86 protein-coding genes and 2 pseudogenes are annotated in these 85,812 nt (G+C 69.9%); 44 read left to right on the top strand and 44 right to left on the bottom strand.

Annotated features, from left to right (window positions below; translation table 11 throughout):
• The coding region (istA, locus tag Q0C41_RS01085) for an IS21 family transposase (RefSeq protein ID WP_291980586.1) at nt 1-1,265 on the top strand (1,265 nt) is incomplete at its 5' end.
• Nucleotides 1,262-2,023, top strand: coding sequence for an IS21-like element helper ATPase IstB (gene istB, locus Q0C41_RS01080; RefSeq protein ID WP_291980585.1), 762 nt, complete (start codon nt 1,262-1,264; stop codon nt 2,021-2,023). The genes istA and istB, both read left to right, overlap by 4 nt.
• Nucleotides 2,024-2,354: 331 nt before the next feature.
• Here istB and Q0C41_RS31295 read toward each other — a convergent pair.
• A pseudogene (locus tag Q0C41_RS31295) lies at nt 2,355-2,507 on the bottom strand (helix-turn-helix domain-containing protein); the annotation flags it as partial.
• On the opposite strand from Q0C41_RS31295, the pseudogene Q0C41_RS31290 reads away from it, so the two are divergent.
• Nucleotides 2,506-3,436: pseudogene (locus tag Q0C41_RS31290) on the top strand (NAD(P)/FAD-dependent oxidoreductase). The pseudogenes Q0C41_RS31295 and Q0C41_RS31290 sit on opposite strands and share 2 nt — an antisense overlap.
• A 372-nt stretch (nt 3,437-3,808) precedes the next feature.
• Here the strand turns inward: Q0C41_RS31290 and Q0C41_RS01065 are convergent.
• Complete coding sequence (locus tag Q0C41_RS01065) at nt 3,809-4,657, bottom strand: AraC family transcriptional regulator (protein WP_291980582.1); 849 nt, start codon at nt 4,655-4,657, stop codon at nt 3,809-3,811.
• 141 nt (nt 4,658-4,798) lie between these two features.
• On the opposite strand from Q0C41_RS01065, the gene Q0C41_RS01060 reads away from it, so the two are divergent.
• The 4 genes from Q0C41_RS01060 to Q0C41_RS01045 all read left to right on the top strand — a co-directional run bounded on the left by Q0C41_RS01060 (nt 4,799) and on the right by Q0C41_RS01045 (nt 7,550).
• Nucleotides 4,799-5,254, top strand: a complete 456-nt coding sequence (locus Q0C41_RS01060; RefSeq protein WP_291980581.1) for a FixH family protein — start codon at nt 4,799-4,801, stop codon at nt 5,252-5,254.
• A gap of 14 nt (nt 5,255-5,268) precedes the next feature.
• Nucleotides 5,269-6,522, top strand: a complete 1,254-nt coding sequence (locus tag Q0C41_RS01055; protein ID WP_291980580.1) for a cytochrome c peroxidase — start codon at nt 5,269-5,271, stop codon at nt 6,520-6,522.
• A 362-nt stretch (nt 6,523-6,884) separates the two neighbouring features.
• A complete protein-coding gene (locus tag Q0C41_RS01050; protein ID WP_291980579.1) occupies nt 6,885-7,316 on the top strand; it encodes a hypothetical protein in 432 nt (143 codons plus the stop codon).
• Between the two features lie 18 nt (nt 7,317-7,334).
• On the top strand, nt 7,335-7,550 hold the full coding sequence (locus Q0C41_RS01045) for a hypothetical protein (protein WP_291980578.1): 216 nt from the start codon (nt 7,335-7,337) through the stop codon (nt 7,548-7,550).
• Nucleotides 7,551-7,558: 8 nt separating this feature from the next.
• Here Q0C41_RS01045 and Q0C41_RS01040 read toward each other — a convergent pair whose 3' ends face one another.
• The 3 genes from Q0C41_RS01040 to Q0C41_RS01030 all read right to left on the bottom strand — a co-directional run bounded on the left by Q0C41_RS01040 (nt 7,559) and on the right by Q0C41_RS01030 (nt 11,322).
• Nucleotides 7,559-8,488, bottom strand: a complete 930-nt coding sequence (locus Q0C41_RS01040; RefSeq protein ID WP_367079072.1) for a DUF808 domain-containing protein — start codon at nt 8,486-8,488, stop codon at nt 7,559-7,561.
• A gap of 124 nt (nt 8,489-8,612) precedes the next feature.
• Nucleotides 8,613-10,415, bottom strand: coding sequence for an arylsulfatase (locus Q0C41_RS01035; protein ID WP_291980576.1), 1,803 nt, complete (start codon nt 10,413-10,415; stop codon nt 8,613-8,615).
• Nucleotides 10,416-10,497: 82 nt separating this feature from the next.
• Entirely contained in the window at nt 10,498-11,322 is an 825-nt protein-coding gene (locus tag Q0C41_RS01030; RefSeq protein WP_291980575.1) for a phytanoyl-CoA dioxygenase family protein, read from the bottom strand.
• A 38-nt stretch (nt 11,323-11,360) separates the two neighbouring features.
• Here Q0C41_RS01030 and Q0C41_RS01025 point away from each other — a divergent pair, with 38 nt between their 5' ends.
• Complete coding sequence (locus Q0C41_RS01025; RefSeq protein WP_291980589.1) at nt 11,361-11,606, top strand: nucleotidyltransferase family protein; 246 nt, start codon at nt 11,361-11,363, stop codon at nt 11,604-11,606.
• An 11-nt stretch (nt 11,607-11,617) separates the two neighbouring features.
• On the opposite strand, the gene Q0C41_RS01020 is transcribed toward Q0C41_RS01025, so the two are convergent.
• Complete coding sequence (locus tag Q0C41_RS01020; RefSeq protein ID WP_291980574.1) at nt 11,618-12,394, bottom strand: dienelactone hydrolase family protein; 777 nt, start codon at nt 12,392-12,394, stop codon at nt 11,618-11,620.
• Nucleotides 12,395-12,761: 367 nt separating this feature from the next.
• On the opposite strand from Q0C41_RS01020, the gene Q0C41_RS01015 reads away from it, so the two are divergent.
• On the top strand, nt 12,762-14,024 hold the full coding sequence (locus Q0C41_RS01015; RefSeq protein ID WP_291980573.1) for an MFS transporter: 1,263 nt from the start codon (nt 12,762-12,764) through the stop codon (nt 14,022-14,024).
• A gap of 134 nt (nt 14,025-14,158) precedes the next feature.
• Here the strand turns inward: Q0C41_RS01015 and Q0C41_RS01010 are convergent, their stop codons facing one another.
• Entirely contained in the window at nt 14,159-14,281 is a 123-nt protein-coding gene (locus Q0C41_RS01010; protein ID WP_291980572.1) for a hypothetical protein, read from the bottom strand.
• 16 nt (nt 14,282-14,297) lie between these two features.
• Between Q0C41_RS01010 and Q0C41_RS01005 the strand changes: the two genes are divergently transcribed.
• Nucleotides 14,298-14,708, top strand: coding sequence for a hypothetical protein (locus tag Q0C41_RS01005; protein WP_291980571.1), 411 nt, complete (start codon nt 14,298-14,300; stop codon nt 14,706-14,708).
• A 45-nt stretch (nt 14,709-14,753) separates the two neighbouring features.
• On the opposite strand, the gene Q0C41_RS01000 is transcribed toward Q0C41_RS01005, so the two are convergent.
• Entirely contained in the window at nt 14,754-15,344 is a 591-nt protein-coding gene (locus tag Q0C41_RS01000) for a TetR/AcrR family transcriptional regulator (RefSeq protein WP_291980569.1), read from the bottom strand.
• 140 nt (nt 15,345-15,484) lie between these two features.
• On the opposite strand from Q0C41_RS01000, the gene Q0C41_RS00995 reads away from it, so the two are divergent.
• Genes Q0C41_RS00995 through Q0C41_RS00980 form a run of 4 tightly spaced genes read left to right on the top strand, consistent with a single transcriptional unit; the run spans nt 15,485 to nt 18,301 of the window.
• The gene (locus Q0C41_RS00995; protein WP_291980568.1) at nt 15,485-15,919 is read left to right on the top strand and encodes a DUF2147 domain-containing protein; all 435 of its coding nucleotides are present in this window, start codon (nt 15,485-15,487) and stop codon (nt 15,917-15,919) included.
• Nucleotides 15,916-16,761, top strand: a complete 846-nt coding sequence (locus tag Q0C41_RS00990; protein WP_291980567.1) for an SDR family NAD(P)-dependent oxidoreductase — start codon at nt 15,916-15,918, stop codon at nt 16,759-16,761. Before Q0C41_RS00995 ends, Q0C41_RS00990 begins: the two co-directional genes overlap by 4 nt.
• Nucleotides 16,761-17,396 (top strand): SDR family oxidoreductase, encoded by a 636-nt coding sequence (locus Q0C41_RS00985; RefSeq protein WP_291980588.1) that lies wholly within the window; start codon nt 16,761-16,763, stop codon nt 17,394-17,396. Before Q0C41_RS00990 ends, Q0C41_RS00985 begins: the two co-directional genes overlap by 1 nt.
• Nucleotides 17,393-18,301 carry an SDR family NAD(P)-dependent oxidoreductase gene (locus Q0C41_RS00980; RefSeq protein WP_291980566.1) on the top strand — a complete coding sequence of 303 codons (909 nt, stop codon included), beginning with the start codon at nt 17,393-17,395 and terminating at the stop codon, nt 18,299-18,301. Before Q0C41_RS00985 ends, Q0C41_RS00980 begins: the two co-directional genes overlap by 4 nt.
• A 230-nt stretch (nt 18,302-18,531) precedes the next feature.
• Here Q0C41_RS00980 and Q0C41_RS00975 read toward each other — a convergent pair whose 3' ends face one another.
• On the bottom strand, nt 18,532-18,699 hold the full coding sequence (locus Q0C41_RS00975) for a hypothetical protein (RefSeq protein WP_291980565.1): 168 nt from the start codon (nt 18,697-18,699) through the stop codon (nt 18,532-18,534).
• 111 nt (nt 18,700-18,810) lie between these two features.
• On the opposite strand from Q0C41_RS00975, the gene Q0C41_RS00970 reads away from it, so the two are divergent.
• Together Q0C41_RS00970 and Q0C41_RS00965 are read left to right on the top strand one after the other, a co-directional pair.
• Nucleotides 18,811-19,779, top strand: coding sequence for a hypothetical protein (locus Q0C41_RS00970; protein WP_291980564.1), 969 nt, complete (start codon nt 18,811-18,813; stop codon nt 19,777-19,779).
• Nucleotides 19,780-19,791: 12 nt separating this feature from the next.
• On the top strand, nt 19,792-21,153 hold the full coding sequence (locus tag Q0C41_RS00965; RefSeq protein WP_291980563.1) for a hypothetical protein: 1,362 nt from the start codon (nt 19,792-19,794) through the stop codon (nt 21,151-21,153).
• A gap of 29 nt (nt 21,154-21,182) precedes the next feature.
• Here the strand turns inward: Q0C41_RS00965 and Q0C41_RS00960 are convergent, their stop codons facing one another.
• From Q0C41_RS00960 to Q0C41_RS00950, 3 genes are read right to left on the bottom strand one after another with little or no spacing between them, the layout of a single operon-like run.
• Entirely contained in the window at nt 21,183-21,605 is a 423-nt protein-coding gene (locus Q0C41_RS00960; protein ID WP_291980562.1) for a TA system VapC family ribonuclease toxin, read from the bottom strand.
• Complete coding sequence (locus tag Q0C41_RS00955; protein ID WP_291980561.1) at nt 21,602-21,832, bottom strand: hypothetical protein; 231 nt, start codon at nt 21,830-21,832, stop codon at nt 21,602-21,604. Before Q0C41_RS00955 ends, Q0C41_RS00960 begins: the two co-directional genes overlap by 4 nt.
• 31 nt (nt 21,833-21,863) lie before the next feature.
• Nucleotides 21,864-22,601 (bottom strand): YqgE/AlgH family protein, encoded by a 738-nt coding sequence (locus Q0C41_RS00950; protein WP_291980560.1) that lies wholly within the window; start codon nt 22,599-22,601, stop codon nt 21,864-21,866.
• A gap of 130 nt (nt 22,602-22,731) precedes the next feature.
• On the opposite strand from Q0C41_RS00950, the gene Q0C41_RS00945 reads away from it, so the two are divergent.
• A complete protein-coding gene (locus Q0C41_RS00945) occupies nt 22,732-23,820 on the top strand; it encodes a calcium/sodium antiporter (RefSeq protein ID WP_291980559.1) in 1,089 nt (362 codons plus the stop codon).
• On the opposite strand, the gene Q0C41_RS00940 is transcribed toward Q0C41_RS00945, so the two are convergent.
• The 5 genes from Q0C41_RS00940 to Q0C41_RS00920 are packed head-to-tail and all read right to left on the bottom strand — an operon-like array spanning nt 23,771 to nt 26,443.
• Nucleotides 23,771-24,751, bottom strand: coding sequence for an alpha/beta hydrolase (locus Q0C41_RS00940; protein WP_291980558.1), 981 nt, complete (start codon nt 24,749-24,751; stop codon nt 23,771-23,773). The genes Q0C41_RS00945 and Q0C41_RS00940 overlap by 50 nt on opposite strands.
• A gap of 58 nt (nt 24,752-24,809) precedes the next feature.
• Entirely contained in the window at nt 24,810-24,974 is a 165-nt protein-coding gene (locus Q0C41_RS00935) for a hypothetical protein (RefSeq protein ID WP_291980557.1), read from the bottom strand.
• A gap of 7 nt (nt 24,975-24,981) precedes the next feature.
• On the bottom strand, nt 24,982-25,785 hold the full coding sequence (locus Q0C41_RS00930; RefSeq protein ID WP_291980556.1) for an SDR family oxidoreductase: 804 nt from the start codon (nt 25,783-25,785) through the stop codon (nt 24,982-24,984).
• 21 nt (nt 25,786-25,806) lie between these two features.
• Nucleotides 25,807-25,992, bottom strand: a complete 186-nt coding sequence (locus tag Q0C41_RS00925) for a hypothetical protein (RefSeq protein ID WP_291980555.1) — start codon at nt 25,990-25,992, stop codon at nt 25,807-25,809.
• A 22-nt stretch (nt 25,993-26,014) separates the two neighbouring features.
• Complete coding sequence (locus tag Q0C41_RS00920) at nt 26,015-26,443, bottom strand: secondary thiamine-phosphate synthase enzyme YjbQ (protein WP_367079069.1); 429 nt, start codon at nt 26,441-26,443, stop codon at nt 26,015-26,017.
• A gap of 71 nt (nt 26,444-26,514) precedes the next feature.
• Here Q0C41_RS00920 and Q0C41_RS00915 point away from each other — a divergent pair, with 71 nt between their 5' ends.
• The 3 genes from Q0C41_RS00915 to Q0C41_RS00905 are packed head-to-tail and all read left to right on the top strand — an operon-like array spanning nt 26,515 to nt 27,557.
• Nucleotides 26,515-27,003 carry a hypothetical protein gene (locus tag Q0C41_RS00915; protein WP_291980553.1) on the top strand — a complete coding sequence of 163 codons (489 nt, stop codon included), beginning with the start codon at nt 26,515-26,517 and terminating at the stop codon, nt 27,001-27,003.
• Nucleotides 27,000-27,371: a hypothetical protein gene (locus Q0C41_RS00910; protein WP_291980552.1), complete on the top strand. Its 372-nt coding sequence runs from the start codon at nt 27,000-27,002 to the stop codon at nt 27,369-27,371. Before Q0C41_RS00915 ends, Q0C41_RS00910 begins: the two co-directional genes overlap by 4 nt.
• Before the next feature lie 39 nt (nt 27,372-27,410).
• The gene (locus Q0C41_RS00905; RefSeq protein WP_291980551.1) at nt 27,411-27,557 is read left to right on the top strand and encodes a hypothetical protein; all 147 of its coding nucleotides are present in this window, start codon (nt 27,411-27,413) and stop codon (nt 27,555-27,557) included.
• Here Q0C41_RS00905 and Q0C41_RS00900 read toward each other — a convergent pair.
• Both Q0C41_RS00900 and Q0C41_RS00895 read right to left on the bottom strand, forming a co-directional pair.
• Nucleotides 27,545-29,077 carry a DUF2235 domain-containing protein gene (locus Q0C41_RS00900; RefSeq protein WP_291980550.1) on the bottom strand — a complete coding sequence of 511 codons (1,533 nt, stop codon included), beginning with the start codon at nt 29,075-29,077 and terminating at the stop codon, nt 27,545-27,547. The two genes, Q0C41_RS00905 and Q0C41_RS00900, sit on opposite strands and share 13 nt — an antisense overlap.
• A 68-nt stretch (nt 29,078-29,145) precedes the next feature.
• The gene (locus tag Q0C41_RS00895) at nt 29,146-29,427 is read right to left on the bottom strand and encodes a hypothetical protein (RefSeq protein WP_291980549.1); all 282 of its coding nucleotides are present in this window, start codon (nt 29,425-29,427) and stop codon (nt 29,146-29,148) included.
• Nucleotides 29,428-29,587: 160 nt separating this feature from the next.
• Here Q0C41_RS00895 and Q0C41_RS00890 point away from each other — a divergent pair, with 160 nt between their 5' ends.
• Complete coding sequence (locus tag Q0C41_RS00890) at nt 29,588-29,941, top strand: SRPBCC domain-containing protein (protein ID WP_291980548.1); 354 nt, start codon at nt 29,588-29,590, stop codon at nt 29,939-29,941.
• 26 nt (nt 29,942-29,967) lie between these two features.
• Here the strand turns inward: Q0C41_RS00890 and Q0C41_RS00885 are convergent, their stop codons facing one another.
• On the bottom strand, nt 29,968-30,456 hold the full coding sequence (locus tag Q0C41_RS00885) for a hypothetical protein (RefSeq protein ID WP_291980547.1): 489 nt from the start codon (nt 30,454-30,456) through the stop codon (nt 29,968-29,970).
• A 91-nt stretch (nt 30,457-30,547) separates the two neighbouring features.
• Here Q0C41_RS00885 and Q0C41_RS00880 point away from each other — a divergent pair, with 91 nt between their 5' ends.
• Nucleotides 30,548-30,943: a hypothetical protein gene (locus Q0C41_RS00880; protein ID WP_291980546.1), complete on the top strand. Its 396-nt coding sequence runs from the start codon at nt 30,548-30,550 to the stop codon at nt 30,941-30,943.
• A gap of 56 nt (nt 30,944-30,999) precedes the next feature.
• Here Q0C41_RS00880 and Q0C41_RS00875 read toward each other — a convergent pair whose 3' ends face one another.
• From Q0C41_RS00875 to Q0C41_RS00855, 5 genes are read right to left on the bottom strand one after another with little or no spacing between them, the layout of a single operon-like run.
• Nucleotides 31,000-31,809, bottom strand: coding sequence for an ABC transporter permease (locus tag Q0C41_RS00875; protein WP_291980545.1), 810 nt, complete (start codon nt 31,807-31,809; stop codon nt 31,000-31,002).
• Nucleotides 31,810-33,942 carry an ATP-binding cassette domain-containing protein gene (locus tag Q0C41_RS00870; protein WP_291980544.1) on the bottom strand — a complete coding sequence of 711 codons (2,133 nt, stop codon included), beginning with the start codon at nt 33,940-33,942 and terminating at the stop codon, nt 31,810-31,812.
• Between the two features lie 16 nt (nt 33,943-33,958).
• The gene (locus Q0C41_RS00865) at nt 33,959-34,624 is read right to left on the bottom strand and encodes an ABC-2 transporter permease (protein ID WP_291980543.1); all 666 of its coding nucleotides are present in this window, start codon (nt 34,622-34,624) and stop codon (nt 33,959-33,961) included.
• Complete coding sequence (locus Q0C41_RS00860; RefSeq protein ID WP_291980542.1) at nt 34,621-35,517, bottom strand: ABC transporter ATP-binding protein; 897 nt, start codon at nt 35,515-35,517, stop codon at nt 34,621-34,623. Before Q0C41_RS00860 ends, Q0C41_RS00865 begins: the two co-directional genes overlap by 4 nt.
• A complete protein-coding gene (locus tag Q0C41_RS00855; RefSeq protein WP_291980541.1) occupies nt 35,514-35,909 on the bottom strand; it encodes a GntR family transcriptional regulator in 396 nt (131 codons plus the stop codon). Before Q0C41_RS00855 ends, Q0C41_RS00860 begins: the two co-directional genes overlap by 4 nt.
• 113 nt (nt 35,910-36,022) lie before the next feature.
• Here Q0C41_RS00855 and Q0C41_RS00850 point away from each other — a divergent pair, with 113 nt between their 5' ends.
• Nucleotides 36,023-36,508 (top strand): DinB family protein, encoded by a 486-nt coding sequence (locus Q0C41_RS00850; RefSeq protein WP_291980540.1) that lies wholly within the window; start codon nt 36,023-36,025, stop codon nt 36,506-36,508.
• Nucleotides 36,509-36,518: 10 nt separating this feature from the next.
• Here Q0C41_RS00850 and Q0C41_RS00845 read toward each other — a convergent pair whose 3' ends face one another.
• Nucleotides 36,519-38,768, bottom strand: coding sequence for a transferrin receptor-like dimerization domain-containing protein (locus Q0C41_RS00845; RefSeq protein ID WP_291980539.1), 2,250 nt, complete (start codon nt 38,766-38,768; stop codon nt 36,519-36,521).
• 34 nt (nt 38,769-38,802) lie between these two features.
• Between Q0C41_RS00845 and Q0C41_RS00840 the strand changes: the two genes are divergently transcribed.
• Nucleotides 38,803-41,493, top strand: a complete 2,691-nt coding sequence (locus tag Q0C41_RS00840; protein ID WP_291980538.1) for a DUF6797 domain-containing protein — start codon at nt 38,803-38,805, stop codon at nt 41,491-41,493.
• Here Q0C41_RS00840 and Q0C41_RS00835 read toward each other — a convergent pair.
• The 4 genes from Q0C41_RS00835 to Q0C41_RS00820 form a co-directional block, all read right to left on the bottom strand.
• Nucleotides 41,490-42,488, bottom strand: coding sequence for a serine hydrolase (locus Q0C41_RS00835; RefSeq protein WP_291980537.1), 999 nt, complete (start codon nt 42,486-42,488; stop codon nt 41,490-41,492). The two genes, Q0C41_RS00840 and Q0C41_RS00835, sit on opposite strands and share 4 nt — an antisense overlap.
• 89 nt (nt 42,489-42,577) lie before the next feature.
• Nucleotides 42,578-43,246, bottom strand: a complete 669-nt coding sequence (locus Q0C41_RS00830; protein WP_367079071.1) for an ABC transporter ATP-binding protein — start codon at nt 43,244-43,246, stop codon at nt 42,578-42,580.
• Nucleotides 43,247-43,351: 105 nt separating this feature from the next.
• A complete protein-coding gene (locus Q0C41_RS00825; RefSeq protein ID WP_291980535.1) occupies nt 43,352-46,051 on the bottom strand; it encodes an ABC transporter permease in 2,700 nt (899 codons plus the stop codon).
• On the bottom strand, nt 46,044-46,376 hold the full coding sequence (locus Q0C41_RS00820) for a PadR family transcriptional regulator (protein ID WP_291980534.1): 333 nt from the start codon (nt 46,374-46,376) through the stop codon (nt 46,044-46,046). Before Q0C41_RS00820 ends, Q0C41_RS00825 begins: the two co-directional genes overlap by 8 nt.
• A gap of 196 nt (nt 46,377-46,572) precedes the next feature.
• Between Q0C41_RS00820 and Q0C41_RS00815 the strand changes: the two genes are divergently transcribed.
• Nucleotides 46,573-48,432: an ATP-binding protein gene (locus tag Q0C41_RS00815; protein WP_291980533.1), complete on the top strand. Its 1,860-nt coding sequence runs from the start codon at nt 46,573-46,575 to the stop codon at nt 48,430-48,432.
• Here the strand turns inward: Q0C41_RS00815 and Q0C41_RS00810 are convergent.
• Nucleotides 48,404-49,039 carry a PEP-CTERM sorting domain-containing protein gene (locus tag Q0C41_RS00810; protein WP_291980532.1) on the bottom strand — a complete coding sequence of 212 codons (636 nt, stop codon included), beginning with the start codon at nt 49,037-49,039 and terminating at the stop codon, nt 48,404-48,406. The two genes, Q0C41_RS00815 and Q0C41_RS00810, sit on opposite strands and share 29 nt — an antisense overlap.
• Before the next feature lie 125 nt (nt 49,040-49,164).
• Here Q0C41_RS00810 and Q0C41_RS00805 point away from each other — a divergent pair, with 125 nt between their 5' ends.
• Entirely contained in the window at nt 49,165-49,863 is a 699-nt protein-coding gene (locus Q0C41_RS00805; RefSeq protein ID WP_291980531.1) for a VOC family protein, read from the top strand.
• A gap of 120 nt (nt 49,864-49,983) precedes the next feature.
• Nucleotides 49,984-50,376: a cupin domain-containing protein gene (locus Q0C41_RS00800; RefSeq protein ID WP_291980530.1), complete on the top strand. Its 393-nt coding sequence runs from the start codon at nt 49,984-49,986 to the stop codon at nt 50,374-50,376.
• Nucleotides 50,377-50,432: 56 nt separating this feature from the next.
• Here Q0C41_RS00800 and Q0C41_RS00795 read toward each other — a convergent pair whose 3' ends face one another.
• Entirely contained in the window at nt 50,433-51,164 is a 732-nt protein-coding gene (locus Q0C41_RS00795) for an NAD(P)H-binding protein (RefSeq protein WP_291980529.1), read from the bottom strand.
• A 114-nt stretch (nt 51,165-51,278) separates the two neighbouring features.
• Between Q0C41_RS00795 and Q0C41_RS00790 the strand changes: the two genes are divergently transcribed.
• Entirely contained in the window at nt 51,279-52,133 is an 855-nt protein-coding gene (locus Q0C41_RS00790) for an ion transporter (RefSeq protein WP_291980528.1), read from the top strand.
• Between the two features lie 404 nt (nt 52,134-52,537).
• On the opposite strand, the gene Q0C41_RS00785 is transcribed toward Q0C41_RS00790, so the two are convergent.
• Nucleotides 52,538-53,101 (bottom strand): CIA30 family protein, encoded by a 564-nt coding sequence (locus Q0C41_RS00785; RefSeq protein WP_291980587.1) that lies wholly within the window; start codon nt 53,099-53,101, stop codon nt 52,538-52,540.
• Between the two features lie 46 nt (nt 53,102-53,147).
• Here Q0C41_RS00785 and Q0C41_RS00780 point away from each other — a divergent pair, with 46 nt between their 5' ends.
• A complete protein-coding gene (locus Q0C41_RS00780; protein WP_291980527.1) occupies nt 53,148-53,600 on the top strand; it encodes a DUF4174 domain-containing protein in 453 nt (150 codons plus the stop codon).
• A 47-nt stretch (nt 53,601-53,647) separates the two neighbouring features.
• Here Q0C41_RS00780 and Q0C41_RS00775 read toward each other — a convergent pair whose 3' ends face one another.
• The gene (locus Q0C41_RS00775) at nt 53,648-56,146 is read right to left on the bottom strand and encodes an esterase-like activity of phytase family protein (RefSeq protein WP_291980526.1); all 2,499 of its coding nucleotides are present in this window, start codon (nt 56,144-56,146) and stop codon (nt 53,648-53,650) included.
• A 248-nt stretch (nt 56,147-56,394) separates the two neighbouring features.
• Between Q0C41_RS00775 and Q0C41_RS00770 the strand changes: the two genes are divergently transcribed.
• The 3 genes from Q0C41_RS00770 (at nt 56,395) to Q0C41_RS00760 (ending at nt 59,019) form a co-directional block, all read left to right on the top strand.
• Entirely contained in the window at nt 56,395-56,769 is a 375-nt protein-coding gene (locus tag Q0C41_RS00770; RefSeq protein WP_291980525.1) for a hypothetical protein, read from the top strand.
• Nucleotides 56,770-56,866: 97 nt separating this feature from the next.
• Nucleotides 56,867-57,925, top strand: a complete 1,059-nt coding sequence (locus Q0C41_RS00765; RefSeq protein ID WP_291980524.1) for a TIM barrel protein — start codon at nt 56,867-56,869, stop codon at nt 57,923-57,925.
• A 47-nt stretch (nt 57,926-57,972) separates the two neighbouring features.
• Entirely contained in the window at nt 57,973-59,019 is a 1,047-nt protein-coding gene (locus Q0C41_RS00760; protein WP_291980523.1) for an LLM class flavin-dependent oxidoreductase, read from the top strand.
• A gap of 9 nt (nt 59,020-59,028) precedes the next feature.
• Here Q0C41_RS00760 and Q0C41_RS00755 read toward each other — a convergent pair whose 3' ends face one another.
• A complete protein-coding gene (locus Q0C41_RS00755) occupies nt 59,029-59,391 on the bottom strand; it encodes a hypothetical protein (protein WP_291980522.1) in 363 nt (120 codons plus the stop codon).
• A gap of 122 nt (nt 59,392-59,513) precedes the next feature.
• Here Q0C41_RS00755 and Q0C41_RS00750 point away from each other — a divergent pair, with 122 nt between their 5' ends.
• Nucleotides 59,514-60,020 carry a DUF3592 domain-containing protein gene (locus tag Q0C41_RS00750; RefSeq protein WP_291980521.1) on the top strand — a complete coding sequence of 169 codons (507 nt, stop codon included), beginning with the start codon at nt 59,514-59,516 and terminating at the stop codon, nt 60,018-60,020.
• Nucleotides 60,021-60,041: 21 nt separating this feature from the next.
• Here Q0C41_RS00750 and Q0C41_RS00745 read toward each other — a convergent pair whose 3' ends face one another.
• Both Q0C41_RS00745 and Q0C41_RS00740 read right to left on the bottom strand, forming a co-directional pair.
• Nucleotides 60,042-61,310: a polysaccharide pyruvyl transferase family protein gene (locus tag Q0C41_RS00745; RefSeq protein WP_291980520.1), complete on the bottom strand. Its 1,269-nt coding sequence runs from the start codon at nt 61,308-61,310 to the stop codon at nt 60,042-60,044.
• Between the two features lie 14 nt (nt 61,311-61,324).
• Nucleotides 61,325-62,224 (bottom strand): LysR family transcriptional regulator, encoded by a 900-nt coding sequence (locus Q0C41_RS00740; RefSeq protein WP_291980519.1) that lies wholly within the window; start codon nt 62,222-62,224, stop codon nt 61,325-61,327.
• A gap of 147 nt (nt 62,225-62,371) precedes the next feature.
• Between Q0C41_RS00740 and Q0C41_RS00735 the strand changes: the two genes are divergently transcribed.
• The 4 genes from Q0C41_RS00735 (at nt 62,372) to Q0C41_RS00720 (ending at nt 67,399) form a co-directional block, all read left to right on the top strand.
• On the top strand, nt 62,372-62,614 hold the full coding sequence (locus Q0C41_RS00735; protein ID WP_291980518.1) for a hypothetical protein: 243 nt from the start codon (nt 62,372-62,374) through the stop codon (nt 62,612-62,614).
• Complete coding sequence (locus tag Q0C41_RS00730; RefSeq protein WP_291980517.1) at nt 62,604-65,288, top strand: cation-translocating P-type ATPase; 2,685 nt, start codon at nt 62,604-62,606, stop codon at nt 65,286-65,288. Before Q0C41_RS00735 ends, Q0C41_RS00730 begins: the two co-directional genes overlap by 11 nt.
• 7 nt (nt 65,289-65,295) lie before the next feature.
• The gene (locus Q0C41_RS00725; protein WP_291980516.1) at nt 65,296-66,177 is read left to right on the top strand and encodes a universal stress protein; all 882 of its coding nucleotides are present in this window, start codon (nt 65,296-65,298) and stop codon (nt 66,175-66,177) included.
• 124 nt (nt 66,178-66,301) lie between these two features.
• Entirely contained in the window at nt 66,302-67,399 is a 1,098-nt protein-coding gene (locus tag Q0C41_RS00720) for a diguanylate cyclase (RefSeq protein WP_291980515.1), read from the top strand.
• An 18-nt stretch (nt 67,400-67,417) separates the two neighbouring features.
• Here Q0C41_RS00720 and Q0C41_RS00715 read toward each other — a convergent pair whose 3' ends face one another.
• Both Q0C41_RS00715 and Q0C41_RS00710 read right to left on the bottom strand, forming a co-directional pair.
• Nucleotides 67,418-68,380 carry a glycosyltransferase gene (locus tag Q0C41_RS00715; RefSeq protein WP_291980514.1) on the bottom strand — a complete coding sequence of 321 codons (963 nt, stop codon included), beginning with the start codon at nt 68,378-68,380 and terminating at the stop codon, nt 67,418-67,420.
• A gap of 16 nt (nt 68,381-68,396) precedes the next feature.
• Nucleotides 68,397-69,923, bottom strand: a complete 1,527-nt coding sequence (locus tag Q0C41_RS00710) for an NAD(P)/FAD-dependent oxidoreductase (RefSeq protein WP_291980513.1) — start codon at nt 69,921-69,923, stop codon at nt 68,397-68,399.
• 79 nt (nt 69,924-70,002) lie between these two features.
• Here Q0C41_RS00710 and Q0C41_RS00705 point away from each other — a divergent pair, with 79 nt between their 5' ends.
• Both Q0C41_RS00705 and Q0C41_RS00700 read left to right on the top strand, forming a co-directional pair.
• Nucleotides 70,003-71,595, top strand: coding sequence for a glycosyltransferase family 39 protein (locus tag Q0C41_RS00705; protein ID WP_291980512.1), 1,593 nt, complete (start codon nt 70,003-70,005; stop codon nt 71,593-71,595).
• Nucleotides 71,592-72,689: a glycosyltransferase family 4 protein gene (locus Q0C41_RS00700; RefSeq protein WP_291980511.1), complete on the top strand. Its 1,098-nt coding sequence runs from the start codon at nt 71,592-71,594 to the stop codon at nt 72,687-72,689. The genes Q0C41_RS00705 and Q0C41_RS00700 overlap by 4 nt, the downstream gene beginning before the upstream one ends.
• Here the strand turns inward: Q0C41_RS00700 and Q0C41_RS00695 are convergent.
• Nucleotides 72,668-74,869: a glycosyltransferase gene (locus Q0C41_RS00695; RefSeq protein ID WP_291980510.1), complete on the bottom strand. Its 2,202-nt coding sequence runs from the start codon at nt 74,867-74,869 to the stop codon at nt 72,668-72,670. The genes Q0C41_RS00700 and Q0C41_RS00695 overlap by 22 nt on opposite strands.
• A gap of 66 nt (nt 74,870-74,935) precedes the next feature.
• Here Q0C41_RS00695 and Q0C41_RS00690 point away from each other — a divergent pair, with 66 nt between their 5' ends.
• Genes Q0C41_RS00690 through Q0C41_RS00675 form a run of 4 tightly spaced genes read left to right on the top strand, consistent with a single transcriptional unit; the run spans nt 74,936 to nt 80,421 of the window.
• Nucleotides 74,936-76,222 carry a glycosyltransferase gene (locus tag Q0C41_RS00690; protein WP_291980509.1) on the top strand — a complete coding sequence of 429 codons (1,287 nt, stop codon included), beginning with the start codon at nt 74,936-74,938 and terminating at the stop codon, nt 76,220-76,222.
• Nucleotides 76,215-77,516 carry a glycosyltransferase gene (locus Q0C41_RS00685; RefSeq protein WP_291980508.1) on the top strand — a complete coding sequence of 434 codons (1,302 nt, stop codon included), beginning with the start codon at nt 76,215-76,217 and terminating at the stop codon, nt 77,514-77,516. Before Q0C41_RS00690 ends, Q0C41_RS00685 begins: the two co-directional genes overlap by 8 nt.
• A complete protein-coding gene (locus Q0C41_RS00680; RefSeq protein WP_291980507.1) occupies nt 77,513-79,396 on the top strand; it encodes a glycosyltransferase in 1,884 nt (627 codons plus the stop codon). The genes Q0C41_RS00685 and Q0C41_RS00680 overlap by 4 nt, the downstream gene beginning before the upstream one ends.
• Nucleotides 79,393-80,421 carry a glycosyltransferase family 2 protein gene (locus Q0C41_RS00675; protein ID WP_291980506.1) on the top strand — a complete coding sequence of 343 codons (1,029 nt, stop codon included), beginning with the start codon at nt 79,393-79,395 and terminating at the stop codon, nt 80,419-80,421. Before Q0C41_RS00680 ends, Q0C41_RS00675 begins: the two co-directional genes overlap by 4 nt.
• A gap of 12 nt (nt 80,422-80,433) precedes the next feature.
• On the opposite strand, the gene Q0C41_RS00670 is transcribed toward Q0C41_RS00675, so the two are convergent.
• From Q0C41_RS00670 to Q0C41_RS00660, 3 genes are read right to left on the bottom strand one after another with little or no spacing between them, the layout of a single operon-like run.
• Nucleotides 80,434-81,231, bottom strand: coding sequence for a glycosyltransferase family A protein (locus Q0C41_RS00670; RefSeq protein WP_291980505.1), 798 nt, complete (start codon nt 81,229-81,231; stop codon nt 80,434-80,436).
• Nucleotides 81,228-82,502 carry an ABC transporter ATP-binding protein gene (locus tag Q0C41_RS00665; protein ID WP_291980504.1) on the bottom strand — a complete coding sequence of 425 codons (1,275 nt, stop codon included), beginning with the start codon at nt 82,500-82,502 and terminating at the stop codon, nt 81,228-81,230. Before Q0C41_RS00665 ends, Q0C41_RS00670 begins: the two co-directional genes overlap by 4 nt.
• Nucleotides 82,503-82,509: 7 nt before the next feature.
• The gene (locus Q0C41_RS00660) at nt 82,510-83,349 is read right to left on the bottom strand and encodes an ABC transporter permease (RefSeq protein ID WP_291980503.1); all 840 of its coding nucleotides are present in this window, start codon (nt 83,347-83,349) and stop codon (nt 82,510-82,512) included.
• Between the two features lie 206 nt (nt 83,350-83,555).
• Between Q0C41_RS00660 and Q0C41_RS00655 the strand changes: the two genes are divergently transcribed.
• Complete coding sequence (locus Q0C41_RS00655; RefSeq protein WP_291980502.1) at nt 83,556-85,100, top strand: peptidoglycan DD-metalloendopeptidase family protein; 1,545 nt, start codon at nt 83,556-83,558, stop codon at nt 85,098-85,100.
• Nucleotides 85,101-85,154: 54 nt separating this feature from the next.
• On the opposite strand, the gene Q0C41_RS00650 is transcribed toward Q0C41_RS00655, so the two are convergent.
• Nucleotides 85,155-85,631: a VOC family protein gene (locus Q0C41_RS00650; protein ID WP_291980501.1), complete on the bottom strand. Its 477-nt coding sequence runs from the start codon at nt 85,629-85,631 to the stop codon at nt 85,155-85,157.
• Nucleotides 85,632-85,812: the final 181 nt, after the last annotated feature.

Genomic DNA, 85,812 nt, shown 5'->3' with positions numbered 1-85,812 from the left:
TGATCACGGAGGCGACCGGCCGCGGGCGTAACGCCCGCGCGATCTGGCAAGACCTGGTCGACGACCACGGCTTCACGGCCGGGTACGCCAGCGTGCGGCGCTTCGTCCGGCAGGTGCGCGGGGCGTCGACGCCCGCGGCGCGCGTGGTGATCGTCACGTCGCCGGGCGAGGAAGCCCAGGTCGACTACGGCGAGGGCCCGATGGTGCGCCCAGCAGCCGGCGGGACGTACCGGCGCACACGGCTGTTTGTGCTGACACTCGGGTACTCGCGCAAGGCGGTGTACCTGCTCACGGGGCAGTCCAGTGCGCAGATCTGGGCCTCGCTGCATGAGCAGGCGTTTCGTCGCCTCGGCGGGGCGCCGCGCGTGCTGGTGCTCGACAACCTGCGCGAAGGCGTCCTCACGCCGGACGTCTACGACCCGACGATCAATCCGCTGTATCGCGACGTCCTGGCGCACTACGGGATCACCGCGCTGCCGTGTCGCGTGCGCGATCCGGATCGCAAGGGCAAGGTCGAACGCAGTGTCGGGCATGCTAAGCAGACGCCACTCAAAGGGCAGCGCTTCGAGTCGCTCGATGCGGCCCAGGCGTATCTCGATCGGTGGACGGCGCACTGGGCCGACACGCGCATCCACGGCACGACGAAGCGGCAGGTCGCCGCGATGTTTGCCGAGGAACAGCCCGTGCTGCAGGTGCTGCCCGTCACGCCCTTTCGCTATTACCGGTACGGCACACGCACCGTCAACCTCGATGGCTGCGTCGAGGTCGAGGGCGCCTACTACTCGGCCCCACCCGGCTGGCTCGGCCACCGCGTCCAGGTGCAGTGGACCGACGGCATCATCCGCGTGCTGACCCGCGACGGGCACCTGCTGCTGCGCGAGCACGTGCGGGGCCCACGCGGGCATCACCGGATCGCCGACGCCGATCGGCCGGCGAAAACGCCGGCCTCGACGCTGGCGCTCCTGGCGCGCGCCCGACACGTCGGCGTCGCGCTGCACACGATCTGCACGCACATCCACACACACGAGGGCGCGGCGGGCACCCGGCGCATCCTCGGCGCGCTCGCCCTCGCGAAGCGCTACGGGCCGGTCGCCCTCGAAGACGCCGCCAAGGCGGCGCTCGAGCTGCGCGTGCTGACCTACCGCTTTCTCCGCCGCTATCTCGAACGCCGGCCGCCGCTGACGCTTCGACAGGTCGACCCACTCATCCGCCAACTCACCGTGTACCGCGATCTGATCGATCGCACGACAGGAGATCCGACATGACCCTGCCCGAACTCGATGCCGCCCTGCGCAAGCTCCGTCTCTCCGGCATGGCCGACGTCCTCGAGGCGCGGCTGCGACAGGCGCAGCAGGAACGTCAGGCGCCCATCGAGATCCTCTCGGCGCTCGTCGGCGACGAACTGATCCGCCGCGAGGATCGCTTGCTCGCGCGCCGGCTCCAGCAGGCGCGCTTTCGCGACGCCGATCGGACGCTCGACACCTTTGACTTTGCTTTCAACCGCAAGATGCCGCAGGCGCTGATCCACGAGCTGGCCACCGCACGCTTCGTCGCCCAGCGCGAGGACGCGCTCCTGCTCGGCCCGCCCGGCACCGGCAAGAGCCACCTGGCGCAGGCGCTCGGGCGTGCCGCGATCCTGCAGGGCTACCGCGTCATCTATCGGGAAGCGCACATCCTGCTCGAGGAGGTCACCGAGGCCACCGTCGAGGGGACGCGCAAGGCGCTGATGCTGGAGCTGACGACGGTGCCACTGCTGATCATCGACGACCTCGGCATGCGCAAGCTGCCGCACACCGCCGCTGAGGACCTCCTGGAGGTGATCATGCGGCGCTACGAACGGGCCTCGACGCTGCTGACGTCGAACCGGCCTGTCGACGACTGGGGCAAGCTGCTCGGCGACACCGCGGCGGTCACGGCCCTGCTCGATCGGCTGCTGCACCACGCCCACGTGCTCAAGTGCGGGCCGCGCAGCTGGCGGACCAAGGTGCACACCGACTTGCGTCCAGACCCGCTGCCGCAGTAGAACTCAGGCCGTCTCGACGCCCGCCAGAAATGGCCGGTTTTGACTGTCGACGAAATGGCCGGTTTTGACCCGTCCACCGAGGTTGTAGAACTCGCGAGGTCTCGCGGCGTATGGCTGCAACGTGCGCCACCCCATCAAGTTAGGCCGCTCCACAGCCGTCGCAGGCCACGCAAAGCGCTTCATGACCGCACTCGGGGCCCTGAGCGTCAGGGCCGATGGTCAGGGCTCTGTGAGCAGAACCGCCCGCGTCTGCATCGATCGGCAATGCCTATCGTCATCCTGCCGCGCGACGGGACGGGGGGCGTCGGCCCCGCTCGGGCAGCCGGCGACGCAGGAGCAGCTCGGGGCCGGACGTTCGCTGTCCCGACTCGAGGCGGGACAGCGTGCTCTTCGAGATACCGGTCGCGGCGGCGGGCTCGAACAGCAACAACAGTTGTCAGGCGCGGCCTCGGCGTGCACAGTGCTCTCCGAGGTGCTGAACCATGAAGACACCCTCGTATGACGTCGTAGTCGTCGGTGGCGGAGCCGCCGGTCTGTCCGCCGCACTCGTGCTCGGACGTGCCCGCCGCCGGGTCGCGGTGATCGATGCCGGGAAGCCCCGGAATGCCCCGGCGGCCCACATGCAGGGCTACCTGTCCCGGGACGGGATGGCACCCGCGGAACTCCTGGCGGTCGGTCGCGCCGAGATCGCCGAGTACGGCGTCGAGGTCATCGACGCGTCGGTCGCCGACGTGGCGGCGACCGGCGGGCCCGGCTTCACCGTCCGCCTCGACGACGGTGTGGCCCTGGTGGCTCGTCGCCTGCTCGTCGCCACCGGCGTCCGGGACCGAATCCCCGACCTGCCGGGCGTGCACGAACGATGGGGTCGGGACCTCCTGCACTGCCCCTACTGCCACGGCTGGGAGGTCCGGGACCAACCACTCGGTGTCCTCGGCTCCAACCCGGGGTCCGTGCTCCACGCGCAGCTGGTCCGCCAGTGGTCCGACGACGTCATCTACTTCGCCCACACCCAGGAGCCCTCAGCCGAGGAGGCGGCCGAGCTCGAAGCGCGCGGCATCGGGGTGGTGCACGGTGAGGTCGCCCGGCTCGTGGTCGAGGACGACCGCCTCACCGGGCTCGAGCTCGTCGACGGGAGGGTCGTCCACCGAGCCGCCGTCTTCGTCCGTCCGACCAACGTCCCGCACCCCGACGACCTCCTCCGGAGCCTCGGCTGCGCTCTCGACGACGCCGGCTTCGCCATCGTCGACCGCACAGGGCGGACGAGCGTCGATGGGCTGTGGGGGTGCGGGCAACGTCGTCGACCCCCGCGCCCAGGTCATCACGTCCGCAGGGGCCGGCTCGGCCGCCGCGATCGCCATCAACGCCGATCTCGTTCAGGAAGACATCGCCCTGGCCGTCTCGGTCGGCGACTGAACATGACCGTGCCGGCCCGCCTCGCAGACACCGCAACCGCCACCGACAGCACGAGTCCGATCGGGAATGCGGGGTGCGTGACCGGCTCTCAGCCCGTCAGGACTGGTCGCTCTTGCAGGCAGGGCACGTGCACGTCTCCCCGCAGGTGCAGTCCGCGCCGCACTGGCACGATGCCAGCGGCCGGGCCGGGGCGGTCTGACAGCCGCACCGGCATTCGGACTCGTTGCAGACCGCACACGCACAGACGTTCGATTGAGTAGCCATGAGACGCTCCGTTTCCGTGTCGACGACATGTCAACAACGACACGGAGTCTCACATGCCGGTCGGCGCGCAGGATTGGATGGAGCGGCTGTCGTCGTTGAACGAATCGGCTATTCGGCCGGCCGGCGCTCTCCCGGGGTGCCGGCGAGCGAGTTGAACGGCGACGGCATCTCGATGAACTCGCCGCGCATCAACGCCGAGGGCGCCATGCCCACCATCTGGTAGAACGTCCGCGTCAGGTGGGCCGCGTCGGCGAAATCGGCCGCGTGGGCCGCCGCCGCGATCGTCCGCTCGGAGGCGATGGCCACCATCGCGCGCGTCAGCTTGCGCCACAACATGTAGCGGCTGAACGGCAGGCCGACCTGCTCCTTGAACAGGTGGGCAAAGCGGGTGGGCGAGAGGAACGCCATCTCGGCGGCCGTGTCGAGCGATATCCGCAGATCGTCCGAGCGTCGAATCGCCTCGAGCACAGTGGTCACCCGCGTATCGACCCGGCGTGCCGGCGCCAGGCCTGGCCTCAGACCGTGCACGCAGCTGCGAATGAGCGCCGGCACGTCCTCGGTCTCGTCCGGTTGGTCGGCGAACGTGCGCAACGCGGGCACGAGCGCGTCCAGTCGGCTCTCCGGCACGGTCGTGATGTCCTGGCGAAGGGATGTGGACAGCCAGCCGCCTTCGCTCGACTCGGGATCGACGAACAGCATCACTCCGAGCGCGCCGTTGCAGTCGAACGAGTGCTCGGCATCCGGCCGCACGACCACGCCGCGACTCTCGCGCCAGTCGTCGTTCTGGCCGCAGATGGCCACACACCCGTCGAGCGCGATCACGATCTGGATCGCATGGTGGGTGTGCGCGGGCACGACGCCTTGCGCTCTGGCGGTGAGGAGGAAGCCGCCGTCCCACAAGTACCAGCGCGGCACACTCAACCAGCAGTAGGGCTCTGCGTTCGGCGTGTACGGCAAGGCGCCATTGTAGCCGTGGACGGCCACTTCAGCCGCTGCGTTCAAGAACTCCGGCCTCTCCGTTCAATCCCGGGTCGTGGTGGGTCGCTAGGCTTCAGGTCACACCGCGGCACTGCCGCCGCCGTGAGACCGGAGATGTCGATGAAGACCCTTCACACCCTGATGATTCTGGCGGTCCTGACCGCAGCCTCGACCCTGACCGCGTGCAGCCACGCCATGATGATGATTCACGGCACCGGCGCCCGGCGCCCGGCCGCCAGCGAGTTCACGCTGGGGCCACGCGCGTCGGTCGAAGGCCGATACGTGGCCACGCTGGAGCCGTCGCAGCCGCTGCGCCCCCGGCAGATGCAGACGGTCCGCGTCATCGTCCGCGACATCGAAGGGCGGGGGATCGACGATGCCCAGATCGTGGTCGACGGCGGCATGCCGCAGCACGGCCACGGCCTGCCGACGCGGCCGCGCGTGACGCGGAGCCTTGGCGACGGCATCTACGAGATCGAGGGCGTGCGCTTCAACATGGGCGGGTGGTGGGAGTTCAGGCTCGCGATCACCGGCTCGCGTGGCGTCGACACGGTCACCTTCAACCTCGCGGTCTGAGTTGACACCCGGCCATGACGAACCGTACCCGTACAGCGACCGCACTCGTCGTCCTGATCCTCTGGGCCACGCTCGCGAGCACCGCGGCGTCGACCCGTACCAGGTGGACCACCGCGCAGCTCGAGGAACTGCGTTCGATGTCCATCACGGAGCTGCCGCCACTGCCTCCCGACCCCACCAACCGCGTCGCCGACGATCCGCGAGCCGCAGACCTCGGACGGCGCCTGTTCTTCGACACGCGACTCAGCTCGAATGGACGCGTCGCGTGCAGTACCTGTCACCAGCCTGAGCGTGGCTTCCAGGACGGGATCGCGCTCGCTGTCGGCGTCGGCACCACGGCGAGGCGTACCATGCCGATTGCCGGCATGGCGCGGTCGCCATTCCTCTTCTGGGACGGACGCAAGGACAGCCTGTGGGCGCAGGCGCTCGGCCCCCTCGAAAGCCCGGTGGAGCACGGCGGCACGCGCGCGCAATACGCGCACCTCATCGCGGCCCACTATCGCCGCGACTACGAAGCGGTGTTCGGACCGCTGCCGGATCTCTCCGCCGTTCCCGGGTCCGCCGGCCCGGCGGGCGACGCGACGGCCATGACGGCCTGGTCCACGCTGAACGAGACGCTGCGGGACCTGGTGACCAGCGTCTTCGTGAACATCGGCAAAGCCATTGCCGCCTACGAGCGCCACATCGTGTTCGGGGCCTCGCGCTTCGACAGGTACGTCGCGGCGGTGACCGCGGGACATCCAGGCGACGACGTGTTGACCGAGGACGAGATCGCCGGGCTGCGGCTGTTCATTGGCCGGGCGAACTGCTCGCAGTGCCATAACGGCCCTCTGCTCACCAACAACGAATTCCACAATACCGGCGTGCCGTCCCGGCCGGAACTGCCGCTCGATCGTGGCCGCCTGACTGGCGCCACGACGGTGGTGGGTGAGGAGTTCAACTGCAGGAGCCGGTGGAGCGACGCCCGCCAGCGCTGTGCTGAGCTCGACTTCATCGTGACCGGCGCGCACACACTGGACCGCGCCTACAAGGTGCCGTCACTGCGAAACGTGGCCGAACGCGCCCCGTACATGGACGGCGGACAGTTGGCCACCCTTGCCGACGTGCTCGACCACTACAACCGGGCGCCGGCCGCTGTGACCGGTCACAGCGAGCTGCGGGCCCTGCGCCTGAAGCCGATCGAACTGCGTCAACTCGAGGCGTTCCTGCGGACGTTGAGTGGGCCGGTGCTGGTCGATGGACGGGCTGCGGCAGGGGCGACGCCGTGATCCGAACCGTCGATCTCGTGATCGCAGGGGGCGGCCACCGCGCATTCGCCGCGGCTGCCGCGGCTCTGCAGGACAGTCGGCGCATTCTCGTTCTGCTGCGTGCCAGCGACCCACGGGTGGGACAACGCTTTCGCCGACGCCTTCACAACGCTGTGCGCGTCAGCCGCGGTAAGGTGACGGTGGCGACGAGCGCCGAAGCCGTCTGCGTGGACGGTGTCACTGGCGTCGAGGTCGTCGTCATCCGCCACGTGCGGACGGGACACCTGAGCGCCGTGAACGCGTCCGCATTCCTGGCATGCGATGGCTCGACCACGCCGGGTCGTGGCGACGGACATTCGTAGGCGCCAGCCTGAGGAGGAAAGATGGGATACATCGTTGGCAGCGTGCTCGGCCTCGTCACGTGCGCGTTCGCGCGAGCGGTCGGATTCGACCGCGACCGTGCCTTCTACCCCACGGTGCTCATCGTCGTGGCGTCGTACTACGTGCTGTTCGCGGTGATGGGCGGTTCCACGCGGGCGCTCGTGATCGAGTTGGCGATCATGGGCGCGTTCCTGGCGATGGCCGTCGCTGGCTTCAAAGGGACCCTGTGGCTCGTGGTGGCCGGCATCGCCGCGCATGGCGTCATGGACTTCTTCTTTCACGGACGGATCGTCGAGAATGCCGGGATGCCGGCGTGGTGGCCCGCTTTCTGCGGGTCCTTCGATATCGCGATGCCCGCGGGTCTCGTCTGGCTGGCGTCAACGGGCCGGTGGCTGGCGAACAGGCCCACGGTGCCTGGTCGCACCGTCGGGTAACGGTAGCCGGAGGACGCCATGAGGCCACTCCCGTCTTCCCGCATCCTCGCCGGCGCCACGCCGGCGGTGGCGCGCCCCGACACGATGCAGGCGATCAGCCAGCACGGGTACGGCAGCTGGATTCAACCGTTGGTGTTCCGAGCCGACGGGTATCCGCCGAGGCATATGGCCAGTGGGGCCTGTGGCACGGGGCACAGGCGCGAGGCACGCGCCCGACTATGCCTGCTCCGGTGAGTTCCTGCTCACCGCGCGGGTGCCACCAACGCCACCACGCGCGCCACCACCCAGCCGATCGCGAGGCCCAGCACACCGGCAGCTGTCGCATCGATCAGCCAGGTGACGACTCCCGCGGCGGCCCCGAGTGGGGCGCCGGCTGCCGACGCGAACGCGTGGATCGCGTGCGGGACCGCGCCGAGTCCGTACTCCTCCAGCCCGTGCAGGAAGATGCCTCCGCCGACCCAGAGCATCGCCAGCATCCCGACGAAGCCCAACGCCTTCAACAGGACCGGCATCGCCCGCACGATCCCCACGCCGAGCGAGCGCACCACGGCGTGCCGGCCTGCCTGTGCCAGATGGATCCCGGCGTCGTCTGCCTTGACGATGAGCGCCACCACGCCGTACACCGCCACGGTGACGAGCACGCCCACGACGCCCAGCACCAGGGCCTTGCTGAGGAGCGTCGGGGTGGTGACCGCCGCCAGGGTGAGCGCCATGATCTCGGCCGACAGGATGAAGTCGGTGCGGATGGCGCTGGCCACCTTGGCTGCCTCGTCGACGTGTGCAATCGCCATGGCCCCCGAGGCCGCGGCGGGTGCCGGGTGCAGCATCCCGTGCACCTTTTCGTAGCCCTCGAAGCACAGGAACGCGCCGCCCGCCATCAGTAGCGGCGTGATGGCCCAGGGCGCCAGCGCGCTGAGCGCCAGCGCGCCGGGCAACAGATACAGCGTCTTGTTCTTGAGTGAGCCCCACGCGATCTTCGCGATGATCGGCAGCTCACGCTCAGCGGCGAAGCCGACCACATACCGGGGTGTCACCGCGGCGTCGTCGATGACGATACCGGCGGTCTTCTTGCCGGCCTTCAGTGCCTGCGCCGCGACGTCGTCGAGCGAGCCGGCGGCCACTTTCGTGATAGTGGCGATGTCGTCGAGCAGGGCAAGGAAGCCGGAGGCCATGGAACTCCCGATGAGCGTGACGTGATGCGGCGACGCCCCGGGAGCGTCGCCGCGAGACCTCGTCATGATAAGCGGCATGCGGCCGCCGTGCCCGCTCGCCTGGCCCTCTCGACGGCGACGGACCTCACCGCCTGACGATCGTCAGCCCTGCAAGCTCCCACGCCTGGCGAGCGGGGATGGCGGTGGCGTCCACACGCAAGGTCGCGCGCCCGGCGGGCACGGCGAGCGTGCCGAGCGACATCGAGGCAAAGGCCTTCGTCGGCGACTCGGTGCGTGGCACGCGGTCGTCGGGCGGCCCGACGAGGGGCGGGTCGTGCGCGGTCCTGACTCGTGCAGAGGCCGATGCGTCGCCGAGCGTGACCCGCACGGAGGCGCCGACGTCGGCGGCCGGCACGGCGTACCACGCCTGCACGTCGTAGGCGCCCGCCTGCAGCACGTCCACGTCCCAGGTGACGGCGTACGACGTCGACGACCACTCGAGGAAGTACGAGTCGTTGGGATGCACGCTGCTGCGCCGCAACCCGCCCTGCGGGACGCCGTCGCGGGCCGGTAACGACGTCACGGCCGCACCACCCACCGTGAACGGGCGCCGCGGGCGCACCCGGCCGAAGCCGACCTCGTCGGACACGCGCCGGCGAGTGGCGGTCAACTGCTGCACCACCGCGGGATGGCTCGCCGAGATGTCCTGGCGCTGGCCGGGGTCGGCGACCATGTCGTACAGCGCCCCGGCGGCGTCGAGTCGGTACTGCTGCGTCCGCACACTCGCGTCGCGCCCGTTGGTACTGAACGCCAGCAGCGCGCGGTCGGGCCACCGGCGCGCGTCGGCGCCTGCCGACGTGTCGCCGCGCAGCAGCGGCACCAGGCTGCGGCCATCGAGCGGGCGGTCGTCAGGCAGCGGCACGTCGACCAGGTCAGCCAGGGTCGGCAACAGGTCGATGGCGCCCGCGATCGGCGCGACGCGTCCGCCAGCCGGCACCCTGGTCGGCCAGCGGACAAACAGCGGCGACCGCACGCCGCCCTCGTCCAGCGTGCCCTTGCGTCCCTTCATGTCGCCATTCCATCGCCATCCGTTCGGGCCGTTGTCGGTCAGATACACCACCACCGTGTCATCGAGCTGCTGGCGGGCGGCCAGTCCGTCGAGCAGCCGACCGACGTTCCAATCGAGGTTCTCGACCATGGCCAGTGCGGCACGGGTCTGCGGCACGTCCTCGTCGGCGCTGTAGCGGTGGGCGGGCAACTGGCGCTGTCTGGCCGCATCCCACCAGCGGTCTGGCACCTGCATCGGCGAGTGTGGCGTGTTGTAGGCCAGCCACACGAAGGCCGGGCCCTGCCGGCGGTCGGTCAGGAAGGCGAGCGCGCGGTCGGTGAGATCGTCGGGCATGTAGCCGCGTCCGGTCACCGGCCGGCCGTCGTGGTCCATCGCCGCATCGATGTACTGGGCCCAATGTCCCGACGTGAATCCGTAGAACTCGTCGAACCCCCGGCTGTTCGGGTGGTACGGCGGCTGGGTGCCGTTGTGCCACTTGCCGAAGGCCGCGGTGGCATAGCCAGCAGCCCGGAAGACGTCCGCGATGGTGCGCTCGCCGAGGTCGAGCCGCTCGTCGCCGGTGCTGACGCCGGTGACGCCGCCGCGCGGATGATAGCGACCCGTCAGCAGTTCTGCACGCGTCGGCGCGCACAGCGGTTGCACGAAGAAGTGCGCGAACTGGACACCCTCGCGCGCCAGGCGGTCGAGGCGCGGCGTGGCCACCGCCGGGTTCCCGTGCACGCTCAGGTCGCCCCACCCCTGGTCGTCGGCGACGATGACCAGGACGTTCGGCCGCGACGGCGCCTGGGCGCTCGCCACGGTCGGCGGCCCCGCAGTGAAGAAGGCGGCGACCATCGCGGCCATGGCGCCGGCGACGCACCCGCGCAGGTCGATACGCATCGGAAGGCTGCGGATCCTAGCACGCCCGCCTCGACGTGCGCACACCACGCTTCTGGCTCAGCGGCGGCCGGCGGCCGCGCATCTATCCGATTCGGTTGTCGGGGCCACCCTGCCCGCCTGCGAGCGCGCGTGCCACCGCCTCCTCCATGGGAGAGCGGACTCCGCTCGGTCGGTTGTCCGGATCCACGGGCAACAGCGGGGGCTGGGCCAGGAATCGCGGACGCTCCCCCTGGTGCGACTGTGCGGCATGCACGAGGAACGGATGACACAGGTAGACCGTGCCTGCGTCGCCCGTCGCCGACACCACGGCGCGATGCGCGCTCGCCGCGAAGCCGTCGGCGGCCAGCTCACCCAGCGTCAACCCCGGCTCGCCCGCGGGCGCAAGCTGCCTCGCGATGTCGACATGCGATCCGACGCGAATCAGCGTCGGTGCATCCCGCTCGCCCACGTCGGAGAACAGGAACAGCATCAGGAGCGAGCGCCCCTTCGAGTGGATGTTGGCGCGCCACGACATGAAGTCCGGCGCCTCCGTGCCGAAGCTCACATCGATGTGCCACCCGGTGTCGCCGGCGTCGACGGCAGAGGGAAAACGGATCGGGAAGGTGCCCATCGCGGCCAGGCGTCGCCACCGCCGGGGCCCGACCAGATCGTCGAACGCGGCATGCAGTCGTGCCGTGTTGGCCGCCTCGACGAACGGCGACTCCGTGAACATCCCCAGGCGAATGACTGGCTGCGTCCACGTGGCGCGATCGTCCGGGCTGCAGCCCGTCGCCCGCCACAGGATGGCGCGGGCCTCATCCGCCAACGTGCGAGGAAACGCCTCGTCGATGCGGACGAACCCATCGCTGATGAACTGCTCGATCTGTGCGGGCGTCAGCCCGCCGGGAGCTGGGGTAGTCTCGTCCATCTGTGAACCATGACACGCATGACTGACGACATCCGGCGCTGGCGTCCACGGAGGACGGCATCCGTCGCTTTCTCGTCCGTGAGACGTGCGTTGGCGTTCGTCCTCAGGAGTGCTTCAGCCCCAACGGGTTGTCTGGTCTCTACGCGGGCACGCTCACGCCCAATCCGGCGACGCCCTATCCGCACCTGTTCGACACCACGGTCGCGAGTGACAGGGCCCGCTGGGACTGGCTGAGAATTCGAACCGGCTATCAGCAGACCCACGTCGGTGTCGAACCGCTGTAGGCCGACCGCCGTTACCCGCCGCAATGCTCGGACAGGAACCGGAAGACATCGTCCGCCCAGAGCGCGCTCCCTCTCCACGCGAAGCTATGGCCCTCCGCCCGCGACTGACCGAACCTCGGGTAGATCTTCACCGCTGCCGTCTTGCCCGCCTCTCGCATCGCTCCCGAAAGCGCGTAGCTCGGCGACACGTCGTAGTCGTTCTCGGCTTGAATGAACAGGATCGGGACGCGGGCGCGACGCACCGCGCCGTCCATCAGGCGACGCAGGCCCGGTGCGGCCGCCCAACTCTCCGCGCCGCCTGCCGCGTCCACCGCCGCACAGTAGTCCGCCCGTTCGGCCGCGAGGACGGCCATGATCCCGCCGAAGGAGTTGCCGGCGGTGGCAATGCGACCAGCCTGCGCGAACGGCTGGCGCCACAGCCAGTCGAACGCCACGCGCTGATCAACGAACTGCTCGGTGTAGAGCAGGCGCACCATGGTCGCCGCGCCCGCGCGTTGCGCCCACACATGGGTCGCGAATCCTCCGCACAGCGTGAGCGCGACAACCGCAGCCAGGCGCGTGGCACGTCGCTGCCGCCGCAACACGCCGAACCACACGAGCGCCAGCAGTGGCACCACCACCGCGCAGCCCTGCCAGAGTCCCCGCCGACGCGCGTCAGCGATGTCGTCGCCGATGTAACGGCCAGCCTGGGCGCTGAGACCCTGCCCGCGGCGATACGGCGCGAAGAAGACCCAACCCCGGCTGGCAAACACTGGCCCCAGCACCTCGAAGGCCTGCTGGTTGAGCATGCCGGGGGCGCTGCCGTGGTTGTAGAGGACGGCCGGAAAGGGTCCCGGTCCGACGGGCCGATAGAGCACGCCGTGCAGGGTGCGGTCGCCCGCATCGATGGTGACCACCTCAGGGGCGGCGGGTGGCGGCTCTGGTCGCGGCTCGGACTGCAGAGGCCGAGGCAGAGCCAGAACAGCCAGGCCGAGAAGCAGGGGACCTACGTGCGTTCGCATCATCTCCGCCGCGTGCGGGGGCAGTGTACCGAAGTCCGTTGCGGACAGGCGCGGCTCGGGGGATGCAGAATGACGGCATGCGTCCCCAACGCCACTCCTGGGCCTCCTGGCCGAGATGACGGGCGTCACGCTGCCAGCGGCCTGACTCACGACGATGCCTGCCCCCACACACGCGCGGTACAAGGTCGTGGCGCTCGCCACGTGCCTGGCGGTGATCACGCACCTCGATCGCGCGTGCATCGCCACCCTGGCGCCCGGCATCATGCGCGACCTGGGCCTGACCACCGTGCAGATGGGCTACGTCTTCACGTCGTTCCAACTGGCGTACGCCCTGTTCGAGATTCCCACCGCACGCTGGGCCGACCGCAAGGGCACCCGCCTCGTGCTGGCGCGCATCGTCGTGTGGTGGTCGCTGCTCACGGCGGCCACCGGCGCCGCCACCAGCTACGCGGGCCTGCTGGCCACGCGGTTCTTCTTCGGTGTCGGGGAGGCCGGCGCGTGGGGCTGCGTCGCTCGCACCTTCTCGCGATGGATCCCCCGTCGCGAGCGCGGCACCGTGCAGGGCATCTTCTTCGCGGGCGCGCACCTGGTCGGCGGCCTGACCCCGGCGCTGGTGCTGTGGCTGCTGCAGTACCTGTCGTGGCGACAGATCTTCGTCGCCTTCGGCGCGCTGGGCTTCGTGTGGACGGCGGTCTGGCTGGCCTGGTTCCGCAACGACCCCTCGGAGCACTCCAGCGTCAACCCGGCGGAACTCCAGGTGATCGTCGCCGACCGTGCGCCGGAGGCGGACCACCCCTCGGGACTCGGCTACTGGCGCGCGCTCGCGGGCAGCCGGAACATGATCGCGCTCAGCCTCATGTACATCCCGAACTGCATGATCTTCTACTTCTGCATCACCTGGCTGCCGACGTACCTGCGGCAACGCCACGGGTTCGAGGCCGCGAGTCTCGGCCTGTTCGCGGGGCTCCCCCTCATCGTCAGCATGCCCGGCGACTTGCTGGGCGGCGTGGTGACCGACCGCCTGGCGTCGCGCTACGGCCTGCGCATCGGACGGTGCGGCCTCGGTGCGGCGTCGTATCTGATCGCGGGCGTGGCGTTGCTGTTGGCCGCCCGCTCGTCGTCGCCGATCACCGCGGCCGTGCTGATCGCGGCGGCGACCGGCATGACCATGTTCACGCTGGGTGCCGCCTGGGCGACCGTCATCGAAGTCGGCCGCAATCAGGTGGGCGTCGTCGGGGCCACGATGAACTCGGTCGGCAACCTCGCCGCGATGCTGAACCCGCTGATCGTGGCGTACTCCGTGCAGTGGTTCGGCAACTGGAACGTGCCCCTGTACGTGATGGGGGTGTTGTTCGTCATCGGTGCCGTCTGCTGGGTGGTGGTCGATCCCGAGCGGCCCGTGTTCGCCAACGCCTGACCCTCACTCCCACGGCGAAGCGGCGCAGACGCTCAGCGCTGGCAGGTGGGGCAGTAGAACGTCGACTTCGCGCGGCGCTCGACGTCGAGCACCGTGGCGCCGGTATGTCTGGCGGTGAAGGCGGGTGGAAACGCCTACCGCAGATTCGCCCGACGCAGCAGCACGTGCTCGAATCGCGCGTCCTTCATGGTCGGCATCAGCAGCCGACGCGCCGCCTCGACTTCCGGCAACTCCGGCACGAACTCCGATGCGACCACACCGTACAGTAGGGGTATGGTGACGAGGCGCCCGTGGCAGGCGCGGTTGTTGTGGGTCGACTGCACCGCCGGCGCACTCGTCGGCGTGTTCCTGCTGCTGCTCAGCCCGTGGCTTGCCCCCCTGTACGGGCTGCCGCAGGGCCTGATCCTCTTCAACGCCGCCGCCAACCTGCTCTACGGGGCCTACTCCTTCTCGCTGGCGCGACGAGCCATACGGCCGATGCGCCTGCTCGTCCTGCTCGTCTGCGCGAACGCAGCATGGAGCGTCGTGTGCCTGGGGCTGGTCGTCCGGTACTGGCACGACGCCAGCGTTCTCGGCATGGCGACCCTCGTCGGCGAGTCGCTGTTCGTCGGCGGCCTGGCCGCGCTCGAGTGGCGGCATCGGGAGTCGCTCGCCCTTGCGCCGAGCGGCACTCGAGCGCAGTGACGTGAACGGCCTACGGCCGGCGGGGCAACTCCCTCGATGAGCCTGTCACCGCCCGACGGTGGAGCGTGCCGCTCCTGAGCCTCCAATCCGCTCCACGTAGCCGACACAGAGCTCCGTCAGGTGCGTCCGGAGCAGGGCGACCATCGGCGCTGGGGCGCCGGCTTCGAGCAGGGCCTGTACCGGCCCGGTGGTCGCCGTCGACAACATCAGCGCCGTTACCGCCGGATCCTCGAACGTCGCGTCGGGCGCAGTGGCCAACATCGCCGCAATCGCCTGCTGCGCTCTCAGGCTGGCGGCGCGGACGAGCACATCGCCGTCCACCTCGGCACCGGCCGAGTACAGCGCGCGCGATTCGTCCACCCGTCGGATCTTCGCGTCGATGAACGCGTGGCACAGCGACGTCACCATGACCCGCAATGGCGCGCCGCGGTTCATCGCGCACGCCTGCTCCACGACGCCGACGATCTCGCCGAGATGGCGCTGCTTGACCGCGGCCACGAGCGAACGCTTGTCGGCGAAGTACTGGTAGAGCGTTCCCACCGAGACGCCCGCGCGGGTGGCCACCCTGGTGGTGGTCAGGCGCGTCAGGCCATCCCGGATCAGAACCTGAATGGTGGCATCGAGGATCGCGGTCACGGTGACGCCGGATCGCGCTTGCGACGGCATTTTCCGGGGCTGAAGTCGAGGGGTGAGCTCCGTCGGCATATGCGAATTCCCAACTGAAGGATCCGTCACATATTATCCGAAGCATGCTTCATGTTCATCTGATTGCCTCGATGATTTTCGCCGTAGCCCTCGCATCGCCGGCGCTCGCCGAGACGGCGCGACAGGGGGCGCCCACGCCCGTCGGCCTCTGGCGCACGTACGGCGACGATGGGCGGACGGCCCGAGGTCTGGTGCGCATCACCGAGCAGGATGGCGAGCTCGGCGGAACGCTGGTGGGCAGCCTCGCGCCCGGCGAGGATCCGGGCAAGGTCTGCCGCCGCTGTCCGGGGAATCGCAAGGACCAGCCCCTGAAGGGCCTCGTCTTCATGACCGGACTTCGCTGGCAAGGCTCGGCATACGGTGGCGGCGAGATCCTCGATCCCGACAGCGGTGCCCTCTACAAGGTCACGATCCGCCTCGAGCCCGGCGGACGGCGGCTCGTCGTGCGCGCCTACCGTGGAATCTCCCTGCTCGGTCGGTCGCAGACCTGGGAGCGCGTCGAATGAGTGGCATGGACGGGTTGCACTGCGTGGTCACCGGGGCGAGCGGTGGTATCGGCGCCGCCATCGCCGAGACGCTTCTCCGCGACGGCGCCGCGGTCACGTTGGTGGCTCGCGAGAGCACACGCCTCGACTCGACCACGGCGCGGCTGCAGGAACTGGGCGGGGCGACGCGTGTGCGCGCGATTGGCGCGGACCTGTCGGTGCAGGCGGACGTGCGACGGGCATTCGCGTCGCTCGTCGAGCGACCCGTCGACGTGCTCGTGCTGAACGCGGCCTTCGTGCCCGAGGCCCGCCGCCTGACCATCGACGGCATCGAAGAGACCCTCGCCGTCAATCACCTCGCTCCCTTTCTGCTGGTGCAGTTGGCGCGACCCCACCTCAAGCCGGGTTCCCGCATCGTCGTGGTCGGCGCAGACCCGACCATCCTGGCGGCCCAACCGGTGCAGATCGACGACCTGCAGATGCAGCGCAACTTCTCCCCGACCAGGGCCTACATGCGCACCAAGAACATGAGCGCCATGTTCACGTATGCGCTGGCACGGCGACTCGAGGGCACGGGCGTCACCGCCAACGCCGCGCATCCCGGGATCATCCGTACGCAGCTGGCGCGTCGTGCGACCGGGCTGATCAAGCTCGCACTGTCGCTCGTGGGGCCCGTGTTGCCAGGGCCCGAGCGCGGGGCCGATACGCCGGCCTGGCTCGCAAGGGCGCCCGAGGTCTCGGGCGTGAACGGACGGTTCTTCGTCAAGCGGCGCGCGGTGACCACCGCCGCGCACACGCGGGACGTCTGGCGGCAGGAGCAGCTCTGGCGCGCGAGCGCCGCGCTGGTCGGAGTCGACGCGTGATGGCCGCACACAGCAAGTCCGTGCTCATCACGGGCGTGTCGTCAGGCATCGGACTCGGCGCCGCGCGCATGTTCACGAGAGCGGGCTATCGCGTCTTCGGTACCGTTCGCTCGGATCGGGACGCACACAGCGTCAGGGCAGCGTGCGGTGGTCTGGCGACCCCTGTGGTGCTCGACGTGCGCGACCTGGACCGCGTGGCCCGATTGCCGCAGGTGCTGGGGGAGCTGGGACTGCACGAACTCGACGGGCTCATCTGCAATGCCGGCGTGATTCGTACGGGCCCCGTCCTGACGCAGCCACTTGCCGACATCGAGGTGCAGATCGCGGTCATCGTGGCGCCTGGCGCCGTGCAGAGCCGCATCTGGCAGAAGGCGTCGGCATCGGCACAGTGCGCGAACATCGGATCGGTGTACCGCCAGCCCTACCGGCGGTTCGAGGAGCTCTCACGCGCAATCGAGGCAGGCGGATACACCGCCGACGAGGCGGGCAGGTTTCTCGTCAGGGTCTTCGAAGCGCGCTCGCCCCGGACGCGGTACGCCGCCGTCCGCGGCCGGCTGGTCAACTGGACGATCCCATCATTGCTGCCCGACCGCTGGCTCGACATGGTGATGCGTCGAACCCTCGCCCTCTCATGACCACGTTCATCGTCACCGGCGCCACTCAGGGCCTTGGACTCGCGACGGCTCGCGCGCTGGCCGCCGACTCGCGCCGACGGGTGGTGTTGGCGGTGCGCGACCTCGACCGTGGGCGCGCCGCCGCCGCCGCCATCGGATCCAACGTCACCGCATTGCCGCTCGACCTGGCGTCGCTCGGTGACATCGAGCGGTTCATCGCCGACTGGCAGGGCGACCTCGCCGGGCTGGTCAACAACGCCGGGGTCCAGATCACCGATGACACCCGCCTGACCTGTGATGGCTACGAGGAGACGTGCGCCGTGAACCATCTGGGCGCCGTGGCCTTGACGCTGGGCCTGTTGCCGCGGCTGGTCGGTGGGCGGGTGCTGTTCATCGGGAGTGGCACACACCACCCGGGCAACAGGATGGCCTCGCTGTTCGGGTTCCGCGGCGCACGTCTGACCTCGGTTCGCGCGGCGGCCCGGGGCGACCACGACGACGCGGCGTCGATCCGACAACGCGGTCTCGACCGCTACGCGACGTCGAAGTTCTTCAACATGGTGACGGCCGTGGAGTTGGCCCGACGCCATCCGGCCGAGGTCACGTCGTTCTTCGCGTTCGACCCGGGGCTGATGCCGGGCACGGGCCTCGCGCGCACTGCCCCCCTCGCCGCACGCCTGGCGTGGTCATCGGTGCTCCGCTGGGTGGCGCCCCTCCTTCCCGACACGAGTACGCCGACGCGCTCGGGCGCCACGGCCGCGTGGATCATGACCGCCGATGCTGCCGAGGCGAGCAGCGGCGCGGTGTTCGCCCACGACGGAGCACACGCGCGAAGGGTCTGGGACCGCGTCTTCGATCCGGCCACGGGACGTCTGGTCGTCGACGAAAGCGTCGCGCTCGTGCAGCAGCGCCGAGGCGCGCGCTGAGCCGAGCCCAAGGGGCAGACGACCTGCAACCGAGTGTCCACCGCCGGCGCTGCTAGAATCTCGGCCTGCCCTCCACGCCGAACGAGGAGCCGTATCGCTGGGTGAGTCACCCGCGCTGGTACCTGGGGGTCTGCCTCGGTACTCCGTGCACCTGCAGTTGCCAGAGTCGCGCGGCCCAGCCGATCGCGTCGTGCCAGTGACCGTGAGGACTGCCGCTGCCAGGACTGCCACTACAGCCAGCGTGTGTCGGTCACGTCGAGGCGAGAGCGGACCATGGCCGACGTCGGACGGTGCTGATCGTGGTCGCAGTCGTACGGCGTGCTGTTCGCCGCCATGGGCGACTCCACACACGGCAGCTGGAACGTGCCCCTGTACGTGATGGGGGTGTTGTTCGTCATCGGTACCGCCTGCTGGGTGATCGTCGACCCGGAACGCCCGGTGTTCGACGAGGGCCTGGCACCCGGCGCGAGCGCACCGCCGTTGTACACTCCGCCGCGGAGACACCGGCGATGACGCGAGCATTCATGTTCCTGGCGCTGGCACTGCCGACGCTGTCCGGGGCTGCCGTCGTGCCGGAAGGCGTCGTCCCCGGGCACGCCTTCGACCGTTACACGATCACCACGCCAGGGCAGCCGACAGCCGTCACGTTCTATCTGTCCACGGGCGCCGACCCCGCCAGACCGCGTCCTCTCGTGGTGTGGGTGCAGGGAACGGGGTGTGAGTCCCACTTCTCCGGCGGACAGGGCGGCGTGCCCACCGGCGGACTCCTGACGCTCGTGCGTACGGCTGCAGGCCAGGACGTCATCGCGATGGGCGTGGAGAAGCCCGGCGTTCCCTATCTGCATGCGGAGCCGCGGCGGCTCCAGGACTGCCCGGCGGACTTCCTCCGCGACTTCACCCTCGACCACTGGGCGGCAACGATCGCGGCCGCCATCGCGGCGGCTCGAGCCCTGCCCGGGATCGACCCGACACGCGTCCTGGTGATGGGACACTCGGAAGGGGGGATCGTCGCCATGCGCGTCTCCAACGTTGCCCCAGGCGTGACGCACGCGGCGTCGCTCGCGGGCGGCGGCCTGGTCTATCTGTTCCACATCGCGGAGTACGTGCGCGGCACTGGTGGCAACCCCGACGAGGATGTGTACCGTTGCTGGGCGCAGGTACGTGCCGCGCCGACCGCCATCGACAGGTTCTGTTGGGGCGGCACGTATCGGCAGTGGGCGTCGTTCATGGCCACATCCATCCTGCGGGAGGCCCTCGCATCACGGGCTCGCTTGTACTTCGTGCACGGCTCTGCCGACAGCCAGAACACCATCACCGGCTTCGATGCCCTTCGAGCAGAGCTCTCGGCCGCAGGGCGTGAGGCGGTCTTCGAGCGCCTCGAAGGCGCCGACCACGCCCTCGACCTGCCCGGACGCACACCGCCGGAGGGCCTCCAGGCGACGTTCGGCCGAGTCGTCAGGTGGTTCGCCGCCAGGTGATGGAGGTCGTCCATGTCCACTCCAGAACCCCCGTCAGACCCGTTCGACCGCAAGCCGCAGCACACGCACGCCGGGGACCCCCAGGTGGAGGCCCGGGACGTTTCCGCTTTCCGAGATGCCGTCCGCGCGGCCGATGTCGGTCGCGCACGGGACCTCCTGGCCGCTCCACACGTCCGCGCCATCGTGAACGAGCCGCTGTTCGACTTCGGCCAGCGCGCGGCCCATGTCGCCGCCGGCCACGAGCCGATGCTCGCGGTGCTGATCGAGGCTGGCGCCGACCTCAACCTGAAGAGCATCTGGGAGAACGGGCCGTACACGGTGCTCGACAACGCCACCGAGGCGACCGTCCCGTTCCTGCTCGCACACGGGGCGACACTGACCCCTCACGTCGCCGCACGACTCGGCTGGCTCGATCGTCTCCAGGCTCTGCTCGACGAAGACGCGACGCTCGTGCACGCACGCGGCGGCGACGGGCAGCAGCCACTGCACCTGGCACGCACGAGTGCCGTCGCCGATCTGCTGCTTGCGCGCGGCGCGGACATCGACGCGCGCTGCATCGACCACAGGTCCACACCCGCGCAGTACGCCCTCGGCGATCGGCCCGACGTCTGTCGCCACCTGCTCGCACGCGGAGCGACGCCCGACATCTTCATGGCCGCGCGGCTCGGAGACGCCGACCTGGCGACGCGCCTGATCGCTGCCGACCCCTCGTGCCTCGGCGCACGCGTCAACGAGCCGGGCTACGCGCTGGTGCCGCCCTTCAGCATCTACTGCTGGTCGCTCGGGTTCGGGCTGTCGCCGCACGACGTGGTGCGCAAGTACGGCCAGCACGCCGTCGCTGCCGTACTCGACGCGGCGAGTCCCCGCCGCGTGCGGCTGCTCAGCGCCCTGCTGGCGGTCGACGAGACCGCTGTCGCCGCCATCCTGGCCGACGACCCCGCACTCGTGTCCGGGTTGTCGCGGGACGACCACGGCCGCCTCGCCCAGGCCATCTTCCACGGACACGTCGCGGCGGCGTCGCTGATGCTGCGTGTCGGGTTGGATCCGGCGGCGCCCGGCATCGATGGCGGCACGGCGCTCCACGCGGCCTGCTGGGTGGGCCACGTCGCGATGGTCGAACAGGTGCTGGCCCGCGGTGGCGTCCCGATCGACCTCCGCGATCCCGTGCACCAGAGCCCGCCGCTCGGCTGGGCCGCGTTCGGGTCGGTGCACCGGCGCGCATCTGGGGCCGACTACCCGGCCGTGATCGACCGTCTCGTGGCTGCAGGCGCCGACGTGCATGCCGTCGGGAACGGGGAGGGTCGGTCGCTGCTCGACATGGCCGCTGGCAATCCGGCGGTCCAGGAATCACTACGCCGCCACGGCGCGCGTTGAGAGCGCGGCCATCGTCCTGGGGACGGCGCTCATGCTCTGATCGTGGTCACCTCGTGATCACCGGTGGCATGGGCGGCCAGGCGCGCATCGAAGGTCACCACGCGTCCGCGGCTGTGCCGTGCCAACTGCACGAGGTAGGCATCCATGACCTGCTGATGCCCTTGCGCGTGCTGCAGGGTGCTGGCGTCGAGACCCGGCAGGTCGTTCCAGAAGCGGTGCCGCGCGTGTGCGGTCAGTCGAACGAGCAGGGTTGCGGCCTCCTGCGGCGTCACGAAATCGGGTGAATAGGACGGATTGGCCGAGAGGCGCACGAAGGCAAGCTGCGTGAGCGCGCAGGTCGCCCAGCCATGGCGCGACTCCCTGCGGAACCACTGGTGCGCTGCCTGATGATGCTGGTGCGACGGCCACGTCAGCGCCAGCAGCACGTTCACGTCGAGCAGGGATGGCGTCACGGCCGTTCGTCGGCCAGCAGATCCGAGGCACGCCCGGATGGAATCACCGGCGCGTTGGCACTGACCCTGAAGACCGGCAACCCGTTGCGGGTCGCGTGCTCGTTCCCGGCGCGCAGCCCTCGCCGCGCCAGTTGCGAGAGCACCTGCCCGAGTGTCTTTCCGGAGCCGCTGGCCAGGGCCCGGGCCGCCTCCGCGACATCATCGTCGAGCGTGATGGTGGTCCGCATGCTGATACTGTGATGCGCTGATGTCGTGATGTCAATCGCCGCACGCCATCCCGCGACCCTGCGGCGACCGACGCCGGCGGTGCAGCCGGCGCGACGGCGCCACGGTGCCAGGCAGGCCCACCGGCGCGCTCGAGGCGAGCACCGACTCCGCGCGCGCGAGCATCCGGCGCCACAACGTCGAGGGATCGACGTCGAACACGATCGACGCATCGCCGTCGATGACGCGCCAGGCCTGCTGGCGCACCTCGCGCTCCAGTTGCTCCGCACTCCATCCGGCGTACCCGGCGTACACGCGCAGACGGCGGTCGTCGGCGCCCGCGGCGATGCGCTCGCGCAGCACCGCGCCGTCGCTCACGAGGGACACGCCGCGGGTCACCTCGCGGCAGCCGTCGCAGGCTCCGCGCGACAGCGCGATCACGGTGTCCGGCGACACCGGCCCGCCGACGAACACCCGTGCGCCGACGCTCGTCACCGGGGCGAGGTCAGGGAGCACGCGCGCCAGCGGCACCTCGGACGGGCGCGTGAGGACGAGGCCCGCCGCACCGCCGGGACCGTACTCGATGAGCAGCACCACCGTATCGCTGAAGTTCGGGTCGGGCAGGTTGCGAGCGGAGACCAGCATCGTGCCTGCCGCCAGCTGACGGACGATGACCTCGCGACCGGGCTGCGGCTCGGCTGGTCCGGCGGCGCTCAGCAGGCACGCGCAGGCGAGCGCGCCGCGCGACCCCGGCCCCGCCACGACCCGCCAGACACGCCACCTGTGGTGCATCCGGCTGCGGATCCCTCCTCCATCTTGTGGCCTGGCACGCTCCATGCTTTCAACCTCCGCAGCGAATGCCGGTCGTCGAGCCGCCCTCACGGGGCCGCGAGGACGGCCGGAAACGGCGATACTGCGCGGGATGACCACGTTGCTCGTTCTCCTCGCCGGCCTGGCCGGTCTCGTGGCTGGGGCGGAGCTGCTGGTCCGCGGCGCCTCGAAACTGGCGCTCTCGTTCGGCCTCTCGCCCCTGGTGGTCGGCCTCACGGTCGTCGCCTTCGGCACCAGCGCGCCCGAGGTCGCGGTGTCGGTGGGCGCGGTGCTGGAGGGCCAGACCAACATCGCCATCGGCAACGTGGTCGGCAGCAACGTCCTCAACGTGTTGCTCATCCTCGGGGTCTCGGCACTGATCACGCCGCTGGTCGTCCACCTGCAGATCATTCGCCAGGAGGTGCCCATCATGATCGGCGCCTCCGTGCTGCTGCTGCTGTTCGCGCTCGACGGCAGGCTCGCCCTGCACGAGAGCGCGCTGCTGGCGGTCGGCGTGGTCGCCTACACCGTGTTCCTGGTCGTGCAGTCGCGCCGTGCCAGCGGCGAGGGGACCGCAGACTACGACGCGGAGGTCCGGCCCGCCACCTCCGGCGCCCTCGACGCCTCGCTGCCGGTGCAACTGCTGCTCGTCGTCGTCGGGCTGGCGCTGCTGGTGCTCGGCGCACGCGGGCTGGTGCACGCGGCGATCACCGTCGCGCAGCAACTGGGCCTGTCGGATGTGGTGATCGGCCTGACCGTGGTGGCTCTCGGCACCTCCCTGCCCGAAATCGCCACCTCGATCATGGCCGCGGTCAAGGGCGAGCGCGACATCGCGGTCGGCAACGTGGTCGGCAGCAACACCTTCAACATCCTGGGCTGCCTGGGCCTGTCTGGCCTGGTGGCGGGCACCCAGGGCCTGCAGGTGCCCACCGCGATGCTCAACTTCGACCTCTGGGTGATGCTCGCCGTCGCGCTGGCGTGCTTGCCCGTGTTCATGACCGGGCGCCAGATCGCACGCTGGGAGGGCGCGGTATTCGTCGCGTACTACCTCGCCTACACCGCCTACCTGGTGCTGGCCGCGCAGCAGCACGCGGCCGCGCTGAGCGCCTTCTCGACGGTGATGCTCAGCTTCGTCGTGCCGCTCACGGTCATCACGCTGGTGGTGATGCTGGTGCGGCGCCCGAACCCGTCGTCGGCTTGAGAAAGCCGTTCACGTCCAGCCAGTGCGTGAACGCCTCGAACCAGCGATTGCTGGTGCGGTTCGGGTTGCCGAGACCGAAGCCGTGGCCGCCGTTCTGATACAGGTGGAATTCGACCGGCCTGCCCGCGTCGAACCAGGACTTGACGACGCCGAACTGGCCCCGGAAGAGGAAGTCGTCGGTGGCAATGGCGGTGAACATCGGAGGTGCATCCTTGGGCACCTCCACCGGGCCCATGCCGCCATAGATCGGACCGATGAAGGCCAGCTTCATGGTCTTCGAGTTGAGCGTGCTGTGCATCGTCAGGCCGGCGCCGGCGGAGAAGCCGATCATGCCGAGGCGCGTGGTGTCGACGCCCCATTCCCTCGCCCGCTTGACGATCAGCGCATACGCCGCTTCGGCATCCTGGAGTTGATTGGACAGGTCCCATCGAGGCGGTGCTGGCGGCGGCGCTGCCCCAGCCGCACCGGACGGTGGAGTGGCCGCGGCAAAGGTGCGCTCCATCGACTGCTTGAGCCCTTCGAGGGAGTCCGGCGTCGGCTGCAGGCGGTACTTGAGCACGAACGCGGCGATACCTTTCGCATTCAGCGCCTGCGCCACCTCCCAACCCTCGTTACCCATCGACAGCCAGCGAAACCCGCCGCCGGGCGCCACGATGACAGCAGCGCCGTTCGCCGTCCCCGGTTTCGGCAGGAACGGCGTCAGCGTCGCCGTGGACACGTTGCGCGCCATCGGGTCGCCCCACTGGCGGAACCAGCTTTCCTTCGCGGTCTGTCCCTCGACCCCACCGGTGCCGAGCGGAATGGCGTTGGGCTCGGCGGGGGCGTCGAGTGGATAGATCGTGCCGTCCTGCGCGTAGGCAGACGAGCCGAGCGCGAGCAGACCGGCGAGCACCGCCGTGCGGGTCAGGGACGGGAGCAAGGGCACAAGCATGTTGTCCTCCGAGGTGTGCGTGCAGTGTACCGAAGTCCCGCACCTGCACCCGGTGGGCCTACTTCGCCGGTGGCCCCAGGATGAAAGTGACGCGCAGGTTGACGCCGCCGGTCGGGTTGAACCCGAGGAAGGTCTGCCGCTGCTCGCCGGTCCATCCCGCGAAGTTGCCCGCCCCGCCGGTGACGATGCTCTGACGCGTCGGCTGCTCGCAGAGGACCGGCATCGCGCCCTCACACACGGGGCGGCACCGCCGTGCCGGCCAGCAGTCCGCCGTCGACGGTGAACTCCGCGCCGGTGGTGTAGGCCGACTCGTCTGCGGCCAAATGCACCGCCACGGCCGCGACCTCGTCCGGCGTGCCGAAGCGTCGCAACGGCGTGTCCCTGGTGAAGTCGGCCATTCGCGCCTCCCGCTGCGGCCCGTCGCCGAGCAGCGGCTCCCACATCGGCGTGAGGATGGCCGCCGGCTGGATGACGTTGCAACGGATGCGCAGGCCCTGCTCGGCACAGTAGAGTGCGACGGTCCTCGTGTGGTTGCGGACCGCTCCCTTGCTGGAGGCGTACGCGGCGGCACCGGGGATGCCGACGACACCGGAGCGCGATCCGATGTTGATGATCGAGCCCGTCCCGCCCGCCTGGCGCATCACCCGGATTGCGTGCTTGCAGCCGAGGAAGACGCCGTCGAGATTGGTGGCGTGCACGGCGCGCCACTGGTCGAGCGTGACGTGTTCCGGGTCGTGCGCCGCCCCGAACTCGTCGAACCCGGTGATGCCGGCGTTGTTGACGACGACGTCGAGGCGACCGGCGAGTTCAAGACACCGGTCGAGTACCCGCTGCCACTCCGTCTCGTCGCGGACGTCGAGCCGCTCGTAGCGGGCAGGAGCGCCGAGCGCGGACGCCGCTGCCAGACCGACATCGTCGAGGATATCGGTGAGCACGACGCGGGCTCCCTCGATCGCCAACGCCCGCGCGATGGCTTCGCCGATGCCGCGCGCCGCCCCCGTGACCAGTGCCACCTTGCCCGCGAGCCGTGCCATGCCGCCTCCTGTCCCGGCACCTTACACCGCCGGGAACGTCAGGCCGAAGCGTTCACAGAGCGCCTGCACGCTGTCGACCGGCATGTCGAGGGCGTACTTCTGCTTGATCGCCGGTGCCCGGGTCTCGTCCTGGTGCACCGGGTCGACACCGAGCGCGCGTTCGGCTTCAAGGAGTTCGACCTGGTCCAGCTCATTCGCCGCGTGCATCAACCCGGCGGCCTGGTCGTCCCTAGCCGTCGTCGCCGATGACGTGCACGACGACCGACCGGGTGTGCGGGGCGCGACGATGCTCCCAGACGTAGATGCCCTGCCAGGTGCCGAGGCAGAGGCGCCCTTCGGCCACCGGCACGCTCAGGTTCACCGTCGTGAGTGCCGTCCGCACATGCGCCGGCATGTCGTCCTCGCCCTCCGCGGTGTGGATGAACAGCGGATCGCCGTCGGGCACCAGCCGTGCGAAGAACCGCTCGAAGTCACGACGGACGTCGGGGTCGGCGTTCTCCTGGATCAGCAGCGAGGCCGAGGTGTGCTGCAGGTGGAGCGTGCAGAGGCCCGTCTGCACCGCGGCCTCAGCGACACATCGCTGGACGTCCCGCGTGATCTCCTGGAACCCGCGCCCTCTCGTCGAAATCCTCAGCGTGGACAGTGCCTGGCGCATCATCTGCCGTCGAATGGTACGCGGGAACTCGAGAGACGACGAAGCGAACGCGGCGTTGACACTACACTCAATCCATGAACATCTCCGAGCTGTTCACGAGCGTGCAGATGCTGATGCGTGAGCTCACGTTCGGCGCCGCACCCACCGGCGCCTTCGTGCTCAATCCCGGCGACGCCGGGCTGCTCGCGTCGCTCGACCGCCTGTCTGCCGACGAGGCGTCCATGTCGTCGCATGGTGGGGCGTCGATCGCCGCCCATGTCGCCCACGTGTCGTACGGGCTGTCGTTGATGAACCGCTGGGCTGCCGGCGAGCAGCCGTTCGACTCCGCCGACTGGAACGCCGCCTGGCAGATGCGCGACGTGTCGGAGGACGAGTGGCATCGGCTGCGTGCGGAACTGCGTACGCACATCGAGCACTGGCTCGCGACCGTCGTCGTACCCCGCGCACTGACACCGGTCGAGTTGAACGGCGTCGTCGGCAGCGTCGTACATCTTGCCTATCACGTGGGCGCCATCCGGCAGATTCATGCCGGCGCGCGCGGCCCGAAGGATGGTCAGCGTTGAAGCACCTGCTCTGGGTGGACTGCACGGCCGGCGCGGTCGCCGGCGTGCTCATGCTGTCGCTCAGCGGCTGGCTCACGCGCCTGTACGCGCTTCCGCTGCGCCTGCTCCTGCTGATCGGCGCGGCCAACCTGCTGTACGGGGCCTGTTCGTTCATGCTGGCGCGGCGTGCGCACCGGCCCATGTCGCTCGTCGTGCTGCTGGTCGGCGCCAACGCGGCGTGGAGTCTCGTGTGTCTCGCTCTGGCGGCGCGGTACTGGACCCAGGCGAGTGCGTTCGGCCTCGCTCAGTTGGTCGGCGAGGCGGTGCTCGTCGGCGGCCTGGCGGCGCTCGAGTGGCGACATCGCGACCTGCTCGCCACCGAGCCCTGAGTCGTCGACGGCTCACACCCATGGCACTCTGTGGCGACCATGGGCACACACGTCGGGTTCGTCGAGGCGATCTTCAGGTATCCCGTGAAGGCCATCGTGCGCGCGAACGGCAACAACGCCGGCGTCTGCGGGACGGTCACGCGTGTCGGCCGTCTGGCGGTGGGCCAGGCCGTCTATCGCGTGTGATATCGACGGATCTCGGGGAGATACGGTTCGAGGCCCTGAAGCACGGCCACGACCCAGGCGGCCACGACCGGGCCGGGTACCGGCCTCTCGCGGTACGTCGTCAGAACCTCCGGCACAGTCAGGGTGTCGGCCGCGCAGCACCCCTGCAGCAGCCACTCGGTCGCGATCTTCACGAACACGTCGCGCGAGTAGGCCACGCGCACCTCCCGCCGGCTTGCCCCCTGCCCAATCCAGTCATCTGAGCGAACGACGGGCTGACCGCCAACGATGAGCCAGCTCGCCCGGACGGGCACGTGATGGAACGCCTCCCGGGCGACGTCTTCGGCTTCCTGCCGGAGTGTCTTGGCATGGAAGTAGGGCGGGTCGTAGACGGGACGGGCGTCACCAGGAATCGGGCGCAGCAGGCGCCGGTTCTCGCGATGGTGGTCCAGGAGCAGGTTCTTCGTGCGGCGGTAGGTCGCATGGTGCACCAGCGCGTCGGCAGGCATCGCGCGCCACGCCTGGCGGCGGACGCTCCGCGGACGGCCGACCTCGCCGTCAGGGCTCGGTTCGAGCGACTCGATGGTGCCGGCGCCCGGTGTCTCGTCACTCGCCGTCGACGCGGCGAACACCTGCTCTCCCTGCGCACCCCGAGCGAGCGCGGCGGTGGGCTGGAGCCGGCGCAAGGCCGAGATGACACCGTGGGGCGTCGTGTGGCTGCCGCCTTCGCGTTCGAGCGTCCACAGGTACATCTCGAGCATCCAGGCCAGCGCGATGTCCGAGAGGCCGCGGTCCTGATAGCCGCCTCCCACGTTGGAATGCACGCCGCGAAACCACACCTCGTAGTGGCGGGCCTGGCTCTCCGTTCGTGCCGGGCGGATCAGGGCGAACGTCGCGCGCACTTCGTCGAGCGCCATGGCGTGAAAGCTGCGGCGGACGTTGGGCGGAATGGTCGACACGCGCCAGCGCGTCGTCGGACGGTTACGAAATGGCCCGATTGGCAGGCCAATGCTCGCCACGGTATCCCACACGCCCAGGAACCGGATGGGCGGCGGATCGTCCGCGCTCGGCGTGGCACCGGCCGCCGTGCGTCGCGCTTTCGGCAGCCGCCACGAGAGCCCGAGCAACGGGTCCCAGTGCCACGCGGCATGCCGGTGTGTCGGATCGCGAACGCCGTACGTGTGCACGACATTGGCGAAGTGCACGGCAGTGGCCGCTCCGCGGCTGAAGCCGATGATGTCGATGTCGGTGTCGGTCGCGTAGCGTTCGCACAGCGCCCGATACATGCGGCGGACGCGGTACTTCGCACCGACGCCGAAGGCCCCGCCGACGATCCGGCCGAGGGCTCCGAATCGTGTGCCGACACCCTGCAGGTACTCGCAGCGCTCCAGTCCGACGTACTCGCAGAAGCGGTGCACGTTCGTCTCTTCTGTGTCACGGCGGAAAGCGGCGTCCGGTCCGTACTGCGACGGCTGGACCGTGAGGATCGCGTCCTTCAGGTCCCGCAGGTTCCATGTGCCATCGAATGCGTACACCGCCATGTGCGTGCCTCGGTTCCCCTTTGCTGAGACCGCCCAGCGGGGATCTCACCTGTCGCGGCGTCGAACCCTCAGAAGTCGTCTCCCGGCGGGTCGTCTTCAGGCATGCCTGCCGGGTCGAAGCCCGGCGGATCGTCCGGTGGCATGTCGTCCGGTGGCATCCCGGTGTCGGGATCGGTCGGCGGAGGCCAGGGCGCAGGCTCGGGCGGCAGCGGGCCAGGTTCAACGTCAGGATTGGCGGGTGGCTGCGGGAAGTCGGTGGGTCTGTACGGCGTCACGTCTCGCTCCTTCGCTGGCGTGGTCAGTGCGCGGTGATTCTGCCACCGCGGCACCGGGAACTGCCAGGCGCGCATGACTGCCGAGACCGGAGCAGCTTGCGCGGCTCAGCCGTCGTCTGCCGCGCGCGGTTCGTGGGCGGTCCCCGTGGATGTGCCGCCACGGCGTCGCCGATTGCGCCCCGTACGCCTGCGAGGCACACTGGCGGCGTCAGGGCCACACACAGACGAGCGCAACATGTGCAAGACGATTTCCCAGAAGGTCCGTTTCAAGGCTGAGCCGTCGGACGTCTACCAGCTGCTCGTGACCGAAGCCGAGCAGGTGGGGCAGTCGTTCTCCATCGGGGAGGGCACCGGCATCGTCGTCGACCTCGCGCCGGCCGAACGCGTCGTACGGGCGTGGCGGGAGAGCGACTATCCCGAGGGCGTGTTCTCGATGGCGGCGTTCACGCTGCGTCGCGTGGAGACCGGGACGGAACTGAAGCTCACGCATCGCGGTGTTCCGAAGGCGCTCATCCCGCGGACCGAAGAACGCTGGCGCCGCGGGTACTGGGAGCCGATGAAGCAGAAGCTGGCGGAGGCCAAGCGGTAGGGTCCCCGGTAGGGGCGCGCCCTGGCTCAGCCTCTCAGGGCCTTGATCAGGTACACCGGGAGGGGCACACACAGGAGCGCAGCGAGTACCAGCAGCCCCAGATAGACCGGTCGCTCCGACCGCGGGGCATCGCGCCCGGCGCCGACGACGCGAAACCGCAAGTCGACCTTCCCGACCGCCGCTGCCGGATCCGGCGCGAAGACGATCGCGACCGTGGTGCCGAGCGGCGCCCTGGTCGCGTCCTTGTAGTGCCCCAGCGTGCTCCGGTAGACGACGCCGTCATGGGACCACTGTCCGGTGGCGTGGAAGCACGGGTACGGCCAGCTCTTGCGAAAGCTGGAGGAGGTGCACGTCGTGGCGTCGAGGGCGACCACGGTGGCCTCGGCCCTGACTCCGTCGCGCAGCAGTGTGTCTGAACGTTGCATCTGCGGCCACACGAAGTACGCAAGCGTGGCGCCCGCCAGGGCGAACACGGTCGCCGCCAGCACCTGGCCGAGCGTCTCGCGAGAGGGCATGCGCCAGCACGGTAGCATCGACACGAGGGCCGTCGACGCGGCGGACGTGATTCGTGCGTCAGCGCCTCGGACGTCTCGCCCACGGAGAGAGATGCTCGCCAGTCGCACCACCGCCCTGATGTTCGCCCTGGCGCTCACGGTGCCGGTCACCGCCGGCGCGCAGGCGCCCACGCCGCCCGCCCCCGTCGTGCAAATCGACCCGATATCCCCACTCGACTCACGCGTCGGCGACACCGATCCGTCGGTGCTGAAGATGTTCGCCGATGCGGGCATGGGGAATGGCAGCAGCAACTGGCACGACGATGTCGCCGAACTGCTGGCGTGGCACCACCTGACGAACCGCATGGGACAGCCGTACCGCCTCGTGGTGCGCGAGGTCGGCACGGACGTGCTCGTCTACGAGCCGAGGGCCTCGCCGCCCGTGCAGAGCCGGCTCCGCCTGCTGGCGCCGCTGTACGAGGCATCGACCACCGCCGCCGCGCGGTGACGCGCTCCGGGCTGGGTAGGGCCGGCTCTCCGAGCCGGCCGTCACGTCAGGACCCGCTACCCGTGCCGCGCGAGGCGCCTGATCGCCAGCCCGCCGAACAGCACCGCCACGCCGACGAGCACGGCCGCGGAGACCGTCGGGGGGACGTAACTGAAGCCCTCGACGCCGGCCAGGCCGATCGCCACCTGATTGAGGTGGAACGCCGGCCAGATCACGACGAGCTTCTCCAGGAAGCCGGGCAGCGGGAAGAAGAGGCCCGAGAGCCAGAGCATCGGCAGGAAGATCACGTTGATGATCGCCGGCGCCGATGAGCCCGACGCACGCGCCCCCACGAACAGGCCGAGCGCGCAGAACGCCGGTGCACCCGCCACCATCGTCAGGCCGATGATGAGCATCTGCGCCAGCGACAGCGGGGTCGCCCCGACGATGCGCGCGGTCACGCCGATGGAGATGACCGCGAGCGCCGTGAACGCCATCGACACCACGGTCTTGGCGACCAGCCACGCGCCGGGCGGTGACGGGAGCGCGCGACGCAGGCGGAAGACCCCCGCCTCGCGCTCGGCCGCGAGCGTACACCCGGCGCCGAACATCGCCGGCCCCATCGCCGCGTAGACACACCAGCTGCAGAACAGATAGCTGCCGAGCGCCGGGTTCTTCGCGATCTCGCCGGCGGGCAGGATGGTGCCGAAGAAGAGGTAGATCGGCACCGGCAGCAGCAGGAACGGCACCGACAGCCCGGGCGTGCGCAGCACGCGCAGGGCCTCGACGCGGGTCTCCATCGCGTACGCCCGCAGCACGAGTCGCAGCGGCATGACGACGTCGCTGGCGACGGAAGTGGTGACGGCCGGGGAGGTCAGGGGATGCATCTACGCCGCCTCCTTCGTGAGGGCAGAGAACGCTTCCGCCAGACCTGCCTGGCGAATCTCGAGATCGCGGAGCTGGTCGTCTGCCGCGAGCAGGCGCCTGACACAGTCCTCGGCATCGACGACCGTGATGGCGAGTCGCTCGCCGTCGCGCACCGCGGCGACGACGCCCGGCCACGTGCGTACACCGGCCTCGTCGATGCGGCTGGCGCAGGTGACGTGCTTGCGCGAGACGAGCGACCGCACCTCGGCGACGCTGCCGGAGGCGAGGAGTCGCCCGCCGGCCAGCACCGCCACGCGGTCGGCGAGCGCCTCCGCCTCCTCCAGGTAGTGCGTCGTCAACACGATGGCGCACCCCGTGTGGACGAGGGCGCGCACCGTCTGCCAGAGCACCTCGCGCGCCTCGACGTCCAGTCCCACGGAGGGCTCGTCGAGGAAGAGCAGCTGCGGGCGGCCGCACACGGCGAGCGCGAACTGCACGAGGCGCTTCTGACCACCGGAGAGCTTGCCGTACGGGCGATGCGCCAGGGCGTCGAGCCGTGTCAGCGCGAGCGTCTCGTCCACGGTGAGCGGGGTGGCGTAGTAGCTCGACGCACAGGCGATGAGCTCGCGGACCCGCAGCTCCGGTGTCAGCGCGACGTCCTGCATCATCACGCCCACTCGTCGCCTGGCGTGGACGTCGAGCGGCGCACGCCCGAACAGCGAGGCCGTGCCCTGGTCGGGCTCGAGCAGGCCGAGCAGCAGGCCGATGGCGGTGGACTTGCCGGCGCCGTTGGGCCCGAGCACCGCCAGCACCTCGCCGGGACGCACGTCGAGGTCGAGTCCGGCGAGCGCGACCGTCGTGCCATAGCGCTTGTGGACGTCCCGCAGTGACGCGAGGGGGATGGGTGCACCAGCAGGTGGTGGAGCCGCATCCGGTTCGTGGGCGGCATCAACGACACCGTCGCGCACGAGGCCACGTGGGTAGCGACGTCCGTTGAGGACCTGGCCGATGACGGTGGGGCGCACGAGGTAGCGGTAGCTGGCAAAGAGCGCGACGAGGCTGACGCCGAGCACGAGCGGGAACTTGACGCTCCAGTGCCAGGGCAGCTGCCCGACCAGCACCTGCATCGCGACCACCACGGGCAGGTGCGCGAGATAGATCCAGTACGACGCATCGGCGGTGTAGCGCACCACGGCGTGCGGCTGGTTCAGGAAGCGCACGGCCAGGCCGATCACCGCGAACGACCAGCTCCAGATGCCGATGCCGTAGGCGAGCGCGAACCCGAACGACAGTGGCGCGCCAGGCACGGCGGGCACCAGCGGCGGCGTCAGGCCGGTCATCACGAGACAGCCCGTCGTCGCGACGATCGCGGCACCGAGATGCACGGGCCACTGGCGACTCCATGCGGCAAGCAGATGGAACTGCCGATGCAGGAGCCATCCGAATGCCACCGCCGTGCCGTAGCCGACCAGCGACGCGGCGCGCGGGAGGAACGACTGGTCTGGCGTGGGAATGCCGAACCACATGAACCACATCGGCGTCCACGCCAGCACCAGCGCCAGCGGCACGGGCAGGACCAGGGCGGCCGTGCCAGACCCCACAAGGCGGGCCACCACCGCGTCGACCCGTCCACGTACCGCCCCACGCGTGTCGACGGCCACCACGAGGGCGCGGACCGCCAGCACCAGCACGTACAGCACCAGCAGGTAGTACAGGAACCACAGGTGCATGAACTGGAACGCCGCCGCGGGAGGGGGCGGGAGAGTGGCCGGTGGAGCCGGCAGCGTGCCGCCGAACGTCCGCGTCAGCCCCCAGATCCACACGCCCGCCATCGTGGGCGCCAGCACGAGCCAGCCGACGGTGAGCGGCACGAGGATGCGTGTGGCGCGGTTGGTCCAGAAGCTGCGGGCGCCGCGACGATGGAACGCCATCCGGGCGAAGACGCCGGCGATGACGAAGAACAGCGTCATCCGGAACATGTGCGACGCGAACAGGAGCACCGCGAGCGGGGTGCTCGGCGAGCGGTCCACCATCGCCCAGAGGCCCGGCGGCATGCCGGGAATGAACGAGAACCCGGCGTGGAACACCACACCGAGCAGCAGGGCCCCGGCGCGGACGGCGTCGAGTGCGTGCAGGCGGTCGTGCGAGGTCATGGGCATGTTCCCCGGATCAGATGAAATCGGCGCGGCGGGCGCGGGTGACGGCGCCGACGACGAGGACGATCACGCCGAGCGCCATCTCGCCCACCGTGAGGATGAGGATGTCCGGGGCCCACACGGCGGTCGGTCCGCTGCCGAAGCGCTGCACGGACGGCACGCCGAACAGCAGCATGATGAAGAAGTTCACCGAGATGTTGCCGATGGTGATCGTCGTCGCATGCCAGCCGTTGGCCTCGGTGTTGAGCCCGACCGCGAGCAGGACGCAGTAGTAGAAGAAGACGAAGCCGAGCAGCGACGTCCACAGCGGCAGATATCCGTCAGGGATCGCTGACAGACGGATGGCGGCCACCACGGCGAGGCTCAGCACGAGCCAGGGCAGACCGAAGGCGATGGCATTGGCGACGACCTTGGCCGCCACGTACTGCCGGCGCGACACCGGGAACGTGAACAGGAACAGCGTCACGTGTTCCTTGCGCTCGGTGACGACACCGCCCATGACCATGAAGATGTTGAGGATGATGAGCGTGCAGAGCATCAGCACGCCGCCGGCGCTGATCGGCTGCGCGCTGAGCGTCATCAGCCACGCCGCGACCAGGCCCCCGCCGATGGTGCCGACCATCCACCAGCGCATCAGCGACAGGTCCTTGACGATCAGGTGCCGAACGGCCGTACTCATGCCGCACGCTCCTGACGGTGGTGCATGACCGTGGCGACGAAGATCTCCTCGAGCGTCATGCGCTGGACGTCGCGCACGGCGATCCCGGCGTGGGCGCACGATGCCTCGAACGCCGGGGCGTATGCGCTGGTCGTGACGGCCACCAGGCGACCGTCCTGCACCGTGTCGATCAGGCCGTCGGCACGCGGCACCGTGGCGCCGGGAGGGACGTCGAGGTGCACCCGTCGCCAGCGATCGAGGTAGGCGGCGGTGTCGCTGTCCTCGATGACGCGGCCGCGATCGAGGAAGGCGATGCGGTCGCAGATCCGCTCGACGTCCTGCGTGTTGTGCGACGAGAACAGGATGGAGCGGGTCTCGTCGCGCACCACCGCCATCAGTTCCGTCAGGACCTCATGACGCGCCACGGGGTCGAGCCCCGTGGTCGGCTCATCGAGCACGAGCAGGCGCGGACGACGGGCGAGGACGAGCAGGAGCGTGGCCTTGACCCGCTCGCCGTGCGACATCAGGCGGATCGGCTGATCGCGATGCAGGAGAAAGCGACCGACGAGCTGCTCGGCGTAGGCGGCGTCCCACGTGTCGTGCACGCCGGAGACCAGGCGCATGTGCCAGGCGAGCGTCTGGCTGCCGTAGAGGCGCATGTCGTCGGACACGTAGCCGACGTCGCGCTTGACGGCGGCCTCGGCGGCCGGCATCGACTGGCCGAGCACGCGGACGTCGCCGCGGTCCTGCTGCACCATGCCCATCAGGATGCGCAGCGTGGTGGACTTGCCGGCCCCGTTGGGCCCGACCAGGCCCATCACCTGCCCGGGGTCGAGGCGCAGGCTGAGGTCGGTGAGCTGGAAGTACCGGTAGCGCTTGGCGACGCCGCTCAGCGAGAAGACGGGCTCGGTCATGGTTCGTGTCGATCCTTGGCAGTGAGCGTCTGCCGGAGCCGCGCGTGCAGGTCCTCGTCCGACAAGCCCAGCGCGCGGCCGATGGACGTGGCGGTGGACAGGTGGGCATCGAGTTCGGCCAGGCGCAGGCGCGCGCTGAGGTCCGCCTGCTCGGCCACGAACGACCCCTTGCCCTGACGCGTCACGATCACGCCGTCGTGCTCGAGGTCGGAGTACGCCCGTTTGACGGTGATCACACTCACCCGGGTGGCGGCGGCCAGGGCGCGAATCGACGGCAGCTCGAAGCCAGGCGGCCAGTCGCCGACGGCGATGCGACGGCGGATCTGCTCGACGATCTGCACGTACATCGGCCGCGGATCGGCCTGAGAGATGAAGACGCCAGGGCTGTGCATAGACAGTATGCACAGTATATACGAGGCGTTCGCGCGTGAGTTCCGCGGCGGACCCGCGAGGGGAGTTGACAGCTGGCGAAGACAAGGCGAAGATCTGCCGCCCAGGAGGCCTCATGACAAGCACGAACCCATCCCAGCCCGCGATGTTCATCTCCACCGACGCGCTGCTCGAGCACTGGCAGGGCCACCGCCGGCTCACCCGGCGGGCGATCGAGCTGTTCCCCGACGACCAGCTGTTCTCGTTCTCGATTGGCGGGATGCGGACGTTCGGGGACCTCGCCAACGAACTGCTCGGCATGGCCGGACCCATGGCGCACGGGTTGGCCACGCTCGAGTGGGGCGGCTACGCCCCGCCGAAGGCGTCGTCGAAGGCCGAGATCCTGCGGCTCTGGGACGAGGGGACGACGAAGATCGCGGAGTTCTGGGCGCAGATCCCGGCCGCGCGGTTTCAGGAGACGGTGACGTCGTTCGGCCAGTACACCGGTCCCGGGCACTGGCAGATCCTCTACATCGTCGACAACGAGGTCCATCACCGCGGGCAGGGCTACGTCTACCTCCGCGCGCTGGGGGTCGAGCCGCCGCCGTTCTGGGAGCGGTGACCCGGCGACATCACCGCGCCAGCACCGACGCGGCGCGCTCGATCTCGCCCGCGTACCGCTCCAGCGTCTGCGCGACGATCGGGATCTGCGCGCGTGCCTCGTCCCACGCGCGCTGCTCGAGCGCCTCGCGCACCGCCGGCAGCGTCTTGACGCCGTACCCGGTGTAGAAGCCGGGCGCGTAGACCTGGTGCCGGAACCACGGGCGCCGCGGCAGGCCCTCGGGGCGGGTGAGCGTGCGCTCCGCCTGGAACACGATCGCGTTGGCGGCGGTCAGCGCGCTCGCCGGCACATCGCTCGTCGTCTGCGCGGCGGTCTCGAACCGTCGCGCCGCGACGCGCAACCGCTCCACCGCCTGGCGCAGCGGCTCGAGATCGAACTCGGGTACGTCGTCCTTCTTCTTCGGCGCAATCCACGTCTCCGCGGGATTGGCTGCGAGCGTGAAGGCGCCCTCGGCGAGGCGCGTGTTGTGCTCCCGGGTATCGGAGTCGAGCGTCTTCACCAGGTCGCCCAGCTCGTCGACATAGCGCCCGATGCGGTCGGCGGACCGCGTGAAGTCGAACGGCAGCAGGTCGGCCTCCGACAGCCGCAACACCGCGCGTCCGCCCACCTTCGCGAGCGCCGCCGCATACGCGAGATCGGGGTCCTGGAAGCGCAGGTAGTGGTCCACCGAGTCGTAGGCGGAGTGGTACTGCCCGTACTCGCCCTCACCGCCGAAGCCGATGTTCAGCGACGCGATGCCGAGGTGCTGCAGGAACGGCGTGTAGTCCGACCCCGATCCGAGCGCGTCGATCTCGAAGTGACGCTGGTCGCGTGCGAGCCGGCGTTCGTCGGCGGATCCCTGCAGGATGGTGCGCGCGAGCAGGCGGTCGGCCACCGACCCCTTCACCTTCGGGTCGGGCACGTCGCGGGCGATTTCGTTCACCAGCCGCTCGAGGCTGTGCGACCCGCCCGCATCGAAGAAGCCGCGGGCATTGCTGTCGGAGTTCACGTACGCGACGACCTTCGCGCGCAGCGTGTCCGCGACGTCCTCGACCCACTCCGTCGATCCGAGCAGCCCCGGTTCCTCGGCATCCCACGCGGCGAACACGAGGGTGCGCCGTGGCGTCCAGCCGGTGCGGGCCAACTGGCCGATCACGCGCGCTTCCTCGAGCACCGCCACCATGCCGCTCACGGGATCGGTCGCCCCGGCGACCCAGCCGTCGTGGTGGTTGCCGCGCACGACCCACTGGTCCGGGAACTCGCGGCCCGGCAGCGTCGCGATGACGTTGTAGGCCGGCACCAGCTTCCAGTCGAAGGCCAGCTGCAGGCGGACGCGCGCGGGACCGGGCCCCACGTGATACGGGATGGGCAGACCGCCGCGCCACGCCGCCGGCGCCATCGGGCCGCCGAGCGCCTCGAGCAGCGGTCGCGCATCGGCGTACGAGATGGGCAGCACCGGGATCTTCGTGAGCGTCTGGGCCTTCGTGAACTCCGGCCGCGTCACGCCACCCTTGGCCGCCACGCCCGGCGTGAGCGGGTCGCCCGGGTACACGGGCATGTCCGACACGGAGCCCCGCTGCGCCGAGTGCTCGTTCCGATAGCCGCCCTTCGGATACACGTCACCCTGCCCGTACCCATCGTCGCGAGGGTCCGAGTAGATCAGGCAGCCGATGGCGCCGTGCTCGGCCGCGACCTTCGGCTTGATGCCGCGCCAGGATCCGCCGTATCGGGCGATGACGATCTTGCCCCTGACGTCGATGCCGCGCCGTTCGAGCGCCTCGTAGTCGGCTGGCACGCCGTAGTTCACGTACACGAGATCGCCGGTGACATCGCCGTCGATCGAGTACATGTTGAACGTGGGTAGCGCCTCGGCCTGCAGCTTCGACAGTGCGTCCTCGGCCAGCGCCGGTTCCGCAAGGCGCGCGCTGAACGTCGTGGGCGCGACGAGTTCGAGGCGGCGCAGTGTCGGGGTGGGGAACAGGACGTCGTACTGCGTGATCTCGACCTGGTAGCCCCAGTCGCGCAGCAGGCGCGCCATGAAGTCGACGTTGGCCTTGCCGTGCGGTGAGCCGGCGTGATGCGGGCGTCCGGCGAGTTGCGTGAGCCACGCCTTCAGGTTGGCCGTCGACACCTGGGCGTCGAAGCGCGCTTCGAGCGCGCGCTGTGCGTCGAGGCGGGCCGGGACGAAGCCGTGGATCGAGGCCGCGGGTCGATCCTGGGCGTGACCGACGAGCGACGTGACACAGAGCAGGGAGGCGAGCAGGGACAACGCAGGTCGCATGCCGGTCATGCTACCTTCTGGCGCTCGGACCCGCATGACCCGCCGTCTCCTGCTGCTCCTCCTCGTGCTGCTCACCGCAGGGTGCCTGACGACGCGGCCTCGCGCGACATACCTCCTCGACACGCCCGCCCTGCCGGACTACGAGCGTTCCCTCGATCACGCCGGCCTCATCGCCAGCCTGGACCGGGACGCCGTTGGCAGGGGCATGGTGACGTACCGGACCGCCTGCTACAGCTGCCACGGCGATCCGGAGCAGCCGGGATCCCTCCCCAACGCCCGGCGGTTCTGGGAGGAGCCGCTCAGGAACGGCGCCGATCCGCACGCGCTCTACCAGACGCTGACACGCGGATTCGGCCTGATGCCGCCGCAGGTGCGCCTGACCCCCCGCGAGAAGTACGAGGTGATCCACTTCCTCCGCGAGGAGTTCCTGAAGAAGCGCAACCTCTCGCAGTACGTCCCGGTCACCGACGCCTACCTCGCCAGGCTGCCTGCCGGAGACACGCGGGGGCCCGCGCCGCAACCCTACCGACCGTGGGCCGAGATGGACTACGGCGACTTCCTGATCCACACCTACGAGCTCGCCGACGCGAACGACCCGCCTCGCCGCATCTCGGGCGGGCGCAGCCCGCTGCCCAACGAGGACTTCCGCGACGTCAACTTCGCCTACAAGGGCATTGCCATCCGCCTCGACGAGGGGACGGGCGGCGTGGCCGCCGGCACGGCCTTCGTGCTGTTCGACCATGACCTGATGCGCATGACCGGCGTGTGGACCGGCGCCGGGTTCATCGACTACGAGAGCATTCTCCTCAACGATCGGCACAACATCTTTCCCCGCACGGTCGGCACGATCGCGGTCGAGAACCCCATCACCCCGGGCTGGGCCAACCCTGCCACGGGCGGGTTCGTCGATCCCCGTTTCGTCGCGGTCGACGGACGACCCTTCGGTCCGCTGCCCCGGGGGTGGGCGCACTACACAGGCCTCTACCGCCACGGCCGTCGCGTCGTCATCGCCTACACAGTGGGCGACGCCGCGGTGCTCGAGTCGTACTACCTTCGGACGTCAGGCGACGCGCCGGTGGTGGGACGCACGCTCGATGTCGGTGCTGCGAGCACGGCCCTGACGATGCGCATCGCGCCGCTGACGGCTGCGGTGCACCTCGCCGGACAGGGGGGAACGCTGGCGCGCGAGGACGGCTTCCACGTGCTGAAGATCCCGGCCGGCACGACGGCGCGCGTCACCATCTGGATCGGGACGGCCGGCGTCGATGTCGCTGCGGCGGCGCGGGCTGGCGATTCGCCTGGCGACCTGCGTCGCTTCACGCACGGCGGGCCGGCGCGTGACACCGACGTGCTCTCGACGCCCATCGTCCGGGGACCGGATCGCGACGCCTACGCCGTCGACGTGCTCACCCTGCCGCGGGACAACCCGTGGAAGAGTCGTGTGCGCCCCTCGGGCATCGACTTCCTTCCCGGCGGCGACGAGGCCGTGGTCACCACGGTCGACGGCGAGGTGTGGCGCATCACGGGGATCACGCAATCGCAGGGCATGATTCAGTGGCGCCGCATCGCCACGGGGCTCTTCCAGCCGCTCGGCGTGAAGTATCACCAGGGCGCGATCTATGTCGGGTGCCGCGACCAGATCGTGGTGCTGCGTGACATCGACGGCGACGGCGCGACCGACTTCTACGAGAGCTTCAACAGCGACCACCAGGTGACGGAGCACTTCCACGAGTTCGCGATGGGGCTGCAGACCGACGCGGCGGGGAACTTCTACTACGCCAAGAGCGCCCGCCACGCGCGGACCGCGCTGATTCCGCAGCACGGCACGCTCATGCGCGTCAGTCCCGATGGCCGGACGTCGGAGATTGTCGCGACCGGCTTCCGCGCGGCCAACGGCGTCCTCGTCAACCCGGACGGCTCCTTCATCGTGACCGATCAGGAGGGCTACTGGACCCCGATGAACCGCATCAACTGGGTCGAGCCGGGTGGGTTCTACGGGAACATGTATGGCTACGGCGCGCCCGCGGATGCCTCAGACCAGGCGATGGCGAGGCCCCTGCTCTGGCTCGACTCGAAGCACGATCGCTCGCCGTCGGAACTGCTCTGGGCCGACGGCCAGCGCTGGGGCCCCCTCGGCGGCAGTCTGCTGAGCCTGTCCTATGGCACCGGGAAGATCTTCGTCGTGATGACGCAGGCCTTCGACCGCATCAGGCAGGGCGCGGTCGTGGCGCTGCCGGTGCCCCAGTTCCCGACGGGCATCATCCGCGGTCGGTTCAACCCGCAGGACGGACAGCTCTACGTCCTGGGCCTGTCGGCCTGGGCGACCAACCAGACGATGCAGGAGGGCGGCCTCTATCGGATTCGCCACACCGGTCGGCCCCTGCGCTTGCCCGTCGGCATGAAGGCGCAGACCACTGGCATCGAGCTCACCTTCGCGTCGCCGCTCGACAAGGCCGCCGCCGCTCCGGGCGCGTTCGCGGTCACCGTGTGGGACCTTCGGCGCTCCGCCGAGTACGGCTCGAAGCGGCACAACACGCGGACCTTGCGGGTCGATCGCGTCACGCTCGGGGCCGACGGTCGCACCGTGCGGTTGCAGGTGCCCGATCTCGCGCCGACGTGGGTCGTCGAAGTGGCCTACGACCTGCGCGCCGCGGATGGCGTGGCGTTCGACGGCGTGGTGCAGGGCACGATCCACGCGTTGGAGGGCGACGCGCGCGTGCCCTAGAGGCCCGCGAACGCCTCCGCGATGCCGCGCGCCAGCGTCGACGTCCCGGCGTGCGCGATGTTGGACGTCACGGCCACGACGGTGCCGCGATCGGTGACGAGCGACATCACCGTGCCGCCGGCGAGCTGACCGTCGAGGGTGCCTGGACCGGCAGCCAGCGCGATGCGCACGAGGTCGGACGGCGTCGAGGCGAACGCCTGTCCATCGGCGCAGCAGGCCAGGTCGCGCATGGCCATCAGTCGACGTCCCTGCCGCGGGTCGGTGCCGGACCGCGGGACATGGAACGTCGCGCGGTCGCCCGCCAGCGGGTACTCTGCCGGCATCAGGCCGAGCGGCTGCCAGACCAGATGGCGCAGCAGCGCCAGGGGTGGGAAGTCCTCGCCCTCCTCGCCGATGGCTTCAGGGCTCCACGCCGCCGGCGCGTCCGCCCCGGTGTCGGTCAGGCCGAGCGCCGCCGCCGGGGCCGCGACCGCTGATGCGGCCGTGCCGATGTTGAAGCGCGTCGCGGGCGTCACGGGCGCGCTCGTCGAGACGTCGCGCCATCCGAACCCTTCGGCCCAGACGACCACCCCGCCGACCCCGACCGCCACGGAGACTCCGGGCAGGTTCTGCTCCACGATGGCCGCGCGCGCGAGTTCCCTGGCGCGCGCGACGGCCGCGGCATGCTCGGGCGATGGTGCGGCGTTGACCACCGACGGCACATCGCTCGCCCCGGGGAAGAGTGGCGCAGCCACCCCGACCGCGTGGGTCAGCGTCGCCGCGAACAGCGCCGTGACCACTCCGATCGCCACGGCCGTCCGTGCGGCCCACGTCGGGAGCCGGTTGCGCAGGGCCTGCACACCGAGCACGACGCCGGCGACCAGGAGCACCAGGCCCATCGCTGCGGCGCCCGGCGCATCATCGGCGTCGGCGACGTAGACGCCCATGGCGGCGATGGCCAGACCGAGGGCGACGAGAGTGAAGGCGCGGACGGCGTTCAGCACGGTCGTGTTCATGTGCGGCAGTGTGCGCGCCGGCGAACCGTGGAGTCTTCACCGAATGGTGAGCAGGTGCTGATATTCGAATGAGTGGCGCGTCGCGGCGCTCACGCGGGTTCTTCGAGGAGCCCATCCCGCAGCCGGATCACCCGGCCGCCATACGCGGCGTTGGCTTCCGAGTGGGTGACCTGCACGATGGTCGTGCCCTGATCGTTGAGCTGCCGGAACAACTCCATGATCTCCTGCGCCTGCGACGAGTGGAGGTTGCCGGTCGGCTCGTCGGCCAGGATGATCGACGGACTCGCGGCCACCGCCCTGGCGATACCGACCAGCTGCTGCTGACCGCCTGAGAGCTGGCTGGGGTACAGGTCCTTCTTGCCCACGATCCTGAAGCGGTCGAGGATGTCGGCGACGATGCTCTGGCGGTCCGACGTCGTGACGTCGCGGTACGAGAGCGGCAGCTCGATGTTCTCGTACACCGTGAGGTCGTCCAGCAGGTGATAGCTCTGGAAGACGAAGCCGATGTGCCGCTTCTGGACGGCCGACCGCGCCTTGCCCGACAGGGCGTGGATGGGATGCCCCATCAGCGTGTAGGTGCCCCGCCACGCCGCATCGTGCATGCCGAGGATGTGCAGCAGCGTCGACTTGCCGGCGCCCGACGGGCCCATGATCGAGACGAACTCGCCGGGCCGGATGTCGATCGAGATGCGCCGCAGCAGGAAGAGCTGACCGAGCCCCTGCGGAATCGACTTCTCGACGTCGCGCAGTGACACGATCGAGCCGTTGTCGCCGAGCGGCAGGGCCGGCTCTGCCGGACTCGTCGTGGAACGCTTGAAGAGCACGCTCGATCCTATCGCGGGGAAGGGTGTCGGGGTCGCCACCTACTCGCTGCGGAGTGCCGTGGCGGGGTCGACCCGCGCCGCCCGCCATGCTGGTCCGATGGCCGAGGCCAGCGCACCCGCGACGACGACCAGGGCGACGGTGGCGAACGTCACGGGATCCGACGGCTGCACGCCGAACAGCATCGCCACCATCAGACGGCTGAGCACACCGGCACCAACCAGCCCGATCACCGCGCCACCGGCAATGACCCAGAGGGCGTTACCGGCCACGTGCGACATCACCTGTCGGGTCGACGCGCCGAGGGCCCGTCTGATGCCGAAGTCGCGCAGGCGCTGCTGCACCGAGTACGCCAGGAGGCCGAACAATCCGACCATCGACAGCACCAGTGCGAGGGTCGCGAAGGCGACCACGAGAGTCGCCCGGAAGCGGTGGCGCGCGTTGGCCTCTGCGGCCACATCGTCGAGCGTCATGACCTGCCGCACGCTGACGAGTTGCGCCGTGTCGGCTCGATTGATCGCGTGCCTGACTGGTTGTGCCAGCGCCGCGGCCGGGCCCGAGGTCGGTACGACCAGCAGGAAGATGTCGCCCGGGGTGTCCTGGGCCATCGGCACGTAGATCTGCAGCAGGTCCTGGGATTCGGTCGGGGAGCCCTTGACCTGCCGCGCCACCCCGACGATCTCGCGCACGGTCATCTCCGCCTGCGGCGCCTCGGACTGCCAGATCGCGACCCGGCGGCCAATCGCCCCGCCCGGCAGATGCGTTCGCGCGAAGGCCTCGCTGACGATGCAGACCGGTGTCGTGCCGGCGGCATCGCGGTCGTCGAAGGCGCGTCCCGTGCGCACGGTCACACCGAGCGTCTCGAAGTAGTCAGGACTGACGATCTGCATGTCGGCCTCGGGGCGCTGGCTCCCCTCCGGCAGGGGCTGTCCCTCGACCTGGAAGGGCGAGGTGCCTTCATACGACTCGCCGAGCGGCAGTGTGGTGGCCCACGCCACGCCACGCACACCTGGCAGCGCGCGGATCTCCGATTCGACCGACTGGTAGAACCGCAGCTCAGCCTCGTCGGTCGGGTACGTGCTCGACATCGGATCGACGAGCATGCTGAGCACCTGCCCGTCACGATAGCCACGATCGACACCCTCGACGACCTGCAGCGTCCGGAGCAGCAGGCCTGCGCCGACCAGCAGCACGACGGCGACGGCCACCTGACCCGCCACGAGGACATCCCTGACGCGACCGCCGCGTCCGGTGATCGAGCGTGTGCCCGACATGGCCTGCGAGGCGGGCAGCGACGCGGCCTGCCAGGCGGGCGCGAGGCCGAACAGCAGACCGACGCCGACGGCGGTGATGGCGCAGAAGGCGGCGACGCGCAGGTCGACGGCGAGCGTCAGCACGGTTGGCAGCAGGTCCGCGGGGAGTACCGTCGGTGCCACGCGCAGGATGCCGGCGCCGATGAGCAGTCCGAGTGCACCCCCGATGGCGGAGAGCAACAGGCTCTCGGTGAGGAGTTGCCGGAGGATGCGGCCGCGGTCGGCGCCGAGCGCGGCGCGCACGGCGAGCTCGCGCTGGCGGACCGTGGCGCGCGTCATCAGCAGGGTGGCGACGTTGGCGCAGCACATGAGCAGCACGAGGCCGACCACGCCGATGAACAGCAGCGAGGTCTGCCGCAGTTCCGACCCGAAGATGGCGTTGTGCAGGGGCTCGAGCAGGACGGACCGATCCGCGTTGGTGTCCGGGTACTCCCTGGCGAGCCCCGCGGCGACGGCGGCGAGGTCGCTCTGCGCGGCGTCGAGGCTCGCGTCGGGCCTGAGCCGACCGACGGCGACCAGGCCGTGATTGCCCCGGGCCCGGGGCGGCGCGCCGATGGCGGGGACGAGCGCCCAGATGCTGGCGCGTCCAATCAGCTGTGCCTCCTTCGGCACGACGCCGACAACGGTGAAGGGGTCGCCATCGAGGGTGATCTCGCGGCCGATCGTGTCGGGACGGGCATTGAAGCGCTCGCGCCAGAACGCTTCGCTCAGCACCACCACGCTCCGCCGTTCGACATCGTCGGCGCGCTCGAAGGTGCGGCCGGCGACGGCCGTGATGCCGAGCGCCGTGAAGATCTCGGAGGTGACCCACTGGCGAGCGACGGTGTCGGGCATCCCGGCGGAGTTGCCAAGCACCATGCCGCCCACGGTGGGCGCGTAGGCGCCGATCGACGCGAAGGTGCGGCTCCGTTCGGCCCAGTCGAGCATGTTGAGCACGGAGGCACGACCGCGCGTCGTCGTCGGGGTGCGCTCCCACACCAGCACGACGCGGTCGGGATCCGGCACCGGGAGTGGTCGCAGCAGCGTGGCGTCGACCAGCGCGAAGATGGCGGTATTGGCACCGATGCCGAGTGCCAGGGTGAGGATGGCCGCGGTGGCGAACACGGGGCTGGTCCGCAGCATCCGCCAGCCGTAGCGGAGGTCCTGGCGGACGTTCTCCAGACGCGATTCCGCGCGGGCGCCGAGCGTGGGCGCCGGCCGATGCGCCGCCTGGCGCAGTGGCGCCATGCGGATGGCGAGCGAATCGGGCTCGAGCAGCTCTTCGACGGCCAGCGCACGAGCCTGCGCCTCGTCGAGGCCCTCGCGACGCAGCTCCTCGAACCGCTCGTCGAGGTGCTGCGACAGCTCCTCGACGATCTCGAGCTCGCGCGATCCGTCGAGCTGCAGCCGTGAGAGCTGCGCACGGATGTCAGGACCCCACTCAGGCATGGTCGGCTCCCGTGATGAGCGCCATCGCCTCGACGAAGGACTTCCACGTCTCGCGCTGCTGCGACAGCACGCGACGGCCTTCGGCCGTGAGGCCGTAGAACCGCCGTCGTCGCTCGCCGGCCCGCTCCACCCACTTGCCCTGCAGCCAGCCCCGCTCCTCGAGGCGGTAGAGGAGGGGATAGAGCGAGGCGACGTGGAAGGTCACCTCGCCCTGCGAGCGTTCGGCGATCAGCTTGCCGATCTCGTAGCCGTGCCGCGACCTGGTCTCGACGATCGACAGGATGATCAGTTCGGCCGAGCCCTTCTTCAGTTCCCGGGCCAGCATTCGCGCATCGATAGATGTCACAGCCACATATGCTAGTGACGGTCATGCGTTGTGGCAAGACCCTCGCACCGTTCGGCGCGAGTTCTCCTGGGACGAACTGGCACCCCGGGAGCCGTCGACTCGATGTCGCTGGCGCAGGTCGGGGGATCGCGTACCATGGTCGACCGTTGGTGGCGTGCGTGCGCACGCCCACGACATGCTCCCCGTATCCCGGCTCACGCGCCTCTCGACGCGTCGCGCCGCCAGGAGGCCCATGGCCACGGGCGACCACGACCAGCAGGTGCGCGCGGCCGAAACACGGCTGCTGTACGACAACGCCCACACCGGCACCATCGTCACCGTCGTCATCGCCTCGCTGCTCGCCTACGCGCACTGGGACTCGGTTCCGCGCGCCGTCGTCCTGGCGTGGCTGCTGTACATGCTGGGGGTCGCCGCGGCGCGCTCACTGCTGGTGCGGCTGTACCGGCAGGCGTCACCTGGCGAGGAGGTCGGGCGCTGGAACCAGTTGTTCGTGGCGGGCGCGGCCCTGGCGGCGTTGGGATGGGGCGCCGGCGCGTTCATCCTGAACCCGGCGCGTCAGCCCGCGAACGAGATCCTGCTGGTGTTCGCCGTCGGCGGCGTGATGCTCGGCGGCGCGTCCCTGCTGGCGGCCCGGCCCGAGGCGTTTCTCGCCTTCCTGTTGCCAGCGGGCCTCCTCACGGCGCTGCGGCTGGCCATCGAGGGCGATCGCACCCACGTCATGATGGCGTTCCTCGCCGGACTCTTCACCGTGGCGACGGTGGTGACGACCTGGCGCTTCCATGTGGTGATTGCGTCCTCGCTTCGGCTCGGGTTCGCCAACCGTGAGCTCATCGCAAGCCTCAGGGCCGCGAAGGACGAAGCCGACGCGCTCAATCGGCAACTCGAGCTCAGGGTGCGCGACCGCACCGCCAGGCTGACCGAGGCCGACCAGCGCAAGGACGAGTTCCTCGCCACGCTGGCGCACGAACTGCGCAACCCCCTCGCACCCATCCGGTTCGCGCTCGAGGCGCTGAAGGCCAATGCGCCGCCGCCGATGGCCACCCGTGCGCGAGACATCATGGAGCGTCAGGTCGGGCAACTGGTGCGTCTGGTCGACGACCTGCTGGACGTGTCGCGGATCACGGCCAACAAGATCCAGTTGCACCGCGAGCCCCTGGACATCACGCGCCTGATGACGATGGCCGCCGAGTCGATCGCGCCGCTTGCGACGGCCGCGGGGCATACCCTGCACGTCGAGCCGCCCGCCCGCGCCCTGATCGTGAGCGGCGACAGCGCACGGCTCGTGCAGGTCTTCACCAACGTCCTGCAGAATGCCGTGAAGTTCACGCCAGGGGCCGGGGACATCTGGTTCACCGCCGAAGCGCACGCCGATCTCGCCGTCGTCCGCATCCGCGATACCGGCATCGGCATCGCGCCCGACGCCCTCCCGCGCGTCTTCGAGATGTTCCACCAGGCGGAGCCCATCCTCGAACGCACGGTCGGCGGCCTGGGCATCGGACTGACCCTGGCGCGACGCCTCGTGGAGATGCAGGACGGCCAGATCGAGATCCGGAGCGCCGGCACGGGGCAAGGCACCGAGGTGGAGATTCGCTTCCCGATCGTCTCCGTCGAGGCCGCGCCCGCGGCGCCCGCGGAACGGCCCAGGCCGGCCAATGGTCGTCCCCTTCGCGTGCTGGTCGTCGAGGACAACCTCGACGCCGCGACGATGCTGGAACTGGCGATTGCCGGTCTGGGTCACCAGACCTGCCGGGCGCACGATGGCGGCACGGCGCTCACGGCCGCGGCGCAGTTCGCCCCCGACGTGATCTTCCTCGACATCGGGTTGCCCGGCATCAACGGCTACACCGTCGCGCGACGGCTGCGCGAGATGCCGGAGATGGCGCACGTGCACATCGCTGCGCTGACCGGCTGGGGCCAGGACGAGGATCGCCGGCGTGCGCGCGACGCCGGCTGCGACCATCACCTGACCAAACCGCTGTCGCCAGCCGCACTCGAGGACCTGCTGGTCACCTTCGCCGTGCCCCGCGGCGCCTGACGGCTGCGACCATTCCTGCCACGAGCAACGCCGCGACGCCGGGTTCCGGCACGAACAGGGTGGTAGCGGAGACAGAAGGCAGGTAGGGGTCCGTCTCGTTCCACGGGCCGCTCAGCACCAACGCTCGTCGTTCCAGCCGCGACAGGAAGGCCAGGTCCGCTGGAAGCCACCCACCGTAGAAGACGGGTGTGCCCGCCGCCTCGCTGCGCGAACTCCACATCCACAGGTACACGCGGCCGACATTCAGAGCACCCGGCCCATGCGGCGGCGTGAACCAGAACTCGAGGAACAGGTCGTAGGGGAACACCTCGAGACGCGAGTACGGCGCGATACGGGCGCTGTAGTCCACGCCGTCGATGGAGAGGTGGCCCACCGGAACAGGGTCCCCGTCGTACGCCTCGGGGTCGAATCGGCAGACGCTGTAGTCGTCGCCGTTGCCATTGCACGGCATCGCCGGGTCCCACGTCACGTCGCCGACAACGCGGCTCGTGGTGGAGGCGCCGAACGGCGCCAGGTCGGCCGTGCCTCTGAATCGCAACGTCACCGGCGTTGCCGATGCCGGCGCAGCGGCGCTGCACAGGAGCGCAAGGAGCACGAGGGAGGACACGCAGCACCGCATGGGAGGCGTCCTTTCCGCAGGGAAGACTGGGCCCAGCGTACTCCTCGCGGGTAGTGAGCGCAACGGAGGCACGTGCGCGGCGCCAGCGCCGACGGCAGCTATCCTGTGCAGCCATGAGCCGGTTCTGTCACTACGAACTCCGCACCACCGATGTGGCGGCGGCGCACGCCTTCTACGCGGATCTCTTCGGTCCGTCGTTCTGGCAGGGTTGCGTCAGCGTCACGCAGCTGCCGGCGCAGGCCGCGGCGCGCGGCGCACCCGCCCACTGGCTCGGCCACATCGCCGTCGACGACGTCGTTGGCACCATGCTCCACTTCGTCGAGCGTGGAGCCACGCCACTCGGCCCGGCACCGCGCGGCGGCATCGGCGAGCGAGCCGTGCTTCGCGATCCGAACGGCGCCCTGGTCGGCCTCACCTCGACGAGCGCTGCCGTGACCGACGACCGCGTCGCCTGGCATGTGCTCTGTGCGAGGGACGAGGCAGCGGCATACGAGACGTACGCGGATCTGTTCGGCTGGGCGTCCCGCGGCGTCGCCGATCTCGGTGCCGAGCGGGGGCGTCATGTCGAGTTCGCGTGGAGCGCGCACTCCGAGGCGGTCGGCAGCATCTCGAACCTCGCGCGCCGCCCGCACGTCCACCCGCAGTGGCTCTTCTTCTTCCCCACCGAGGACCTGGACGCGTCGCTGGCCCGCGTGCGCGACGGCGGCGGACTGACGCTGCCGACGTTCACGACCGGCGACGGCGATCTGGTCACGCCCTGCGACGACCCGCAGGGTGCCGCGTTCGCGCTCATCCAGGCCGCCGTGCGCTGACGCGCCGAGCGTGGCCGCCCTCTCTGCGGCAGGGCCGGATTGTGCAAAGGGGCACAGCCCGGCCTCACGGCGCGGGTGAAGAATCAGGACGTGGATGCGATTCCGCAGAAGGGGTGCGTCATGACAGGTTTCGTGCAGGACATCGAGGGGCTCGCCGTCAGGAACGAGGAGTTCCGTCGCGTGCTGTACACCGCCAGGCATTGCCAGCTGGTGCTGATGGCACTGAAGCCCAGCGAAGAGATCGGCGAGGAAGTTCACACGCTCGATCAGTTCTTCCGCGTCGAGGAGGGCGCCGGCGAGGCCGTGCTCGACGGGGTGCGGACACCGATCGCCGCCGGCTTCGCCGTCGTCGTGCCGGCCGGGGCCACCCACAACATCATCAATACCGGCGAGCGCCCGCTCAAGCTCTACACGCTCTATGCGCCGCCGAACCATCGCGATGGCGTCGTCCATCACACCCGCGCCGAGGCGGAGGCCGATACCGAACAGTTCGACGGCCACACCACGGAGTAGCCGCCTCGCCGGAACGTTGCTGGCCGCGACACTGGATCGCCGAACGGGCCAGAGCGTCAGTGGTCGTCGCGATCGCCGTCGACGAAGAAGGCCTTCATCTCCGGGTACTCCAGGATCGTCAGGGTGGGCGCGGCGGGCGTGGCGCGCTGACGCGTCGCGAACAGCGCCTGCTCGGACTGCGTCACCATGGCGCGTGCGAGATCGTGCGTGTGGATCGAGTGGTACCGGGCGGGCAGGAGCCAATCCACCAGCGGCATCGCCCGATTGAGGAGGCCCGGCGTGTTGGAATTGCCGAGCATCACCGCCGGACGGAACACGGCGAGGTCGTCGAAGCCCACGCCCTCGACGGCCTTCTCTTTCTCGCCGATGACCCTCGCGTAGGCCATGCGCGACTCGGCGTCGGCGCCGGCCGCCGTCATCACGGCGCACACCCGCACGCCGCCGGCCCTGGCAGCGCGGCAGAAGGCCAGGGGATAGCCGACCTCGATCCGGCGGACCTCCTCCGGCGGCATCTTCGCCGTCCCCTTGCCGACACCGAAAGCCACCAGGGCGATGTCGATGCCGCGCGCGTGCGGTGCCACCTCTGCCTCGAGGCGGTCCATGTCGACCACCAGTTCGGAGACCTTCGGGTCGGTGAACGTGCCGGTCCTGCGTCGTGTCACCACCACGACCCTGGTACACAGGGCAGTGCGGATCAGCAACTGGACGATGCGGCCGCCGACGTTGCCTGTCGCCCCCAGCACGATCGCCGAGTACGGTGTCGCTGCCCCTCGTGCTTCAGTGGCCATCTCGCCCCCTTTGGAGTGAGTCCGACATGCATGCGCCTCCTCAGCCAGTCGCGTCGCACGGACATCGCCACCATCATCGCGTGGCGCGACTGTTCCCCGCCGTAAGATGATCGCGTGATCGAGCCGCCCTCGTCGCCCGAGGCCGTCCAGTTCGGCCGTCCGCCGGAGGGCTGGCGTCGACGATGGTTCGCCATCATCTTCGAGTCGGACACACCCGCTGGCCGTCGCTTCGACCTGACGCTGCTGGTGGTGGTGGTCGCGAGCGTGCTTGTGGTGATGTTCGAGTCGGTGCGGCCGCTGGCGACCCGCCACGCGCAGCTGTTGCTCGCGGTCGAGTGGGCGTTCACGCTGCTCTTCACGGCAGAGTACGTCGCGCGACTCGCGTGCGTGCAGCGACCGCTGCGCTACGCCGGCAGCTTCTTCGGCCTCGTCGACCTGGCGTCGGTGCTGCCGATGTATCTGGCCGCGTTCGTGCCAGGACTGCACGTCCTCATCGACATCCGCATCCTGCGGATGCTGCGCGCCTTCCGCATCCTCAAGCTGACCGAGTACGTGCGGGAGTTCGCCAGTCTTGGCGACGCCCTCCACGCCAGCCGCCGCAAGATTGCCGTCTTCCTGTCGGTCGTGGCCATGGTCGTCGTGGTGCTCGGCACCGTGATGTATGTGGTCGAAGGGCCCGACAGCGGCTTCACCAGCATCCCGGTGGCCATCTACTGGGCGATCACCACGATGACGACGGTCGGCTTCGGCGACATCGCGCCGCAGACCAACCTCGGGCGGGCGGTGGCGAGCATCGTCATGCTCCTCGGCTGGGGGATTCTCGCCGTGCCCACCGGCATCGTGACCGCCGAGATGACGACGCGCCGCATGTCGCTGCTGGACGTCTCGCGCCACTGCGGGGCGTGCGGAGCGTCCGTGAGCGCCGCCGATGCCAGGTTCTGCCATCGCTGCGGCACCTCCCTCGCGTGAGTCGTCGACCGATCCGGTCGCGGTAGATTGCGCCGTGCCTCCCTCGCGGCCAACGCGTCAGCTGGACTGGCGCCACCTCGACAGCAAGCCGGACCGATGACCCCACCCGTGCACCGCTTCGTCTGCCGACCGCCTTGCTCACGTATGTCGGCTGGACACTGCTGACGCTCTTCGGCATGCGCTGGGCCAGCGACGGCAGCAATGGGACTTCGGGACCTTCGTCACGTCCGCCACCGCGGATACGGCCGCGCCTGAGGATTTCACGGCGGGATGGGTGTGGGCGTTGCCGATGGCGATCGTGCTGCCCAACGCGCTCTACGCGCTCGTCCTGTTGCGACGCGTCCGCAACGACACGCGGCTGTCGACCGACTGACGTCCGCGGCGGCCGGACACCAGGTCACGCCTCACGCGCCCTTGCCGCGGCGGACCCCGATCCATGCCACTTCCAACAGGAACGGGCCGGGCGTCTTGTCAGACAGCAGGAAGCCGATCGAGGTGATGCTGGAGGGCATCACGGGGCCCACGCCCCGCAGGACCCGGCCGAACGAGGTGGCCTCGAACTGCTCCAGCGGCACCGCCACCTCAATCCACTCGCCCTTGCGGGTCTGCACCGGTGCCCGGTACGAGAGGGCCCTCGCTCGCCCGGCCGCGTAGAGATTGAGCTGGTACGCGCGCCCGTCCCCACGCACGCGTGCGACGAGCACATCGCCCATCTGCAGGCCGAGAACCCGCGGCCGCGATCGTACCGAGGCGAAGCCGCCGTTGTTCTCGAGCGACAGCGTCCCGAAGAACTCGAGCGTCTGTCGTTCGGTGATCCTGAACCGGCCGTCGGACACCCCGCCCATGACGCCGTCGTTGACGGCCTGCCACTCGGTGGCCGCCCCCGGCGAAGCGAACCCGAACAGCGGCACCTGCGGAGCCTGAGCCATCGCCCCCCCGCCCATCAGAACGGCCAGCACGGAGGCCATCGTCACCCGACGCATCCTGTCACCCCAGAACTGCAGTCTAACCTCCATGCGCCTCGCCACTCTCGCCCTGTGCTCCGTCGTGATGGCGTGCAGTCCCCTGTGGGCTTTCGCTGATCCGGATCCGCTGTCGGCCTATCGCTGGACGCATCGGTTGCTGGTCGTCCACGTGCCGGATACCGAAGCCGGCCGGGCGACGCTGGAGGCCTTGCGGGCCTCACTCCACGACCGACTGGAGGACGTGCGCGCCCGCGATCTGCTGATCATCCCGGTGGGCGACCTGCCCCGTGCGGGGGACACCCTGCCGACCGCAGTCGCTCTTGGTGCGACGGAGCGCCTCGAGGTGCGCCAACGACTCGGTCTGCAGGATCGGGTGGCTCAGCTCGTGCTGATCGGGAAGGACGGTGGGGTGAAGGCGCGGCAGACGCAGGCCGTGTTCGATCTGGCGGAGCTCTTTGCCGTGATCGACACCATGCCGATGCGGCGTGCGGAGATGCCGTGACGTGACGGAGAGGGGCGAGACACCGGCCTCGCCCCCCCCTCAGCTCGTCAGCGGAACAGGCGCCAGGCCTTGCCGAGCCGCTTGAAGATGGTCTCGCCCGACGACCCGTCGACGCCATCGTTGTCGGTGACGATGAAGAGCATGTCATCGGCACGCACGGCCACACCCTCGGGCTTGTCGGTGATCCAGCCGTTGCTCGACAGCAGCGCCGGCCGCAGGTCGTAGATCTCCTTGTCGTCGCGCGTGTACGCCTGGTCGGCACCGGCCGACAACGGCAGACGCACCAGCGTCTTGTAGCCGTTGGGCGTCTCGGCGTCGCCTGGTGAGTCGAAGCTGCCGGTGAGATTGTCGCGCTCGATCAGGATCCAGCCGTCGGGCGTGTACGTGATCTCCGACAGCCCGATCCATGCCGCATCGACGGGCTTGGGCTGGAACTGATAGCTGATGGCCGTCCACGCCGCGTCATTGCTCGCCACCGAGGGGTCGAACACCCAGAGGCGCGTCTGGGTCGGCTCGCTGATGTTGCCGCCGTCCAGCGGGTCGTCATCGAGGAGATCACAGGCCGCCGTCGTGGCGTAGTTCCACCCGCGCTGCTGCGCGGCATAGATGAGATAGCCACCATCCGGCTTGGCGACGATGTCGAGCCCTTCGAACCCGGAGCCATGGCTGCCCGTGGCGCGGGTCGATGCCGGCATCTTGGCGCGCTCCGCAGCGCGACACGCGAGGACGCTCGACGGCAGTCCGACCGTCCGCAGCACCGCGCCCGTGGCTGGATCGACCTGGACCAGCCGGTTCGGACGCGTGTCGTCGCCGTTGCCCTCACTGGCAATCCACAGGTCGCCGTTGGGCGCGTAGGCGAGCCCTTCCGGGTCGAGGCAGCCCGCCGCGGTGGTGCACGGCGCGCCCACCGTCAGCGCTCGCGTGAGCACGGCCGGGGCCTGCGTCGTGTCGATGTCGAAGATGGTCGTCGGCGTATAGAAGGAATCGGCGATGGCCTGCAGGCGGCCGGGCCGACCGGGGACCTCCGTGAGACCCGACAGCGCGCCCCACGGCACCGGCGTGGGTGCGGCCCCGCCAATCGACTCGCTGGCCGAGAGGATGGAGGGATAGAACGGGCCGTCGTCGTCGAGCTTGTAGAGCTGCACCGTGGAGCGCACGCCGAACGGCGGCGTGTCGTTCTCTCCGGAGGCCACGAGCAGATTGCGATTGGTCACGGCGAGCAGGCCCTCAGGCGCCAGCGGTCCGGGCAGCAACTGCGAGAACTGGGGCACGCCACGACGGTCGATGAGATAGACCGCCACGAAGCTGCCGCGCTCGGAGCCGACAAACAGCACGTCGTTCGAGCCGTACCTGGCGAACAGGATCGCCTCGGGCTCCGTGCCCTTCGAGTTGGAGCGACGGTCCGGGTAGTGGCCGACGCGCACGCCGAGGTGCTCGAACTCGTTGCCGCTGTCGTAGAAGACCGTGCCGTCCAGGTTGAACAGCGTGAAGCCGCGGCTGCCGCCGTCGTAGTCGCCTTCGTTGGCGGTGGCGATGCGATCGCCCACCCACGTCACGGCATCGGGCTCGCGGAGTCGACCGGGCTGGCTGTTGACGAGCGCGATGGTGTTGGGCACGCCCGACCCTGCACGCACGGTGTCGATCTGGGTGAGGTCGACGGCGCCCGCCGAGAAGTGCGTCACGATGCTGCGCCGCCGCAGGTCGACCACCACGATGTGGTTGTTCTCCTGCAGCGTGACCACCGCCTGGTTCTTGCGGTTGATGTCGACGAACTCCGGCTCCGGGTCGTCCGGGAAGCGGTTGGCGTAGCCCACGAGCGAGACATCGTCACGGACCCACGCTGTCGGTGCGCCGGCCGTCTCGATCACCGAGAGATAGCCGGCGGGGTTGCCGAGCTGATTCTGCGGCATGCCACCAAGGCGGCCGCCGCCGGTCGTGCACGCGGCCTCGGCGACCGTCTGGTCATCGGCCGTGCCGCCCACACACAACGCCTCGTCGCGCTCGTTCTCGACGACGACGGCGATGTAGCGGGAGTCGGGGCTGACCTTGATCGAATCGGGCTGACCGCCAAGGTCGATGGTCGCCACCATGTTGCGGGTGACGAGGTCGATCACCTGCAGTTCACCGCTCGGCTGCTTCTTCGACAGGCTGGTGTCGATGGCCACGAGGACGTACTGATTGCGCAGCACGGTGACAGACGTCGGCGAGTAGGCCGGGGCGCTGGCGGGATCCGGGTCGAGCGCCAGCGTGCCGGCGGCCAGCGGCCTGGCCGGGTCCGAGATGTCGATGAAGCCGAGCGCCCCTTCGGCGTCGGTGTAGATCAACGTCCGACCGTCCGGCGTGGACGTGATGATCTCGGAGACCGTCGGTGTCTCGAGCCCGGCGTTGCGGAAGTTGGCAAACGTGCCGACCCGCGTGAAGCGCCGCCCGGCACGGCGCCGTCTGTCATCGCGGTCATCGTCATCGCGGTCGTTGGCGTGCGAGATTGGTGAGGCCGCGAGCGCCAGCATGACGGCGCAGCCGAATCCGAGCAGGGTTCTTCTCATTGTCGTGACGTCCTCCAGATGGGTTTTGCCACGCTACCGGCCGCAGGTATCAGCGATGTGGCGTTCGTGCGCCGTTCGTGTGACGACCGAGCGTCATCGCCGCATCGGCCCACGAACGCCCCTGTGCGTGAGGCATACTGCGAGCCACCTCGGCCCGTCGTGTCGACGCGGGCAACGTCCCCAGGCGTCGGCACGCGCCACGGCCCGGGGGCGCGTCCTGTCGACCACGCAGACGGAGCACGCGCCGAATGGGACGGAAGACCTGGTCCATCGTCCTCGCCCTGCTGGTCGCCCTGGTGATGATCGCCAGCGGGATCGGGCACCTCACCACCCCGGATCAGTTCGTGCCGCTGGTGCCGCCTGTGCTGCCGGCGGGGTTGGTCATCGCAGCCACCGGCGTGCTGCAGATCGCCATCGGGCTGGCGGCCCTGTGGCCAGGCACGCGGAAGTGGGCCGGGCTGGCGTTCGCGGCGCTGTGCCTCGCCTACCTGCCACTGCATCTGTGGGACTTCGTGCGTCCCGACCCGTTCTTCGCGTCGCCCGTCGCCGCGACGGTTCGGGTGGTGGTGCAATTGCTGTTCATCGCCGCCGGTTGTCAGCTGTGGCGCGTCGCTGATGCCTGACTGGCGCGCCGCCTCGTGCTACCTTCTGGCGATCCGGGGCAGGTCACGTGCCGCTCACATGCCGTGCGGACCCTCCAGGCACGAGGAGCAGACAGTCATGTCCATCACGAGACGCGAGTTCGGACGAGTTGCCCTGGTCGGCGTGCCCTCCCTGGGTGCGGCGCTGCGCGGGTCCATCGGCACGGCCAGTGCCCAGACCGCGGCGCCCATGTCGCGGTGGGGCGGCGTGCAGGTCGGGCTCAACGTCCCGTACAGCCTCGGGCTCGGAAACAACCTCGCCGCCGAAGAGCTCCTGACCCACCTCGTCGACTTGCGCATCGGATCGGTCGAGTTGCGCGCGCAGCCGGTCGAGCACTTCCTCGGATCGCCCACGGTGCGGGCCGCCGCAGAGGCGGCCAAGGCCCGCGAGGCGGCGCGCGCCGCAGGACAACCGGCGCCGACGCCGCAGCAGATGGCGCAGGGAGGACGCGGCGGCGGCCGAGCGCAGACGCCCGAGCAGGTCGCAGCCGCGCAGGCGCAGAAGGCCGAGGTCCGCGCCTGGCGGGCGTCCGCCCCGTCCGCCCGTGTGAAGGCGTTCCGCCAGCTGTACGAGCAGGCGGGCGTGGTGATCGACGTGCTGAAGGTGGACGACCTCTACACGGTGTCGGACGAGGAACTCGACTACTTCTTCCAGATGGCGCGTGACCTCGGCGCCCGGGCGATCTCGTCGGAGCTGCCGCAGCAACGCAGCGACACGAAGCGCATCGGGGCGTTCGCCGACCGGCACAAGGTGTTTGCCGCCTATCACCACCACGCGCAAGGCACGGCGGCGCTGTACGAGGAGATCTTCACCGAGGCGAAGTACAACGGCGCCAACATCGACATCGGCCACTGGACGGCGACGCACAACGAATCGCCGCTCCCGTTTCTCGCGAAGCACGCCGATCGCATCCCTCACATCCACGTGAAGGATCGCCGGTTCGGGACCAATGGCGGCGAGAATCGCCCGTTCGGCGAGGGCGATACGCCGGTGCGGCAGACCCTGCAGGCCATCCGCGACAACAAGTGGGCCATCCGGCCGATCATCGAGTTCGAGTACCGCGTGCCGGAGGGGTCGACGCGCGCGGCCGAGATCACGAAGGCCCTCGCGTACTGCCAGGCGTCGTTGCAGGGTTGATTCGGTGCGGTCGAGCGAAGTACAGCACTGAATGATACAGTGATGTAGTGACCAAGACGCCTGTTCCGCTGTCGATTCTCGAACTCGGTCGGGTCAAGCAGGGATCCGACCGCCGGGCGGCCCTCGACGAGGCCCGGACGCTGGCGCAGCACGCCGAGCTCCTCGGGTATCGCCGTTTCTGGGTGGCCGAGCACCACAACGCGCCAACCGTGGCCACGGCGGCCACCTCGCTGGTCATCGCGCACGTCGCGGCGGGCACCAGCACCATCCGCGTCGGGGCGGGCGGCATCATGCTGCCCAACCACGCGCCCTACGTCATCGCCGAGCAGTTCGGCACGCTCGCGACCCTCTTCCCGGGCCGCATCGACCTCGGCCTGGGCCGCGCCCCTGGCACCGACCAGCTGACCCTGCAGGCGCTGCGCCGCGAGCCGTCGGCCGCCGACCACTTCCCGCAGGATGTCCTCGAACTGCAGGCCTTCCTCGGACCGGTCCAACCGGGGCAGCGCATCGAGGCCGTGCCGGGGTCAGGGACGCAGGTGCCGCTGTGGATCCTGGGGTCGAGCCTGTTCGGCGCCCAACTCGCCGCGCAGCTCGGGCTGCCATTCGGCTTCGCGTCGCACTTCGCGCCCGGGTCGCTCGATCAGGCGCTACGCGTCTACCGCGACGGCTTCACCCCGTCGCGCCAGCTCGATCGCCCGTACGCGATGGTGGGGGTCAACGTGATCGCCGCTCCCACCGACGCCGAGGCCCGCCACCTCGCCACCTCGCAGCAGATGTCGTTCGCCGATCTCGTGCGCGGGATGCGGGGGCTCGTGCAGCCGCCCATCGACGACATCGACCACTACTGGTCGCCGATGGAGAAGGCGCACGCGTCGCAGATGCTGGCGTGCAGTGTCGTCGGCAGTTCGTCGACCGTGAGTGCCGGGCTCGACGCGCTGCTGTCACGCACGCAGGCCGACGAGCTGATGATCGTGTCGGATGTCTTCGACCCTGCGCTGCGCCTGCGCTCGTTCGAGATGATCGCGGACGCTACGGGCGTGCGCCGCCTCATGACCGCGTCGAGTGATCCCGCCGCGGTGCCCAGCCTGGCCTGATCGCGGCGATCAGAAGCCCAGCGGCGGCGTCCATGGCGCATCGCGCCACGTGTGGTCGCCACGAAGGTACGCCCGCAGGATCCGCTGCATCGTCACCGCGTCGACGCCGTCGTCGATGTCGTGCATCGTCTCGCCGTCGTTGGTGACCTGTACCTGGTATGGCCCGTCGCCATCACCAGCGGCCTGCAGGAAGCGTGCGCCGTCCTCCAGGATCAGGTACTCGACGTCGCCACGCTGCAGCGCCGCGAGGGCCGCGTCCAGATGCGCAGGCGTCACGCCTGACAGACCTCCCGAGCCCGTCGTGGCTGGATCACCGGCCTCCGACAGCAGCGAGTCGAGCAGCGAACCGGAGTCCGGCCAGCGAAGATCCATGGGTGCGCCGACGATAGCACGGCGGTCCACCTGTCATACACTGCGGGCGATCACTCAGCAGATTCCGCTCGGTGTCCGTCGCGAGGCGTCCCGCGGCGACACTCTGCGTCCGAGGCACAGAGATGAGCAGCGGTCCTGAAAGCACGGGTGTGACCCGAAGCGCCTTCGGGTGCATCACCGTCCCGTTCCTGCTGATCGCTCTCGTTCCACTCGGGTGGGGCGCGCGGTCCAGCTGGCAGGCCGGCGACCTGGCCCGTCGAGGCGACGTGGTCGACGGGCGCGTCATCGAGTTGCGATACGTCGAATCGAATCCGACGTCCGGACGCGCCAGCCGTGGCAGCCGCGTGCGCAGCGAGTCGCCGGTCGTGCAGTACACGACCCGCACAGGCGAGTCTCGAGTGGCCATCGGGAGCGTGAACCGAGGTCCAGCACCGTGGAAGGTCGGCGACGTCGTGGCGGTCGTCTACGACCCGCAACGCCCCGAGCGCGCCGACCTGCAGAGCGAGGTCGGCGCCTGGCGTCGGTGGTTCGTCATCTGGTGCGCGGTGGCGATCGCCCCCTTGGCCATCGCACTCGCGCCGGTGGTCTTGCTCCTGCGCCAGCGTCGTTCCCGCCCTGCCGGCCTGTAGCACCCGGGCAAGCCGGCGAGCTCAGCGGTCGATGGGCCTGGCCTCGCGCGACAGGACGGCCATCGTCTCGCGAAAGCGATCACGGACGCGTGCGCGCGCTGCGTCGGCACGGCGTCGTGCCGACGCAGGGTCGCGGGCGATGGCGAGCACCGCGGCAGGCATCGCGGCGGCTTCGGCCGGCACGTCGAAGTCGAAGAGCCAGTCGCCGAGCCCGATGTCGCGCCACATGATCCCCTTCGAGCTCTGCTCCTCCCAGCGGCAGACGATCGCTGGGATGCCGTGCCCGATGCACATGATCGGGCTGTGCATCTCGTGGCCGAACAACCCGGCCGACCGACGATAGACGCTGATCGCCTCGTCAGGCAGCCAGAAGCGGTCTCGCCAGACGACGCGCCGGCGCACGTCGGGGGGAAGCCTCTCGTAGAGCATCTCGCGCGTGATCGCCATCTGCGTCTCGTCCTCGGGACACAGCAGCACGCGCAACGACGTCTCGCGGACCACCGCGTCGATTGCGGCACGCAGCGGCGCGTGATCGGCCTCCTTCTTCTCGCGGTTCCTCGCCTCACGCACCGGATTGACGGGCTCGCGGCTGCTCGGCACGAGCCAGTACGGCGTGAAGCGATACCGCGAGATGCAACAGAGAAACGTCCGGTCTTCGAGGCCGTGACTGGCAAGGAACGCCTCCGCCGTCGCCTCGTCGCGAAGGTCGGTGGCGAAGGCGGTGTCGGGTCCCCATTCCATGATGGGCGCGCGCACGCCGTCGGCGCGGGCGCGGGCCAGCGAGACGGAGTCGCGGAAGAACACGAAGCGGGCCTTCGACAGCGTCGCCTTCTCCGGGATGCCGTAGAGCCCGTAGGTGACGCCGTGCACCCCGAAGCCGCGCCCGGTGCGGCGAACGAAGGCCTCGGCGTGGGCCCATCCGAGCGTGGCCGGCCCGGACCCGTGCAGGAAGAAGTCTGCGCGATCCATCGCGGCCAGGACGTCCGGCGCCGTCACGTCCCCCCGCGCGTCGAGCGCACCCTCGACAATCGTCAGGCGCGGGAAGCGCCGCAGCATCATCGTGCGCGCCGCGGCGGTCAGAGGCTTGTAGAGCCAGAGGGTGACCTGCGCGTCCGGCAGGTGCGTCTCGATCATCGCGAGGGCACCGGGCGTGTGCGCCACATCGCCGATGTTGACCGTCTGCCAACCCGAGCACAGCAGCAGCCGGATGGGGCGGCCGCGGGTCTGCGCCGCCACCGACGCGGAGAGCGCCGTCATCACGGACGTCTGCAGGAACGTGCGCCGTCGCATGGGAACCACTCGCGTCATCGAAAGATCTCCTCGCGGGCGACGTCGGTCATCGCCACCACACCCGGATGCCTGAGCCGGCGCTCGACCGAGATCACGTAGTACCGCTCACGCACACCCTCCGCCTTGCCGACGAAGCGTCCCCCATAGAACTCCGCCACATCGTCGGCGACGGCCGCCGGGGCCGGGAACACGCATCCCGCCGCCTGCCCGAACACCTTCATCAAGGCAGAGTCCTCGAACTCGCCGACGACGGCCGGCGCGATCTTGTGTCGCCCGAACCAGTCCTCGAGTGCGTGCCGCAGCGGGCTGTTGGTCGTGGGCATCAGCATCGGCGCCTTGTGCAACGACCGCGGAAACTGCCGCCGGAGCCGCCGGGCCACGGCCGCCGGCGCGAAGAACGCGATGTCCGACTCCCCGAGCAGGTGGTTGAACACCTTGATCGGCAGATACGCCGGGGCCTGCACGTTGGCGATGACCACATCCATCGTGTACGTCGCCAGTTTCGCGATCAGCTGCTCGGGATCGTCTTCCAGGCACACGAGGCGCATGGGGTCCGGCTGCGTGATCACCGGCCGCAGCAGGCGGTAGACGACGAGCTTGGGCACCGCGTTCGCGATGCCCACGGTCAGCGGCGCGGCTCGCCAGGACCCGCGACCCTCGAGCGTCTTCATCATCTCGCGCCCGATGCCGAAGATGTCGTCCGCATAGCCGTAGACCGTCCGCCCGACGTCGGTCAGGAGCTGCGTGCGCCCCTTCCGCAGGAACAGCTGCTGACCGAGGGCCTGCTCCAGCATGCGCACCTGCGCGCTGACGGTCGGTTGCGACAAGTGCAGCGTCACGGCGGCCTTCGACACGCTGCCCTCGCGCACCACGGTCCAGAAGTACAGCAAATGGTGATAGTTCAGCCAGTGCACGCTGCCGCTCCATGTATAGAGAAAACCATCGGTCTGTCGACAAAGTATCTATTTGTTCGCTGTCCACCAAAAACTCTACCGTGAACGTGCAGCGCCGATGCGGTCTTCCGCGCACGGCGCCGAGTCCTCCACGGAAGGGTCACTCTGATGGACCTCACCGAACGGATCCTGGCGGCGTATCGCGGCGTGCCCGGGCTGAGACTGACGACAACCCAGGCAGGTCGGCTGTGGGCGTGCGCTCCGGAGGACTGCGAGCGCGCGCTCAATCACCTCGTGACGGCCGGCTACCTGTACATCGATACGAGGGCCCAGTACGCGTGGCACGGTCAACTGGCCGGCGGCCGGCCCGCCGAGCCGCACGGAGGCATGAGAGCGGTTCATGGCTCCTGACGCAGGCACCGCCTGGCACACGCGCCAGGTCGCGGACGTCCTGAGCACGCTGGCGACGCATGAGACGGGGCTGACCTCCGAGGAGGCGAGTCGTCGTCTTCAACAGCACGGCCCGAACGAACTGCAGGTGTTCGCACGGAGTTCGGCCTGGCACACGCTGGCGGCGCAGTTCAAGAACGTGCTCGTCGTCATCCTCCTCGTGGCGACCCTGCTGTCGGGTCTGCTCGGGCACGGCCTCGAGGCCGCGGTCATCGCGGTGATCGTGCTGTTTGCCGTGCTGCTCGGCTTCGTGCAGGAGTATCGCGCCGAGCGGGCGCTCGAGGCGTTGCGCGAGATGGCGGCGCCGATCGGCCACGTGCTGCGCGGCGGCGTGGAGGTGGCCATTCCGGCCCGCGACCTCGTGCCGGGTGACGTCCTCGTGCTGCGGGCCGGCGACCGGGTGCCGGCCGACGCCCGCGTGACGGTGGCCATCAACCTCGCCATCGACGAAGCGGCGCTGACCGGCGAGTCCGAGGCGGCGGAGAAGTCGTCGGCGGCCCTTGCGACGGTCGACGCGCCGCTCGGCGATCAGTCCAACATGGCCCGTGCCGGCACCGCCGTCACCCGGGGGCGCGGCCAGGCCGTCGTCGTCGCCACGGGCATGTCGACCGAGTTCGGCCGCATCAGCCGCCTGGTGCAGACCGTCGAGGCCGGACGCACGCCCCTGCAGGACAACCTCGACCGCCTGGGCTCGATCCTCGGCAAGGCGGCGCTCGCCATCGTAGCCGTGATTGTCGTGCTGGGCGTGTGGCGCGGCATCCCGCCGCTGGAGATGTTCATCTTCGGCATCGCCCTCGCCGTGGCGGTGGTCCCGGAGGCGCTGCCGGCCGTGGTGACCATCTCGCTGGCGATCGGCGTGCGCCGCATGGTGAAGCGTCAGGCACTCGTGCGACGGTTGCCCGTGGTCGAGACGCTGGGCAGCACCTCGGTGATCTGCTCGGACAAGACCGGCACGCTGACCAGGAGCGAGATGACGGTGCGCCGGCTGTCTACCGGCGGCCGGACGTTCGACGTGACCGGCGTGGGCTACGACCCGGTCGGCGAGTTCCTCGACGCCGGCGCCGCCATTCAGCCGCCGCCCGCCGTGAGGGCGCTGCTGCACGCCGCCGTCCTGTCGTCCGATGCGCGGGTGCGGCGCGACGAGCACGGTCGGTGGCACGTGGAGGGTGATCCCACCGAGGGGGCCCTCGTGGTCGCCGCCGCGAAGGCGGGCCTCGATCAGGCCTCGGCCAACGAGGCGCAGCCGCGGCAGCACGAGATCGCCTTCACCTCCGAGCGCCGACGCATGACGACCATGCACGACGTCGGCAACGGGGTCCTCGTGGCGTATTCCAAGGGCGCCGTGGACGCCATCCTGCCCGACTGCACCACATGGGCCCGCGATGGTGGGGACGTGCCGTTGCAGGACTCCGATCGCGAAGCACTGCTGGCGCTGGAGCGTGACATGGCGGCGGCCGGTCTCCGCGTCCTGGCGGTGGCCGGCAAGCACGAGGCCACCTGCGAGGATGCCGAACGAGGCATGACGTGGCTTGGCCTCATCGGCATGATGGATCCTCCGCGCGCCGAAGCACGGGCCGCCGTGCAGACGTGTCGCGACGCGGGCATCACGCCGGTGATGATCACGGGCGATCACCCGCTGACGGCCACGGCCATCGCCAGCGAGATCGGCCTGCTCGACGGACGGCGCGTCGTGTCCGGGCTCGACCTCGCGGCGCTCTCGGACGACGACCTCACGCGCGGGATCCACGAGATCGGCGTCTACGCACGGGTGTCGCCCGCCGACAAGCTGCGCGTCATCGATGCCTGGCAGCGCCGCGGCGAGGTCGTGGCGATGACGGGCGACGGCGTCAACGACGCACCCGCGCTGAAGAAGTCCGACGTCGGCATCGCCATGGGCATTGCCGGCACCGACGTCAGCAAGGAAGCCGCGGCGGTGACGCTGCTCGACGACAACTTCGCGAGCATCGTCGCGGCAGTGGAGGAGGGGCGGATCGTCTTCAGCAACATCCGGAAGTACCTCACCTTCCTGCTCTCGTCGAACGTGGGCGAGATCCTGCTGATGGCCGGGGCGGCCCTTGCGGGGATGCCGCTGCCTCTGACGGCCGTGCAGATCCTCTACGTCAACCTCGCCACGGACGGTCTGCCCGCCCTGGCGCTCGCCGTCGATCCCCCCGAGGCCGACCTCATGCGGCGCAAGCCGCGTGATCCGCGCGCCGGCGTCTTCACGCGGCCGCTCGTCGTGCTGCTGCTGACCGGCGGGTTCTGGTCCGCGGTCATCAACCTCGGTCTGTTCACCTGGCTGCTCCAGAGCGGACGTCCCGTGGCCGAGGCGATGGCGATGACCTTCGTCTCGCTCGTGCTCATCCAGTTCTTCAAGGCCTACAACTACCGGTCCGACCGCTTTTCGGTGCTCCGCAGGCCCTTCGCCAACCACTGGCTGAACATGGCCGTGGCCTGGGAGCTCGTGCTTCTGGTCCTCATCATCTACGTCCCCTTCCTCCAGCAGCCCTTCGGAACCTTCACGTTCGCCTGGACGGACTGGGCGCTCACGGTGACGCTCGCGCTCACCATCGTGCCGGTGCTCGAGACCGTGAAGTGGCTGGAGCGCCACGGCTACCTGGGTGAACTGAACTGAGGGAACCATGCCTGCTGTGAAGGCGTTTCGTGTGCTCGTCGCCACCGATGGCTCGACCGCTGCCCGGGCGGCGCTGACGACGGCGGTCCGATTCCCCTGGCCGTCCGGGGCTCGCGGCTTCGCCGTGGTCGCCAAAGAGACCGGCGTCGAGTTCTCCCCTGCGGTCCTGGTGGCGGCACTCGATCACGCGGCAGATCTGACGGCCCTGCGTGCGCAACGCAGCCTGGCGACACGGTGGCCGGATGGACAGGCGCGCGTCATCGAGGCCGAGCCTGTCGAGGCCATCCTGCGCGAGGCGAAGGCGGTGCGCGCCGACGTCATCGTGCTCGGCTGGCGTGGCCACGGCGCCGTCCGGCGGCTCCTCAGTGGCAGTGTCTCGCGTGGCGTGGCCCGCCGTGCTCCCTGCGCCGTCCTGGTGGTCCGGCGGGCCCGTCGCGAGTGTCGTCGTGTGGTCATCGGTCTCGACGCCTCGGCGCACGCGGCGCGGGCGCTGGAACTGCTCACCGCCCTCACGCGTCCGGACGGCGGGCACGTCACCCTGCTGCGGGCGATCGACACGATGCCCGTCCCCGCCCAGGCCCTGGCCCCGTCAGGCACGCGCGCGTCGGTCGCGACCGAAGTGGCCCGCATCAACGACACGCGCCGCGCCGCCGCACACAAGGACCTCACGCGCGCCGCGAAGGTCCTCGAGGCCGCCGGGTGGGACGTGGATCAGGTCGTCACCGAGGGCGCGCCCCTGCACGACCTGCTCGCCGTGGTGGCGAAGACGCATGCCGATCTCGTGGTCGTGGGCGCCAGGAGCGCCACGGGGCTGCGCCACCTGCTGCTCGGCAGCGTCGCGGAGGGCGCGATGAACGCCAGCCCCGTCCCCGTGCTCATCGTCCGGTAATCACGAGGGGGACCCGGCGGCGGCGCTTGCCGCCACTGGGGCGGGACAGCGCCTGCTTCAAGTCGAGTCGCTGCCGGCCGATACCAATCCCACGTGGTACAGCTCAGCCACGAGGGACCGACATATGGCAGCAGGCCTGACGGCACTGGGATTGAACGCACGGGAAGCCGCGAGCGCGCCCCGCGCCGAATTGCTCTCGGACTTTCTCGTCCGTCTGATCGACGTGGTCGGGGAGTTCGCACCGCCGTCCGACGACGGCGATCTCGACAGATTCACGCGGGCGCTGCGGGGCTATCGCGCCATTGCCGCGGACGCGCGCCAGGAGGACGCCCTCGAGCGCGCCACCGAGGCGTGTGTGGCCGAGTGCACGGCGTACTTCAAGGCCTCCCGCACCTACGCCCGTGATCGCGAGCGGGAGTGGACCGAACTGGTCGGCATCCTCCAGGAGGCGGCGCGCCTCTCGCTCGGTCACTCGGCGGACTTCAACGCGCAGGTCCTGGCGTCGTCGCAGCGTGTGGAGACGATCGCGCAACTGGAGGACATCCGCGACCTGCGCCGCCGTCTCGGTGACGAGGTGACGGGCCTGCGTCGGGCCGTGGCCGAGAAGCAGAAGCGCGAGGACGAGCAGTTCCGCGCGCTCAACAAGCGCGTCGAGAGCCTGCAGGTCCGCCTGGCCGAACTCGAAGTGGAAGTTGCGCTCGACCCGTTGACGAAGATCGCCAACCGGGGATCGTTCGACCGCGCCCTCGTGCAGATGGTGGCGGCGGCCCGTCGCAAGGACACGCCGCTCGGTCTGGCGATGATCGACGTCGACCACTTCAAGCAGATCAACGACACCCACGGCCATCAGATCGGCGACCGTGTCCTGCTCTGTCTCACGCAGAAGCTCACCAAGGCGGTGCGCACCGGTGACCTGGTTGCCCGCTACGGCGGGGAGGAGTTCGCGATTCTTCTGCCGGGCACGACGGCGACCGAGGTCGAACAGCGGCTGCGGGCGCTGCTGGCCGAGATCGCCGCCGCCACCTTCGCCTACAAGAGCCTGGGGGAGGAGCAGTACATCCGCTTCACGGTCAGCTGCGGTGTGACCCACCTGCAACCGAGCGACAGCGAATCGGACCTGGTCGCGCGGGCCGACGACGCGCTGTACGAGGCCAAGCGAAAAGGCCGCAATCGCGTCGTGGCCCGCAAGCCGTCGCTGCTCGGCCGCATGCTGGGCAAGTAGACGCCGGGCCCGGGCCCATCAGCCCTGCCGTCGGACGCGGCCCGCGATGCGGCCGTACGCACGCGTCGCGACCAGACGCACCAGCGAGCGTGACAGCCCCGGATCGAGGTGCCGCCCGAAGGCATGGAGATCGGCCAGCAGCCGCCGGTGCGCCACGGCCCGGGGCAGCAGCCGCGCCATCACCTCGCGCAGGATGTCGACGATGCGGGTGCGGGTGGCCCGAGGCAACTCGAGCGCCGCCTCGGCAAACCGCCAGACTTCCAGGGTCTCGCGCCACCAGCGGGCGTCGCCGGCCCATGCCACCCGGACCGTCGTGTCGTGACTGCGATGCCGGTTCAGCGGCTCGGCGACGAAGGCGACATCGGACACCAGGAGCATCCGCAGCCACGTCATCCAGTCGCCGGCGAGGCGCATCGATTCCGGCGCCCCACCCACATCTGCGTACACCGCGCGCCTGAAGACGACCGCGCTCGCATTGGGGATGGTGTTGGTGACCGCGAGCAGGTGTGCGCACTCGGCGCGGCCGTCATCGACGTAGTCGCTCAACCAGTGCGTCCGATCGATGCTGTCGGTCCACTGCGTCTGCGTACCGGTGACGCGATCGTTCGCGTCGATGCAGAGCGACTGCGCGAACGCGACCCCACACGTCGGATGCCTGTCGAGCCGGTCGACCAGCGTCTCGAGCAACCGCGGGTCAGCGTCGTCGTCGGACTCGGCGATCCAGACGAGCGGCGCGGTGGTGGCGGCCACCCCGCGGTTCCATTGCACGAAGGGCGAGCCGGAGTTGACCGCACTGGACACCACGCGCAGTCTCGGGTCGGGAGACCGACGGGCGATCACCTCCAGCGAATCGTCCGTCGAGGCATCGTCCAGCACCAGCACTTCGATGTCGCGGAGGGTCTGGCCCAGCACCGAGTCCAGCCGCCGTGCCAGGAAGGGGGCGTGATTGTAGTTGGGCACCACGACGCTGACGATCGGCATCGGGCAGGCTCGTGGATCAGCAGCTTCGCGTGGCGTCGGATGTCGGCAGCGGCATCGGCACGAGGGGCTGCGTGCGCGCCAGCGCGTCGAGGTCGGCGATGACGTGGCGCAGATCGCCCGATCCCGCCTCGTGGTACTGGTCGTCGGCATTGATGCGCCAGGGATCCGTGATGCCGCCCAGCAGATTCTCGGCGGCCATCATCGCGGTGGCCATCGAGTGGTCCTGGTTGTTGTACTTGTGCATGCCATTGCGGCCGGCCACCTGCAGGTTGACCAGCGTCGACAGGTGGTCACGAATCACCGCGACGGCCTCTTCGTAGTCGGTCGAGTAGACCGGATAGGCGTGGGGCATGCGCACCACCGCGCCATCGCTGACGGTGTCGGCCCGCGCGAGGCCGAGGACCTCGAGTTCGCGTCGACCGAGGGCGATCAGGTCGTCATCGCTCATCTGCCAGAGCGCGTCGCCCTCGGCACAGAAGTACTCGAGGCCGAGGCACGTCTTGCCGGCGTCGGGCACCATCTCCGGGCTCCAGTTCTTGAAGTTCTGGATGCGGCCGAGCTTGACGCTGGGGTCGTGCACGTAGATCCAGTTGTCGGCGAAGATGTCGGCGACATCGATGATCAGCGCCACCGTGATGAACGCCCGGTACTGCAACCGCGCGGCCGCGTGGCGCACCGCCTCCGGGGCGGGTGGCGACAAGCTCTCGATCAGCGCCCGGAGCGGCATCGTCGACAGCACGGCGTCCACCGGCACGGTGACGGTCTCGTCCCGATGTCGGTACGTCACCTCCTGCACGCGGTGGCCGTCGTGCGAGAGGTCGCACAGCGTCGCCCCGAGCAGCACGTCCTGTCCGCCTTCCTCGAGCCGCTGCTGGAAGGCTTCCCACATCATGCCCGGTCCGAAGCGGGGGTACTCGAACTCCTCGATCAGCGACTTGACTGGCGCACTGCCCTTGCGTCGAAAGCGCTTGAAGAGCATGTCGGTCACGGCGGTCCACAGCGACAGCGACTGGATGCGCTGCGCGGCCCACTGCGCGCCGATCTCGGAGCACGGCATGCCCCAGACCTTCTCGGTGTAGGTCTTGAAGAACACCTCGAACAGGCGTCGTCCGAAGCGGTTGCAGACCCAGTCCTCGAAACTCGCTTCGTGGGGGATCGGCCGCACCCGGCTCCACGCGTAGCTGCCGACGACGCGCACGGCATTGACGATGCCGAGTCCGCGCAGGGCGTTGAGAGGCCGCAGGGGGTACGAGAAGTAGTGTCCGTTGTAGAAGATGCGCGACAGTCGTGGCCGGGTCAGCAGGTCCGGCCCGAGCATGTCGTGCCACATCTGCCGCAACGCGGCCACGCGCGTGAAGAAGCGATGGCCGCCGATGTCGAACCTGAAGCCCTTGTAGGTGACGGTGCGGGCGAGACCGCCGACCTGATCGTCCATCTCGAGCACGGTGACGCGACGACCTCGCCGCATCAGCGTGTGTGCGGCCGTCAGACCTGCAGGCCCGGCCCCGATGACCAGGACGTCAATACGGGGCCGTTCGCTCATGAGTAGTCGTGCATTCCGATGGAGTCCACGGCAGGAGTGCCGGTGTCGCGGATGATACCATCCGCGCTTACGTGTTCGGATGATCGAACAGGCATCTCCGGTGTCATCGTCGCTGCGCACGCAGGTCGTGTCGCGTCTCATCATTGCCCTTGCAGCGCTGTGGATCGGCGGCGCCGGTTGGTGGTGGGGGACGACATCGGCAGGCAGCGCCGACGCGCATGGCTACATCAGTCAGGCCGCACTGTGGCTCGACGGTCGTCTCGTGGTTCCGCACCCGATGGCGACCACGGTGCCGTGGCCGGATGCCGAGTGGACCTTCGCACCGCTCGGGTATCGACCGGGCGTGGAGCCGGGGACGCTGGTGCCCGTGTATCCCGCCGGGTTGCCGCTCGTCATGGCAGGCGCCCAGGCTCTTGGTGGACGCGAGGCGATCTACCTGGTCGTGCCGCTGTTCGGGGTGCTCGCGGTGCTGGCCACCGCCCGACTGGCGACGCACCTCGCGTCGATCGACGCCGGAGCGATTGCCGCCCTGACGCTCGCCTCGAGCCCGACGTTCCTGTTCTCGCTGATGTGGCCGATGAGTGACGTGCCCGCGAGTGCCTTGTGGGTGCTGGCGCTGGTGTTCGCCGCGGGCGTCGGCCTGCCCTCGGCCTGCGCTGCCGGTCTTGCCGTCGGCCTCGCCGTGCTCACGCGGCCCAATCTCGTGCTCGTCTCGCTCGCCCCCGCGGGCTACCTGCTGTGGCGTGTCGTGAGCCGACCCTCACGACGTCCGGAGTGGACCCGCCTGCTCGTGGTGGGTGTGCTCACGACCGCTGGCTGCCTCGGTGTCGCGGCCATCCATACCCGGCTGTACGGATCGCCGCTGGCGACCGGCTACGGACACGCGAGCCAGATCTACGACGTGACGCGGGTCACGACCACGGCGTCGGGCTTCGTGACTCGACCGCTGGCCCTCGAGCCCCTGCTCGTGATCCTCTGTGTGACTGGGCTCGTGTCGCAGCGCTGGCAGGGAACCCGAGCCTCCGCAGAGGCCGTGATGGCCGCGGCGGCGATGGCCCTGGTCCTGACGTCGTACGCCTTCTACGTCTCGTTCCCGGAGTGGTGGTACGTGCGACTGCTGCTGCCGGCATGGCCTGTGGCGGCAGCGTTCGCGGGCGTGGCCGTGGTGCGACTCGTCCACCGCCTGTCGCCTCGAGGGCGCGTCGCGTCGCAGGTCGCGATCGGGGTGTTCATCGTCATCGTCGGCGGTCGAGAGGCGATGGCTCGCGGGGTCTTCGACCTGCGCGAGGCCGAGGCGCGCTACGAGACGGTGGCGCGGTTCGCGCGCCAGTCCCTGCCGCCCAACGCCGTGTTCTTCGCGTTCCAGCAGAGCGGCGCGCTGCGCTACTACGCCGACCGGCCGATTCTGCGCTTCGACGTGCTGGCGCCGCGCTGGTTCGACGATGCCATCAGCAAGATGCGCGTCCGTGGCTATCGCCCCTACTTCGTCGTCGAGGACCACGAAGAGGTGGTGTTCAAGGCACGCTTCCGCCCCGTGAGCCCGCTCGGCTATCTCGACTGGGCGCCGCTGGTGGAACTGGACGGTCCCGTGCGGGTGCGCATCTACGACCCCGCCGATCGCGACAAGATGCGTCGCGGCGAGGCCTATCCGACCGTCAGACTGACACCGTGACCGATCGCCCGCATCCACCCGGTAGCCACCGGCCGCGGCGGGTCGTCTTCCTGCCTCACTGGCCGGACAACCCCTATCAGGTATTGCTGGCCTCCGGCCTCGAGGCTCTTGGGGTCCACGTCGGTGTCGTCGACAGGCTGGCGCTGTTTCTGCCGGCCATCTGGCGTCGTGGTCAGCCCGGCATCGTCCACCTGCACGCGCCGGATCACTTCGTCGTGTACCGCCGCTCGCACCTCGCCGCCGCCATCGCGCTCGTGCTCTACTTCGTCCAGCTGGCCCTGCTGCGGCTGGGCGGCGCCCGCATCGTCTGGACGGTGCACGACCTCATCAACCACGAGCGGCGTCGCCCGCGCGTCGATGCGCTCGTCAGGGCGGGCACCGCGCGGCTGGCGCACGCCATGATCGTGCACTGCGAGGCGGCTCGGCGGGAGGTGGCGCTGGCGCTCGGGTGTGATCCCGCCCGCCTGCGCGTCGTGCCTCACGGTCACTACAGCAGCACCTACCCCGATCCCCAGCCGACCGCACGCGCGGCGCGGGCCGCACTCGGCCTGCCGTCTGCGCCGCTCATCGTCCTCTTTCTCGGCAACCTGCGTCGCCACAAGGGACTCGAGGTCCTCATCGACGCCTGGGTGCGGCTCGATCGCCCGAACACCCGCCTCGTCATTGCCGGGGCGCCGTTCGACGACGCCATCGGGCAGGCACTCGAGGGCCTCGTCACCGGACGGCGCGACATCGACCTGCGCGCTGCGTCGGTGCCTGACGCCGACGTTGCGACGTACCTGCGTGCCGCCGACGTCGTGGTCTGCCCGTTCACGAGCTCGCTGACGTCGGGATCGCTGGCCTTGGCGTTGTCGTTCGGCAAGCCCGTCGTCGCCTCGCGCCTCGGCTGTGCGGTCGAGATGACGACCGAGGCCGGCGGGTTCCTGTACGACCCGACCGCGCCCGAGGGCTTGCTCGTGGCGCTGCGGGCCGCCGTCGACGCGCGCGACCGGCTGGCCACCATCGGCGAGGCCAACCGCAGCCGGATGCAGCAGTGCGACTGGTCGTCCATCGCCCGCCAGACGCTGGCGGTCTATGACGAGGCCAGCGGATAGGGCGCGTCGAGACCGGTGAGATCGAGCACCGATCCGCGCAGGATCTTGCGGTAGGTGCGTCCCACGCTCGTCCACGACTCGCTGTCGAGGCGCTGCTGGGCGGCCTCGGCAAGGCAGGCGCGCAACGCGTCGTCGTCCAGCACGCGCGCGAGGCCTGCCGCCAGTGCGCGGGGTGAGCGGCGCGAGATGCGGAAGACGGCGTCGCCGACCTCGGCGAAGACCGGGACGTCGGTCGTGACGACCGGGCGCTGCGAGGCGAGCGCCATCCGCACGGCCGCGCTGGACGCATCGATCGTCGTCTGGTACGGCAACGCGATGACGTTGCACGCCTGGAGGGCTGCCAGGCTCTCCTCGGGTTCGAGGAACTCGGTGAGGAAGCGGCAGCCGTCTGCCAGGCCGAGTCGCGCCGCCTCGGCTCGACAGCGCTCGAGGTACGCCGCCGAGTCCTCGGTCGGATAGCGCGCCGTGACGGCGAGCAACCCGATGTCCGGACGACGGCGGCGCAGCCGCGCCACCGCGCGAATCAACTCGAGGACGCCCTTGTGGGGCCGCAGGAAGCCGAACGTGCCCACGAGTGGGCCGAGGGGCAGGCCGAGGCGCTGGCGCGCGATCGCGATGGGCAGTGGGGCGACCTCGGGGTAGCCCTGCGCCAGCACGGTCACGTTCTGGTCGAGCCCCAGCCGCGACAGCAGGCGTCGGTCGTCCTCGGTGTGGACCAGGATGCGGTGCAGCCGCGAGAACGCGCGCACCACCTCCGCCTCCGGTCGGGCGCCGCGCACCGAGTGCAGGGTCAGCAGCACGCGTCGCCGACCGGCCAGCGTCGCCAGTGTCTCGGCCGCCGCGCCCCCCCACACGCTCAGGTGCGTCTGCACATGGACGACCTGCAGGTCCAGTCGATCGATGTGCGCGATGGCTTCACGCACATCCACCGGCCAGGCATCCTGCCAGCAGCGAATCGTCGGCGGTCCCTCGTGCGTCGGCACGCCCTCGCTGTCGCGACCGCTGTCCCGGTGCGGCGCCAGGACCGTCCACTCGATGGCGGCGTCGTCCGTGCCGGCCATCAGCTGACGGCTGTACTCGGCGATGCCGCAGCGCTCCTGCCACGTCGTCAGCATGCCGGCCCGGAGCGGCTGTGCGCCGTGGTGCTCCAGCCGACGCATGAACTGCAGCGTGCGATCGGCCGCGGCGGCCCACGTGAACGACTGCACGTGGTCCGCGGCCCGTGCCACTCGGCGGCGTGCGGCCTCGTCATCCCGCTGCTCGAAGGCCTCGCGCATGGCGCGCTGGAGCGCGGCCTCGTCAGGCTCGCCCCATTCGGCGTCCTCCACGACGAACGGGCTGCGCGAACCCATGGTGCGGCACGGCACGAGCCGCGCGGTGGCTTCGGTGCAGAAGTCGACGTGTCCGCTCCAGTCGCTGACGATCACCGGCAGACGCGCCCGCATCGCCTCGGCGATCGGCAGTCCGAAGCCCTCCGCTCTCGCGGGATGCACGAGACACGACGACGAGGCGTAGAGCTCCTGCATCGCCGCGGGGTCGAGGTCCTGGTCGAGATGGACGATCTCGGGACACCGCAGATATCGCCAGCGTGTGCGGCGCACCTGCTGCGCCGTAGGGTGGTCGTACTGCGGCAGCGTCTTGACGATCAGCGCCACGTCCTCGCGTCGGCTGAACTCGCGCGCGAACGCACGCAACAGCACGTCGCACCCCTTGCGGGGAAATCCGGTACTCACGTGCAGGAACCGGAAAGAGGCCCTGGTCGACGGCACCGAGGGCCCGGGGCGTGCCACCGGAATCGCTGCGGGCGTCAGTCCATACGGCACGATGGCCACCGGAATCGAGACGCCCGATCGTCGGACCACGTCCCGCACATGCGCGGAGGGCACCAGCAGCCCGGTGAAGTGCTGGTTGAACGCCCGCGCCCACGCCGACGGGATGCGCGAGTCCTCCCACGCGAAGTAGAAGAAGGTGGGCACGCCCTCGCGCGGGCCATCCAGGCGAGGCGGGTACATGTTGCGAATGGCGTGCGTGGTGTCCGGCCCCGGCGCGCCGAGCGTGACCATGACGCCCGGCTGCTCGCCAAGCGCATCCACCAGTCCGCGGTTGACGATGGCGAGGCTGAACGACGTGTCGATCGGCCCCTCGACGGCGATCGATCCGGGCACGTCCGTGGGGGGCACGTGCGCTATCATACGGCCGGCTGGCGCGCCGATTCCGGCCGGAATCACCATGGAATCCGCCTCACGGTGACCTCGCCAGGCCTCCTGCCCCCATCGTCTCCGCGGCCGCGCCTGCTCGCCATTGCCGAGCGACTGCCACGCCCTGACGAGTCCGCCGGCAGCCGTCGGTTCCTCGCCATCCTTGGCCATCTCACGCAACTGGTCGAGGTGGACCTGTGGGTCGAGCGCGACGAAACGGCGGGACGCACCCCCCTGCCCGCGGCGCGCGTGGCTGCCGACCGCGATCGCCTCGCGGCGCATGGGGTGCACGTGCTGCCCACCACGTGGACGGCGTTGCACGACGCGCTGGTCGCCGACCGGCACGAGACCGTGTGGTTCGAGTTTCACGACATGGCGGCGCGCTACCTGCCTGTGGTGCGTGATCGGTGCCCACGGGCGGCGCTGATCGTCGACTCGGTCGACGTCCACTTCTCGCGGCTCGAGGCCGGCGTGGCGCTCGGCGTCGTCTCGCGGCGACTGGCCAGACGCGTGCGTCGATCGGAGCTGTCGGCCTATCGCGCCGCTGACGCCGTCGTGGTCGTCTCGTCCGAGGATGGCGCACTGCTGAGCCGGCAGCCCGACATGCCGCCCGTCGTCCATGTGCCGATCTGCGTGACGGTCCGGCAGCGCGACGCACGCCCCCGTCCGCCGGAGGCGTTGTTCGTCGGGCACTTCCGACATGCGCCCAATCTCGACGGGCTGCGGTGGTTCGTGCAGCAGATCTGGCCGACCGTGCGGATGCGGCGCGCCGATGCGCAGCTGACCGTCATCGGCAGCTATCCGACCGCTGACGTGCAAGCGCTCGCCACCACGCCGGGCATCTCGGTGCTCGGGTACGTGCCCGCGCTCGACGAGGCGCTCGACCGCGCCGCCGTGGCCATCGCGCCGCTGCGCTACGGCGCCGGCATGAAGGGCAAGGTCACCGATGCGCTCGCAGCCGGGCTGCCGGTCGTGACGACGACGGTGGGCGCGCAAGGCCTCGACATCACCAGTGGCACGCATGCGATCGTGGCGGACGATCCGGTCGAGTTCGCCACCGCCGTGGTCGAGATGTTCGACGACGCACGACGTGCCGCAGCAATTGGCCTGGCAGGTCAGCAACTCGTCGAGTCCGCGTGCGGTGCGCCTGCGATCAGGGCCGCACTTGCGAATGTCCTGCCGTCGGCGCGCGTCGCGGCGGCAGCGCGGCGCTCGACACCAGCGCCTGCGCACCGGCTGCGGTGGCTGTGGGTCGTCTCTCGGTACACATGGTCGACATGGGCCCGGATCCTCGCCCGACGCTGGGATAACATGCGGCCCCACTCACGTGCGTGAACAGGCTGGTACCCACGAGTCGCCTGCTGCTCGGCTGCTGGCTGTCGCCGAGGGCCTGCCGAGGCCCGACGTCTCCGCTGGCAGCAGCCGCTTCCTGTCGATGCTCGCGCAACTGGCGCGCCGCACTCGCGTGACCCTCTGGGTCGAGCACGACGAGACCACAGGCGACACCCCGTTGCCGTCGTCGCGCGTGGCCGACGACCGGCGTCGACTCGCTGGTCTTGGCGTCGAGGTGCTGCCGTGCTCGTGGGAGGCGCTGCGACGATTGCTGGCCGGACCGTCCTTCGACACCGTCCTGTTCGAGTTCTACTACACCGCCGCACGCTACCTGCCCATTGTCCGTGACGCGTGGCCCGGCGCCGTGGCCATCATCGACACGGTGGACGTGCACTTCGCGCGACTGACCGCGGGTGCGAGCCTCGGTGCCGTCCATCCCGCCTGGGCCGGAGACGTCCAGCGTGCCGAGCTGGCCGCCTATCGAGCGGCAGACGCGGTGATCGCCGCGTCGATCGACGACGCCGCCATCCTGACGGGGCATCCGCCGATGCCCCCCGTCGTCTGCGTGCCGATGGCTGCGACGCCGCGGCCGCGCCGGCACGGCGCGCGTCCGCCACGCGCGCTCTTCGTCGGTCACTTCCGCCATGATCCGAACCTCGACGGCCTGTCGTGGTTCGTGCGCGACAGCTGGCCGCGTGTGCGGGCTCGCCAGCCTGACGCCACGCTGCAGGTCATCGGCAGCTATCCGTGCCGTGCCGTGCATGCGCTCGGCGCGCATCCAGGCATCGAGGTGCTGGGATACGTGCCCGACCTGTCGGCCCACGTGGATGACGCGGCGGCCGCCATCGCGCCACTGCGGTACGGGGCCGGCATGAAGGGCAAGGTGACCGACGCCATGGCGGCCGGGCTCCCCGTCGTGACGACGTCGATCGGTGCGCAGGGACTGGGCGTGGTCGATGGCCGGCACGTCCTGATCGCCGACGATTCCGAGCGCTTCGCCGACGCGCTGTCGACCCTGTTCGCCGATCCAGCCTACGCCGCGACCATCGGTCTCGCTGGGCAGGCCCACATCGAGACCGTGTGCGGGCCACCGGTCATGGCTGCGGCGCTTCGCACCGCGCTCGAGGTGCCACGGCGCGCCACTGCCGATCGTCGCGCCCCGAACGCGCTCGTCGGTCGCTGGCGCATGGCCGAGCGACACCTGGCCTACTGGAAGCTCTCGCGGGCACGCCGTCGCGCCGCGTCGGTCGACGGCGCTCGCGTCGGCCTCACCGGCGACGAGCCTCGGGACGCATGACCGCGGTCACCGCTGCCAGCGTCGTCGTGTGCACGAGGAATCCCGGGCCTCGGATCCGCGAGACCGTCGCGTCCATCCTGCGCGGCACCGAGGCGCGATTCGCGCTGCTCGTCGTGGACCAGAGTGACGACGATCAGGTGGCCCTCGCGCTCGGCGACCTGCTGGTCGACGCGCGCGTGCAGCATCTCCGGTCCGCGACGCGCGGACTGTCGGCCGGGCGCAACGTCGGCGTCACGGCCGCTTCGACCGAGCACATCGCCTTCACGGACGACGACTGCGTGGCGACACCGACGTGGCTTGCCGACATCATCGCGCCGCTTCGTCGCGACGACCGGGCGGCCGTGGTGTTCGGCACCGTCAAGCCGGCGTCCTACGATCCGGCGCTCGGTTTCCTGCCCAGCTACTCGCGCACGGAGCCGCTGCTGGCGCGCTCTATCCACGACAAGCACCGGGTGGAGGGCATCGGCGCGTCGATGGCCATCCGCAGGTCCGCCTGGGTCGCCCTGCACGGGTTCGACGAGACACTCGGCGCGGGAGGGCGGTGTCACTCGGCCGAAGAGACCGACTTCGTGATGCGCGCGCTGCTCGGCGGCTTCCACGTCCACGAAACGCCCGCGGCCGCGGTGATCCACTCGGGGTTCCGCACCTGGGCGCAAGCGCCGCAGGTCCTCGGGCAGTACCTGCATGGCATCGGCGCCTCGCTCACCAAGCTGGTGCGCCTCGGGCACTGGCAGGTTGCGACCGTGCTCGCCCGGTTGGCCGTCCGCTGGACCGTGGCGCGTCCGGTCGTGGACATGGGCACCGAAGCGCATCGCCGCGCACGGCTGTCGGGGTTCCTCGCCGGGGTGCGCGCCGGACTGGCCATGCCCATCGACCGCCACACCGGGCACTTCGCCCTGCCCGATCGTTCGACGCGCGCCACCGCCGTGCCGGTGGTAGCCGCGGCCCCCGCAGCGGTGCTTCCGGCCGTCATCGCGGACCGTGCGCCGGGCCGGCTGTCGCGCGCCGCCCCGGCGTCCACCCTCGAGCGCGTCTCCATCGTCGTCCCGAACTGGAACGCCCAGCCGTTCCTCGCACGTGCCCTCGAGGCGCTCGTCGCCAGGACGACCTGCCCCTACGAGCTGATCATCGTCGACAACGGATCGACCGACGGATCCAAGGCGTACATCCGGACGTTCCTCGACCGTCATCCGGCCATCGACGCCACCTTCATCGACAACGCCGAGAACCGCTTCTTCAGCACGGCGTGCAATCAGGGGTTCGACGCCGCGTCACCGACATCGAAGTACCTCTGCCTGTACTGCAACGACGTCGAGGCCCGCAGCGACACCTGGCTGCAGGACCTGGTCGACGCCATCCAGCCTGACGACGTCATCGCGGCCGGCCTCGCGATGACCAAGCCGATCACCGATCGCTATCGCGGCGTGTTCTTCAGCTACGAGCCCGAGTACCCTGATCCTTCCGTCGGCGTTCGCCTGGCGGCGCTGCTGCGCGACACGAACGAGGCCATGCATCTCGAGGGTCACTGCTTTCTGCTCAAGCGCGCGTTGCTCGAGCGCACGGGGCTGTATCTCCACACCGGGCCCTTCGCCCAGTACCACTCCGACTGGGAGTGGTACCTGCGATTCGCCGCGATGGGCTATCGGATCGCGTCCGTCGACCTGCAGGTCCACCACTGGCACAGCATCTCGGAGCTGCTGGCCTTTCATCCCGACCTCTACCGGGATCTGCTGGCACGGCTCGACGATCCCGCGACGCGCGAGCGCTATCTGGCCGAGGGGCGGCCGATGTACGAGGCCGAGTCGGGCTTCCTGAGTCGCTTCCCGACGGCCCGCGCGCGGTGGGTCGAACGTGTCCGACGCTGGAGCCGTCGCCCATGACCGCGCCGCTGCTCTCCGTCGTGATCCCTGCCCGCAACGCGTCGACGACGCTGCCGCGCTGTCTCGATGCCGTGTCTCGGGCGGCCCCCCCGGCAACGGAGGTGATCCTCGTCGACGACGCTTCCGACGACGACACGGGGGCGATCGGGAAGGCGCGGGGCGTGTCCGTGCTGCGACTCTCCAGCCAGAGTGGGCCGGCCCATGCGCGCAACGCCGGCGTGGCGGTGGCTCGGGCGCCGATAGTGGTGTTCATCGATGCGGACGTCGTGATCGCCAGCGACGCTCTGTCGCGCATCGCCACGACGTTTGCCGCCGACTCGGAGCTCGCGGCACTGTTCGGCAGTTACGACGATGCCCCGGCGGCGGGGACGATCGTGTCCGACTACCGCAACCTGCTGCATCACTACGTCCACCAAACGGCGCAGCCACGCAGCACGACCTTCTGGGCGGGGCTCGGCGCCATCCGTCGGACGGTGTTCGACGCCGTGGGCGGCTTCGATCAGCGGTATCGCCGTCCGTCGATCGAGGACATCGAACTCGGCGCCCGACTGGCCGCAGCTGGGCACCGCATCCACCTCGATCGGGATCTCCGCGGCGCCCACCTGAAGCGCTGGTCCTTCACCGGCATGGTCCGCACGGACGTGCTCGAGCGGGCGCGACCGTGGACGCGCCTGCTGCTCCGGGACGGCACACTGCCGCGCGATCTCAACCTGCAGTGGCGCCATCGCGCCAGTGGTGTGCTGGTGTGGGTGATTGCCGGTCTTGGTCTCGCGGCGCTGATCTGGCCGTCCAGCCGGGGCCTCGTCGGCGTCGCAGCAGCCATCGGCGTCGTGGCCCTGGCGCTGCTCAATCTCGGCTTCTACCGGTTCCTGGCGGCTCGCCGTGGCCTGGGCTTCACGACCGCCGCGTTCGGTCTGCACGCGTGCTACTACGCGTACGCCAGCGCGACCTTCGGGTGGTGCTGTGCGGAGTACGGCGTCGAGCGCGTGCTGCGTCGTCGTCCCAGGCAGGTCAGCGAATACTGACGGGTTCCGGCGCTATCGTCGGCGCGCCAGCAGGTCGCGGACGAGCATGTGGACGAGCGTGGCGCGACACGCCAGCCATTGGAGGCGTTGACCTGGCGGCGGCCACCGACCGGCATGGCGTGCCTGCACGAGACAGGCCCGCCGGAACAACCGCCAGGCCTGCTTCGACTGGTTGCCGGCGTGCACGCGATAGCGCAGCGCCAGGCGCCCGGTGTAGACGAAGGGGCCGCGACCGGCGAGCTTCAGATAGAGGTCCCAGTCGTCGGCGCCCGCCAGGGCGGCGTCGAAGCCGCCGACGGCCCGGATGGCGGCGGCGCGGATCACCGCCTGTCCCGGTGATCGAATCCAGTTCTTGCGGCGGAACGCGTCGAGCACGTCCCCCGCTGGCCCTGTCGGTCCCGGCCAGCGATAGGGCCGCTCCATCCCGAAGCTCTCCATGTCGCCATACGCGAGCACGGCCTCTGGGCGGCGGGCCAGTGCCTCAACCTGACCCGCGAGCGTCTCGGGTGGCCACAGGTCGTCGTGGTCGAGTAACGCGATGAGTGTTCCGGTCGCGGCGGCCACGCCCGTGTTGCGCGCGTGTGCGGTTCCGGCCGTCGGCTGGCTGATGAGGCGGACCCGGCCGCTTGCGGCGAGAGGCTCCAACTGCGCCACCGTGTCGTCCGTCGACCCATCGTCGACCACGATGATCTCGAGAGGTGGGCGTGTTTGCGCGAAGACGGAGTCGAGTGTGGCCATGAGCAGCGGGCCCCCGTTCTTCGTCGGGATCACCACGCTGACCGAGTCCTCGCCAGCGGTCCCGGCCGTCATGCCTCGGGCGACACGGGTGTGCCGTCGGTCGAGACCACCGACCAGTCGGCTGGCGCGAGGATGTACCCGTGTTCGCGACCCGGGGTCTCGCCGGTGCCGCCGTGCCCGGTCTGCACCACGTGCAGCGTGGCGACGCGCTCGAGCAGGTCGAGCCGCTCGGTTCCGGCGCCTACTTCGAGGCCGATGTGGTACTGCCCCGACACGAGCGGCGGGACGGGGACACGACAACGCACGCGATGGGCGCCTGTCTGGAGATCGAAGCGCGGGATTTCCCAGTGACTGTGCAGGCTCCAGAGGCGCACGCCGAAGTCGTCCTCGATGTTGATGCCGACGAAGCACTGCCGGCGTGGCTCCGGCAGGTCGACGACGAGTTCGAAGGCCAGGTCGTGGCCCGACACCAGGGTGTGGCTGGCGACCAGCGGGCGCTGATTGAGCAGACCCTCGACGAGACCGGCGTGTGCGCGCGACTGGCGCGGCAGGGCGCGCAGGTCGCTCGACGCTTCACCGCCCTCGCGTCCCTGCAACTGATCGAGGAACTGCGCCACCGTCTCGCCCGGGGGGCCGTGCCCGACCAGGCGGCCGCGATCGAGCACGAGCACGTCGTCGGACAGCGTCTGGATGGCCGCGAGGTTGTGACTGACGAGCAGCACGGTGCGGCCACTGCGTGCCACGTCAGCCATCTTGCCCATGCACTTGCGCTGGAACAGGAGATCGCCGACCGCAAGCACTTCATCGACGGCGAGGATCTCGGCCTCGAGGTGCGCGGCCACTGCGAACGCGAGCCGCAGGTACATGCCGGTGGAGTAGAACTTCACCGGGGTGTCGATGAAGCGTTCCACGTCGGCGAAGGCCACGATGGCGTCGAAGTTGGCGGCGATCTCCCGCCTCGTCATGCCGAGGATGGCGCCGTTGAGGAAGACGTTGTGGCGTCCACTGAGTTCGGGATGGAAGCCCGTGCCCACCTCGAGCAGGCTGGCGATGCGACCGTGGACCACCGCGCGGCCGGTGGTCGGCCGGGTGATCCGCGAGAGGATCTTCAGCAGCGTGCTCTTGCCGGCGCCATTGCGTCCGATCAGGCCGGTGACGCTGCCGGCACGGATCGCGAAGCTGACGTCGCGCAGCGCCCACAGGGGTTCCGTGTCGCTGCGTCTCCACCAGCGGCGCGGTGATCGCACCGCCAGCGCGAGCTGATCGCGAAAGGTGCCGTACGCCGCCCGTGGCGCGAGGTCGAACTGCTTGCTCAGGGCCTCGGCGAGGATGATGGTCGACATCGGCTGGTCAGACGTAGTCGGCGAACGAGGCGTCGAGGCGACGGAACACCGTGATGGCGATCACGAGCAGCGTCAGGGTGACGACCACCGCCAGCAGCAGCGACGGCACATCGAGGGCGCGCCCGGTCAGCGCGGCGCGGAAGCCGTCGAACAGGCCGACCAGCGGGTTGAGCGCGTACGCCCACGCCCACGTCGCGGGGACGAGCGTCGACGAGTACACGATGGGCGAGGCGAACATCAGCAACTGGAGCGCGACCGGCACCACGTGCGTGGCATCGCGATAGCGGACGTTGATGGCGGCGGTCAGCAGGCCGACGGCGGTGGACAGGGCCGTCAGCACCGCCACGGTCACGGCCAGTCCCGGCAGCGACGGCCACGCCGTGCTGTCGGACATCAGCATCACCCCGGCCAGGAACACCAGCATGATGGCGAGGTCGACCAGCCGCGCCACGACGATGGCCAGGGGTAGCAGGGCGCGCGGAAAGTAGACCTTGCGGATGAGGTCGGCGTTGGCCACCAGGCTGTCCTTGCCGTCGGTGATCGCGCCCGAGAAGAAGAACCACAGCATCAGCCCGGAGAAGAAGAAGACGGGCCGCGGCATGCCTTCGGTGGGCAGGTCGGCGGCCAGCCCGAACACGGCCCACAGCAGCGCCATCGTGACCAGCGGCTTGAGGGCGACCCAGGCCACCCCTACCCAGGTCTGTGCATAGCGCAGGCGCAGTTCCCTGGCCACGAGCGTCAGCAGCAGCTCACGGAACGTCCAGAGCTCCACGAGCGACGCCCAGAGCGACGGGTCGTCGGCGGCGATGATGGTCGGACGGACGAACTGCCGGTCGGTGAGGTCCACGAGGCTGCCTGGCCGCTCCGCCGGTCGTGTCGAAGCAGGCCTGGATTCTACCTTGCGCATCCGCACTCTCGCCTGCTGGCCCCGGTGAGGGGATGTCGCGCGATGCAGCGTTCTTCCTCCCAGACGTCCTGACCGACTGGCGATCAGCGCGCATCGGCGACCGCAGACAGGCTCGACCGGCCTGTCCGGCGCCGGGAGGAGACATGATGAGCCGCACACCCGTGACGCGCGCCCTGCTGGCGATCGCGTGCACCGTCCTTGCGGGCGCCCCCGCCGACGCCGCTGGCTGGCGCTGGTACGTCGACACCAACCGCGACGGCACCAGCGAGTTCAACGCGTACTTCGGGCAGGGCTACGACACCTGCCTGCCCGGCGACTACGACGGTGACGGACGCGCCGACTACGGCGTCGTGCGGACCACCGCGTCGTCGTGGCGCTGGTTCATGGACACGAATCGCGACGGGCACTCCGAGCTGCATCCCGACCTCACGGACGAGGCCAGCGGCGGTACGCGGTTCGCCCTCGACATGGATGGGGACGACCGCGACGACCTGGTGACCGTCCAGAAGGAGGGCGCGGCATGGCGGTGGTCCATCGACACCAATCGCGACGGCGTTCCCAACGTCAGTGTGCTCTTCGGGTTCGTCGACACCGACGACACCGGCGAGGATCGGACCGATCGATTGGTGCCGGCCGACTATGACGGCAACGGCACCGTCGACATCGCGATTGCCCGCAAGGCCGGCAACGGCCGCTGGCGGTGGTACGTCGACACCAACCGCAACGGCGTCACCAACGTGCAGTACACCTTCGGCGTCGCCGACATCGGTGAGGAGGGGACCGACACCTCCGACATCCCGGAGCCGCACGACTACGACGGCGACGGGGCGGCCGATCCGGCCGTGCGGCGCGCGGTGGACGGCTGGTGGACGTGGTATGCCGACACCGACCGCGATGGGTTGTCCGAGATCAGCCAGACGTTCGGCAAGACGGGCGACATCCCGTTCCCGGCCGACTACGACGGCGACGGCGTCACGGACTTCGCGGTGGTCCGCCGCGACGGCGCCAACTGGCGCTGGTACGTCGATACGGATCGCAACGGCAGCTCGAACATCAATCGCAGGTTCGGTCTGGTCATCGATCACCCGGTGCCGGCCGACTACGACGGCGACGGGCGCGCCGACTTTGCCGTGGTCCGTCCGCCGTTGTCGACCAATACCTACCGCCTGCCCGCGGCCGACGGCAAGTCGGTCAAGGTCTCGCGCGACTCCTACGGGCACTGGCCCGACAAGGAGAACTTCGACCTCGTGATCACGCCCAGCCATCAGGCGCACGGCGTCGCGGCGGCGGCGCAGGGCGTGGTGGCGTTCATCGAGGACGACAACTCCGAGGACTGCCCGGAGGGCCAGTCCGGCGACTGCAACGACAACAACAACTACGTCTGGCTCGTGCATCCCGGTGGCGAGTGGACCAAGTACTCGCACGTCCAGAAGGACTCGGTGCGACTGTTCGCGGGGCTGTCCGAGGGCGACGTCGTGCTCGCCGGCCAGATCATCGGGATCCAGTCGGACGTCGGCCTGGCCAGTGGCAAGCACGTGCATTTCGAAGTGGGCATCCCCTTCGACCTCGATGACCCGATCAACGGCGGTGGCTGGTTGAAGGGCTACAACCTGGCGCCGCGCTTCTGCAACGTGCCGGGACAGGTGCTGACGCAGGGGGTGACCTACGTGGCCGCGCCCTGCGGCCAGTAGGCACCGACGCCACCGGGGAGGGCCCGCTCGTCGAGCGGGCTCGCCCCGGTCGAGTCATCCCCGGCGCGCCGCCGCGATGGCCGCGACGTCGATCTTGGTCATCGTCATCATCGCGGCGAAGGCACGCCTGGCCTCGTCGCCACCGGCGGCCATGGCCTCGGTCAGCGTGCGCGGCGTGATCTGCCACGACAGGCCCCAGCGATCCTTGCACCAGCCGCACGCGCTCTCCTGCCCGCCGTTGCCGACGATGGCGTTCCAGTAGCGGTCGGTCTCCTCCTGATCGTCGGTGGCGATCTGGAAGCTGAAGGCCTCGGTCTGCGGGAACTGCGGCCCCCCGTTGAGGCCGAGGCAGGGCACACCGCAGACCGTGAACTCGACCGTCAGGACGTTGCCCGCCTTGCCACCCGGGTAGTCGTCCGGTGCGCGGTGCACGGCGGTGACGGCGCTGTCGGGAAACGTCGTCGCGTAGAACTGCGCGGCGGCGTGCGCGTCCGTGTCGAACCAGAGGCAGATGGTGTTCTTGGGCGTCATGGTTGATTGACTGGTGTGGCGGCCTGCATTCATCGGTCGACTGCCACCGGGTCGCACGGGCGCGAGGCGGGCGACCATCGTCCGGTGTGGAGCGCGCCGAGTACGGCGGCTAAGTCTGCGGATGCAGCAGGGTCGGTATGTCCTGTGCCGGGACACCATCTCGATTGGCGGCGACTACACC

Source organism: Luteitalea sp., assembly GCF_022842525.1.
Lineage (GTDB): Bacteria > Acidobacteriota > Vicinamibacteria > Vicinamibacterales > Vicinamibacteraceae > Luteitalea.
The sequence above is the reverse complement of the archived record's forward strand: the minus strand, read 5'-3'. Positions and strand labels throughout refer to the sequence as shown.

Bases quoted from the DNA above. Each gene is read 5' to 3' on its own strand.
- Q0C41_RS00895 (WP_291980549.1), bottom strand. From the start codon at position 29,427: ATGCGCGCCTGGCAGTTCCCGGTGCCGCGGTGGCAGAATCACCGCGCA.
- Q0C41_RS00720 (WP_291980515.1), top strand. From the start codon at position 66,302: ATGGCAGCAGGCCTGACGGCACTGGGATTGAACGCACGGGAAGCCGCG.
- Q0C41_RS00990 (WP_291980567.1), top strand. From the start codon at position 15,916: ATGAGTGGCATGGACGGGTTGCACTGCGTGGTCACCGGGGCGAGCGGT.
- Q0C41_RS01015 (WP_291980573.1), top strand. From the start codon at position 12,762: ATGCCTGCCCCCACACACGCGCGGTACAAGGTCGTGGCGCTCGCCACG.
- Q0C41_RS00875 (WP_291980545.1), bottom strand. From the start codon at position 31,809: ATGCATCCCCTGACCTCCCCGGCCGTCACCACTTCCGTCGCCAGCGAC.
- Q0C41_RS00680 (WP_291980507.1), top strand. From the start codon at position 77,513: ATGACCGCGGTCACCGCTGCCAGCGTCGTCGTGTGCACGAGGAATCCC.
- Q0C41_RS00945 (WP_291980559.1), top strand. From the start codon at position 22,732: ATGACCACGTTGCTCGTTCTCCTCGCCGGCCTGGCCGGTCTCGTGGCT.
- Q0C41_RS01040 (WP_367079072.1), bottom strand. From the start codon at position 8,488: ATGGCCTCCGGCTTCCTTGCCCTGCTCGACGACATCGCCACTATCACG.
- Q0C41_RS00905 (WP_291980551.1), top strand. From the start codon at position 27,411: ATGGGCACACACGTCGGGTTCGTCGAGGCGATCTTCAGGTATCCCGTG.
- Q0C41_RS00675 (WP_291980506.1), top strand. From the start codon at position 79,393: ATGACCGCGCCGCTGCTCTCCGTCGTGATCCCTGCCCGCAACGCGTCG.
- Q0C41_RS00755 (WP_291980522.1), bottom strand. From the start codon at position 59,391: ATGGATCTTCGCTGGCCGGACTCCGGTTCGCTGCTCGACTCGCTGCTG.
- Q0C41_RS00815 (WP_291980533.1), top strand. From the start codon at position 46,573: ATGCTCCCCGTATCCCGGCTCACGCGCCTCTCGACGCGTCGCGCCGCC.
- Q0C41_RS00795 (WP_291980529.1), bottom strand. From the start codon at position 51,164: ATGGCCACTGAAGCACGAGGGGCAGCGACACCGTACTCGGCGATCGTG.
- Q0C41_RS00730 (WP_291980517.1), top strand. From the start codon at position 62,604: ATGGCTCCTGACGCAGGCACCGCCTGGCACACGCGCCAGGTCGCGGAC.
- Q0C41_RS01020 (WP_291980574.1), bottom strand. From the start codon at position 12,394: ATGCTCAACCAGCAGGCCTTCGAGGTGCTGGGGCCAGTGTTTGCCAGC.
- Q0C41_RS00770 (WP_291980525.1), top strand. From the start codon at position 56,395: ATGGGACGGAAGACCTGGTCCATCGTCCTCGCCCTGCTGGTCGCCCTG.
- Q0C41_RS00935 (WP_291980557.1), bottom strand. From the start codon at position 24,974: ATGCCGGTCCTCTGCGAGCAGCCGACGCGTCAGAGCATCGTCACCGGC.
- Q0C41_RS00925 (WP_291980555.1), bottom strand. From the start codon at position 25,992: ATGCACGCGGCGAATGAGCTGGACCAGGTCGAACTCCTTGAAGCCGAA.
- Q0C41_RS00840 (WP_291980538.1), top strand. From the start codon at position 38,803: ATGACCCGCCGTCTCCTGCTGCTCCTCCTCGTGCTGCTCACCGCAGGG.
- istB (WP_291980585.1), top strand. From the start codon at position 1,262: ATGACCCTGCCCGAACTCGATGCCGCCCTGCGCAAGCTCCGTCTCTCC.
- Q0C41_RS00915 (WP_291980553.1), top strand. From the start codon at position 26,515: ATGAACATCTCCGAGCTGTTCACGAGCGTGCAGATGCTGATGCGTGAG.
- Q0C41_RS00835 (WP_291980537.1), bottom strand. From the start codon at position 42,488: ATGAACACGACCGTGCTGAACGCCGTCCGCGCCTTCACTCTCGTCGCC.
- Q0C41_RS00735 (WP_291980518.1), top strand. From the start codon at position 62,372: ATGGACCTCACCGAACGGATCCTGGCGGCGTATCGCGGCGTGCCCGGG.
- Q0C41_RS01060 (WP_291980581.1), top strand. From the start codon at position 4,799: ATGAAGACCCTTCACACCCTGATGATTCTGGCGGTCCTGACCGCAGCC.
- Q0C41_RS00845 (WP_291980539.1), bottom strand. From the start codon at position 38,768: ATGCGACCTGCGTTGTCCCTGCTCGCCTCCCTGCTCTGTGTCACGTCG.
- Q0C41_RS00930 (WP_291980556.1), bottom strand. From the start codon at position 25,785: ATGGCACGGCTCGCGGGCAAGGTGGCACTGGTCACGGGGGCGGCGCGC.
- Q0C41_RS00965 (WP_291980563.1), top strand. From the start codon at position 19,792: ATGTCCACTCCAGAACCCCCGTCAGACCCGTTCGACCGCAAGCCGCAG.
- Q0C41_RS00865 (WP_291980543.1), bottom strand. From the start codon at position 34,624: ATGAGTACGGCCGTTCGGCACCTGATCGTCAAGGACCTGTCGCTGATG.
- Q0C41_RS00980 (WP_291980566.1), top strand. From the start codon at position 17,393: ATGACCACGTTCATCGTCACCGGCGCCACTCAGGGCCTTGGACTCGCG.
- Q0C41_RS00920 (WP_367079069.1), bottom strand. From the start codon at position 26,443: ATGATGCGCCAGGCACTGTCCACGCTGAGGATTTCGACGAGAGGGCGC.
- Q0C41_RS00860 (WP_291980542.1), bottom strand. From the start codon at position 35,517: ATGACCGAGCCCGTCTTCTCGCTGAGCGGCGTCGCCAAGCGCTACCGG.
- Q0C41_RS00715 (WP_291980514.1), bottom strand. From the start codon at position 68,380: ATGCCGATCGTCAGCGTCGTGGTGCCCAACTACAATCACGCCCCCTTC.
- Q0C41_RS00705 (WP_291980512.1), top strand. From the start codon at position 70,003: ATGATCGAACAGGCATCTCCGGTGTCATCGTCGCTGCGCACGCAGGTC.
- Q0C41_RS00950 (WP_291980560.1), bottom strand. From the start codon at position 22,601: ATGCACCACAGGTGGCGTGTCTGGCGGGTCGTGGCGGGGCCGGGGTCG.
- Q0C41_RS00745 (WP_291980520.1), bottom strand. From the start codon at position 61,310: ATGCGACGGCGCACGTTCCTGCAGACGTCCGTGATGACGGCGCTCTCC.
- Q0C41_RS01055 (WP_291980580.1), top strand. From the start codon at position 5,269: ATGACGAACCGTACCCGTACAGCGACCGCACTCGTCGTCCTGATCCTC.
- Q0C41_RS00785 (WP_291980587.1), bottom strand. From the start codon at position 53,101: ATGGCCTCCGTGCTGGCCGTTCTGATGGGCGGGGGGGCGATGGCTCAG.
- Q0C41_RS00670 (WP_291980505.1), bottom strand. From the start codon at position 81,231: ATGACGGCCGGGACCGCTGGCGAGGACTCGGTCAGCGTGGTGATCCCG.
- Q0C41_RS00850 (WP_291980540.1), top strand. From the start codon at position 36,023: ATGACAAGCACGAACCCATCCCAGCCCGCGATGTTCATCTCCACCGAC.
- Q0C41_RS00725 (WP_291980516.1), top strand. From the start codon at position 65,296: ATGCCTGCTGTGAAGGCGTTTCGTGTGCTCGTCGCCACCGATGGCTCG.
- Q0C41_RS00885 (WP_291980547.1), bottom strand. From the start codon at position 30,456: ATGCCCTCTCGCGAGACGCTCGGCCAGGTGCTGGCGGCGACCGTGTTC.
- Q0C41_RS00665 (WP_291980504.1), bottom strand. From the start codon at position 82,502: ATGTCGACCATCATCCTCGCCGAGGCCCTGAGCAAGCAGTTCGACCTC.
- Q0C41_RS00750 (WP_291980521.1), top strand. From the start codon at position 59,514: ATGAGCAGCGGTCCTGAAAGCACGGGTGTGACCCGAAGCGCCTTCGGG.
- Q0C41_RS00870 (WP_291980544.1), bottom strand. From the start codon at position 33,942: ATGACCTCGCACGACCGCCTGCACGCACTCGACGCCGTCCGCGCCGGG.
- Q0C41_RS00650 (WP_291980501.1), bottom strand. From the start codon at position 85,631: ATGACGCCCAAGAACACCATCTGCCTCTGGTTCGACACGGACGCGCAC.
- Q0C41_RS00710 (WP_291980513.1), bottom strand. From the start codon at position 69,923: ATGAGCGAACGGCCCCGTATTGACGTCCTGGTCATCGGGGCCGGGCCT.
- Q0C41_RS00985 (WP_291980588.1), top strand. From the start codon at position 16,761: ATGGCCGCACACAGCAAGTCCGTGCTCATCACGGGCGTGTCGTCAGGC.
- Q0C41_RS00780 (WP_291980527.1), top strand. From the start codon at position 53,148: ATGCGCCTCGCCACTCTCGCCCTGTGCTCCGTCGTGATGGCGTGCAGT.
- Q0C41_RS00820 (WP_291980534.1), bottom strand. From the start codon at position 46,376: ATGCTGGCCCGGGAACTGAAGAAGGGCTCGGCCGAACTGATCATCCTG.
- Q0C41_RS01005 (WP_291980571.1), top strand. From the start codon at position 14,298: ATGGTGACGAGGCGCCCGTGGCAGGCGCGGTTGTTGTGGGTCGACTGC.
- Q0C41_RS01035 (WP_291980576.1), bottom strand. From the start codon at position 10,415: ATGCGTATCGACCTGCGCGGGTGCGTCGCCGGCGCCATGGCCGCGATG.
- Q0C41_RS00880 (WP_291980546.1), top strand. From the start codon at position 30,548: ATGCTCGCCAGTCGCACCACCGCCCTGATGTTCGCCCTGGCGCTCACG.
- Q0C41_RS00855 (WP_291980541.1), bottom strand. From the start codon at position 35,909: ATGCACAGCCCTGGCGTCTTCATCTCTCAGGCCGATCCGCGGCCGATG.
- Q0C41_RS00655 (WP_291980502.1), top strand. From the start codon at position 83,556: ATGAGCCGCACACCCGTGACGCGCGCCCTGCTGGCGATCGCGTGCACC.
- Q0C41_RS00955 (WP_291980561.1), bottom strand. From the start codon at position 21,832: ATGCGGACCACCATCACGCTCGACGATGATGTCGCGGAGGCGGCCCGG.
- Q0C41_RS00805 (WP_291980531.1), top strand. From the start codon at position 49,165: ATGAGCCGGTTCTGTCACTACGAACTCCGCACCACCGATGTGGCGGCG.
- Q0C41_RS01050 (WP_291980579.1), top strand. From the start codon at position 6,885: ATGGGATACATCGTTGGCAGCGTGCTCGGCCTCGTCACGTGCGCGTTC.
- Q0C41_RS00825 (WP_291980535.1), bottom strand. From the start codon at position 46,051: ATGCCTGAGTGGGGTCCTGACATCCGTGCGCAGCTCTCACGGCTGCAG.
- Q0C41_RS00970 (WP_291980564.1), top strand. From the start codon at position 18,811: ATGACGCGAGCATTCATGTTCCTGGCGCTGGCACTGCCGACGCTGTCC.
- Q0C41_RS00940 (WP_291980558.1), bottom strand. From the start codon at position 24,751: ATGCTTGTGCCCTTGCTCCCGTCCCTGACCCGCACGGCGGTGCTCGCC.
- Q0C41_RS00775 (WP_291980526.1), bottom strand. From the start codon at position 56,146: ATGAGAAGAACCCTGCTCGGATTCGGCTGCGCCGTCATGCTGGCGCTC.
- Q0C41_RS00900 (WP_291980550.1), bottom strand. From the start codon at position 29,077: ATGGCGGTGTACGCATTCGATGGCACATGGAACCTGCGGGACCTGAAG.
- Q0C41_RS00975 (WP_291980565.1), bottom strand. From the start codon at position 18,699: ATGACGAACAACACCCCCATCACGTACAGGGGCACGTTCCAGCTGCCG.
- Q0C41_RS00995 (WP_291980568.1), top strand. From the start codon at position 15,485: ATGATTTTCGCCGTAGCCCTCGCATCGCCGGCGCTCGCCGAGACGGCG.
- Q0C41_RS00765 (WP_291980524.1), top strand. From the start codon at position 56,867: ATGTCCATCACGAGACGCGAGTTCGGACGAGTTGCCCTGGTCGGCGTG.
- Q0C41_RS01030 (WP_291980575.1), bottom strand. From the start codon at position 11,322: ATGGACGAGACTACCCCAGCTCCCGGCGGGCTGACGCCCGCACAGATC.
- Q0C41_RS00800 (WP_291980530.1), top strand. From the start codon at position 49,984: ATGACAGGTTTCGTGCAGGACATCGAGGGGCTCGCCGTCAGGAACGAG.
- Q0C41_RS00890 (WP_291980548.1), top strand. From the start codon at position 29,588: ATGTGCAAGACGATTTCCCAGAAGGTCCGTTTCAAGGCTGAGCCGTCG.
- Q0C41_RS01045 (WP_291980578.1), top strand. From the start codon at position 7,335: ATGAGGCCACTCCCGTCTTCCCGCATCCTCGCCGGCGCCACGCCGGCG.